A 114,990-nucleotide genomic window follows, 5' to 3' on the forward strand; every position below is an offset into this window, starting at 1 on the left:
TTCGGCGCTGACCAGGAGCTTAACGATTTCTTCAACAGGAATCTCTTTCGTTCCAAACAGCCTTTGGATAATCAGCCCGTCAAGGGCAGCCAGAATTAAGTAGGAAAGCATTACGTTCTTTTGGTTCTGGGAGGGTAAGATCTTATCCAAACCACATTGCAAGGTTTTTCTCCACTCTTGATACTGTTCTTTGAATTTTTCTTTGAGAAGAGTATTGCTTGTTCCTGCATCGCTGAGAAGATAAAGATGAAGCTTTCCCCTGGTTTCAGCCCCCAATATTTGTTCAAATACTGTTTTCAGGACCTCCTCAGGGGCAACTTCTGTATTGGCATCTTCAATCCAGGCCAGCAAACCGTCCGTAATTTGTTTTAAGTTATGGTTGGCAATGTCATAAATAATGTCTTCTTTAGCTGAATAGTAGTAATATAATGTCCCCTTGCTAATCCCCGCTTCCTGGGCAATGTCTTTTAAGCTGGTTTCCTTGACTCCTTTTTCAATCATTAATCCACCGGCCACAGTGAGAATATGCCGGCGCATGTCGATGGGTTGTTCTGCCGCTTCTTTCTTGTCCGTCAAGTTGAAAAAACCTCCTTCTCAGTCGGCCAGCCGACCGATTAACTATAATTTATCAGAAAACTCTCAAAATCTCAATAGAAATCTATTTCTTGAGTAATTCACGCTCTCTCACAGGGAGCAACGTAGCTTAAATGACCCTCTTAATTCATTCAGCCAACGGCAGCTCCAAGCATTGTATTACAAATATCACTGTGGTACTATAAAACTCAGGAGGGATAAGCAATGGACAAGTTGGATATTATCCTTGAAAGGCTGAATATTCTTGACCGGATTGAATCCGATATCAAAGCATTGAAGGCTGACAATCGAGAAACATATAAAAAACTTGATAAGTTGGATGAAATCTCCGCTAAGCAGGAGATGACTTGGCAAGCAGTTAAGGAACTGAGAGACGATAAGACTGAAATAAATGAGCTTCGTAGAAGAATAGAAATATTGGAATCAAAAATAGCTATGTAATACAAAGCCGACCTGGGGATCCCAGGCCGGCTTTGTATTAGAAATCAAGGGACCAGTTGAAATAGTCCCTCCTATTTATTTCAATCCACACTCCTCACACGAGGAGTGACTTGGCAGCTCTGCTTCCCTTTGCAAGACCACGCGCAATTTCAATCCACACTCCTCATACGAGGAGTGACAAACAGAGAAGTTATCGTGTCCAACCGCTTTCAGATTTCAATCCACACTCCTCATACGAGGAGTGACCAATACCTTTTTTTATGGCCTCCTTCCCGATACTCTGATTTTCAATCCACACTCCTCATACGAGGAGTGACGATGGATGGATGCCCGCGGAAGAGCGATTACCTATTTCAATCCACACTCCTCATACGAGGAGTGACGTGACAATGTATTTTGCTCTAAGACATGCTTTTGCATTTCAATCCACACTCCTCATACGAGGAGTGACGCCTCGGCCCTCAGCATATCCTGGCGGAGACGGATTTCAATCCACACTCCTCATACGAGGAGTGACCTTAGTTAGTCAAATAAAGGAGGCCAATATCAATATTTCAATCCACACTCCTCATACGAGGAGTGACTAGAGGTTAAGACACTCCGAGAACAGCTTGATGGCATTTCAATCCACACTCCTCATACGAGGAGTGACTTCTTGGTGACTACCTGATAAAACGATACACAACAATTTCAATCCACACTCCTCATACGAGGAGTGACTATTGGAGTATACTCCGACTTCATATCTATTGGATTTCAATCCACACTCCTCATACGAGGAGTGACACTTATCTAACATGGCTAAGATTCAAAGCAGAAATATTTCAATCCACACTCCTCATACGAGGAGTGACAGCCGGTGGGTTCAGATGGGAAAGGGTAAATAGGAATTTCAATCCACACTCCTCATACGAGGAGTGACTTAAACGATTGTTCACCCCGGAGAATGCATTGGAATTTCAATCCACACTCCTCATACGAGGAGTGACCGTCTCCTTAGTTTTTAGTCATAACAAAAGCCATTTCAATCCACACTCCTCATACGAGGAGTGACACAAAGATGAACTAAGACCGCTCCTCAAAGCCAAAAAATTTCAATCCACACTCCTCATACGAGGAGTGACTTAACATAGAGGGAGATTCGGTTATGGCTACTAAGAAATTTCAATCCACACTCCTCATACGAGGAGTGACTGATTGGGTGTAGCTCAGGATCCAGTGCACCTCAATTTCAATCCACACTCCTCATACGAGGAGTGACGTGGATGTCGCTGAAGTTTTTGACCTTGGTAGCTTTATTTCAATCCACACTCCTCATACGAGGAGTGACGTCTGGTGTAGCACTTGTAAAAAGGTTTATCTAGTATTTCAATCCACACTCCTCATACGAGGAGTGACATATCGTATATTTACCAAATAATCACGAATATCAGATTTCAATCCACACTCCTCATACGAGGAGTGACTTGTTCCCCTCACAGGGGATTGATTGTTCCCCTGGTATTTCAATCCACACTCCTCATACGAGGAGTGACCGTCGGCATGGGTTCGTGGATGGATTGACCGCGATTTCAATCCACACTCCTCATACGAGGAGTGACGTATCAGAACTATTGACATCATTAGGGGGTGAGATTTCAATCCACACTCCTCATACGAGGAGTGACTCCGTCAACTTTATCGAGTTATCCAAGACCGAGATTTCAATCCACACTCCTCATACGAGGAGTGACCTCGACGATCTCTTTTTCAGAGGCAGTACCAACGGATTTCAATCCACACTCCTCATACGAGGAGTGACAGACGGACATCCTCTGCGGTAAAAAGTCGGTGGCGAATTTCAATCCACACTCCTCATACGAGGAGTGACAGCAAAAAGTAAACAAAAATCACCCAACAGGTTCATTTTTGTTTACTTTTCAAAACTATTCTACCCAACAACCAAAGCCAGACCTACTACAATCTCCATATTACAACAATTTCCCTCATATTTCGCGGTGCGAACCCCCCATCATTTTCATGTTCACTACAGGTTCGCACCGGATGAGCGGCAAGAGGATTGTATTCAGCTCGCCTTACTGGTTCTCAGGATCTCCACTCCTTGAGCGGCGCTGCCTTCTATGATATGGGTGACTTCGTCCAATTTAGCAAAGATATTCTGGGAAAGTTCCTTCGTATGTAAAAATAGATTCCTGGCCAATTCCGGTTTATTTTCTTTGACGGCCTCGATGACCTTACTGCCGCTGGTATGAAATTCGTCATGGACCTGATCGATGGCCCGCCAGGCGTCTTCCAAAACCGTTCCGGAAACATCCATGGAGTGATAAAAATGACCAAAGGCGCATTTCTTCGAGTTGGTTTGCAAAGGATAGGTTGTCATTTCCTCCACGATTCTGCTCAGGTTTTTAATCCAGTTGGCATGAGCCGCCTTGGCCTTGCTGATATTCTCCAGGAGTTCCTGATTGGATACAGCGTTTTTGCCGCCGTTCAGGGCGGTGATCATTTCTCTGACAAGACCGCTGAGTTCGTCATCGATCCTGGCTATCTCTTTGGCGTTGTCGGCGCTTTGGGTCGCATCATCCTGAATTCTCTGGGTCATCAGGTTGAGCTTTTCGGCATCCTGGGTGGACGCCTCCATGGCCTGATTGATCTGACTGGCGGATTCTTTGATATGTCCCAGGGACTCTGTAATAAGATCAACATCACTGATCGTGTTCTTTAACATAGATACGTTTTCAATGATGGTTTTAGAAATCATATCCAATTTGGTGTGCATTTTAGCCGTGGAGTTCATGGTGTTTTCCATGCTGGACTGCCCGCTTACCGCCGCCTGTTGGATGTTATTGACAAAGGAGCGCATGTTCCCCAAGCTGGTTTTGGTGCTGTCCGCCAGCTTTCTCACTTCATCCGCTACCACAGCAAAGCCTTTTCCCGCTTCTCCGGCCCGGGCTGCCTCGATGGCCGCATTCAAGGCCAGCAGGTTGGTCTGATTGGCAATATTCTCCACACCGTCCACAATCTCATTTACCTTGACCGCCATCTCCACCAGCACCTTGATCTGTTCGCTCATCAACGCCGCATCTTTGGAAACATCATTTTTCAGCACATCGATTTCCTCAATCCGGGCAATGCTCTCATCGTTTTTCAAGACAAGCGCCCGGGAGGATTCCTGAAGGCTGTTCATTACTTCGGAAGTGTTGCTGATAGTATCATTCACTTCACTCATACTGGCACTGATCTCTTCCACAATCGCCAGATTGGATTCGCTGATGGTTGACATCTCTCTGGCGAATTCAATCAATTTATGGGAAGAATGGGTCATCTCCACGTCAAAATTGCTTAAGGCCGAGGTAAGGCCAATCATTTTTTTGGAGCTTTTGGACATATGCTCTTCGCTGGCCAAAAGTTTCTCGAAAATTTTCACAAGATTTTGGTGAATGGGATACTGCACATCCGGAAGCTCAACTTCCAGGCCATTCAAGCGGTCTTCTACGCTCTTAATAACACACAATGCTTCTTCACAAGGTGCTTTCTTAAAAAAATTCACTTGCGAACTTCCCCTCCTTCAAATAATCCTTTCAACTTCTGAGTTAACTACGTCGATATTCACTTGATTAACCTTACATTCAGGTTAAACAAATCAAAGCAAGGCTTGGACCCCTTACCATCGTTCTATATCTATTGTTATTATGGACTGATGAAGGAATAATTTCAAATGGTATCCACACCGAAAACAAAATTTTACACCCTGCTATACTTTCTTTAAAACAAAGTTAACTGGGCGTCTTTCCTGGAGCACATTTTCCGTTCCGTAATGATGGCGTTCTGGGGAGGATCACCAATCAAAACCGGTGACTTGGGATCATGGCAGGCTATATTGCTGCGAACCGTTTTAGGCGAAGATGTCCCGTAACAGTAAAGGCAGCCATGGGGGCAGCTGTCATAGGTGCCGATCTCCACACTTTCTATACATCCACAGGAGGGCCGCTGGTTAGGGTCCTTTTTGACCTGGATTTTACACTTAAGGATCTCTTCAATCATACCTTGATCGATGCATGAAGCATGCTTAATTCCATATTGGCTCAACTCCACAGGCTCGCAGCAGGTAAAGAGGTCCAGATCGTGCTTCCGGGCAATGGCGGAAAAGCCCTCGGCAATTCGGCCCATGGCTGTTTCATCCGCTTCCTTTGCTTCCTGGGCTAAGGCCAGGCTCATGGCCCTGCCCACCTTAGGATACACATCCAAAAAACTGAAAATGCAGCGTTGGGTATAACCTGCCAGGACCACCGCCATGCGTTCAAATTGCCTCAGGTGATACTCAAAATCCAGCTCCGGGGTCAGAATCACAGGATCATACCGCCATACCACCCGTTCCGGACCCAGCATAGCACTCAGCTTCCGAAAGATGTTCAGCAGAGTTTCCTTAGGCGGCAGGTTCTGCTCCAGCTCCCGGTCATAAGGGGTCAGGGTGAACTGAAAATAAAAGGGGTAGCCCAGAGCAGCGATCTCAGCCAACCGGGAAAGCATGGGAGATGGATTCTTGGTCCAGAAAACGAGGCAGTCCACGACCTGGGGGTTTAGCTCCACACGGCTGTAACGGGAGGGATTCCTGGGATTGGGCACCAGAACATACCCTTCCTGCAGGCGGTTGAGCAGCCATTGGGAATAAAAGGCGGGGATATCCGTACGGCGGCTGGCACTGATGATCATCGGCGCTTCATCAGGCGAATCTGCTTTTTGGTTTCCTGATCCACCCGGTAGGATTCCGTGATCTTTTGCAGGGCTTTGTTATAGGTGAAGTCATCCAGATGGTTATGCTGCAGATAAGGCAGGGTCTCTTCCGGCAGCTTGATATAGCAGATGGAAATGGCCCAGGCCACCGCCATTTTAACATAATATCCTTCGTGCCGGATGCCGTCCAATCCTTCCAGCACGGCTTTGATATACTCCTGATCACTATAGTAGGTGAGCAGCATGACCACCCCAAAGCGGATGGCAAATTCCTGTTCCGAGCGGAGATAGGGCTGGAGAAACTCCCAAACCAGCTCCTTGTTTTCTTTCGTAAAATTCAGCCCGTTGCAGAAGCTGTCACACACCGACCAATTATCGATCTTCGGCACAAACCCCTGGATATAAGCAAGCCTTTCTGGGGCCGAACATTGAGCACAACCGATGACCATGCCCTGGAGCATGATTTCCTCAAAGGAATCCTCCCGGGCCGTCTTTAAGTATTCCCGCCAGTCTGCCTTGGTGATCTGCTTGGCCATTTTGCGCAAAAGGGGCAGACGGACCCCTAAGATATTGCCGATATTCGGAAGCAGGCCCGAGGAAAACACCCGGTATTCTTCTTCCGCCAGTTCCTGCATTTGCTTCTTGATTTCTGTTTGCATCGGACCACTCCTTTACTGAGGTGAATTTTGTTTTTCACTTTTATTATGCCATACTTCCCCTCTCATCTCTAACTATAACCGGCCTTTTTAAGACTGTCTTCCGATCCGGCATCTTTTAATTTTCCCAGAAAGCCGGATCGGGAGCCTCCTACCTGAAAAAGGGCCGAATTCTATTCCTTGCCCAGGCTGTTGTACACGGCCAGGGCATCGCTAATATTGTACTGCTCGGAATCATGATTCCCTTTGGCCCCGGCTGTGATCAGAATGTATTGCTCCTTGCCTACTTGGGCGAGACTGGCGAGGCATAAACCCGCCTCATCGGTATATCCGGTCTTTCCCCCTAAAATTTCCCCTCCGGCGATCTTTGGGCTGCTCAAGGCTGAGAACATAGTGCTGTAAAAGGTTATGCCGCCGGGATGCTTATTGGTAGGCGGGGTGGAATAACGGGATGCAGTGAAAACTTCCCGGAACAGATCATTTTGCAGGGCATAACTGAGCAGAACCGCCAGATCCTTGACGGTTGTATAATGGTTTTCAGCATGAAGTCCGGTGGCATTTTCAAAATGAGTATGATTCATGCCCAGCTCTGCCGCCTTTTGATTCATCAGGAGAGCGAATTTCCCCTCTGAGCCGGCAATTCTCTCCGCAAGCCCGACACAGCTTTCCGCACCGCTGGGCAGCATAACACCGTATAACAGATCCATGGCGCTGACCTGCTCCTCCGGCTGAAAGCCTGTCATGCTGGCATTGGCTTGGTACAACCCCTGAAAGATTGTTGGGGGAAGCTGAATTTTCTCCCGCAGATCAGGCAGATTTTCTATAGCCAGAATGGCTGTCATGATTTTGGTCATAGAAGCCGGATAGATTTTTTCTTCACTGTTCTTTGCCATGAGAATCTTTTGATCCTTTAAACGGACCAGAATAGCCTGAGAACTGTTCAGCCGGCCGACAGATACCGAAACAGCGGATTGAGTCTCCGGCTTCAGCTGGGAAACTGCCCCTGTTCTGTCCCCGGAGATTTTCTCCGCTAACTGCTGAGGTTCAGGGAGGTACTTATATCCCAAGACGGCTATAACAACCAGGAGCAGAAGTAACAACAGAATGGGGGATTTTGATTTTCGCTTTTTTCTCCTTGGTCTTTGGGCCATAAAAACAACTCCTTATTTTGTGCTGATATTATTCAAGCACAGAACAAGGAGCCATATAGGAATTCCAGCTTATGGATTCCTTAAGATTTCCTTATGACGGAAGCTTTTTCTTTAAAGCGATGATGGCATGGCTGATCAGTCCCAAGCCGATGCCGACGGTTATGCCTACGGCAGCTCCAATCAGGGTATCAATCCAACCGCCGGCCATGAACATTTCCCGGCCGCCGCTGCCGATAAACCCGGTCAGAGCGCCGATGGCAATGCCAAAGAACAGGAAGCCTGCATAAAACAAACCCACGGCTTCATAATCGGCAGGATTCATATTGGCATAGTATTCGGCAAACCGCTCCTGCAAATCGCTGGACTTAGCTGTTTCACTGCGGAATCTGAGCTCCTCCTTGGCCTGTTTAAAAGCGTCCTGCTCGGAGTATCCCTCGGCAATCAAATCATTCATGTAATCGCTCATATAAAGAATCATATCGTTTTGCGCCTCCAGAGCAGTCGCCGAGCGGTTCTTCAGCTTGGCCAGCTTGGCTGTGACCTTGCTTTTCGTTTCACCGGTTTTGCGGCGCAGCTTCTCCAGATAAGTCATCTCCGCTTCTTCCAGGTAGTGCTGGGATTGCTCTTCGGCAAACCGGCGGATTTTTTCCCTGATCTCTTTACTGAAGCTCATTACTCTTGCCTCCATTATTTCTTAAAATATGAATACGCTCACTTAAGAAATCCCATCTTGCCCAATAGGCTGCCAGCTCTTCAACCCCCCGCTCGTTGAGCGTATAAAACTTTCGGGGGGGACCCATTTCCGAGGGCTTCCTGGTGATGTGAACCAGCTTGTTTTTCTCCAGCCGTAAAAGCAGCGCATACACGGTTGCCTCCGCAAGGTCTTTAAAACCCATGGCATGCAGTTGTCTGGCAATCTCATACCCGTATATTTCACCGCGGCTGATAATCTCCAGCACGATCCCATCCAAAACGCCTTTGAGCATCTCGCTTAGGTTATCCAGAATACTACCTCCCTGGTCTTCAACAACATGGGTAATCTATAATGTTGACTACCGCTATATAATAACATAGAGTAGTGAGCTTGGCAAGCGTTCTCTTTTCTGCCTCAGACAGAACAACCGGCTGAACATGACCCATCACGAATTAACTGTAAAGAGCATAGCTTATGGAAGAAAAAGGTTTTTAAAGAGGTGGCCAGCCTTGCTTGAAGTCAGTGAACTCACGAAATCCTATCATGAAGTAAGAGGGGTAAAGAACCTTTCCTTTCAGGTCGAGTCAGGGACAGCTTTGGGCTTATTAGGACCGAACGGAGCCGGCAAAACCACCACCATCCGCCTGCTGATGGGGTTTATGAAACCCGACCTGGGCAGTGCCAACATTTGGGGGCTGGACTGCTGGCGGGATCGGGCGGAGTTAAAGGAAATCACCGCTTATCTGCCCGGAGAACTGCATTTTATGGAACAGTTCACCGGCCAGGAATTCCTGAATCTTATCGAAGGTATGCATGGAGCACCGCCAACGATCAGAAAGAAGCAAAGAGACCTGCTCCGGGCTCTCGACCTCGATCCCAGTCAGAGGATTCGCAAAATGTCCAAGGGCATGAAGCAGAAGTTGGGCATCATTGCCGCATTGATGCTGGACGCTCCCGTTCTTATCTTGGATGAACCCAGCTCCGGGCTTGATCCTCTTATGCAGAAAACCTTTATCGAATTGATTCTTGAGGAAAAGAAACGCGAAAAAACCATTTTCATGTCTTCCCATCATTTTGCAGAGATCGAAAGAACCTGTGAGCGGGTGGGAATGATTCGGGATGGCGAGCTGCTGGCCATCCAGGATATAACCCTGCTCAAACAGAAAGAGCGCCAAACCTTTGACATTGAGGTAAGCGGAGAAGAGGATGCCGAATTGCTCCGGCAAAGCGGCCTTACCCTTTATCCCTTGGATCATCATAAATTTACGATCCAAGTCACCGGTGAACAGGAATTACTATGGAAAACCCTGGCCCAAATCCGGGTCAGGCGTTTTCAGCAAGGCTCCCTGGAGCTGGAAGAAGCGTTTATGCACTATTACCACTCAAGCTTAAGGGGGGATAACACTTGAACCGGGCCTTATTTCGAGCCATGATGAAGCAAAACCGTAAAAAAGTAGCCAAACTCGCCGCCGGCATCGTCCTCTATGAAACCCTTTTAACCTGGGTCTACCCTGTGATTGCAGAGAATTCGGCCGTGACGCAGCTCACCGACTCCATACCCTCAGCTGTAAAAACCGTATTCGGAGTCGCTGAAGAGGCACGGGTGGATACCTTTGAAGCCTTTATCTCCGCCCAATTCCTGGCGCGGATTTGGGCCATGCTGATGTCTTTATACAATGTGGAGACAGCCAATGAGCTGCTGGCCAAATTGGCCGATGACGGCTCTCTGGCCCTGCTCCTCTCCACCCCGGTTCCCCGGGGTGACTATCTGCTCACTCAGGCTCTGGTGCTTTTCAGCGGGAATGCCCTGCTGGTTTTGGCCACCCTGCTGGGACTGTGCGGTGGAGCCTACCGCTTTGGCATTACGATCGACAGCTGGCGCTATTGTCGTTTTGGGCTGCTCAGCCTGGCCTTTTATTCGTTGATTGGCGCTTACAGCCTGTTTTTTTCCGCCCTGACCGCCCAGGAAGATCTGGCTCTCACTCTGGCGGCGGGAACAACCTTAACCTTTTACGCCCTGGATGTGGCCGGAGGACTCAGTGAGCAGCATTCCTGGCTGCGCAGGCTGTCTCTCTTTCAGTGTTACCAGCCCCAGGAGGTACTTGAAGGAACTTCCGATCCGGCCAGGAAGATCATCGGGCTGACAGCCGGCTCTGTTATTCTACTGCAGTTAGGGATCTATGCTTTTAATGAAAAGGATTTAGCCATTTGACCCACTGTTCGTTGTTATCCTGCACTATGCTGCTCTACCCTGCCCAGCTGGCTCATGACCATTTCATAATATCGGCCTTGCTTTTCCATCAGACTCTGGTGATTGCCGGATTCCAGGATCTGCCCCTCCCCGATCACCATAATGCGGTCCGCATCCCGGATCGTGGAAAGACGGTGGGCAATCAGAAAGCTGGTCCGGTTCTGCATCAGGCTGACCAGAGCTTTCTGGATATCCTTTTCCGTCTTGGTATCCACGCTGCTGGTGGCTTCATCCAGGATCAGAATTGGGCTGTCGCAGAGCAGCGCCCGGGCGATGGAGATCAGCTGCTTTTGCCCCTGGCTCAGAGTATCATTGGCGGCGGAGACCCGGGTCCCATAACCCTGGGGAAGCTTAGTGATAAAGCCGTGGGCATGGGCGATTTGCGCCGCCCTGATCACCTCTTCCTCGGTGGCGTCCTCTTTCCCATAACGGATATTGTCCATGATCGTGCCGCTGAAAAGGCTGGTATCCTGCAGCACAACCGAGAAGCAGCGGCGCAGGCTGGCCCGTTTGATCCGGGTAACCGGCACCCCGTCAATCCTGATCCCCCCGCTGTCCGCATCATAAAAGCGGGTTAAAAGATTGACGATGGTTGTTTTCCCGGCACCAGTTTCTCCCACCAGGGCAACGACCTCCCCTGGATTGACCTGAAAACTCACCTCTTTAAGAATCGGCTGGGTCTTGTCATAAGAGAAGCTGACCTCGTCAAAGGTTACGGCACCGACAGGATGTTCCATTTCCAGGGCATTCTCCTCATCTGCCCTTTCTTCCTCATAATCCAGAATTTCAAAAACCCGCTCTGCGCCGGCCAGAGCCGACTGGATGGTATTAAACATACCGGCTACGGAGTTAAGAGGGTGGGCAAATTGCTTGGAATAGGTTAAAAAGCTGACCACCGTTCCTACCGCCAGCCCCTGGCTTAAGGTCAGGATTCCCCCGCAGATGGCCACAGCTGCAAAGACCAGATTATTGATTACATTCATCAGGGGCATCATGCAGCCGGACCAAACCTGGGCCTTATAGCTGCTTGCACGCAAGCCCTGGTTGATTTCCTGGAATTGGCAGAGGACCTCCTCCTGCCTGTTGAAGGCTTTGACCATTTTCAGACCCAGAATATTTTCTTCGATGACCCCGTTCAGGGCCCCGAGGCTTCGCTGCTGAGCCAAAAAATAAGCCCGGCTGCGGGTGGCGATGGTTTTGGTCAATAAGAAAACCAAAGGTACACAGAGCAGCACCACCAAGGTCAGAGGCACATTCAGACTGAGCATGACCGCCAGGGAACCGGCAAGGGTCAGGATGCTGGCGATGAGCTGGGTGGTGGTCTGGGCGATGGTGGAGCTGATATTATCCATATCATTGGTGATCCGGCTCATGGTATCCCCATGGGAGCGGGTATCATAAAACCCTAGTGGAAGCCTCTGCATTTTGGCAAAAAACTCCTGGCGCAGAGTATAGACCAGCTTCTGGGAGATCCGCAGCGTCATGGTCCCGTTGAGCAGATTGAGGAGCAGATTAACCAGATACAGGCTCAAAATAATCAGCAGCAGGGAAACCAGCCTGGCCGTATCCACACTCCGGTCGGCAATATGAAAAGTATTGAAGGTTTGCCCCACATAATAGGGAATCGCCACCGCTACCAGAGAGGAAGCGGCTGTGAGCAAAATAACGGCGAAAATGCTCTTGGCCCAGCGCAAATAGATTTTGACAATCCGCCCCAGGGTCCCTTTGGTATTCTTGGGTTTGGCAGCCGGAACAAAGCGGTTCCCGGCTCCCGGCCGGTTGACAAGAGCGGGGGCTTTGGGCTGCTGAGTGCGAAATCCTCCTGCCATACCTTAAGCCTCCCTGCTGCTTTCCAGCTGTGTATGATAAATATCCTGATAAATAGCACAGGTCCTCATCAATTCCTCATGAGACCCCAAGCCCGCTGGCCGGCCATTCTCCATGACCAGGATCTGATCCGCCGACATGGCTGTTCCGCAGCGCTGGGTGATCATCACCAGCGTTTGCCGGTAGTCATTATGCTTAAGGTTTTCCCTTACCTTAGCTTCGGTCACCGCATCCAGGGCACTGGTGGCATCGTCCAGGATCAGGACCGGGGCTTTTTTCAGGATCGCCCGGGCCAGGGAAAGACGCTGCTTCTGCCCTCCGGACAGATTGACCCCTTCGCTGCCCAGGAGGCTGTCGTACCCCTCCGCCATCTGCCCGATAAAGTCGGCCTGGGCCTTTTCCGCCGCCTGCCTGAGCTCCTCCGGGGAGGCCTGCTTATCCCCCCAGCGGAGGTTTTCCGCTACCGTTCCGGAAAACAGCATGGGCTTCTGGGGAACGATAGCGATATTATGGCGGATTTCGTCAGCGCCCAGTTCTTGGATCGGGTAATCGTCCAGCATGATCCTGCCCCTGTCCGCATCATAAAAGCGCAGCAGCAGCCAGGCAATGGTTGATTTGCCGCTGCCGGTGGGACCGATAATGGCCAGGCTCCCGCCGGGATTGACGGTGAAGGAAAGTTCCCGGATGGCCGGGACCCCGCTGCCGTTAGGATAAGCAAAGGTAACCTTGTCAAAGGTGATCTTCCCCTGCAGCTTTCTCCCTGCCCCGCTGGGGGGAAAATCTTCGGCACAGTCCAGCACTTCCCCGATCCGCTCCATTGAAGCCTTGGTTCGTACGAACGTGGTAAAAACAGTGGTGAGCATAATCAACGAGGTCAAAATCTGGGCCATATAAATGGTAAAGGCCATCATATCGCCAAGATCGGCCAAATCCATCATAAACAAGCGGCTGCCCAAAAAGATCACTGCGGCAGTTCCAGTCCCCACCACCAGCGTCAAAAAGGGAGAGATCACGGTAATCACCATCTGGGAGGAGATCCCCTTCTGCATGAGCTCCCGGTTGGCTTCGGCAAATTTTTCCGTCTCTTGCTCATAGGTCCCGAAGGCTTTCACCAGCCGGATCCCGATTAAATATTCCTGGACCTTCAAGTTGACCCGGTCCACAGCCTTTTGCAATTGATAAAAGCGGGGATAGCTGAACTTCATGCTGGCATAAATCAATAAGGAAACCACAGCCACTACCCCATAGATAATAAGGCTGAGCCGGAAATTCAGCCAGCTGGCCAGGATCACACTGCCGATACCAGTCAGGGGAGCCTTGAGGAAAATACGCATCATCCCATTGATGAACTGAATGATTTGGGAAGTATCGTTGGTCATTCTGGTGATCAGGGACCCGCCGTCGATTTTATCCCCGCTCTGCTCGGCAAAGGAGATGATTTTCCCAAATAAATCTGCCCGCAAATCCCCGCCCATCCCTTGGGAAACATAGCTGGACAGATTGCTTCTGGTTACAGCAAAACAGGCCCCCAGCAGGGTTACCGCCAGCATCAAGGCCCCCCAGTAATAGATCTCGGCCAGGGAGCCCTTTACAATTCCCTGGTTGATAATGCGGGCCATCAGGGTAGGTCCCAGCAAATCACAGACTGCTTCCAGAGTCACACAGAGGACCGCAATCAAAAAGGGGATTTTATATTTTCCTAAATAGTTATAGTAAAGCGTCATTCTTCAACATCCTTAGCCTTAGCCTTGCTTCTTGCCCCCAGCAAATTGGTCCCCACAACACCGGTGATAATCATCATGCCGCCAATGACATGATAGAAATGAAAAGCCTCCTGTAAAAATAAAATGCCGGCGAGAATGGTGATGAGGGTGGCAACATTGCTGAATACACTCATTTTGGCAGCTTCTATCTTGGATAAAACAAAGTTGGCCAGGAAGGAGGTTACCAGGGAGGATAATATTCCCAAATACAAAACAGCAACTACAAATTGCCAGTGGAGCAAAGGTTGAAAAAACTCACCCATTGTTCCTGCAAGCACACGGCTGCCAATGGCCAAACTATTAAAGGCGATAAAACCAAATAAGGTCATAATATAAGTCAGGGTCAATAAGGAATAGCGTTGGGTAAGCCTGCGTGCCAAAACATTATACAAAGCGTTCGTAAAAGCGGAAAGAATAATAAGGACACTTCCTACTATATTAGCTGTTTGAGATTCTGCTCCACTCATGGCAAGCAAATAAATAACGCCAAACACTGATAAAAATACCGAAATAAGCTGTCCCCGGCCGGCCTTTTCCTTCAAAATGAAGACTGCTAACAGCAAAGTGAAAATAGGCACGGTGGATTGGATGATTCCCGCTTCTGAAGAAGTGGTTCGGGCCAAACCAAAGATTTGGAAGCCAAAAAACGAAATAGGATACAAGGTGGCCAGAGGCGCAATTTGGGCAACATCATGCCAACCTATGTTCACCTTGTGTTTAGTAAAGAGGATAAAAAGTGTTGCTGCCAAAAAGGCAACGGTAAAACGATGTGCTAAAGTATCCAAGGGTGTCGCTACTGTTAAAGTTAATTTAACAAACATAAAGGATAGTCCGATAATAAAGGCATAGACTATCGCTGCCAGATAAGCCATTCTTTTCTCAGCCATGGTGATGACCCTTCCTTTCCACTGTGCTGTCCTACAACCCTGCGCCAAAACTCACGGTTTTCTTGCCCTTAAAAATAAGAACTGAGGTTTATGGGTCAATCTCCGGTAGGCATCCGGCTGTGCTGACTTAAACTCCTCGGTGGGCATGGGTTCCAACACTTTTTCGAGCAGGAATCCGGCTTCAAGTACCGCCGAAAGGATTTGGCTCAAGGGCCTGCGATAAAACTGTACCTTTACTTTACCCTTCTGGGTCTCCCATTCATCATCCAGCAATTCCGTCAGAAAATAATTGTCTCTTTGAAACACCGTAAAATCCATAAAAGGATGATGGACGGAGAAGATAAGCAGGCCGCCTTTGGCCAGTATCCGGTGGAATTCACTCATCACCAGGGTCCAGTCTTTCAAATAATGGAGAGCCAGGGAGGAAAGGACGATATCACAGGACTCCTTCGCCATAAAATCAAGGGGCTCATTCAGATCGGCTCTGATAATTTCCGCCCGCTCCCCCACCCGCTTGCGGGTCATTTCGATCATCCCGGCACTAAAATCCACGGCAGTTACTGCCGCCCCCTTATCCAGCAGCCACTGGGTATACCACCCGGCGGCACAGCCCGCATCCAAAACCCTTTTTCCGGCTACATCCGGCAGCAGGGACAGAGTGGCCGGCCTTTCATAATAGGCGTTAAAGGGCTTCCGGTCCACATAGCTGAAATAGTATTCCGCCATTTCCTCATAAGAATTCAGGGATACGGAGTCCCTATGCATCTTCACATCTGCTCAAACCCTTCATCGTTTATCATCTACTTAGTTAAGATTCTTTAGCCATGGATTCAATTCCTCCATGTCCGCCTAAAAAGGGACAGCCAAAAACGCCGGCTGGGCAGCCGGCGTTTTATAAAGAGGCCTATTCCTGATTATCACTCATGCAAATACGTATTGACCCTGTCCTGAATCAGCTTGGCGGTCATTTCCGCACTTTTCTGCCCGGTGAAGAAAGCCGTTGTTTCCTCCTGGACAATAGAGAGGATCTTTTGATTGGTGCCGTTATAGACATTGGCCTTGGTCAGCAGGCTTTCCACGAAATCTATATCTTCCTGAGCCAGGGGCTCCAGGGTTATATTCTGAGCCTGGCTCTCACCTGCCGATTTCATCATGATCTTTGCTCCGCGCTTCTGGGCGGTATCGTTAGCTTGGTTAATCATTTCGGGAACAACGCTTTTATTGACTGGCATTCCCAAAAACATTGACTGACTCATCATCTCATCGGATACCAAAAACTTGAGGAATTCCCAGGCCAGTTCCCGGTTAGCGGAGTTGCTGTTGATCCCGTACAAGCTATCAGTGGAAAAGGAAAGATCGCCTTCCTGGCCGGGAGGCTTCAACAGCTGAACTTCCCCGCCAAAAGTAGCTTTGAGTGTTTGCAGATTAACCAGCCCTTTAAGAGACGTTATACTAAAAACAAGATTACCCCTGGCCGCCAGCTCCATGGCTTTATTCTGACTCGGTTCCGTGTTCAGCAGGTTATGGTCAATCAGATAGCGGCATAAATTCAGGAGGTCCAGAAATTCCTGACTGTCAAAATAAGCCTCCTTCTTTTCCCCATCCACCAGTTTGCTGAAATTCTCCCGGACCAAAGAAGTGATCAGCATTGTTTCATTCATACCGGCCAAGGCGTAAATCTCCCCGTCCTCTCCCCCGTTTCTGTCTTCAATGACTTTTTCCGCTGCCTGCACAAAATCCTCCCAGGTCCAGGTGCTGTCATCAATCTCCACCTGGGAATTTTCCAGCAACGCTTTGTCGGCGGCCATCATATCCACACTGAAGCTGAGGGGCAGCCCATAGAGGCTGTCTTTATATTTCAAAGCCTCCAGTATGTTTCCGTAGTACTTGCTCAGGTCGAAGCCTGGGTCCGACTCCATCAATTGGCCTATATCGACCAGCAGATTTTTATCGGCATAAGTCTCATAGGGCAGATGGTTTAAGAGCAGAATATCGCTGCCCTGCCCGGTCATAAGTTGGGCATTCATAGCCGTCAGGTATTTTTCGATATCGGCGGGATCTTCCTTCCGGAGGATCATTTCCTGGTTTTTGCCTCCTGAGGACGCCGGCAGCGGGTTGGAGGTGTATTCCTCCACCTTAACCGTCACCCCCGGATGGAGTTCCTCAAATTTCTTCACGGCAGCATCCAGGTACATGTCCTTGGTCACCACAGAAATGGTCAGGGTATTGCTGCCCCCGGCAGCTCCGCTGACTTGTGAATTGCCGCAGCCAACCGCAAATACTCCCAGCAGCAGGACCAGCCCCAGGCTCAAAAGGAGATAAACTCTTTTTTTACTCAGTAGGCACGAAATAGTATTGTTCATCTTAGCCACCCCTTTATATAAAATCCGACGATAATTTGTTTACATAAGCCGGCTATCCATTTGTTCCCTGGATACGCGGTGTTCCTGCCCCTCCGCTTCCATATTCACCCCGCTTTCCGGAGCAAAGAAATGAGCTTGGGCCAGATTAAAAACGATCTCCACTTCCTGCCCTGCTTCCCCCCGGTATTCCGGCTGGGCTCTGACCACAAGCTCCCTTCCCTGAACCGTGACGTAGTGATAGTTCTCCGCTCCCCGCAGCTCGGTAAATGCCAGCCTTCCCCGCACCCAAGGCAGCTCCGGCGGGCAGGCCGGAAATCTCCCCTCCAGGGGGCGCAAGGCAAGATGTTCAGCTCTGATGCCCAGAATTGCCTTCCCGCCCTGCCGGCAGCCTTTTGCCCGAAGTGCCGCCCCCCGGACAGAGGGAACCGGCAGGAGAAAATCCCCCAGACCGGCACAGAGGCCGTTCTTTTGTTCTTTAAAAGAAACTTCAAGGAAATTCATTCTGGGATTGCCGATAAAACCGGCGGCGAACCGATTGGCCGGGTGGTTATAGATGTGCTGGGGTGTGTCCACTTGCTGAACAAGGCCTTCTTTCATCACCACAATCCGGGTGCCCATGGTCATAGCTTCCGTTTGATCATGGGTCACATAGATAAAGGTTGTGGCCAGCTTTTTATGAAGCCTGGCGATCTCTATGCGCATCTGGGTTCTTAACTGGGCATCCAGATTGGACAGGGGTTCATCCATTAAAAACACCTGAGGCTTTCTCACCATGGCCCGCCCCAGGGCAACCCTCTGCCGCTGCCCGCCGGAAAGCTCCTTGGGTTTGCGTCCCAGCAGATCTTCCAGGTCAAGGATGCGGGCGGCTTCCAACACGTTTTGCCTGATCTCCCCTTTGGGCATTTTCCTTAATTTAAGCCCGAAAGCCATATTGTCGTAGACCGACAGGTGGGGATAAAGAGCATAATTCTGAAAAACCATGGCAATATCCCGGTCTTTGGGAGGGACATCATTGACCAGTCTGTCCCCGATATAGAGTTCCCCGGCGGAAATATCCTCAAGGCCGGCGATCATTCTCAGAGTTGTTGTTTTGCCGCAGCCGGAAGGGCCTACCAAAACCAGGAATTCTTTGTCCTGAATCTCCAGGGAAAGATTCCTGACGGCGGTGACCTGGCCGGGATAGGTTTTCGATATGTTTTTGAGCAGCAGTCCTGCCATTCTTTGTTCAGCTCCTTAGTTTTTTATAGTCCTGCCTTTGAACCCTGCGGCTAGAAATACGGCGGCAAATACCAGAAAGATTCCTTTGCCGTCGCTGGCCAATGGCATTCCTACCGCCAGAAGAATCCCCATGCCCAGGAGCAAGGCCATGATCAGGCAGGCACAGAAAAACAGTTCCATCTTCCAGGCACCTTTCTCCGGGATATTTAACGGGATATTTAACCGGTGAAGCCCCCGGCCCAGGAGGGGCCATCCTAGAATCAGGCTTAAGAGCAGATTCCAGTTCTGAATCCCCTGGAGAATATACAGGAGGTCTTCCCCGGGAAAAGCCCCAAACCCGCCGCCCTGGAAGGAAGCTTTCAGCCGGTTCTCCAGCAGGTCGGCCCAGAAAGAAAGATCGATCAGCTCCTGGGGTATGTTTTCCGGCGCTATATAGAGAGGAAAGCGGATCAAAAACCCAAGGGCCAGCATGCCTCCCAAAGGAAGCACTGCTTTGACCAGGCCGGAAAAAAGCCTGCCCCCGTCCTGCCTGAAGATCTCCCCCCAGTATTTTTCCCTGAGTTCGGAACGGAGGAAATCGTAAACCTCCCGGGCCTTCTTCTTGAACAGGTTGAAAAGCAGGCCCAGCACCACCACTCCTGCCAGGAAATTGCGCAGGTGGTTTTTTTGCTTCAGAAGCAGGATCTCCATCGTGTAATCGGTAATCCGGTAGGCCCCGGGGTCCTGGCCGATTGCGGTCAGAGCTCCTTCCAGAAAGGCGGTATTAGAGCCGGTGGTGCCGCTGTCTTTGGTTTCCGCTTCCAGAAAGGTTATGCCGGAACCCTCCTGCAATTCCAGGAGCTTGGCTATGGGGATGTAGACCGTACCTGTTTCCTGGGCCGCTAAACTGCCGGTCAGGGAATTATCCTCGCCGGCCACCCCGATGATGGTAAATTTACGCCCAAACAGCTCGATCTCCAGCCCCGTCACATTGCCGCTTCCGAAAAGACTGCGGGCCAGCTGCTCATCGATGACGGCCACCTGTTGATTTCCATGGCCGGGAGTCAAGAAGCTGCCTGCCATAAGATTCATGGTGTGAAATTGCCGGTAACGGTCATTGACACCCAGTACCTGAACCGGGCTCTGGTTATTCCCGTAAACGGCCGTGGCGGACACCTTCGTGCCGTAAGCCAGATCATGGCCGTCCAGATAGTATTGAGCAAGCTGACCCATCTTGGCCAAAGTAAGGGGCCCGCTCCCCGCCGGGCCGGCATCTTCCTGCCGGACAGCGGTGATTTTATGGGTTTGGTGCAGGCCGTAAATTCCGGTCATCTGGGCGGAAAGGGACTCTCCCAGAACAGAACTTACGGTCAGCAGTAAAATTCCCAGAGCCAGCATCAGACAGGCAGCTTTAGCGGATTGGGGCTGGCTCGGCTGTGTATTGCCCGGTTTCAATTGGCTGCCTCCTTCAACACTTTATCGCCATCCGCCAGGGGTTTATTGCTCTGGATGATGACTTCGTCCCCAATCATATTGGTAAGGGCCGATTTTTCATTGTCGCTGTCTTCCACATTGACATCCAGTCTTTGCACATAGTTTTCCATACCCAGGGGACCCTTGCGGGATTTCAAGACATAGACAAAAGAGCCGTCGCTGTCCGTATAGATGGCGCTGTTAGGCACCAGGACCGGGTAGGGCTTGGTTTTTTTGCTGAGATATATTTCTCCCTTTTCGCCCCCGGCCAGACCTTCCCCGGCTAGGCCCTCCCCGGCCAGGTCAATCCATACATCCTTTTGTTCTCCCGGATGCTGGCTGTTGTCCGTGATTCTTTCGATTTTGCCCTCGATCCTTTGATCCAGGGAGTAAATATTGACACTGACCGTATCCCCAGGCTGGGCATATTCGGCCAGCTCCCCGGCTATGGGAACAACCAGACGGAATCCCTGGCCGGTATCGGCTAAACGGAAAAGGGGCTGTGTGCTGTTGGCCGATGAACCCGCGGCGAAATTCAGCTCGGTAATGATGCCGTCGGCGGGAGCCGTATATATCCCACCGTTGGCCACCTGTTCAGCCAGGCTCTGCACTTTTCGCTCCTGCATGGTCAGATTAAGCCGGGTAGTGTCACAGTTTCTTGCAGCCTCAGCCAGAGCTTTTTCAGCATTGCGCAGATTGATCTCTGCTTCCGCCCCATTTTCAACGAGAGCTTTCATGTTTTCATAATCCCTTTGTTTTTGTTCCAGAGTATCTTCGGCCCCTGCCAGAGAGAGCTCCAAAAGCTGGAGGCGGGTTTGTTCGTCCAGATAACTATCCTGAAGGCTGCGGATGTCGAGGCTGAGGATGGTCTGGCCTTTGCTCACTCTGTCTCCCCGTTCCACCAGGACCTCCTTAACAGGCAGATTGGCCTTTGCATATTCCTCCCACATCTGCTTGACCTCCACCGTCCCTTCTCCGAATATTTCCTTGATCAGGACCCCGTTGGTCGGCCGTTCCGCTTCCACTTTGGGCAGGGTAAAGTGAAGCAGCGTATTGGAGAAAAAGGTCAAAACCATCATCATCATGAAAAACATCAGACTCAGGCGGCCGATGGTCTGCTTTTTTCGACCCTCATGAGGCGGGATAAAATCCGCCGGTTCTTCCTTGGGCATTTTCCGTCTCCCTTCTGTCTTTCTTCCCTGGTAAGCCGCAGTAAGCTGCCTGGCCGGGTCAGCCCTTAATCCCGGAAAGCCGGATTCCTTCCAGCAGGTATCGCTCGGCATAAAGGAAATTCAAAAGCATGGGCAGCATATAAAGGGTTGAGGCCGCAAAGGCCAGCCCCTTTTCCCCGTCGACGATCTTGGCCAGATAGAGGGAAAGGGGCTGCCGGGTCGCATCCTGCAGGAAGATCAGAGGCTGTTCCACCATATTCCAGTTATCGATAAAGACCAGAATGGCCATGGCGGCTATCCCCGCCCTGGACATGGGCACAATGATTTTCAGAAAGATCTGGAAGGGGTTGGCCCCGTCCACTTTGGCCGCTTCCAGATAGGAATCCGGTATCTGCTCCATATACTGCTTCAGAAGAAATACGCCAAAAGTGCTGAAAATACCGGGAAAGATAATGGATAAAGGGTTATTCAGCAGGCCCAGCTGGCCGGCGATGATATAATTGGGCACCAGGGTTACCTGAAAGGGCATAAGCATCACGACGATATACAAAAAGAACAGCACATTCCTCCCCCTGAACTTCATTTTGGCAAAGGCATAAGCGGCCAGGGTGGCCACAAGGGTTTGCCCGATGACGATGGGAAAGGTAAGCAGCACCGAATTCCAGAACATAAAGAGGAACTGGGTCTTTTTCAGCAGCACGCTGTAGTACTGCTTGAGGGTCACTATATCGGGGATAAGCTCAAACCGGGCAAAAGGGTCTGCCCCACTGTCCTGATAACTGTTCAGACTCTTATCCGTGACCGGGCCATAATTCGTAGTGATTTCCTGCTCACTCATCAAGGAATTGGTAAGGGTCACCCCTAAAGGGAACAGAAAAAAGACGGCCAGAGTCAGCAGAATCATAAAGTAGACTGATTTATGGAGAGAATGCTTTCCTGAATTGAAGAGCTTTGCCGGTGATAACATCCTTTCCCTCCTTTCCTGAGTTTTTTAATTGATCAGCCTGCTGATTTTCCTCTCCACAATGAACAAGAGCAGCACCGCGGCCACAATAAAGGCAGCCATGATAAAGGCCGCGCTGGTCAGCTTCTGGTAGTCCAGGGCCGTAAACATATTGTTCATGTAGTGCTGCAGCATATAGATGCTGCTATGGGGATATTCCCCGGCCATAAGATAAGTCTCCCGGAAAACCTTGAAGGAATTGATGGTGGAGATGACAAATACAAAAAAAGCCGTGGGAGTCAGATAAATCAGGGTTATCCGGAAAAATTCCTGCAGGCGTCCCGCTCCGTCGATCCTGGCCGCTTCGTAATATTCGACAGGTATGCTCTGCAAACCGGCCAGGAACAAAACCATGCTGTAGCCGGTATTTTTCCAAAGATAGACCACCAGAATGGCAGCTCTGGCCCATTCACTCTTCAGCCAATCCACAGGCTGAAGGTTCAGGGCATGAATGAAGGAGTTCAGGACACCATTGATATCAAAAAAGGACTGCCAGACCAAAACCACCGAGGCTACGGGAATGACCAGCGGGGTGATGAAGAGTGTGCGAAAAAAATTGCTGCCCTGGATCTTCTTGTTCAAGAGCAAGGCCACTCCCAGAGAGAAAAGCATATTCAGCGGAACACAGACCAGGGTAAATTTGCCCGTATTGGCCAAGGCTGTCAGAAAGCTCGGGTTCCTTAACAAGTCCGAGTAATTGCGCAGCCCAACGAAGTTTCCGTGCAAGGGGCTGTCCACCAGGGAATAGAAAAAACCGTTCATAAAGGGCAGCAGATAAAAAAGCGCAAACCCGATCAGGCTGGGCCCCAGAAAGAGCCAGGGCAAAAGGTTTATTTTCCGCTTGCTGAAAAATTTTGGCCATTTCATTTTGTTTCACCTGCCTCTTCGCCGTCCACTTTATCTTAAGGGACGATTTGGGCGGTACCGTGGAGCCAATATGGCGGTTTGATGGCATTTTGATGGTAGTTTGATGACAAAGCCTTATTTTGTATTTCCGGCAGTCAGGCATATGGTAAACTATCTACGGGGGGGAATCGTGATTGTTTTAATGAAGAATATCGCGAATGTCCCATACTAAACTCTTAAGGTGGCTATTGATGAAAAAGACAATATTGATTGTGGAAGACGAGCCCCGGATGCAGACTATTATTGCCGATTACCTTGAGGATGAAGGCTATCAGACTCTGGCCGCCGCCAACGGGGTTGCGGCCCTGGAGCTTTTTAAAAGCAAGCGGGTTGACCTGATTCTTCTCGATATCATGATGCCCAAGCTGGATGGACTGTCCGTCTGCCGGACGATCCGCAAGCAGGATTCCCGGGTGCTCATTATTATGCTTACGGCCAAATCGGCGGAAAACGACAAGCTTTTGGGCTATGAGTACGGAGCCGACGACTACATTACCAAGCCGTTCAGCCTCAAAGTCCTGGTGGCAAAAATAAACGCCCTTTTAAAAAGGGCGGATGCCGGCGCTCAGGAAACACCGGAGATCTATGAAATTGGCCGCCTGGCCATAAACCAACTGTCCCATACCGTTACTCTGGCCGGAGAACCCATCGAACTGACTCCCAAAGAATTTGAGCTGCTGGTTTGTTTGGTCAGGAATAAGCAAAGGGTGCTTACCCGGGAAATGATGATGAACCTGGTTTGGGGATATGAGTATTACGGCGATTTGCGCAATGTGGACTCCCATATCAAAAGGCTCCGGCAAAAATTAAAAAGCGAAGGCCGGCTCATCACCACCGTCAGGGGCAGCGGCTATAAACTGGAGGCCGGTCAATGAAACAGCATAAGAAAAGCATTACCTTTAAGCTGTTTATCATTACCTCCCTGTTCTTTATATTCTTTACCAGCCTGACCATGCTGCTGCAGACCGTTTTTATCGAGAATTTTTACCTGAGCAAAAAAACCAAAGATTTTGAAGCCAATTTCCAGCAATTCAGCAGCGCCTACAGCCAGCTGGGCGAAAACAGCACCGATTCCTCGGCGCTGCTAAGCGAATTCCAGGATAAAAACAACGCCAGCACTGCCATCATCAATCTATCCGGTTCTACCCTGCGTATTTTTGAGGATAAACGGCAATTGCTTCTCAAAATTGCCAAAAGGCCTGCCTCCGGTTCCGGTCCCATGTCGGAAATCACCGATGATATCATTACCTACAATATGGACAGCAAAATGAAAATGTTGATCAACGGGATGCGGCAGTGGACCTCGGACCCCTTGGCGGTGGCTATGGTTCTGGATGAAGGCAAACATCTCATCTATCATTCCGGTGTCAAAATTGACGGTCAGAACAGCCTGGTGGGGATTGCCCCTATCGTCAGCGGCGGCAAAGTGACCGGTGTTTTGACCGCTGCCGTTTCACTGCAGCCCATCGGGGAGGCGGCGGCGGTTATCCGGCAATTTTATGTTTACTTCTATCTGATTGCTTTAGTCTTGATTTTCGCCCTCTCCTTCATCTACTCCAAGATTATCGCCAAACCCCTGGTCACCCTGAATAAAACAGCCATTAAACTGGCCGAAATGGATTTCTCCGCCAAGTGCCCCCTTAACTCCCAGGACGAATTAGGCAGTCTATCCACCACCTTAAATTTCCTCTCAGACAAGCTGGATTCTTCCATATCGGAATTAAAAGCAGCCAATGAGAAACTAAAAGAAGATATCGAACGGGAGAAAAAGCTGGACCTGATGAAAAATGAATTTATCGCCGGGGTATCTCACGAATTAAAAACCCCGATTTCTCTGATCAGCAGCTATGCCGAAGGGATTAAGGACAATATCACCCATGGTGCCAAAAGGGAATACTATGCCCATATCATCATGGATGAAAGCAAAAAAATGGCCTCCCTGGTGGAGGACATGCTGGATCTCTCTCAGTTGGAGTCGGGCAGCTTTAAACTTAAGGTTGAGGATTTTTCCCTGACCGGCTTATTAAACAGTATCAGCGAAAGGTATGCCGGGGATCTCCGGCGGAAAGGAAAAAACCTGGACCTGAGCATTCCTGCCCATGATCTGGAAGTCAGAGCCGATATGTTCCGAATCGAACAGGTTTTAACCAATCTTATCGACAATGGGATCAAGTACAGTCCGGAGGGCGGGATCATCAAGATTTCGGCCCACGATCAAGGCGATACCGTAGCTATCGAAGTGGAGAACCCCGGTGAGCCCATCCCGGAAGCCGAGCTGCCCCATATCTGGAGCAAGTTTTACCGGATTGAGAAATCCCGGAATAAAGAGCTGGGCGGTACAGGACTCGGACTTTCCATCGTCAGGGAGATCCTGGACCGCCATGGCAGTGCCTATGGAGCGGAAAACACCGTGTCCGGAGTAAAATTCTTCTTTACCTTGGCAAAAGTCATCATTCCAATAAGAGTTTAAGCATTTTCTGCGGATGATTTAAAAAAGCACGGGTCACCCGGTAATGATCGGTTTCCTGGTAACCGACCTGTTCAATGTCATCCGCTATTTGGTAGATCAGCGCGTCCGGATAGGCCATGATGATCGGGGAGTGGGTGGCAATAATAAACTGGGCCCCCTCCCCCACTAATTCATGCATCCGGCTGAGCATGGACATTTGCCGGGATGGGGACAGCGCCGCCTCAGGTTCATCCAGAATATAAACGCCGTCGCCGCTGAACCGGTTAAGAAATACAGCGAAAAATGATTCGCCATGGGATTGCTCATGTAAAGAACGGCCCCCGTAAGAATTGATTAAAGGCGGCCCGAAAGCCATTTCCGAATCCAGATCATCAAGATTCGAAGCGAAATTGTAGAAGCTTTCTGCCCGCAGGAAAAAACCGTTCCGAGGGGTTCTTGTGCCTTTAACAACCTTCACATACTTGCTCAAATCGGAATGGGTCCTTCGGGAGGAAAAATTGAAGTTTTTGGTTCCTCCCTCAGCATTGAAACCATAAGCCACCGCGATGGCTTCCAAAATGGTTGACTTTCCGGAACCATTCTCACCGACAATAAAGGTCACTTTAGGATGCAGCGCTAAGGTATCCAAATTCCTTACCGCCGGCAAATTAAAGGGATACTGAGCAAATGACGGAACCCTGCTTCGCTCTAACTCAATATATCTAATGTACGGGCTTAGGCTTTTGGATTTCATCACTAAATCACCTGCCAACCGACAGAAACACTTCAGCCAGCTCGACCTTCAAGCCGCTGAAACAAACCGATTCGGCATATTCGTGGGCCCCTTTCTGAAAGGCCCTGATGTCGGCTATTTCCTTCTGCTCCAGCACATAGACGTTGATCAGCTTATTTTTCGGATCAACCATCCAGTACTCCTTCACGCCGCATTGCCGGTAAAGCTCCAGCTTTTTAATAAGATCCTTGCTTCTGGTGGACATGGAAAGAACTTCAACCACCAGGGTGGGAACTCCTTTATACTTGCCCTTTTTGTCCATATTATCCTGATCGCAGATAATGATGATATCCGGCTGAACCACACAGATGTTGTCCTCTGCCTTAAAAAAGGTCACATCAAAGGGCGAAGTGAGAGAGATACATTTTTTGTGTTTAAACCAGTTATAGAATGCACCATGAATTTCGTTAACAGCATATTGGTGTTCATAAGAAGGAGACGCCAGATTGTAGATGACGCCGTCGATCAGCTCAAACCGCTGATCGGAAGACTCTACCAGTTCCAAAAACTCTTCATAAGTCACCCTTCCCCCACGGGTTTGATACTCTGCGGCCTCTTCCGCAACCAGGCTTTTATGGGGGTCGTCACAGGGCAGGATTCTGGCAATATCCCTGCCGTTCTTGGTCACAATGATTTCTTCATGGACCTCCACAAACTTTAAATACTTGCCAAAATTGTTCTGGACCTCCGTCGAAGGAACTCTCATCGCCATCCCTCCCGATTAGCTATCTACAAACTATTATTCATAATTTTAGCTAATTTGTCAACATAGTCTTCCAAATTAGCTAAATACAATCACCTTCTATCTCTGCTGCCTAATAGTTCTTTGTCTTCAGGTACTCATTGAAGCCTTAAGCGCCGACCTTCCAGGTTTTGGCCCTCTCCTGGGCATCCCAAAGCGCTTTATATAACCCGCCCTTTTCCAGCAATTCATCATGCCGGCCTCTTTCCACAATCTCCCCTTGGTTGAAAACCAGAATCTGATCCGCACTGCGGATGGTTTTTAAATGATGGGCAATCACCAACACCGTTCTGTCCGCTCTGTCCTTTTAAACCCCACCGTCACCAGTGGAGCTTAAAAGCATAGTCTATAGCTGCTATAATCTTTAGGTAAAAAAATTCATTTCATCTGCTGTAACTTGAGAGGCAAAGTCGTCAAAAAATCTTGAGCTCTTTTGAGTTTTCTTGACAATTACTTTGTAATCACATAGACAGCTTCTGATTGCAGTCCTTTTGAAGTATCATTGCAGGCCTGAATCTTGTAATAATAAGCTGTCTTGGAGAGCAGATTGTCATCGTAAAAGTGGGTATTGACAACTGTGGCTAAAATACTATAGGGTCCTATTTTCGATGCGGACTTGTATATAGTATAGTAAGAAGCCTTGTCGACCCTATTCCAACTCAGATAAACTTCACCGGTCTGTAAAGGAATGGCCTCGAAATTCGTGGGCGTACTCAGCGCGTTAGTGTCTGAGGCTGGACCCGTGGCAGAGCCATTGCCGGAGGGATTCTCCAGATCCGTGCCCTGGCCGGCCTGAACAACTGCCGAGTAAGGGCTTACAGATGAGGCACCCACAGCCTGAATCCTATAATAATAAGTAACCCCAGAAGTTAAATCAGCATCCAGGTAGTAGGGATGCTCAACCGTTGCAATGCGCGCAAATGCCCCATTGGCGGAGGCTGCCCTGTAGACCTCATAATAATCCGCATGGCCCACTGCATCCCAGCTGAGGTTGGCTTGATGGTCATTCTCTACTGAGACCGCCACATTTTGGGGCTGGGATAAATTTTCGCTGACCGGCGGAGTTGTTCCGCTAACGATCTTTGAATAGGGGCCGGACTCGGATTTGGTGTGTGCTTTTACTTTATAATAATAGGTTGCTCCCGGCTCAAGAGAGGTATCTATATAATAGGGAGAAAAAGCTGTGGCAAGCTCCATATACCTCCCGTCAGAGGCTGCAGCTCTGTAGACAGTGTATGAAGAGGCTTCGCTGTTATTATCCCAGGCAAGATAGACTTGTTTGGCGCTCACCGCTGTGGCTTTAATATTGGACACGGCTAACTCTCTGTTTTCGCTGCCTATTTCATTACCTATTGCATTACCTGCCACCCCTGCTTCCAAGGCAATTGCATCCAGCAGATTATCCGCCAGGGCACCTGTTCCGCCAAAGGCGACAATCTTCTGGATGTGGGTGCTGTTCTCCCGGAGGAAACTGCTGGTGACTTCTTTCAGGGGACTGCCGACCAAAAGCACAGGTGCATCATATAAAGATGCCAGGACGGAGCCTGCCAAAGTATCAGGATAAGACGATCCGGCGGCGACAAAGCATCGGCTCATATCCAGCTCAGGGGCAAAGGCTTCGACAATAGCTACATTCAGCTCATACCAATCGGAACCTGTGAAACGCCGGGGAGAAGGAAGCTGCCTGTAGACCTCGTCACTAATCGCCTCTTCGCCCCCCAGAACATAAGTATCCTCAGCTTTTTGGTCCAGCAACTCTTTCAGGTCTGAGGAAATGCTATCTTGGGGTGTGAAGAGAATCGGCATGCCTTTTTTAGCCGCTATGGAGGCAATGGATAAAACATCTTGAAAATGTTCGCCTGAAGCGATAACTGCTTCTTTAAAGTCACCCATAGCCTGAGCTACCTTCAGTGAGGTTTCATAGCGGTTTATTCCGGCTATCCTTGCTGCATCAATGCCCAGGTCCTCAATGCTCTTGATGATATTTTCACTGATTACCCCTGGACCGCCGATAACCATGACCTTTTTAACGTCCTTGGCCAAGAGTATTTCTTCCGTCGCTTTTGCCAAGGCGTTCTTCGAAGTGAGCAGGATGGGGGCGTTATGCTGCTTGGCAAGGGATGCCGCACATAAAGCATCCGGAAAGCTCTCGCCACTGGCTATGACGGCATAGTGCGCAGTATCCCAACCCGCTCTGGCTATTGCCGCTGCAGTCTCGTAGCGATCCGCTCCCGAGATTCGCTCTCCCGCTTCTGTGGGGCCATCATTCAGTCCGGGGCTATTGGTGGGGACTGACGGAGAACTCAGGGCATAGGTATTCAGAGGCGCTATGCTCATAAATAAAATTAAGTAAAGGATGACAGTAAGCTTCAGCTTTCTCATAGTTCTTTCCTCCTGCGTCATATCGTCGTAATTGTCAAATAGTCTGCACATGGATTCAATCATTTAGATCTCAGATAATATACTTCAACAGATAGATCCGATTTCCTCCAGCTTACCACGGACTTTATATGCCTTGAGAATATAAAAAGAGCCAATGAGAATTTACATGAGCTTATCCCTATGGGACTGATTCCTCACATTCTCTAAAATATTTTCACACTGCTCTATTGTAATCATTTACACTACAAATCCCTATGCTACCCTTGAAGTGTAAATGGTTACAAACAAAGTCCATCGAAACGTATCAACTGCCAAACCTCAGTCTGAGGGGGAATCAAATTTCACGCAACAGCCTTTCTTCATAACGTGATAGCACAGATAATGGCCATTATCTGTTTTTATGCGATGATATTCAACCGGTACATACCCTCTGTGACTGTACATCTCATAGGCCGGAAGTGAAGCATCCAGTACAGCTTCCGGATATGCAGCGAAAACAATCCCCTCCAATTCGTCCATCATGAAGGTTCCAAAACCTTTGCCCTGGTAGGCTGGCAACACAAAAAGCCGGTTTATTTCATTCCCCTTGATGCTTCCTGTGCCGACAAACTCCCCTTCTGCTTCCAACAGGAATACCTCATTGTCGGCAATAGCCTTTTGGATAGCTTCATGGGAATGGTGGCGCAGAAAAAACTCCACGGCACCCTGGGGATAATAGTTTGGATATACAGCTCCAATAGTCTCGTTGACGATCTTTTGAACAATCTCAAAATGCTCATATGCAGCTTTAATGATTCCCATATTTTCTCCTCTTTTTCACCTGCTGATTTTTTCTACCTCAATAGCTTTAATAAATTCTTTGCATACTACCTTGTTTCCTTTTGGCTTCCTGAATTTTGCACAACACTCTGTCAAAAAACTGTGCCAACGCGCACGACAGGCAGGACACCTACCATATCATTTCAAATTTCTGTTGTGAGATATAATGCATAGATATAGCTTTTTAAAGATAGTCTTCAGCTATTGCATAATTATTAATTAAAATGATTATAAACATTAAGTTGCCAATGTTAAAATTGAAAATCTCTTATTAATATTCTTGATATTCCTATTAACGGTATATTATAATTTTTATATTGCTTTGGTGAAAAAAGGTATTTTAATAATACTCCTGTTTAAAAGTCATAAACGCTAATTATAACCTAAGTAAGGAGGGGAAATTTGTTGTAAAAAGGAGTATTGGAACAAATATTTGGCATCAATGCAAAAAAAACATTGGAGGTTAAGCATCTTGAAGATTACTAAAGCAATTTCTTCAACTCTGTTAGTCACTCTATTTATGTTCACAGCCATCCCGTCAGCAGTTTTCGGTGTCTCCGCGGACAAGTATTCCTATTCTTTGACCGGTAAAATTGGCACCGAAACGGCAACCCTTCAGTTAGAACCCAGTCCAGCTGAGGAATACGAAGTTGTTCTTGTGGAAGCGGACGCTGAAGTAAAATTCACACCCAAAGAAACAATGTCAGCCACCATCAGAGCCTATGACCCTGACGGTTTCTATGCAGGCAGTCTCATGTGGACCATAGATGGCCAGGAAGAAGCCGTAACCGAAATTGAAGCCAACCAAACAGCAACTGCAATTCTTACCGAGTATTTCTGGGGTATGGAACCTTACTACGTACTTAGTTTTGGTAATGCTGATGATACTACTACCAAAATCGTTTACAAGATCTCTGATGGCACAGCAGCTCCGGCTCCGGAAACCACCCCTGCTCCGACCGAGGAACCTGCTCCTGCTCCGACTCCAGAGCCTGCTCCCGCTCCGACTCCAGAGCCTGCTCCCGCTCCGACTCCGGAGCCTGCGCCCGCTCCAACTCCAGAGCCAGCCCCTGTTCCGACTCCGGAACCCACCCCAGCTCCAGCTCCGGTACCTGCTCCTGCCCCCACTCCGGCACCTGTAGCAGAATCTCAAGGAAATGTTACATATGCAGTACAAGCAGGGGATACTTTGGGAACTATTGCTTTAAACCATTATGGAAGCTATGAGTATCATACCAAAATCTATAATGCCAATAAGGACCTTCTTAAGAAAAACAACAATAACCTCACTGTCGGCATGAGCCTCGTTTTACCTGGTGATGGACTGTTGCCTGCTCTTAAGAGCGAAAGCGGAACAATTTACACTGTCCAAGCCGGAGACACACTTGGCAAGATTGCTGCGAAGCACTATGGAGACGCCAGCAAATATATGAATATTTATGAGGCCAACAAAGATAGAATTAAAAACCCCAACCTGATCTTTGAAGGACAAAAGATTGTTTTAACAAAATAGGTCTTTCAGATACCTGAAAACCTTTACCTAACCTCCTATACAGAGATCGAATGTTAAAAAAGTGGCATAATGAAACAGGCCGGCAGAGAATATGCCGGCCTGTTTTCGTGGAAACAATTAGCGCTCTGCAATTTCTTTAGCCAATTTACTTCTTTTCAACTTATTATGTCTGAGTAAACTAATTAGTATTTTCGGATTTTTATATGAAAGTCGAACAAGAAAATAATTTATCCATTCCACAAAGGCAAACAATGAAAGAAAAAAGCCTAAAACAGTATACAGTAGATTATCATAACTACCTATTAATATAACCGGGATAGATAGGGCGATAAGGGCTAAGTTAATATATTTAAAACTATAAAATACCCTGCCCACGTTTTTTATAGTTTTACCTTTTAGCCTTTGTAAACAAAGAAACCAATACAAAGCTCCCTGCAAAAGAATAAAACATAAGATTGACAATGGGTAGAGTACCGGCAGAACAAAACCCTCGAATCGCCAATAGTATAAAGCCAAAAAAACTACTATACTTGCCAACTCTCCCGTATATAGCTTGGTCAATTCAGTCATTACTTTCTTCTTCATCATGCATTGCTCCCACAAATTTCCGCTTATTGTTATGCCTATTTTACCACACACGTCAACCTTGTCATTTCATTTTTCCCTTGTAGAAAAAACCGGCCTTTTGCGGGAATCACTCCCCAAAAGGCCGGTTTTAACATCATCTTCGTTCCCCTGTTTACTCGGCCATTCTCAGCCGTTCCACAATGCTTTGTTTAGCGGTTGCATAATAAACGATATAGGGAACAAGGGCTCCCAGAACAAAGAGCAGGGGCAGAATGATCAGCAAGGGCCAAAATACGAAGCGATAGCTTAAAAACCAGATTTGTTCGCTCAAAGGACGCAGAATAAGCAGTGAGAAGCCTACACTCAGCAGGATGGAGCTTATCCCGGTCAAGGCCGCATAACAGCCCCCTTCGCTGCAAAGCATACCCACCAGCTGCCGGCGGGTCATCCCGATGCTCTGGAGCATAGCCAATTCCCGGTGACGGGTCAGGATGCCGGTTAAGACGGCATTGACAAAATTGAGTACACCGATCAGGCCGATAATCGCCGCCAAGCTGCCGCCGATCAGAACGGCGGTGTTCCGCAGGCCCTCCAGGGAGGACAGGGCGGTAAATTTCGAGCTGTAGTTCATGGTAGGCTCAACTTCCGCAGTATACCTTTTCAGGAAGTTCTCCAGGTCCCGCTCCTGAGCTTCCGCCACGTTAAAGGCATAGCTCATGGGGAAGGAATTGCCGGTCAGCTCCCGGTAGATATCCGCCGGTAAAAAGAAAGCCGAGCCTCTCCAGGAACCATCGGTATTGGTCTGGGGATTGGCCACCACATGGCCCAGAACCGTCATTTCCCGTTCGGTACTGCCGTAATTCAAGGTAATCTTATCCCCTACCTGATGATTAAAGCGGCCGGTCTCCACCTTTCCCTGGTCATCCGCTTGTACACCTTCCAGGACATAATCCCCGCCGGCCAGCTTTTCCCGATCCAGTTCACCATCCACAAGCTTCAAGCGGGAAAAGGGGAATTCCTCCAGCCCATAAAGGGCAGTGGCCAGGGAACCGTCCGGCTGCTGGTTCATGGTTTGAGCTGAAGTCCCGCTCTGATAGCTGGCCCAGGAGCCATAGAGGCGCCCCCCGGTTTCAAATCCTTCCTGAGCGCCGGCAGCAGAGATAAAGCTTTCGCTGAGGGCACTGCTTTCACCATCGTATTGATGGTTGAACAGATTGGCGTGACCCAGCAGGAAGTCCGAATCGCTGAACTTCTCCAGCCCTTTGTTCAGATCAACGCTTTGGGAAATCGTAAATACCGTGTTGGTCAGCACAATGCTCAGACTGAGGCTGAGGACAACCAACACGGTGCGGCGTTTGTTGCGCCCCAGATTGGCCAGGGCCATCCGCCAGGGTTTAGCGCCATGGCGGGACTTTTTGAGCTTTTTGCCGCTGCCGCGCTCCTGATCCGTATAACGCATCGCTTCCACGGGGGATATTCTGGCTGCCATTTTTCCCGGTTTATGGGCACTGATCCAGACTGTGAATAAGGCAAACAAGGCGGCCCCGGCGAAGATAAGGGGATCAGGAGATACGGAAACCCTGCTGCCGGCATAGCTGGATCGCTCCATCAAATAGGGCACCAAGGCCTTCCCCACCAAAAATCCTGCCAGCAGTCCCAGGGGAATGCCTATCAAGGAAAGCCGCAAAACCTGACGGCGGATGATGGCCCGCAGCTGACGGCCGGTGGTACCAATGGTTTTGAGCAGGCCGTAAAAGCGGATATCCCGCAGGACCGAGATTTGAAAGATGTTGTAAATAATCAGATAACCGGTCAGGACAAACAAGAGCAGGGCACTGGCCAGGGCAGTCACGGTTCCGGCATCCATCCCCACCCCCGTGGACAGATACGCCCAATTAACGCCCGTGGCCAGGTAGTTGGAGTCGCCCTCCTCCATGGAGAAGCCGCTTTCCGTCACAACCTTCTCCAGATTTTCTGCAATGCCCAGGCTGTTGGCAAACTTGATATATCCTGTGATGGTACCTGTTAGAGATTTATCCTCGGGATAGGTATAGTGCAGCTCCTCTGAATAGGCATCCAGGTAGGCGCGGGAAGCAAAGATTTGACCGATATTGAACCCCGGATCGCTTTCCCACCAGCCGGCCAGGATGAAATCCCGCAGGACCCGCCGGCCATGAACCGTGATCTCCAAGGTGAGCGGAGCTCCCACTTCCAGGGGAACCCCCAACAGCTCCAGGGTTTTGGTATCGGCGATCACTTCATTCTCGGCCTGAGGTTTATGCCCGCCGGTGGGCTCCGCAAAACCGTACTTCAACCCCACATCGTCATAGTACCAGAATTCCGTATGCCGCCTGATCAGGGCCTGGTTATCCACGCTGTCGCTCATTATGCGGCAGTAAGCCATTTCCTTGACCAGAGGATGCTCTTTGATCCGCTCATATTCTTCATCTGTGACATATTTGACAGCGGCATGCCCATCTCCGCCGGACATGATCATGGAGGCACGCTGAATGCTTTCCACCAGGCCAAAGCCCATGGTAAAAACACTGGTGAAGAGAATGGCCGTCAGGGCGATGGCAATCACGGCAATCACGTTGCGGGTTCCCGCTGTGCGGAAGTTGCGTTCTGCCAAAGTGCGGATGGCTTTGTTGTTTTTCACCTTGATCATATTCCCTCACCGCCCGCTATTTTGCCGTCCTCAATGCGGATGATCCGATCAGCCAGCTGGGCCAGTTCTTCGTTATGAGTGATCATGACGATGGTCTGCCTGAATTTTTCCCCGGTCACTTTGAGCAGCCCCATCACATCCTGACTGGTTCTGCTGTCCAGATTCCCGGTGGGTTCATCGGCCAGAATAATGGCCGGTTTGGTTGCTATGGCTCTGGCAATGGCCACCCGCTGCTGCTGGCCCCCGGAAAGCTGGCCGGGAAGATTCTGCAGCTTGCTTGCCAAGCCCAAGGTTTGAACGATTCGGGTCACATACTCCTCGTCCGGCTCGTTGCCATCCAATTGGATGGGTAAAATAATGTTCTCATAGATATTGAGCACCGGCACCAGATTATAGCTCTGGAAGACAAAGCCGATCTTGCGCCGCCGGAAAATCGTCAGCTCTTCATCCTTCAGAGAGAAAATTTCCTTGCCATCCACGGCAACCATCCCGCCGCTGGGCCGGTCAAGCCCCCCCAGCAAATGGAGCAAAGTGGATTTGCCGCTGCCGGAAGTGCCCACCACGGCGACGAACTCCCCCTTGGCCACCGCCAGGTTCACCCCGTCCAGAGCGCGGACAGCCGTATCACCCTCGCCGTAATATTTGCGCAGGTCCGTTGTTTTTAAAATAACCATGCTCATTTCCTCCAAAAGAAAAGTCTGTATCAGCTTTTTCCTTGATACAGACAGGATAACACAAGAATCTTTCCTTATTCTTTCTCAAATCTAACAGTTTTGTAAGATTTCAGCGTTCTTCAGTAGGCAGAAACACCGAAAAAACCGCTCCCTGCCCCGGCTTTGCGGACACCTTGATATATCCGCCGCCGGCGGCAAGAATTTCCCTGGCCAGAAACAAACCCAGTCCCACGCCCTCTTGTCCGCTTACTGCCGGTGAACGGTAAAAGCGGGCAAAGATTTGGCTTTGTTCTGCCTCGGCTATGCCCATCCCTTGATCAGAGATATCAATCCGGTAAAAGAGCTCATAGGGGATAGCCCGGATGCGGAGCAGGCTTTGGGGGGGAGAATATTTCACCCCATTATCCAGAATGTTGTATAGCGCCTCGGCCGTCCATTTGGGATCGTAATAGGCCCTACCCACTGCCCTCTCCGCTTCAATTCCTATCCCCTTCTCCTCCGCTTTTAATCTGATTTGAGCTATGGCCGCCTCAATCAAGGCTTGCACCTCACCCTGCCGGGGTGTTACCGCAATGATTCCGGTTTCCAGGCGGGATGCTTTCACCAGGGCGCCGATCAGAAAATCCAACTTTTGGGCTTGAGCAGTCAACGCCTTGACACAGAGGGCACCTTCCTCCGGCAGCTCATGCTCCTCAAGCAGCTGGGAATACAACAGGAGATTGGTGATGGGTGTCTTGGTCTGATGGGAAATGTCCGCGATCAGGCCCTTTATTTTATCCTTTTCCGCAGCCAGGCTTTGGGAAGACACCTGGCACACCCCTAAGAAACGAGCCATTTTGGCTTCCGTGGCCGACAAGAGGGCTTCATCGAAAGCGGTCTCGGTAAAGCTGCCCTCGATGGCCCTATCCAGCATGGTATTCAGGGAATCCATAATCCGCCGCGTCTTTCTCCGCTGCCAGAGAACTACACCAGCCGCCAGGGCAGTTACAGTTACAGCAACAGCCACTGTCCCCGCTGCCCAAATCCATGTATCCATATCAGGGCACCGCCCAGGTGTAACCGATACCATAAACGGTCTTGATGAAACGGGGTGAGGACGGCCTGTCCTCCAGTTTATTGCGCAGACGGTTTACCGTTACCGAGAGGGCGTTCTCATCCACATATTCGGCACCCTCCGTCCAGATGGCATCCACCAGCTGGGCCCGGGTCAAGGTCTGCCCGCGGTTTTCCAACAGCAGGCGCAGCAGCTTTTGCTCTGTTTTGCTCAGCTCAAGGGGAACACCGTCCTTGGCAAACTCCATTCTGGCAAAGGAAAAGCAAAACCTTTCCATCTCCACCGTGTCGCCGGCTGAGGGATGAGCGTTTCTCAGTCTGGCGTTGACCCTGGCCCGCAGGATCATCAGGCTGAAGGGTTTGGTGATGTAGTCGTCCGCTCCCAGTTCCAGACCCCTGACCACATCGGTTTCCAGGTCATTGGCGGTGAGGATGATGACGGGAACAGCCGAAGTTCTGCGCAACTCCTTCAGAAACTCCAGCCCGTTGCCATCAGGCAGGTTGAGATCCAGGATCACCAGCTGAATGGAAGTGTTCCGGACCGCTTGCCTGGCTTCAGTTAAGTTCCGGGTCTGCACAAAAGCAAAATTATTGTCTTTAAAGGCCAGAACGATTCCTTCGCTCAAGGCTAGATCATCTTCCACGATCAGAATCTTATTGATTGTGCTCACCTCCTGGGTGAAATTATGGATCAGCGTTGGTATAAAACCAACATTCAGCGGAATTTTGCTCCACTAAAATGCTGGTCTTTACCTTATTCTATACAAAACCTGTTTAATTCTTTTTGTGTCATATTGTTTAAAAAAATGGTTTTGCAGAGGGGGTATTATACAAGATAATTTTTTCATTTCCGTCAATAACCATGATTCCTTGATCAGTCATAGAATCCAGGTATGATTTGCAAATAATTCATTCTTGTCTTTTAGGTATTCAGTTTAATCATGAATACAGAACAGCCTGTTTGTCTCATCTGATAGAATGCTCTCAAATTGTTGAACAGATATGGCCTTATCATTAATAACTTAATGTTGAGTATCGAAGTATTCAATAAATGTGCTGCAGCCGAATTAATGAATAATGGAATATTGTTGTTATCGGTTATAATTACGCCGCAAGGAACAAGATCTACAAGGGTTTGCCATTCGCCTTCTTTTGCCTTTACTCATAATGTATGCTCCTTCCAACTGTTCTCAGAGAAATCTTATTTTTCTTTTTTCCTCCCGATGATTTAATTATACCATCCAGACCGATTTAGCTGTTGGATCAATTTAATGGAAGATGTCATTAAAAAGAGCATAAAAAACGGGGTAAACAACCCCCTTTCAATACTTGAAAAAACGTTGGTACATGACAAAAATTAATAATAAGCTCCTTTGAAATTATAGTATTGCTTTTATAATAAACCACACAATCGGTACAAATAATGCAGGCAGCATATTCAATGCATTGCAATCCTTGATTTTCAAAATGGATAGCCCGGAGCTCAAAATCAGGAATCCGCCGATCAGAGAGACTTCATTGAGTAACTCAGCAGTCAGAAAAGAGGATAAATATCCTGAAAGGAGATAGATACTGCCTTGCCATAAAAACAATACTACCGCGGATAAAGCAATTCCAATGCCATAAGCAGAAGCTAAAACCAGTGATGTAACGAAATCCAAGGTCGCATTGGTATATAAATAAGTGTGGTTGTCATGAAGTGCACTTTCCATAGGCCCTAAGATGGATAACGTTCCGACGCAGAACAACAATATGGCGGTGGAGAGTCCTTGGCTCAAATTCCCTTTGGAGAAACGTTTTGTGAGCCTTTCAAACCGGTCATTCAAATTTATAAACGAGCCGGCAAGACTGCCAATTGCTAAACTGATGATAAACAAGACGGGAAAAGTGCTTTTAGGCATGCTTTGGACAATCGCGTTGATTCCTAAGCCACATGCAGCAAGCCCCATAGCATTATACAATGCGTTTTGATATTTTTCCCCGATGCCTTTTTTAATGCTGCCGCCCATCATACTCCCAACCAGAATAGCAAGGGTATTGACAATAGTACCTATCACAACAAAACCTCCTTCATGGTAAAATAATAAACCCTCCAATAGTTGGAGGGTCAAGATTTTTTATATGGAATCTGAAGCTCGGTGATGAATTTCGAGGGATCATTGGTCAGGCCATAATCGATTAAGGCAAATTCAAGGGAATCTCCTGCCAGCTCATACCCATTTTCTTTCATATATTGAAGCATTTTGATATAGGAAGCCTCCGCGTCCGGATGGGTGCCTTGGAAGCGCAGTGTCAGGTAATTGCCCCCCGGCAGGCACGATAAGTTTTCCTGGCAGTTATCCTCCGGTTCAATGACGACAAAAACGGCCGAAAATTTATCGAAATTGCCTCTTTGCAGATTGGCGCTTGAAATGGAAACGCCTACTTTGCCAAGAAACATCACAGCGTGGAGAGAATTGCGTTTTGCCAATTCACGGATCGGTTGTTCCAGATCGTCTGAAATGGCAAGCTCTTTTTTTAGTACAGCTATTTTCCTCTCCTTTAGGGTACGCTCTTCTATTTTATCGAATTCGCTCTGAAAGGCATCTTCAATCTGCAATAACCTGTTTTCAATTTTCTTTTCGATTCGATCCAGTTGTTTGCGTTCTTCTTCCACTTGCCGTTTTTGCTCCCTGAGAATTTTAAGTATTTTCTTATCATCACGATTTTCCAAAAACTCACGAATTTTTGGCAGAGGCATATTTAAAGAGCGAAGATAATGAATGGTATTCAAACACTCAAATTGACGTGTGGAATAATAACGGTATCCGTTTTCTTCGTTGACGAATTCGGGCTTTAATAAAGCAATCTTATCGTAATGACGAAGGAGACGAACATCTATATTAAAAAGCTTAGAAATTTCTCCTATGGAAAACAATTCATTCATAATATCCTCCGCTTTCTACCATTGTCTCCCTGGATCATTGGCCATAGAGTTGACGGTTCCTTGAGGATAGAGTACCGAATAATGATCTAAGGCCGGGTCTGGATTTGTACTGGTTGCCTTTGGGAAGACAAGCAAGATCTTAAACTCTTCTCCTGCAGTATAGCCAATGATGTCCTCTTCTCCTACTGTAGCAGTGTAGACAGGTGTTCCAAAACTATTCTTTACTTTAGAAAGAGTAATTTTTTGTAATTGTTTATCAAAAGACCGAACCTCGAAAATCTGGGACCCTTTATTAAAGCCGAAAACCATGGCATGGTCAGCGTAAGTCGCATAGTTTCCTTTGGCAGCCGCAACCCAATCGACGCTATCAGGCTTACCCCATTTTTTCTCTACATCTTCAATAACCGTTAGTTTCGCCGCGAAATCACTATTGATAACTTTCCCTTTTTCAGCTAGCTGCCTTATACTCACTAATAAAGCCTGACTGGGATCTGTTTGATTCGGGGAAGACGGCGGGTTTGTTATCTGAGAATCCGGTGCTGGCTGCTCAGGATTATTCTGTGACTGGGGTTCAGATGAGAGTGATTGTTCTTGTAACCCGCTATTCGGCTGCGGAGGGTTGCTCTGAGCAGAACACCCCACAGTAAAGATTACGGTGAATGTTATTACTGTAAAGACAAATGCTTTTTTCGTTAATTTAAACTATAAATGAGTATTTTTCGTTACAAATATTTACAGACACTTGGCTAGACTTCCCCCTATCCAGCTTTTAGATGTTTTAAAACGTCATCCAAAGGTATTCCCTTTTTACCACAACCATAAATCCATTGAATGTAGTGCCCTTTTACTTCTTTTCTGACTTTCCGTAGTCCTTTGCCAAAGGGTAGCGGCTTTCCCAACCCAATAGTACAGTATAGATGAGTAAAAGCAAGCAATGTCCAAAGCCTTTCAATGGAACGGATCGACCGCACTTGGTAGCCGTTGAAACCAAGATTGCCCTTGGCTTGTCGAAAGAAGATCTCAACGGGCCATCGTCTGCTGTAGTAATCCAAAATAGTTTGCGTTTCTAAGGAAACATCTGTGCACAGAAAGGCATGTAGGGCTTTAGATTCTTGAAAGGCTTCTTTCGGCCAACACAATAAAACCACGGCATTCTCGATATCATTGAGAGCTCCTTCATAGCGATAAACCCAGTAGGATGAACCGTTCACGGTCACAAGGCGAACTTCCTTTTGGGTCACATAGGAGGCAAAGGTATCGAGACGAACTCGAATCCCTTGAGGATAGAGAATGCGGTTGGTTTTAAGAGCTCCAATCAGTTGGTAGCCTCTTGCTGCATAAGTGTTCATGAGTTTAGAGCAGGTATACCAAGAATCGACCAAGGCATAGCCTGACTTAGGGGGAATCGGCATGGTTTTAGCCAATTCACAGGCGTCATCAATTTTGCTCTGCTTGGTTTTATCGTATCGATGAATCGTATGAATGAGCGAGTGATTACCACATTGAACAAGGGTTGCTTGGACTTGATGTCCCCAAATACTCTTACCCTCTAAATGAGAAAAATGAAACTCTGTTTGCTGGATGGGACGTTGTGCCTGTGACGAAGGTTTAGTCTTGTTACAAACAGTGTCATCATGAATCACGAATAGGGGTTGCTCCGTCTCTTTCGAATGGGATACGACAAAGTGAAGGGATTCTTGTTGAACAATTTTCTGGATATAGGATGCATCCCAAACCCCATCAGAGAGGAAATGTCCAATGGATGTTCGGTGAACCGAGCTCCACTCGGCAATGTCCACTACCTTACCACGATATCCTTTAGCTGTGGCAGCCACGATAAATTCTTGAATATGCCGTAAAACAGGCTTTGAGAAATATAATGGCAGCCGATAGCTTTTAAAGAAATTGAACATTGCTTCGTTATTTGGTAAGATAGAGTTCAGAGACATTGGCTTCCTCCTTGGGATGGATTTGTTGTGGTGACTTATTTTATACCACAGAAGGAAGCAGATTGTCTCTATTTATTTTCTGGTAAAACAATGGAAGCAATTTTGCTCGTTTATAGTTTAAACATAAAAGATTCTCCTTTGATTGGATTTCGGAACCTAGGTTAATTCTGACCTAGATAGTTAGACGGAATTACAGGCGCTTTTCTAACGGTAAAAATCAATGATTTTACAGATGGATTTCAACCGGAGGACGGTCTGGGAGCATGTCAAATTGGTCACCAGTGACCAATTTGACATGCTCTCTCCATTAAAAAAGTTTGGTCCGTACTCTTCATAAAGCTGTATCAGCCTTAGTAAGGGCTATGTTTTCAACCTTGGAAAACATAGCCCTTTATGTTCCACCCACAAAGAAACACTGCTTTTTAGCTCAATGCCAATCCAATGACTTCATTGGTTGCAGCATCTAAAGCAGCTCTCCATTGTTCATTGATCCCCATCTACTGAATACCACTTAAACTCCTCACTCCGAAAAACATTGGTATTCTTGGGATATCTATATTCATAAAGCGTATTCCCCTCTGCTGATAAAGCTATCGCATTTAATTCATTATTTGCTTGAATAGCCTTATGCCAGGAAAAGATTGCAGGGCTTCCTTCCGTAATTTCTTTTCTTACTCTATCGTCCTTTGGCCCGGCTTCGATAAAGGCAATTTGGGGATCCGTTGTCTCAACTGCCAAAACTGCTGCCTGTCCTCGATTGTCTGTATAACTCATCCAACCCACAGTTTCTATCGGATCAGCTGATTTTTCGATGTGGACAGCAACCGGAGCCCTCCACAAGAGCGAAGACTTAATCGAAATGACTGTCCTGGGTCCCTTATCTGTATCAAGGATGTAAACCTTGCTCCAGCCAAAATCCACATCGCCAAGAGGCTCCGCATTCTCTCCTACATCCGAATGAGCTTTGGCTGCTGCAAGCGGGGTAACCCTATAATCCCCTGCAAAATAATAACCAAAAACAAGGACCATAACTAGGATTACTGCCACTGTGAGCTTATTAAAATTTCTCATGGTCTCCCCTCCTGACTAATATGTATATTAATTCCTATTCGACAACCTTAACCGTTATTTTATCGGAGATACTTATGGGGTTTATATCTCCTTCATTTAATGAAAAATCTCCAACGGCTTTAACCTCATATTCTCCTTTAGGCAAAAATAAGCCTTTCGCCGGACTAAGTTCTCGCCAATAGTCTGCTATTGGCTCATCGCCGCCAACATAGAGTTGACAATCGTAAGTATATAGTTTATCTCTCTTTAAAGTTGTGGCGGTCTGTATGGGAAGCTTAATTCCTCCGATCTCAAGTTCATTGCCATCAGAGATATAAAATAGAATGCCTGGATCACCATGCCAAAGGGTGATCTCTCGATCACTTCCAACGTATTTCAGAGTTGCCCAAATACGAATCTTATCTGTGCTTTTATAAATGGGTTTACCTGAGTACACTTTCAGCTCGAAAAGCTCATTGCTGTCATCATGCAGATCATGGATGTCATTGAGTTGAACAAAGTCCACCCAATCAATAATCACATGCTGGCCACAGCCGCCGAGCAGCAACACCATTGCAATAATAGCTATAGATACACCTTTCATTCGTAACCCCCGCATGGAAATACGAACCTGTTCACTGAGCCTTACTACCTTCTTATATGTGACTTCTCCGCAATGGATAAATATCCTTCTCAGGGGCAAAAACAACCCCTTCAGCAATTCCTCAATAAACCGCTTTGACGCTAACTAAAGAAAAACCGTTTCCAAGTCTTGTTTGAAAACGGTTTTTCTTTAGTCAGCCATTAGTGAGTCATCAGAGCTAATGCGTTCTTAGCAGCGGTACGTCCAGAGTTTATATTATTACCATTGCAAGTACCACCGACTTTGAAGGTGTACATATTTGCCCAAAGCATAGTACCCTCTATCCCGACTACATACAAACCTTTTATAGGATTCCCCTTTGTGTCTATTGCATTGAAATTATTGTCCGTCTTGATTGATCCGATCGCTGCGGTAATACTATATCCTGCATGTAGCCCATAGAGCGGACCCGGTTTGAAAGAAATAAGTGCCGAAGGATCCTTACCAAAATCAGCGTCATCTTGCTGCTCGCAAGATGCGTTATAACGTTCAAAGGTTTCATTTAAATTAGCCGGATCAACGTTCATAGCTTTAGCCAGTTCATCAACAGAATTACCAGAAACGATTTCACCTGAATCCAAACCATCCTGCAGTTGTTTTATTGCCTCAGCGTCCCCACCAGTGAACTTATCCATCAGCGCCTGATCCATTACAATGAATGTTTTCTTGGTAGACCTTACCGGGATGGCCATGCTCATTGGGTTTTCTCCTGCGAAGTCTTCATTTACGAATCGCCGGCCTTTCTCATTGACCCAGATGGCGTAAGGGGCCGCAACGCCAATCCAGAAAGAGAATTTTCCGTTTTGGAAATAGCCTGGAAGTCCTTTAATACTCAGGATATTTAAATAGGCGGCATTCTGTCGATTGTTCGCTCCGCCGGCCTCCACAACCATGCGATTTCCGCTGCCATCACTTCCTGGGAACCCTTCATAATGATAATATTCTGTATTGATACCGTTCTCTGCAACATACTCCAAATTCTCAGCAAAACCACCAGTAGCCACAATTACTGAAGAAGCATTAATCTGAAGGGTCTTGCCATCACCGGTTGAAGCATAGACGCCTTTTGCAGCGCCAGCCTCATCCATAATCAACGATTCACCCTTTGTTTTATACATGAACCGCACTCCTGCCTTTTCGGCGGCAGCCAGCATTGGAACAACATAGTCTTGCGCGCCTGCACCACTCTCATAATAGTGGAACACTTGGTTTTGGTGCGGGTTTGATTTGTCACCGGAGCCAATCTCGCCAAATTTAACACCATGATCAAGCAGCCAGTCCAGATTTTTCCCAGAATTGTTAATAAGGTCAATATAACCTTCGCCAGAACTTCGGAACTGACCGGTCTCAAGCTCTTCGCGAATCAGCTTTCCTAAAGATGGTATCTTAATACCTTGCTCTTTCTGCATTCTTGACCCTACAGCAAAACATCCTTCAACGCCCCTTGCACCACCACCTGCGGTGCTTTGTCCTTCAATGCATACGACCTTAGCCCCTGCCTCACCCGCTTCAACAGCAGCTGCCAAACCAGATGCTCCAGCCCCGATAATAACAATATCGCAACTTATTACCTCATCTGCTTTAAAAGCCTTTTTAGTGGTTGCGGTGGATTCTGTTTGAACATTTGATGTACATCCACTCAATCCTAATGCCGTAACACCTGCAACACCTACTGCTCCTTTCAAAAATGTGCGTCGACTAACTCCCTTTATCTCCTCATTCATGTAAAGCCACTCCTTTTGAAGTTTTATCATAATCAGTCTCATTATATGCTTTGACAAATTATAACAAAAGCAATTAGAGTGATCCCTTGGCGCAATCTAATGTTGCTCAGAGGCGGCCCCATAGTAGGAGTTTATTTTATACTGCTTTCTTGCCGGTATGGATGCAATATTGAACCGGACTCATTCCTGCCAATTTTGGATTTACAGGGGGTGCAATACTTGCATTTTTTTCTTTAAAAATTCTTTAAATAAATTACAATACTTTGATTTTAATAGATTCACTTTTAAATTATCAGCATTTTTATAATAAAAATAAATCCCTAAATGAGGATCCGCATATTTTATGAACTTGTAGCCTTTTTTTGCTAATGAAATAGCAACCACGGGGACTCGGTATAGCCCTTTGTCTTGGTCCACCAAGTCATAAACTGTCATAATATCGGACACGAAATAATCTCCTTTTTTCCAATAAGGGAAAAGCTCTTTATAATAGTCTGTATCAAATCCATCCGTATAAAATATAATTGGAGAGTTGAGAATATCGGCTTCTACTAACATCTCTTTATTCGCCACTTTGCTATTTTCGTTAACCATAAAAAAGGCTGGACTTTCAATTAGGATATCGCTTTGATCTAAAGCGCTTTTATCCGGTGTCCAGGCAATAATCACATCTACTTTTTGATTTAATAAATATATATGTGCTTCCGCACCAGTACAATGTATAATTTTGAGATTAACAACAGGATACTTTTCCTTAAACTCATTAATTCCTTCAAAAAAGAATGTATATAAATTTATTGGAATACAAATAGCAATATCAACAATTTCTTCATTCGCACACATCATTTTATGCAATTCATCATACTGCTCTATTAATTTTCTTGCATGACCAACATATTTATCTCCAGTGCTAGTAAGTTTAATACCGTTATGGGTTCTCACAAAAAGATTTATATTAAGTTCACGCTCCAATGAGAGGATTGCCCGGCTTACTGCTTGCCTACTGACATATAAGCTGTCAGCAGCATCTTGAATTGAACCGCATGCAGCCACTGTAATGAAATAACGTAATTGTAGGATATCCATAACTATATCCTCCCTTTGAATTCTTTATTGTATTGAAAGTTGCATAGAGTTTAAAAGCCCGCGTAAGCGGGCTTTTAACTCAGATGAATCATGAATATATATTTTCCTGGGGGAGCTGTTATTTTTTCGCCTGCTCCAAAGCAAGATTGACGGCTTCCTTAATCGCTGCTGAACTCAGGCTGGCGCCGCTGATGGCTTCCACTTCCGTGGACTGCGCTTCGACGATTTTGCCGGGCAGTTCGGCCACTGCGCGGGAACCGATACCCTCGGTTTCCTGATTTTCCACAACCGTGACATCGGTAATTTTATCACCCTTGATGGTGACAGATACTTTCAGCCCGGGCTGAATTCCTTTGTCGCTGGTTCCTTCGTAAGTTCCGTCCTTATACACGCTTGTGCTGGCTGGAGAGGTGCTTCCGCCGCAGCCGGCCGCTAAAAGCACAACTGCCAGCAACATGCATATTACAGTAAATAATTTAGTCTTTTTCATCTTTATCTCCTTAGATTATTAGATTTGTTTGACGGCATTTTCACCGGCAATGTATCCATAAAACATACACAGTGAGTGCGAAATACCCTTGCAAGCAATTGGATAAGCCACATGGTAGCGGTTGCCCTGAATGTTGCCGGCAACGTAAAGCCCGGGGATAATTTTGCCCTCTTTGTCATAAACATGACAATCTTCATCTGAAACCAGACCACCGGCTACAATCAATGTCATTTGCATACCGCTCTCAAACGTATAAAACGGTCCTTTTTCAATGGTGTGCAGACGGGTTGCAACTTTGCCAAAGTCCACATCCTTACCATTTCTGGCTAATTCATTATAACGTTCAATTGAGGCCTTAGCTTTTTCTTTATCGCGAATATCCGTTAAGGCCAAAAGCTCATCAATCGTTTCCGCCTTAAACATGGTGGCATTTTTTTGTGCTACCGCGTCTTCCACGGCGTCGCGCATAATGTACGGACTAATACCGTCAATGGTCAGATTCTCAGGTGTTGGCTTATCAACCACATAAGACGGGCATCCGTGCATGGCTTGAAAATACGGCACAGATTCTGCCCAGGTAGAATCAAAGATTGTCCAGAATTTACGTTCCGGCTGGGCCTCAAGTTGATTTTGTACTGCCTGACCGCCTTGGTCTTCGTTCATAAAACGCTCGCCATTAAGATTAAGACGCAAAAACGGAGCTGTGCCGATGCCGCCCTTCGATGTCCCAAAATGGCCCATATAGTGAGTCATGGGAGCGTGCTTTTGCTGAATGGCAGCGTTCACGTACGAGCCCAAAATCAGACCATCGCCCTGGTTGGTACGATTCCCTTCGACGTCCACATCAGGCCACATCAAAGGTCCATTATTTACAACAAAATCAGGGTTGTAATAAGCAAGGATATCTTTGTTGCTTGAATAATCGCCGGTTGCCAAAATCACACCCTTGTTGGCTGTTATTTTTTTGTAAGTGCCGCTTGCGGCGTCACGCACAAATACACCTGTAATTCTGTCGCCCTCTTTAATCAATTTCTCGGCAAAATGGCCGGTTAAAACTTCAGTACCCTTCTCAATCGCTTTGTCAACATTGGCCTTAACAACAGCGTGTTGGTCGGGGTTAGAAAACTTGACCGTAACGGGATAAGTTGGAGCCGCTTCTTTTTTCCAATCATAGTGTTCCGGCAGCGGCACATAAAATGGCCAGAGCACTTGCTCTTTGTCAGTAGGAATTGGATCGGTAGAGTTTGGCGCAATGTATAAGCGATCTCCCATCGCATCGCAAAACCAGTCGAACACCGGACCAACATTGTGCGCCCATCTTGAATAGATTGCCCGTTTGGGAAAGTAGCACATTTCTTCCATCTCACGGTCAACGATGATATCCGGGTCAACATAATCATCAAAACCCTCGCCGCGCTTCCAGGTTGCGAACACCTTTGATTTGCCGGGCACGGCATATTCGCCCGAACGGCAAACACCGGCGGTCTTAGCCTTTTCAATTAAGATTACGCTGGCGCCTGCTTCGGCGGCTTTGCGCGCTGCACAAGTTCCGGCAACACCGGAGCCAATAACCACAACATCGGCTCTTTTTTCTTCGGCGATGTCCGTGGGATCCGCCGGCTCGGGCGGCAGCCACGCGAGTTCATTTTTGGATTGCGCTTTCCAATCGTAGCCTGTTGTGGCGGAACCGGAATCTGTTGCCGGAGCATCGGTATTGCCGCCGGAGCTCGGGGCACAAGCTGCTAAACCGGTCGCTACAACGGTTGCACCAATAGCTCCCATTCCCTGTAAAAATCGGCGTCTTGATACTTCTGTACTTTGCTTGGTTTTTTCTTTCATAACTTAACTCCTCCCTTTTGTTTGTTTTGTGATTTTTTTAACCAAGCAAATTATCCGGCATGCTTGGGCAAAACACTATCCGCTAATCGTAAGATTTGTCACAGAAAGTGTCCACCAATAGGGGTATTTCATAGTGTTTGCCTAAAATAAGTGTGTTGAGACTTGCCTTTTTGGTATAAAAGTCTTAAAATTAGACTATGGTACAAAGCAAACGAACATCTAACATTTATGCAATTTACACACGCAATTGGTCTACATTGGTAGGTCTTTTTTGCGTGGTGTATATATGGGCTTGCATTTTTTCTGCATTTTTTACTAACCAATACATAATGGTTGCCCCCGGCAAATGGGGTTATATAGGCGTTTGGGTTGGCATTGCTGCCGCGGCGATTATTTTTGGATATTTATTGTTAGCACATAAAAAAAAACTGTTGATTAAATGTGAACTAATCTTGCCATCATTTTGTGCAACACTACTGGTTGTATCAAGGTTTTTCTTTAGCTGGCAAGATGACACTTCATTATTTGCTGCAAATGTAATCCTTGGATTTTCCACCTTAACAATACTTGTTCTGGCGTTTTTAGGTATCAAAAACGAAACCTATGCCGGCATATCACAGATTGTCACAATTGCTATCATAATATTAATCTATATATGTTATTTTATTATTACTCAACTTTCGCACCCCAGTTGAGGGAATAGAGCCTTGATATAACTGGGTAATGCAGCAATCCACTTTTGTAATTGACTGAGTGATTCGTTATTCTCTGGTTTATTGGGTAGTAGATTAAGAACAAACGTCATTAACTGACGTAGTGCTGTTTTCAAGTCTAAATCCATAACCTCATCAGCAAAAAGATAAAAGAGTCCCCCAAGAGAGCGTTCATCATTGTTTTCTCTTCGTTCCCACTCCAGGATGAGGTAACGGGTAAAGACTATGGTTGTGTGACTAACCATCATATCGAAGGATCGGCCCTGAAATTCAGTTCCTAGCTTCAAATGCGATTTGGCCATTTTGAAAAACGTTTCGATACTCCAACGCATCCCGTAAATTCTTACGACTTCAGTAGTTTCTAAGGAAAGATCGGTGGTTAAGATCGCTAACCACTCTCTTCGGTTGTTTCGATTCTGGACGAAAACAACTTTTAAAGCTAAGCCTGAAGGGGTATGAACACGCACTGAACCCAGTATTTCTGCTTTCGGGTTCTTTGGGACTCTCGCGTAGAGCTCTCGTAAACTGAGTGATTTTCCTTCAAAGAGATAACGCTGCTTAAGTTCTTTAACCATTCCAATAACGTGAAGCTCCTTATCCCTTAGCTTTTGCAAAAGTGGAGCATGGGTAAACCAACTATCCATTAGGACGTAATCCGCTGAGAATCCGGCTTTGAGAGCTCGTTCAAGCATTTGAACCACGGTGTCCGGTTTAGGGCTCATCGCTTCCAGGCGACGCTTATAGCCTACGGAGCGTTTGTCTAAGTCCTCTCTCATTTCACAAAGACGATTTTTAGCTTTTGCAGAACTCATCAATGTAAAATCAAGGGGTGCGAAGCTGAACCCGTCAGACCAGCCCAAGGTTAGTAAGGTGTAACCGCGAACAAAGCGGCCCGAAACATGGTCAAACACTCGGGCTAAGAGTTCAACTTTCTTGCTTCGTTCGCGCTCCATTACAGAATCATCTACGATAAAAACACGGATACGCTGCGCAGAGGTGAGCTTTTCAAAGCGTCCGACCATCTTGAGGCTGAGTAACTGGTAAAAACGCCTCCAGTTATACCGAGAGTCATTGAGAAACCGATAAACAACATCTTTACCTGGAAGAGATTCTGCCCGGCTTCCTTCTAACAGCCGAAACAGATTTCGACCTTGAAAAACGAGTTGGAAAATGATTTGGAAGACAACGAAGCTTGAAACCCCATAGGACTTGCGGATCCCAGCGGCTCGAAGCAGCTGACTAAGCTTAAGGGAAGAAAAAATTAAAGAAAGCTGATTTTGATGCTGTTCAGGCAGAGAGTTGTGTTGTAACATGGAGATACGCACCTTTCTGTTTTGGAAATTATGGTTGTTTGGTCACTTCCATTTTACCAATTCGAAAGGTGTTTTTCTGTCAATGAACAAAATATTTTTAGCCTAATCCAGTAGTAGACTGAGTTTGAACAGATTTTCGCGCTGCGAAAGTTGAGATTATTATATTTATATCTTGGCCTTTTGTTGGTGACACTCTGGCAAACCAAATAGGTCAGGCATTATTGGTATTTTTTTTGTTTAGTGTTTCTTACAATATGTTTTTGCGTATGCAAAGAATTGAACCTTCCGAAGCAGACATAGAATCAGTTAAAGAAAAACCTATATCAATAGAAAACATTACTGTGAAATATAAACTATCGCCTCGCGAAGCCGAAGTTTTATTATTGCTCGCTCAAGGTTACAGCGCGCCGTTTATTGCTGATAAATTTTTTATATCGATTGGCACTGTAAAAACTCATATCAAACGCATTTATATGAAATGCGGAGTGTCCAAACGCGACGAGTTGATTAAGTTGTTGCATTTGTAGGTGTTTCAGTAAGCAGGGCGTTTTGATATAGAAGCTCGCTGACTCAACGAGCACAGCCAAAGAATGGTGCGGAGGAAATCCGCACCATTCTTTGGCTGTGCACTCTATCTGTTCTTACCCCCCACATGCTGATGCTGACTTCCAGTTCTTCGAGATTCCAGAACTTGCCTCGCCTTGTTTCCAGTCTTCCTCAGGTATATCCTCTTTTTTGTATTTGCTCAAAAAGTAGCACCGGGCTTTCTGGATATTGCGGAGCAGGTTTTGTCTGAATGCCGTGCGCCGTGAGGACCGAAAGGCTCCGCAATCAATGAATAATTTTAAGAGGCTTTTTAGCGGGCGGCCACTCCTTAAACGTCTCAGCTATGGTCTCAAGCAGCTTCTGGGCCTCTTTTCTTTTTTCTTCCTTCAGCTTCGCATCAAGATAGGTCAGGGCTGTCGTCAGCTCGAAGAAGCAGGATTTTTTTGGTCTGGTGGGTAATCATATTGATTTCAGCCGCGATCACCAGCGGCTCCCGTTCGGTCACTAAATCATTCACTCCATCTGCGCCTTTCGTCAATTCGTCTAATGCAGAATATGCCGACGGCCAGTGGATAGTTAGACTAGTAAGGGCTATGTTTTCAACCTTGGAAAATATAGCCCTTTATACCAACTCAGCAATTCCTCGATAACCCCATCAGATACTCAACTTTATTCAGCGTTGCTGCTGCTTTTTGGGCAGCTTTAGCTGCACCGGCAGTTAATATTTGATCGAGGCAGTCACTATGAATAAATTCATGATACCTTTCCTGAATGGGACGTGTGGTTTCAATAATGGCTTCGGCAAGATCATTTTTAAATTGACCGTAGCCCTTGCCCTCATATAATTGTTCGATTTCATCTGTGGACTTATCAGTGATTAAAGAATAGATAGCCATCAGATTCGATATGCCGGCCTTACCCTCTCGATCATAGTAAATTTTGTTTTCCGAATCGGTTTGAGCTCGTTTAATCTTTTTGAGGATTGTTTCCGGTTCGTCAAGCAAATAAGGCGTGGCCAGGGAATTGATATCAGATTTACTCATCTTCTTCTTTGGTTCCTGGAGGGACATAATTCTTGCGCCCACTTCCCCGGTATGAATAGCAGGAAGTTTAAATGTTTCCCCATAACGGCTGTTAAAGCGTTGGGCTAAATCTCTGGTTATTTCAATATGCTGCCTCTGATCATCCCCAACCGGCACATAATCCGTTTGGTAAAGCAGGATATCCGCAGCCATTAAGGGCGGATAGGTAAGCAAACCGGCGGGGATGGAGTCGCCATTGCCGTGCCGTTGTGCTTTATCTTTATATTGAGTCATCCGTTCAAGCTCGCCAATCGTGGCTAAGGTGGTCATGATCCATCCCAATTTGGCATGTTCAGCTACTTCGGATTGAATAAATAAAGTTACTTTATCAGGGTCCAAGCCGATTGCCAGATACAATGCGGCTAAATTTCTGATGTTTTTCCGGAGCTGTTCGGGTTCTTGGGGCACAGTGATTGCATGTTGATTGACAATACAGAAGTAGCACTCATGCTCATTTTGATAACTTGTAAAGTTTTTCATTGCACCAAGAAAATTCCCTAAGGTGATTGTTCCACTAGGCTGTACGCCTGAGAAAATTACTGCCATTGCTGTCACTCCTCATCAATAATTAACTAAAAATAAAAAGCCCAATCATCCTCAGGGACGATTGGACCGTGGTACCACCCATATTTGTTTAATATATTGCCACATATTAAACACTCTTTCCGTACTGAATCATACGGCACCTTTGTAACGTGTGGATTATCACGTCAACTCCTACTGATAGTTCGGGTTGCTGCTCAAGAGGCCATTCCATAGTTATTCCGCACTGATTCTCACCAACCATCAGCTCTCTGAGACTTCCTAACTATTTACTCTTCTCTGTCATTGCTTTTCATCACTATTTATATGTTAAGAAATAGTTTATCAGCTTTATACCCTTAAATCAAGTTTTGCATCGTGCCCAGGCTCTTTAGCTGAAATTCGTCACCAGTGTCGAATTTCAACTCTGCCCATGCACTTATCCATCTTCACTACTAAAACCTGAATATACCTACTTCCGCCGAAACAAATCCTCCGTCTTCAGCCCATTGGCCTTAACCAGTTTCCGCCAGCCCGCTTCGGCTGCGAATTTATAGGCAAACCTGGGAAAGTTGGCCGTAATAAAGATAGTATCCCCACCGGTACGGTGGGCAATGTTCGCGGCCAGGGTCTGCAAAGCCTTGCCCAGACTCTTCTTCGGCCCGCTCCCTGCCGGGACATTCTTTAGCGCCGGAAGCATTCCTCCCGCTCCGATTCCCAGCCCCTGCCCCCATTGCAAGCCTGATTTCATGCACCAGTTCTCCACCATTTCCAGAGCCAGCCTGCACTGCTCTCCCTCATAAAAACCGCAGTTTACCAGACAATAGACCGTGACCTTTGGGGCCGGCCTGGCTTTAAAGTGATTCTCCAGCTGAGCCAAACAGCTCAGCAGATGAGAAGGGACTCCGTCCACATATAGAGGAAAGGCCAAAACCCAAACATCCTGCTCTTCCAGCTGCTCCATATCTTCAAGGCTCAGCTGGGGCTTGCGGAAATCATATTCTGTGATCTCACTGTCGTTTATAAACGTCCGCAGTGCCTGCAATGCAGCTTCCGAAGCACTGTTTTTAACCTTGGGACTCCCGTTGATCAAGGCTATTTTCATTACAGCTGCCCCTCCAGTTCGGCCAATTCCCGGAGAAAAGAAACCTTGACCCTTTGACAATTCAGATTGATCGCATTGGCCCGGACTAATTTCTCCGCAGTCCATTGTTCTTTTTCCGTGATCTCGCCATAAAACCAAACACTCAAATCCAGGGGCTGTTCATAACGGGGCCTGTGGTGCATCTCCCCGTTTCTAATCAGAAAATAGGGATGAATATAGGAGATGCTCCGATCCAAGACATTTTTGACAAAAGGGCTGTATCCGCCGTAGAAGCATTGGCTGACAATGATCAGTTCACTGCTGTGCCCCAGATCAGCTCCCATGTCACCATACTCGTCCCGGATTACGCAGGCCCCCGGTGTTTTGACCCAGCAGCCAAAGCAGCCGATACAGTGCCGGATTTTCCCGTTATTGGTGATGATTTTGGTATCCTCGCCCAGCCCAGGCCTGATTTTATCCAGCTCTTCCTGAGCAAGATCATGGATCAACAACCTCATAGCGTACCTCCGACCCATACTATTTTTGATTTTAGTGTCAATCAATTTGAATCTATCTTCATTATACTAACTTAAGTGGAAAACACCACCGTTGCCAAATTCAAATTTTCCTCCTGCTCCGATCTCGAAGTGTTTCTTGGCAATCCCTAAATCAACCAGATCCATGGCATAGTCATCGGCAATTCCAGCGCTTAAGCTGTTGTTCTCATACTTAAACATTACCTTTCGGCTGTTTTTAGCACTTGGGGCAAGCAGTACGGCTTTCATTCCGTTTTCTATCCATTGAGGCAATGGTTGATCGCTTATGATTCGTTCTGCCATGGCCTTTACTTTTCTATGGGTAGCTGACCGCATCATTTTTTCTTTTAGTGAGGGAGCTTCCACTCTCCCTACTAAAACAACACAGACCAATTCCTCGCTGTCATCAGCCATGAGCTCGTCCTTATCGAAGGTGCCGCCGACCCAGCAGGTTCCCAAACCTAAATCAGTGATGGCAAGAACTAACTCTTCTCCATAATAACCCAGTTTTTCCTTCAAATCTGTGAGTTCTTTTTTCCCCTTCATCACTATAAGTGAACGCACATTCGTAAATAAACCATAGCTCTTGCTTAATTTCCGAAAGGCATGGCTTCCGTCCGCCAAGAATGTCATTGCTAAGCCGGATGCTTCATTGAATTCATTAATAAGCGCCATGATTTTTGCTTTTTCCTGATCTGTAATGGGCTCTTTGGCAAATTTTCTCCGGGAAATTCTATTTTCCAGGGTACTCCTCATAAAATTACCTCCCAATTATTCATCATTATTCATCATTTCCTGAATAGAATTCTTGCATTAAATCTTCAATATGCAAGACAAGATTCTTAAGCAATGCAAATTTACTGGACATATTGATATAGTAAAAATTCTTCGCCCCTTCTTCCCGCATGAGTATGATACCCGCATCCCGTAAAATTTTCAGGTGGTGTGAGACAGCAGGGCGGGAAAGATGAACCTGCTCTGTAATTTCACCGACACGAAGGCCCGTCTTGCAGGTAGTTTCCATTAAAACCATTAAGATTGCCTGACGGTTTTCATCGCCAATAGCCAATATGATTTTTTGACACTCCAGGAAATCCTCTTTGATCAGCTTGAGCTGCTCCTGTTTATCCATAGTGACACCTTCTTAAATCTTGTTTAATCGTTCGAACCAATAAACCTTATGTAAATCATAAAACAGCCTTCAGCTCTATGCAACATTGGGAAAGAAAATCAAGACCAATCCACCGTTTAAGCATGCACAATAAGAAACCAGACGCAGGCTGCCACAGCAGGCCGCGTCCGGTTTCCAAAAGCTTGTATCGGCTTACTTAATTCGTTCCAGTAAGCGTGTTGAGCCCATAATCTATTCTTTCACCACACTGTCCAGCATTGTCTCGATCGCCATCTTGACGCCCAGCGGCGTGCTATAGTTCAAGCCTGCGGAATTGGCAAAATACACATTTTCTGCTTTGACGGCTTTCAAGGATTGCCAAATCGCCGATTTCGTTGTTTCTTCCTGTAAGTAGATTTGTTGATACCCGCTTTCTTTGGGGCCAAGCTGGCCGATAATAAAAATATAATCCGGATCGAAATCCGCCAAGGTTTCAAGGGATATTTGTCCATATTCTTCAGGATATCCCTCCGGCGGGGTCAGACCAAATCCAATCTCTTTATCAAAGTAAGCCTGCTGACCCGTCGCTGTTTTGCCAAAGGCACCAAATGTATTTTTGCCTAAGTCCCAAAGGATAACAAAGGTTTTATCTTCATATGTCTTCAGCTTTTCTCTCGCTTCGGTCATTAAGGCATCGATCTCGGCAATGTATTGCTCCGCCTCTTTCTCCGCGCCTAAGCATTTTCCGTAGCTGCGGAGGCAGTCTTTGTAGTCGTTAATTTCAAATAAAAGAGTAGGTGCAATCTTGTTAAGTTCATCATAGGCGTTAGCGGAGGTGTTCCTGCCGATAATTAAATCAGGCGACACTTCCAATATTCTCTCCATGCTGGGTGTCCTCCGACTTCCTAAGTCAATAATTTCGATTTGTGAGGCGTATTGTTTCAGTGTTGCAAGCCCGTTCATCGCCATATCTGCATCCGGCACTGCGACAGGTGCGGTTCCTAGAACGATAGCTGCTTCAATGTCACCGAAGTACATCAGCACCACTCGTTCCGGCTTTTTCTCCAAGGTAACTTTGTGCCCCAAATCGTCCTCCACCGTCCTCGGCCACGGGGCTTCCTCCGCGCCGCCCTTTGGTTCCGGCGTGCCTGCACCGTTATTTCCCGCAGGCGCTGTGGCGCAGCCCATCAGCAATCCCGTTATTAATGCCAGAGAAACAATCAGTCTCATCAGTTTTTTCATTTTCCATTCCTCCATCTAGTTTGCATCGGCTAACTCTGAACCAAAAATATAACCGAAGTTTATCCCCGGCGCACGATGTCAGTATAGCAAAACATTATGGACAGATGAATGGTCATTTTTCCGTTTGAGGATGGAAGTTTTTCGGCATGGCCTGAAATTCCGTAGGCCACATGCCGGTAATTTTTTTAAATGACTTGCTGAAATAATAAGGGTCTGTATAGCCCACATCTTCTGCTGCCTGGATAACCGTGCAGCCATCGATCTGGAGCAGCTCTTTGGAACGCTCAATGCGGAGCCCATTTAAATAGCGCAAGGGCGTTCTGCCAACATGCCTGTGGAACAGCTCGGAAAATTGTTTGCCGTCCATGTCGTATTGCGCCGCCAGTTGTGCGATGGTAAACTGTCGCGCATAGTTTTCGTGCATAAAGGCAACAGCATCCTCAACCAGTCCGCCTTTATCACATCTGTATTGTTTTTGGGCCGACAGGGCAATTTCTTCAATAAGATTGTGAAATAAGGACTTTCTCCGTAAAACCGCTGTGCTGCCCGATGCCAAATTGCTCGTCAGGAGCTGTTGCGCCATATCCGTAATCCTCAGACTGATTCCTGTCGGGACATTAAAATGCCTATGAAAAAATGGCAGGCTGAGTACTTCCTTTTCAGGGAGACTAAAATATAAACGGGCACAACGCCAAGTTTCCTTGCCAACAACCTCTCGGTCAAATCTTGTTCCCGGAGTTGCATGAAAAATCTCACCCGGCTTCAGCAGATAAGGCGTATTATTAAGAGTAACACGAGCGCTTCCGGCTAATGGAACAACAAGGCCGCAAAATTTGGGATTTGTAGCCGAGTCTCTCAGAATTGCTCCCGGTTTTATCGCGTCCTCCCCAGCACCTATATATACGAAGTTGGCCTGCGCATAATAATCCGTGAGCTGGTCAATGTTCATTGGCATTTTGCAGAGAACCTCCCTCGCACACCTATGGGTTGGCTTTCATATGTTCCAAAAATACCCGCAAAGGACAAATTCGAGTTTTCGTAGAAGCCGCAGGTTCATTAATATTCCCATAATAGGATCATTCTCCGACAGCGCACAATACCACCGCATGATGGCCTATGTTAATGTTTTATCGTTGCACCCAACTACCCTGTTCAAATCATAGTACCATATAAGTTAGCTAATTCTAACTTATATGGTACTATGATTTACTATGATTTTCAAGGATAAAGCGCGTTCTTCCACAAACACTTAAGTTAAGGTATCTCTCTCTAAAAACTTGCTGAAAAATCAGTTGTATCATCGCTCAAGAGGAGTCTATCACTCCGCTTTTAGGCTGTTTGACTACAGCCCCTTATATCAAATTATGCGAGGCTCAGTATTTCTCGATCATATTCAGGAACCTATCCAGCTCCTGCTCTTCCATGTGGAAGCCGTGCTTATCCTCGGGATAGGCGCCGGTACGGACATCGTTGGCCCAAGCGCCGTAGGCGCCGGCGGCCCACTTAAAGAAGTCAGCATAGACCTTGGCATGAGAGGCCAGATGAGGCATCATGTTAAAGATGTCGAAGTCGACCATCTCGCAGCCGTCGGCAGCGCCGCCTGCGGCAATGGAGATCACTGGTACGCGCAGTTTCCTGGCGATGGCGTTGGTGACTTCAATGGGAGTCAGCTCGACGGTCATGGCCATCATGCCGTTTTCCTGATACTCATAAGCCATGCGGAAGACCTTCATGGCATCCTCGGCTGTCTTGCCCAGACGTTTGTAGCCGCCATGCCTGCTTGTCTGCCAGCCGGACAGGGCGCCCACGTGACCGAAGACCACCAGATGGTTATCCGTCATATACTTCAGGGTTTCGTTATTGACGCCCATGGGAAGCAGGGAGTCGGCGCCTTCGTACATGTACTGGGAGCCGTACTCCAACGCTTTTTCCTTGGAGGCGAAGGTCGGAGTCTGCATCACGAAGTTGATGTGGATGAGCTTCGCGGCGTTACGAACGGTGCGAATCCACCAGGGTGCGTTGGCGATGGACATGGTCATGTTTTCGGCGGGAACGGTCAGGCGGCAGATGTCGCAGCCGGCCATCTCCGCGGCCATGGTAAAGTACTGATCCCTGTTGGCGGGGCACATCTGAACGATGGGTGTGCCCTCGTCCTTGAGTTTCTGCAGATAGGCGATGGACTTGCGCCCTTTCTGCATCTTGGACGCTTTAACATTTTTATCCTCCGCTTTGATCTCAATATCTTTTTCTTCGGCCATGATTGCCTCTCCTCTCCATTAATAGAATGTCTACCCATATCGCAGCAACGATAGGTCAACCATTTTTACGGGGATCACCTTTGGAACACAGGCGGCAGCAGTGTCTCTTCTTTGATTACGGCGCTGGCACAGACCAAGTCCATAGCCTTCCTCACCAACACATCATCTCTCAGCAGCTCCAGGTCCTCGCCGAGAAACTCCTTCACCATCCCCACCGGCAGCTGCTGCCGGACAGCTATGACTTTCGCCTCTTCCTCCAGCTCTGCTTTGCTTACTTCAAAGTTCTCTGCTGCGATGATTCCTTCGAGCACTATTCTGGTCTTCACCAGCTTGAAGGCTTCTTCCCTGAACCTTTCCCTGGGATCGGCCAGCTCACCCTCCATGAAGTCAGAATACCCGCCGAACATCATGCTCCCGTATTTCTTCTTATGTTTCAGCTCCATAACCATCCTGGTGATTTCATGATCGACCAGGTTCTGGGGAACCTGGATGTCATTAGCTGCCAGGACCTGGTCAAGGATAGCCTCTCTCATCGCCATGTCTTCGTTTTCAGCGGAGGCTTCGTTTTTAACCCACTCCACTGCAACGCCCTTGTAGTTCTTCACTGCTATTGGCGGCATCTCTGCTCTTTCTCCTCCTTTTCGGAAAGTCCATTGATAACTGTCAACGGCTTTTTTGGGTAGTTTAAATTAACCAAGGCAGATACCGCCATCGATTCTCAATGTGCCTGCATTCATAAACGCCGACTCATCACTGGCCAGATATACTGCGCCCCCTGCGATATGCTTAGGGTCAGCGGCCACATATCTTTCTGTGACCCATTCGCCGGTCAGAATCCAATCCCGGGAGCTTTTGTTGTAGCCACTACCACGATGGATTGCGGCGCCTTTATTGGCCATAGCCTTGGCACTCCAGGCAGGATCGGCACTGATGGCGGTCATAAAGGGACCGGGCTGAATGGTGTTAACCCGGATGCCGTTACGGCCATATTCAAAGGCCATGCACTGGGCCAGGGACTCGGAACCGCCCTTGGAGGCTATGTAGGCAACACCGGCTGTGCAGCCTTCTACGGCGCCGTTGGAGGTGACCAGGATCATACTTGCCCTGATTTCATTAGGGAGGAAATACCTCAGGCAAGCACGGGAAATCTTCATGGAACCGGTCAAATTGATAGCCATAACAGAGTCCCAGTCTTCGTCTGTCACCTCTTCAGCTGTGGCGAAATAGTCCATACAGCCGGCGAAGTGTGCCAGGACGTTAAGGGAGCCGAATGCTTTAACAGCTGCCTCAACAGCTTGCGCGCAGTCTTCATTGCTGGTGATATTGCCGGTAAAGGCAACCAGGTTTGCCGCCAAGCCCATGTCCTCAGCTTCCTTCTGCAAAGCAGCCAGACGGTCCCCTTTATTATCCATGGCCAGGACTTTGCAGTTTTCACGAAGATATTCCAGCGCCGTTGCCTTGCCCATGCCGGCTCCGGCCCCGGTAATGATCGCGATTTTCCCATGCAATCTGTTCGCCATCGTCAACACTTCCTTTTTTAATTCTTCGCCAATCTCTCCTGATTCCATAGTCGTTATGCCCATAGCAGTAATGCTGTTCCTTTTGTAAACGCCAAGGTTCAGCTGAATCTGGTTATATTATCAGCCGTATCAACTTGATTTTCTATACACAGAACTGTGTAACTTTTCCTAATCTTTTTGGCTTGACCCTACGATAATTGAATCTCCTGAATCCTATGATATAATTGGAACATATAGCCAAAATCATCCACATCACTTAGCGACAGTTACCCTACCTTTGACGATTGAAGATCCGCACATGGATGACATCATTAATACGAGGGGGATTAATGATCATGATTCAATTGGATCAATTGCAGTGGCTGAAAATTCATGATTTTTTACTGGATATAGAGAAGGCCTGGGAACCGAAAGGCTTTTGCACCCAGGTGATGGCTAAACTTCATATGCTGCTCCCCTATGATAAAGCCCGCATCTATATCATCAATAAAAATGGGCAAATAAGTTATGAGTTTCTCTATGGCGTGGAAAAAAGATGGAGCGAAAATTATCTCTCCTATTATTCTAAGATAGAAAACAATCGCTACTCGATTTTTCGCAACAGCAACTATGCCAATCCGGAAATCCACGGCTCTGTGACTGATTGGGATAATCATACGATTGATGAATTTGTCACCCGTTATATCAAACCCCAGGGAATAAAACACAGTCTGGGTTTTACGCTTTACGGCGACGCTTTCGGGAAAGGTATTTTTTGCTTTGACCGCACCAGCGGCACCGGATACCAGACTAAAGAGCTGGGCATCATCAGTATCGTCCACCCTCATATTCAGAACCTACTTAGAAATTCATTTGTTGCTGTAACAAGAGGCACTTCTCATCCAAAAAATCCCGACAGCAAAAGTCTCCTTACCAAGAGAGAACATGAAATAGCTGAATTACTATACAAAGGAGTCAGTCCCATTAATATCAGCAATCAATTATTCATCAGCCTCTCCACTACCTATAGGCATATTGCTAATATTCATGCCAAGCTTAATGTATCCAGCCGTCAGGAGTTGATCATCGCCTTATTCGGCTATTTTCAAGACGGTACCAATCTTACCTTGACATAGTATAAAATCGCTTCCTGCTCACGGCAGGCGGCGATTTTTTTATAGCATCCCTTGTTCAGCGGGATTAGAACATTTCCCGGCTCATTCTGTCAATTTCCTGATTGACCTGGACATAGACGCCGGAATAAAATAGTTCCTGCCCCATCTCCGACAAGCTCTCTCCACTGCCTCGGCGCACCCGTCCAGGCAATACGGTGGGAACAAGAACGTGAGGGTCTTAGGCCCCCCAATCAACATGCCTCAAAACTCCCATCTTATTGTTATTGACATAATTATTTTACATATGATAAAATAAAAAGTTTGTATTTAATTGATATATATGTTATGCTCATAAAGGTTTAACGATCACATAGGAGGTGGGGTCATTGTTTCAAATTGGCGATAAAATTTTTTATCCTTTGTATGGGGCAGGCATAATAGAAGCCATCAAAGAGAAGGAAGTCTTAGGGAAAAAACAGCTTTACTATTTCTTGAATATCCCTCACATTAGACTGAAGATAATGATTCCCATTGAAAGAACCAATGATGTAGGAATACGAGAAGTCGTAACGCCTGATGTCTTACAACATGTACTCAACGACTTATATAATGGAACGACCGATCCCTTAAGTGATAACAATCAGAGATATCGCCGGGATATGAATAAATCCAAGATAAAAACAGGGGATATTTACAAAGGCACCGAAATAATCCGTGATTTGATGCGGAAAAGCAAAGTTAAGAAGTTAAGCGCGGAAGATAAAGCAATGTTGGATAATGCCCTCCAAATCCTGACCAGTGAATTCATCCAAGTCAGAGGTGTTTGCAAAGAGCAAGCCGTTCATTTACTGAATGAAATAATTAATGTATAAGTTAGAGACCATCTCAATATTATTGTTGAGTGGTCTCTTTTAAGTCTCCTTCGCCTCCTGCTCACGGCAGGCGGCGATTTTTCATAGCATCCCTTGTTCAGCGGGATTAGAACATTTCCCGGCTCATTCTGTCAATTTCCTGATTAACCTGGGCATAGACGCCGGGATAAATACTATCCGGCCCGCCCATGGTCAGACAGGGAATAAAATAGTTCTTGCCGCATCTCCGGCAAGCTCTCTCCACTGCCTCTGCGCATCGCTCAGGCTTCCAGTCCGGAAGATCAAGATAACCACTGTCGATATCTCCCATGAAAGTAATCTTCTCCCCATATTTCTCGATCAGTTCAGGGGTGTTGTTGGTGGTCATGACGCCTTGCCAAATATCGACTCCCATTTCAATCATAAAGGGAACCAGATTAGCGGCATAGGAATCGCTGTGGTGGACAATCAATTCCACACCATTGGCTTTATAGAAGCCATAGATTTTTTTATAGGCGGGGAGGAAAAACTTTTTGAACATTTCCGGAGAAAGGAAAGAATTGATCTGGCTGCCCCAGTCGTCATGATGGAAAAGAGCATCCGGATGGATTTTTTCGATAACGATTTTGGCATAAGCTAATTCGAATTCGGTAAGGTAGTCGATCAGTTCGTGCATGGCTTCCGGTTCTTCATATAAGGCCATTAACGCGTCTTCCATACTCATCAGGTGATGAGTCATTTCAAACACTCCCGGCGCAGCCATCATCGTCACAAATTCCTCATTGCGGTCGACAGCCTGGGCATGGGCGATAGCCGGGGCCCAGGTTTCATCATCGGTGGGGATCACGGGCGCTTGGACGTACTTTCTCCACTCCGTGATATCTTTTAAAACCTTGTGCTCCTCATCATGTACTGGAAAGGGTCCGATTTGCCCTTCCGGCCACATCCAGGTTATTCCCCAGGCTGCTTTGGAGGTCTGCCCCGGGGCCGGAAATTCAGCCATCGTTACGCTGGCTTCCATGATGAGATTCATGAACTCATACTGCTTGACAAACCGGTCCGGACTTCCGCCTTTTAAGGTTTCCCATAAATTCTGACGCTTTGTCAACATATAAATCTGCCCTCCCTGTATTTAGGCTTTCCTTACTATAGCTATTAAACAAGCCGGTGGATAATTCCTCTTCAAACGCCTAATCTTTTTCAGCACCGGTGGGGACACCCTTTAGTCTGGTGTGCCAGGGATAGTTTTTTTGTACAGAAGAACTTCTTACCAGGCTATTGACTTTTTAATTCAATATAAGTACACTGCATATTAGTATGATACATACTAATATGCAGTGTTGGAGGGATCATTATGTCGCCGGTTGAATGTATGGTGCTTGGGTTGTTGTATCAAGGGTGCAAATATGGCCACGAAATAGACAAGGTGGTTACGGAACGCCACATGCGTATATGGTCAAAATTGACCCGTGCTTCAATGTATCAGGCGTTAACCCGAATCGAAGAAAAGGGTTGGGCGAAAACCACTGTCGAAAAAGACGGCAATTTCCCGGAGAGAAAAATGTATATGCTTACTGATACCGGGGAAAAAGCGTTGAAAGCAATGCTTCATGAGGGATTGGCATCAAGTGAGTATGTTGAGTTTAAAATAAGCATTTATATCAGCTTTATTTACGTTTTACCACCCCAGGAAGCGATTGAACAATTGACAAAAAGGTTAAAAGCAAGGATGGAGTTAATGAACACTCTTCCCGCGCTTAGCGACGAGGATGACAAAAGAATAGGGAAAAAAGCCAACCATAGACTGATCAAAGGGTATTATCAATTAGAAATTGAATGGTTGAAATCTTTGCTTGCCGAATTAAAGGATAATTTACAAGAGGGCTATAACCATGAAGATTAAAAATAACACGGCTATGAAATATCTCAAGATCTTCCATATCATCACCGCAGCAATTTGGTTGGGCGGGGTTGTCTGTTTAAGCGGGCTTGCCTGGTTTGGTTTTTTTCATTTGGATGAGCGGGCATTTTTGACCGTCGCCCCGCTAATACCGGAGCTCTATTTAAAAGTCATTATGCCGGCTTCTTTATTGACCATTGTTCAAGGTCTTGTATACGGCATTTTTACGAATTGGGGATTTTTCAAACATAAATGGGTGGCTTTGAAATGGGTAGCCGTTCCGTTATTGGTGGCTTGTACCGGAATCGGTTCAATCGGTCAGATATTTTTAATTCTGGAAAAGGTAAAATCCAACGGTTTTACGGGCGGATTTACCGATGGCAGCGTCGTTTTGCTGTTTATGACGGCACAAATTTTAATCATGAGCTTTATGATATGCATATCAGTGCTGAAGCCATTCAAAAAGAAATCTGCTGCTGCTTCATCCTGATTGCCGATTTAGAGCAGCGGGTAGAAGTTCAAAATCTTTCCAAAAAGCAAGGCATCATAGTATTCACCATCAATAAAATAGTGGTCTCTTAGTCGTCCCTCCAGCTCATATCCGTTCTTTTCCAGGATCCGGGCAGAACCAATATTGGCATCCACTACACCGGCCTGGAGTTTGTGAAGCTTAAGTGTTGTCAAGGCAAAATCAGTCATGAGGGCAACGCTCTCTGTGCCATAACCTTTGCCCCAATATTCTTTATGCAGGACATAACCTATTTCAGCATGGTTCGCTTTGGCGTTAAAGTTAAACATCATCGCCGTCCCAATCACTACCTGGGTTGATTTTAGGACAATAGAGGCATAGAGATGAGTGCCTGCCTCCTCCCGTTTGATCATGGTTGCAATGTGCTCACGGGTTTCAGCCAAGGTATGCATTAAATTCCAGCCGATAAAACGCGCAACCTCCTCATCTCCCGCATAATTATGGATCTCCTGAGTGTCATTTATGCTCAGTGCTTTAAAGCAGATATCTTTACCTGCCAATGAATGAAATAAATTGGTGTTCATCTTTTCTCTCCCTATCTACTGCAGTGACCTGCGTTATTTGCCCTTCAGCCTTTCACTTTGACAGCAATTTATCCAAATAAATGGATTTAAACTGTTTACTGGCCAGCATCTGCTTTAAAGGCGGTAATTTAAGAATAACGCCAAGTACTGCCGCCATGGCCCGATGATTGGCAAATGCCTGGTTATCAAAGATGAGATTTTGAAGGGTTCCTTTTTCGATGGCCTGCAGGACAAAGCGGTGGGTACTGTTGACCGGCGTGATGACCTGAACCTCTCTGCGCACTAATTCAATAACCTTTTTGGGGCAGCTGCGCACACATATCCCACAACCAAGGCAGACCTCATGATCCACCTGAGCTACCTTCTTACCCTCGGCGTTGGTTGACATGGAGATTGCCAGGACCGGGCATACCTTTTCACATTTGCCGCAGCCTATGCATTCCCGAGCAATCTTCGGCAGATAATTTGTGGTGGCCACCGGCTGCATGGGGCTGAATTTTCTTGCCGCCTGCAAAGCTTCACAGCAACACCCGCAGCAATTGCAGATAAAGGCCGGGGCTTCGCGGACATTTTCCCCCATTTGCACCAGATTGGCTGCATAAGAGCGCTCTAAGACATCCATGGCCTCTTGCTTATCAATCAATCTGGCATGCTGCCCATGTTCGGCAAGAGAGCGGGCAACATTGCCAAGGGTCAGACAAACATCCCAGGGGGCATCGATGGCACAGGATTGGCCTGTATGGGACATCTTATGCCGGCAATAACACGTTCCCAGGCCGATATGAGTTGCTTCCTCAATAATATGGCTGGCTCTTTCATAATCCAGAATATGAATGGTGTTATTATTGGTCAAAACCGGCTCTTGCACGTATACCCGCCCCAGACGGGTCTCCGTTGCGAAAAACAAGTCCTTGACAAAATCTTCTTCCACATTCATATACTGATAATACAATTCACTTAAGTATTTCTGATCAATGTCGCCTCTTGTCCGCATCAAGGCAAATTCAATAAACCCTGCCATAGGCGGTGGCATGACAAATTGACGGACCCCGTTATAAAATGAATCCACAAGCAGCGCCTTCTGGCAAAGATTCTCTAAAAGGGCTTCTGCTTTTCCTTCGCTGATCTGCCAGATTTTCGCTGCTTTTTTGGCCGTAAAGGGGCGAACCGGCAACAGGGCCACCCATTTGGCTTCACTTTCCGTATAGAGAACCTGCAAAATTTTATACAGGCTTTCCGAGGGCGGAGCCCCTTGTGTAAACCAGTTGATTCTCTCTTCTAAATTCTTATAGGCATCTTTACTTGTAATATGTCCCATCAATTCACCTTCCTAATGTCAAAAAGCGCATGCAAGGTTTTTATCCTACACATGCGCCTGCTTCATTCTGTCTCAAGCTTCTGTTCCTCAAGTCGCACATAATCAACACAGGTGCTGCCAAGCCTTTAATTTCCACCTATACCCATTATAGCGTATCCGGATGGAATTACAAGCACGCCCGCTAACGGCGGGGATTTTTGTATTTTCAAAGGCCTCAGACTTCTGATTTCTTTTTCACCATCAACACTAAAGATTGGTTCCTTACCAAAGAGTGGCTCCTTATCAAAGAGGGCTTCCTTACTAAAGAAGGTTTCTTCAGACTTAGCCGCAATTCCTCCCAATTAGCATTATAAACCAGATCGAAAAGCAGACTGCCCAATACTATCGCTGCCAAGACATCTAACATGACATGCTGTTTGACAAAGAGAGTCGATAAAATGATCAGAACCGCATTTACATAGACCAGAGACGTATTCAGATAGTTTTTACTTTGGCACTTATTGATCCCTTTAACCATTAAAAAGGTTGATAGGACATGAATACTTGGAAAGGCGTTATAAGGCTGGTCCTTACTATAAATCAGCGCGACCAGCTTCGTCAGAACATCATGGCCAACGAGTTCCGGCCTGGGAACATGGGTTTGGAAAACAAAATAGATCCCGTAACAGGCCAGCAAGCCAAGATTAAAAGCCAACAAGGTCCGGTAGTAAACCTTTTTATCCTTGAGGCAAAAATAAACCAGGGTTCCGAAAATGAAAAAATACCAAATGATATAAGGCACAATAAACCCTTTTAAAAAAGGAATCGTTTGATCTAAATCAGTCACCAGGCTATAAGCTCCGCGATCAGCATTATTGAGCAAAGCATAAAAAATATTCAAAATAGGAATGGACAACATGTAACTAAGAGGCTTGAGGTTTTTAATGATAGTTTGCATCTCTTTTAACTTCCTTTTCACTTAGTCATAGACTTTCTTTCTATGCAGAGGTACGCAAACTGTAAAAAACGCTTTTCCAAAAAATATGCTTGATCAAGCTTCACTGTAACCCTGCTAACTGCATTATAGGTCCTAGTTCTTAAAAATACGCTAAAGAATTCTTAGGAATTCATTAAATTTTTCTTGAATAAAGCTAAACTACCTCGTTTTAAAATATGAAGTTTTAACTTGATTTGCCTTTCAAAAAATCGATATATTCTGTTCCCCACTCCTGAATGGCATTTAAAACCGGCTGAAACCGCTCCCCCAGCTCGCTGAGAGAATACTCGACCTTAGGCGGTATTTGATCATAAACAGTGCGGATTATCAGACCGTTGTCACTCATCATCCGCAGCTGTTTGGTCAGGGTAGCCTGGGTTAGACTGGGGAGGGCCCTTTGCAGTTCATTAAAACGCATCTTCTTAAGGCTCAATTGGTACATGATCAGCAGGGTCCATTTCCCTGTAAGCAATTTTTGCGCCGTCACATAAGGGCATATTCCATATAAATCTTTTTCCATAAGTCCTCCTTAGTATCCTATTAGATACTTACTATACTAAATAATCGTACTTGAACTAACTATCCCATCATGATTCAATAATAATGATCAGGGGATTATCCGTCAATCCCTAAGAAACGGAGGATGCAGCCATGCAGGAAGTCTATGAATTTTTGAAACAGTGCGGAACCTATTACCTGGCCACTCAAGATGGGGATCAGCCCCGGGTCCGCCCTTTCGGCACCGTCGCTATTTTCGAAGACAAGCTCTATATTCAAACCGGCAAGGTCAAGGATGTGTACAAACAATTAAAAGCCAGCCCTAAGATCGAAATCTGCGGCGTGCAGGAGGGCGGCAAATGGATTCGTGTGGCAGCGGTCGCTGTTGAGGATGACCGCCTGGAAGCCAAGCAGCATATGCTGGATGCTTACCCATCCCTGCAGGGAAGGTATAAAGCCGATGATGACAATACCATCGTCTTTTATCTGCAAGATGCCACGGCTACCTTCTCCTCTTTTACAGAGGCTCCCAAAGTGATTACGTTTTAGCCTCGTTTTAGCCTTCTATAATCAAGCAGACCATAATTAAGCAGACCATTAACAAACGGCGGCCGGTTCAACAGTCCGGTCCGCCGTTTGTTTTACTATTAAGAGAAAATTCCAGCTGCAAAGAGGGGGCCGTGAAATGTGATATTGACCAGAATCCGGGCCATCTCCTCCGGTGATTCCTGCCTTCCTCTGTCCAGCCATTCCTGAATCACGCCAAAATGGGCGGATGCTATATAGGAGGCCAGGTACTCACCGGGTACCAGCATTTTTTCTCTTTTGACTAAGGAGATGCAATTCTTTTCGAAGATATTGCTCCACATTAATTTTTTCATTTTAGATTGCAAAGCATAATTTCCTTTGGTCGCCATAATGGCTTGCATTAAGGCGGCATTGTCGTCGACATACTGGAACAGCCTGACAATTATAGCAGTGGGTATGCGGGTATCGGCAAAATCCGCTGTGGAAAGTGCGGTAATTTTCAGGATGATCCCTTCGATATCCTTGATCACTTCTTCCAGAGTCTGATCCAGCAGATCAAATTTATCCTTATAATGGAGGTAAAACGTCCCCCGATTAATATTCGCTTTTGTGGTAATATCCTTAACCGATAGTGCGGCAAAACCCTTTGCCTCGATTAGAGTCACTAAGGCGGCACGAATTGCTTCTTTAGTACGGATAATGCGCCGGTCTTCCGTCGAATTCATAGCCTGATCTCCCCTTTCCTGAAATATCTCTTACTTAAACTATCCCCTACACAAAATATTCTTACTTAAAAATGTCCTTACTTAAATTAATAAATGAACATATTAAAGCCCAGTGTTCACTAACCGTCATTATGCTTGATTTTGTTTATTGAAGACTCATTTTGATTTGATTATAATCGAATCAGGAAAATAATCAACTCACTGTCCAATAACTAAGATGAATTCAGGAGGACAGCAATGGAGCAACCGCATTGCATTGTTTTGCGTAAGGTCAATAAATTCTTTGGCAAAAAGCATGTCCTCAAAGAGATTGACCTGGAAATTCCCTATGGCCATATCTACGGCTTGCTGGGCCCTTCCGGCTGCGGCAAAACCACCATCGTGAAAATAATTGCAGGGATACTGGAAGCTACTTCCGGCGAAGCCTATGTCCTCGGTGAAAGGATGCCCCGGCTGAGCTTAATGAACAAGGTAGGGTATATGGCTCAGTCCGATGCTCTCTATGGTACCTTAACCGCAGCGGAAAATCTGCAGTTTTTTGGGGCCATTTATGGCATGGGCAAGGGAGAGATCAAAAAACGGACGGCGGAAGTCATGGAGCTGGTCAATCTTACCGAACACCTCCACAAACCGGTTCAGGCTTTTTCCGGCGGAATGAAACGGCGGCTTTCCCTGGCTATGGCTGTTATGCACAACCCGCCGGTGCTGGTTTTGGATGAACCTACGGTAGGGATCGACCCACTTTTAAGGAGAACGATCTGGGCGGAATTAAACACATTGGCCAGGCAAGGGATTACGATCCTGGTCACAACCCATGTCATGGATGAAGCGGATAAATGCCACAGCCTGGCTATGATGCGGGATGGACGCCTGATCGCTAAGGGCACTTCCCGGGAGCTGCAGGATAGGATCGGTGTCAACGACATCGAAGAAGCTTTCATCTATTATGGAGGACAACAGGATGAGAGTTAGAGCTTTAACCTTCCGGATCTTAAATCAACTGCGCCATGATCGGCGCACTCTGGCTTTGATGCTGGCGGCCCCTGTTTTTCTCCTCACTCTGGTTTATTTTATTCTGGGGGACACCGTTCCTCTGGTGAAGGTAGCCGTTATCAATGCCCCGGCGGGGTTTGAGGATAAACTTGAGGAACTGAATGTCAGAAGCTTGCGCTACAGCGAGAGTGAAGCCCGCCGGGCCCTGGAGCAAGGAGAGATCATTGCCAGCATCAACATCAGCGGCGGAAAATCCGCCATCGACGTGGACGGCAGCAATCCCACCAAGGCTAAAGCCGCTCTGGCTGCTTTGGAGCAGGCCAAGAATTCCGCTCTGTCTTCCAGACCGGATCTTAAGTCGGAGGTTAATTATGTGTACGGCCAGGAGGATTTGCCAACCTTCGATAATTTTGGGGCCACTTTAATCGGTTTTATTATTTTCTTCTTTGTTTTTTTGGTATCGGGAATTTCCTTCTTGCAGGAGCGAACTTCGGGGACTTTGGAAAAACTCCTTTCCACTCCGGTCCGGCGCTGGGAGATCGTAGTGGGTTATGTTCTGGGCTTTGGCCTCTTTACGATTCTCCAATCCTTCCTGATCTCCTGGTACTGTGTCTATGTGCTCAAGGTCATGATGGTCGGTTCCTTTGCTTTGATCCTGCTCATTACCCTGCTCACCGCCATGATCGCCCTGACTTTGGGGATCCTGGCTTCTACCTTGGCCAATAATGAGTTTCAGATGATGCAATTTATCCCCGTGCTGATCGTCCCTCAGATCTTCTTCTCCGGTTTGTTTGATCTGCCTGCCGGAATGGAGGTCGTTGGTCACTTTATGCCTCTCTATTATATAGCCCATGCTCTGACCGAAGTGATGATCAAAGGCGGCGGCTTTGTTGCCATCGCCTGGGATTTAGGGATTATCCTGGCTTGCTCTGTACTGTTTATGATGGTGAATGCCCTGCTTCTGAAGAAATACCGAAGGATCTAAGATGCGAAGCCGGAGCAGACCGGATCGTGTAGCTTTACGCACAACACTCACTCCGTAGCTCCAGGGCTGGTCAACTCGCTTTCTTAACAGCTGCGCCAAACCTTGCTGCATTCTGCATGTCAACCATGGCTCCGCTACGTTAAGAAAGCCTCGTTGACCCGACCGCCCCTTCGCTAAATCCGTTCCCTTTTGTGCGTAAAGCTACGCTTACAGGGCCCGAAAAACAGCCCAAGGATTTTGCTTTACAAAAGGGAGCGAATTTAAGCGAGCGGAAACAAAACTTCGCGAAAAGCACGCAGCGGAGTCGGGTTGGAAACAGGACGTTTCCAACCCGCTATTGAGAACAAGTGCGAAAGCAAAATCCTGGAGACTACTCCATCGGCCCTTCCTATAAGACAGCTAATGTCTGCAAACTTAATCTAACTGAGGAGGAAATTGGGTTATGCAAAAAAGACCCATAAGCTTCGGCTTCTTATTCCTAGGCCTGATCGGGTTCATCTTAACCGCATCCGGCTGTTCTTCCCCATCGGGCCTGGTCTTGACCGGCATCGCGGAAACGGGCATCTACGCCCATTACAGCGAAGTGTCCGGGAAAATCAGTCAACTGAATGTGGAGCTTGGCCAGTCAGTCAAAGCCAGTGACATTCTGGCAGTGCTGGATGACAGCAATGAGCGGTATGCTCTGGAGCAGTTGGAGCAGGCCCTGGCCAGAAAACAGGCGGTTTTGGCTGAATTGACGGCAGGAGCGGACCCTGAGGAAGTGAAGCAGCGACAGAATAATGTCGCTTTAGCGGAAATAGCCTCGGCAAATGCTCAGCTGACCCAAGAGCGGACCAAAAAGGATTATGAAGATGCTCAGGTTCTGCAGGAAGCCGGCGCTCTGGCCCAGTCCGAACTGGATAAAATCAAATACCAGGCAGATTTAGCCGAAGCTGCGGTATCCACGGCCGCCATCCAATTGGATAATGCCCGCCGGCAATTAGCCTTAATCCAGAAAGGCACCCCCCAGGAAAAAATAGACGCGGCTCAGGCTGATCTGGCTTTGACGGAAGTGCAAATCCGCCAGACCAAAGATAATTTAAGCAAATATACTCTGCGGGCTCTTCAGGACGGAACGGTGATCAGCAGGAATTATCTGCCCGGAAATATGATCTCTCCCGGATTTAATCTTGTCGATATCGCTTCCGAAACAGAAAAACACCTGGTGGCTTATGTGCCCAAGGAATCTCTGCCGAAACTAAGCCACGGACAAACGGTCGTCATCCACTGGGGAGAGAAGGAATATGAAGGAACCGTCAGCTTTATCGATGTGAAGGCCCAGTATACCCCCAAAGACATGCAGACCTCTGCCAATAAGAATAAAGAAAGCATGAAGATCAAAGTTAACCTGACTCCCGAAATCCCCTTAAAAATTGGTGAAAAAGCGGAAATCGTCATTCCCCAGTGATTGACTTCGTTGAAAGTGCCCTAAAGAAAAACCGGCTTCGCAGTGCCTTAAACCCATGCTCACAAATGAGGCGAAGTCCGCTGGTTGCACTTATACTTTCTGACAATGTAAAAAGAGGAAGACCCGCCCTTAAACAGAGCAGGTCTTCCTCTTTTGCGATCAGACTTTCTACAGTATCCTGCACCGCACTGCTCAGACCCGCAAGACAAGTCCAGGAAGGTCTTAGTTCACGGTGCTGAGGTCTACGCTAATCGTCTTCATGATCCATTCCCCGGCATCGACCCCTTCCGGTAGCCCTTCATAGCTGAAATGAGTTTCCTTTCCGTTTGCATCGAATGCCACACCGCCGCCCTGGCTATGAACCAGCTTCAAGGTCGGGGTGATCAACAGGGTTTTTGCCTTGGGATCAAGACGTTTAAAGGTAATGATATTTTCCATCTCCGTGGTTTCATCACCGACTTTGCCCTGCCCGCCATTCGTTTCATGCTCATAGATATTGCCTAAATCGTCCTTGATCTCCCAATCCATCTGCACTGCATGAGAAAGATTATTAGGGATTATTTCAGAGTAGTAGAGAAGGGTATTAATCGGGGTCAGAGAGAGGCGGTTTAAGCTAATGGCCACATTCTGAGCCTGAGCCTGATTGTCATCAATCTTGACCACGGTATAATCCAGAGCATTTAAGGATACGCTGAAGTTCAGCTTGCAGTCTGTGGTTTTATAGTCTCCCGTTTCTGTGCTTTCCTCCATATTCGTCATCCCGGAAATCCTCCAACGGAAGGAAATAGCCTCCCGGACTTCCTCCTCGCTGAAAAAAGTATAGTTGCTTTGCCCCACATAGACGCCGGGGCTAACTCGTTTTAATTGGGAGCTGCCAGTGGAACCCTGGGCAAAATCAACATCAATCCAGTCATCCAAGCGAGGCCTTTCTCCAAAATCCTTTTCCGTCTTGATGGTATAGGTGAAGGATAAGGTTCTGCCGTCGTAAATACCTTGATTCAGGGTCACTTCAATGCCATTATCCGCCTTGACCATATTGATGTCCAAGGCTTTTTCCGTATATAAATCATAAACTCCCGTACGTCCGTCATCTAAAAATCGGAAAATATCACCGATGACAGGAACTTCCCTGGCATAAGCGGGAAAGACCAGGCCAAACCCGGAGAGTCCTACGGTCATGAGCATAGCGGCGGCAACAGCCACCATCGCCTTGCTTTTGCCCCGTTTCTTCACCCCGCCCGGCTGACCGGTTGCGGCGATACCTTCTCTCACCCTTTGTTTAACTCTCGACTTTTCCAACTCATCCACCTCCGCCTCTGCAAACTCATTTAAGTCAATGTCTATCTCATTAAAAAAATCGTAGAGATCTTTCATCCTTAACATCCCCCTTCTCCCAAGCTCAGGACACCCTTTACCAGTTGCTTTTTGCTCCTGTAAATACGATTATCCACAGCTGATTTGGTCAATCCCAGTTTCCTGGAGATCTCTTCCGAGGGCATCCCCCAAAAGAATTTCATGATGAATATATGGCGATCCGTAGCGGAGAAAGAGTTCAGTAGTTTGTTCATTTCCTTGGCATTCTCCATAAAAAGCACCTGCTCTTCCGCCGATTCTTGGGGCGGAAACAGGTCGATTGCTTCACGATCGGAAGCAGGAACTTCCAGGTTTTTTCTTTCCCGGCGGTAAAAATCTATGGCCTTGTATTTAGCGATGGCGCAAAGCCACTTGCGAAACTCCTCTTCTCCTTCCCCCTTGAACTTTTGGGCATGATGCCAAACGGCAAGAAACACATCACTGATGCATTCCTCCGTCAGTTCCCTGCTGCCGATAGGAAGCAGGACTTGACGGACAATCCCCTTCACTAATGGGAAGTATTCATCCATAATGAATTCCAGAGCATCTTCATCTTTATTTTTCAAGCGGCCTATGTAATTGTCCTTGGTCTTCATGGTTTCCCTCTTTTCCTTGTAAGAGCTCTTACACTCTATACAACGAAATTAAAAGCAACTTTTCGCATAATTTCCTAAAATAATTTTCTAAAATAATTTCCTGAAATAATTTGCTGTTATCCGGCTCTATCATACCAGTAATCAAACAAAGCAAAAAGACCAGCCGTCAAAAGGTGCAAAAAACAGCGTCTTTAAAGAATCAATTGAATTCAATTGAAACCTAAAGACGCCTTTTAATGCTACTTAACACTATTTAACACTTTAAACACTCTTTAAAATCCTTGGAACCCTCTCCCCGATTTTCTATATCCTGAACTTCCTGACCGCACGCTGCAGCTCCTCCGCCATTTTAGCCAGTTCCTCGCTGGATGCCGCTACTTCTTCGATGGATGCGGACTGTTCCTCGGTAGCAGCTGAAACGGTCTGAGTCTGACCGGATGCTTCCTTGCTGACCCGGTCAATATCCCGTACCGAATCCACAATTTGCTGACTTCCGGAAGCCATCTGCTGAATTGCTGCCGAGATTTCCCTGACCTGAGTGGAAACGTCGCCGATCAGTCCGACAATCTCATCAAAAGCCTCTCCGGCCGAGTTGACTACTTCCGAGCCGATCTTCACTTCATGGGTACCCTCGTTCATAGCCTTGACAGCACTAAGGGTCTCCTTCTGGATCTCCGCAATCAGGCCGGCAATCTGCTTAGCCGCTTCCTGGGATTGCTCAGCAAGCTTGCGTACTTCCTCGGCAACGACAGCGAACCCTCTGCCCTGCTCACCGGCACGAGCCGCCTCGATCGCCGCATTGAGGGCCAGCAGATTGGTTTGGGCGGCAATTCCGGAGATAGCATCCACAATCTGACCGATTTCTTTCGAGCGCTCCCCTAGCTGGGTAACGACCTGGGCCGTGCCTGCTACCGTTTTTTCGATGTTTTTCATCTGACTCACAGCCGCGTTTACCGCCTTGTCCCCTTGACCGGCCGCATTGGCTGTCAGCTCGGCAGACCTGGAGACACTGTTGGCCGTAGCTGCAACCTGTTGAATGCCGGCCGACATCTCTTCCACAATCGACGCTGCATTATCAACGGCAGCCTCCTGTCTGGCCGCTCCCGCCGCCACTTCGGTAATGGTTGCGGCAATCGAATTGGTGGCCGAGGCGGACTGCTCGGCACTGGCTGTCAATTCCTCTGACGAAGCGGCTACTTGCTCCGCTGTGTGGGTTATGTTTTCAATTAAAAGCCGCAAATTCTCCGTCATAGCATTGATCCCCGCCGCCAGCCGGCCCACCTCATCTTCAGAATCTATCGCTATTTTTTCCACGGTCAGGTTCCCCTGGGCGATCTCCCGAACGGTCCCTTCCACCTGAATCAGGGGCTTAGCAATCAGCCTGGCGATGAACCGGCCGATACCCAAAGCCAAAACGATGGCCACCAACGTGATGCCCACCATAACTTTACTGGTCATGGCTGCCGCTGCCTGGCTTTTTATCTCTTCCTCATCGGCAAGCTGGGCATTATAATCGGCAAGCTCCTTTAAAAGATCATTCACAGCGTCAACCTGGCTGGCTGCATGAGCAGAAAAATACCTGAACGCCTCATCCTGGTTTCCCGCTGTTGCCATATCGATGGCTTTATCTCTTTCCGTACGGTAGAGCTGCAGGGTATCCATCAGCTTCGCGAACTGCTCCTGCTCATGGGCATCCATATCTGCTTTGCTATAATCAGCAAGAAGAGTATCCACTTCCGCGACCCGTTCCTCCATCTCCTGCAGAATCTCCTGCTGCTTGCTTTGATCCTGAGTCATAAATACTTCAAGGGTCAGAGCCTCCACCGCTCTGGTTTGTCCCCGGGCCCCATTCACCCATTTGACAGGGAGCAGGTTATTCTGGTACATATTTTCCACCGCAGCGGCCAGGTTATAGGTGGAATAGATCCCCACCAGGCCGACAAGCCCGAGAAATACAGCCATGAACATTGTTAAGCTATTCAGTTTTGTGGCCGTTTTCAAATTGCGAAATTTTTGCATTGTTGCAGCTCCCTTTTGTTTCTGTCCGGCACCCCATAAGCACCTACAGTATCTTAATGAATTCCCCCACCAGCTCCGGATCAAATTGTGTCCCTGAATGCCATAGCAATTCCTGAATAGCCGCTTTTTTGGATAAGGCCTTGCGGTAGCTCCGGTTGTTTGTCATGGCATCATAAGCATCAGCCAGGCCAATCACCCGGGAGTACAGCGGAATCTCCCTCCCCTGAAGCTGCCGGGGATAGCCCTTTCCGTCCCAGCGCTCGTGATGATAAAGCACATATTCCGCCACGTTTTCCATTCCTTTGACCGAACTGAGGATTTGGGACCCTATTTCCGAGTGCCGTTTTATCTCCCTATACTCCTCCTCGGTCAGCTTGCCGGCTTTTTCAAGAATAGCTCTGCTGATAGCTATCTTGCCAAGATCATGAAAGAGTCCCGCCATACTGAGTTCTGTAAGAGCCATTTCCCTTAAGCCTAATTGTCTGCCCATGCGTTCACAAAGCCGGGAAACCCGGTAGCCGTGCTGGGCAATGACACTTGCCGAGAGCTTCAGGTTAAGCTTCTCCAGAGCGCAGCCTTTTGAGTCCGGCGAAGTTTTGTCCTTATTGGAACTTGTGTTTACAGTTGTGATCACAGTTTCCTCTTCCACGGTTCCCTCTTCCCTCTCCATCACCTTAATCATTAAAGTCAACGAGAAGAATAGTTTTGCTTCATGTCGCTTCCCGACAAAATATGTCGTTAATCTCCATATAAGAATCATATTATAATGTTATTTGGAAGAAAGAAACAATCTTTCCACAGATGTCATAACCGTGGCTATGACATCTGAACATCTTTTTAAGACAAATATCCATAAATCTTTATAATGAAAAAGAAGGAAATAAAGAAGGTATATGCATGAACACATCCATTGATTTTGCCCATTGCCTGAAATACCTGCTTTCTGCACTGGGAGTAAGTATCAACAGGCTTTCCAAAGCCCTTAATGTGGATGGCTCCCTTGTTAACCGATGGGTAAATGGGAAAAGAATTCCATCGTATGATTCCAATTACATAGAAGCAATCACTCAGTTTTTATCAGCAAACATAAAAAACTCTTTGCAAATTCAGCTTATCAACGAGCTATTTGAAAGGGTTTTTGGTGTTGATGCTGAAACGGACTGCATCGAAGTAAAGATTAAGAAAGTGCTTTTTGAAGCCCAGGGCATTTCCCTGAGCAATCATAAACTGCACACTAAGGAAGCCAAGAAATTGCTTAAATACAAAAAATCAATGGCGAATCCGCCTTTTTTTAATGAAGTGGGCAGTATGTCCCATGACGACAAGATTATTTCCGGAACCCCTAATGTGGCCGCAGCCTTCAGGCATCTTTTAGGCCTGGCGCTTCAAACCCATAAGAGAAGAAAAGCAATATACATCACTTATTTCAATGATGTATTTTTTTATATGTCCGGGGAAGATGAGCGGCGGCAATTCCAAACCATGCTGGTGGATTTAATGGCTCAGGGCTGCGAGATCCACTACCTGCTGCGAATCACCCATGACCTGCAGCGGATGATGGATTTGCTCAATTTCTTCAAACCACTCCTTGGCACAAATCAACTTTATCTCTACTATCTGAAAAGCTACGATTCCTTGACCCTTGGCAAGGATTATTTTATCGTGCCGGAAACCGGGGTCCTCTCTTGTTTTGTTGCTCAGGCCGATAAATCCTGCGCCCTGTATCTCCGCAACCCTCTGGCTATTTCCTTTTATGAAGAGTATTGGCTGGGGCTTACCCAGTCTTCCGCTACCCCTTTGCTTATTCACTATCCGGCGGACAAAGAAGAGAGTTTCCGCAACTCCCTGCTGGAAAGCGAAGCGGCTATCGGCAACCGCTTTCTTTTTAAGAATAGCTTCAGCATCTTTACGCTTCCCCTCCAGCTCTATAAAAAGCTGTTGCTGAAAAGGAACCTATCCAGCCAAGAAATGGCTTCAGCCCTGGCTTTCCACCAAAAATGCCTAGAAGCTTTCCAGACCAATATCAAAATCTACGAATACAAGGATATCTACACTATGGACAGCCTCCATTATCTCGTAAAAAACCGCCAATTCTACCTCTGGGATCCCGCCGGGCTCTATGCGGTGGATCTGGAAAGGGAAGAATTGGTCGATTTCCTCCAGCACCTCATTACCCTGCTGAAGACCTATGATCATTACTCAATGGCTTTTGTCCGGAAGAACACGCACCTTCCCGGGCTGGGTAAAAATGTATCTTGCGTGCTTAAAGCAAGACATGCCCTTATCGTCGAGATCTTAGGACCGGCCGGTACTGAGCCGGTGCGTTTTTCTATTAACGAGCCCATGGTTCTTAACAGCGCGGAAGCGTCTTTCCAAAAACTCTGGCAGCAAATCGCTCCCGTCATGAAAAAAAAAGCGGAGGTTATCGCCTGGCTCCAACAGGAAAGCGATTTGCTCAAATCCGCCTTCTGCCCGAATCCCGATTCCCAGTAATCCAGCTTTCCCGCATTTAGTCTTCTCTTTAGCATTCCCTCAACCATTTTTTACCTTCTTTTTAACCGTCTTTTAACACAGGCATAAAACCATGTTAACAATCTCCTGTTATAGTAAAAGCGGTAAATCATTATTGAAAAGGAGGACACTATGGTTTTATTGGATTATCACATGCATTCCTTAAATTCAACGGATGCCCATGACGAGATTTCCGCCCTCTGCGCCAAAGCCATCGCCCGGGGCCTGCAGGAAATCGCCGTCACCGATCACTTCGAACCCTCTGCCGGCCATGAAGAGTACTCTGAGTATGATGGCCGGAAGTATTTCACCGAGATTGCCGAAGCCCGCCGGCGCTTCGCTGGGAAACTCAGCATCAAGAGCGGCGTGGAGTTAGGCCAGCCCCATCTTTTTCCCAAGTATTCATTGCAGCTCCTGGAAGAGTACCCCTACGATTACGTACTCGGTTCCGCCCATCGTATGCCCAACAATGTGGATTTTGGCGAAGTCCGCTACACTCCGGAAAACCTGGCTGCCTATTGTGCAAGCTACCTGACAGAACTCAAAGCCTTAGCCCAATGGGGCCACTATGATTGTCTCGGACACCTGGATCTGGTCAAACGCTATGCTGCCAAGTACCGACTGCGGGCCAATCTGATGGATTATCAGGAGCAGCTGGCGGAAATCCTCCGGATCGTCATTGACAAAGGTAAAGGTATCGAAGTGAACACCTCCGGACTCCGGCAATCCTCTCAGGAATGCCTGCCTGACTTGGATATTATCCGCCTCTACAAGGAGCTGGGCGGGGAAATTATTACCGTAGGTTCGGATGCCCACTGGGCTGAAGATGTGGGCAAAGGAATCCAGGAAGGCCTGGAACGCCTGAAAAAGGCCGGATTTAAGTACGTGTCCGTCTATACCAACCGCCAACCAGCCATGATCAAAATAGGGGATAAATCAGCACTCTTTACCAGAGGAGGTTTATCGGCATGAACTTATGGTCAACCTGAAAAAAACCCGCTCAACTTTCGTCGAGCCGGGTTTTTTCTATTAATCTCTCCGCAGCCTTACTTCGACCACACACCGGGCTGTACAAACCAGCGCAACTGAGCTGTTAAGGGAGATTCCTCATTAAGTTTATACCCCGCGATGGCTCCTTTTTTAAAAGGCAGGGGGGTAGCAGCCAGTTTCACGCTCCAGTCCGACAGATAGGGCTGATGACCCACGATGATTAAGCAATCGGCTTGCTTTTGCGGCAGCCACTCTTCGAGCAAAGCCATAAGATCGCCTCCTGTGGCCAGCATCTCGACCTTTTCCACCTCCGCTACATCCAGCTTCTTAGCGATGATCTGAGCCGTTTGCCAGGCTCTTTCCAGCGGACTGGTCCAAATACAGATTTTTTGCTTTCCGTCCAGCAAATGATCGATCCCGAAGGCTACCCGTTTGATCTTCTTCTGCCCCTCTTTTGTTAAGGTGCGTTCCGCATCATTCTCCATATTCTCTTCAGCTTGTCCATGGCGCATTAATATCAATTCCATTGCAATTCCTCCCGGTATTTGTACTTTTCAGGATGACTATTTCATTCCGGTAAACCCCTGCATTTCCGCCCCGGCAGTCACGGGATGAAAACTCCCCTCCAGTCTTTCCTGCAACCTGGCTTTTTCCCTGGTGCTTTGAGCTACCGCTCGTTCACAGAGGGCGTCCTGGCTTTTAACTGATTTTTTCCGCCGTTTATCCACCTTTTTATAGATACCTTTGGCATTTAATATGCGGGCCTTTACCGTATCCTGCCAGGCTATGTCCAGTATGGCCTTTACTTCTTCCTTGGCATCGGGATTTTCGACAGGAAACAGTAGTTCAACCCGGCGATCCAGGTTTCTTGGCATCCAGTCGGCGCTGGACAAATACACCAGCTCTTCTCCGCCATGATAGAAATAAAAGATACGGCTATGCTCCAGAAATCTTCCCACAATACTGCGGACAGCAATGGTTTCGCTGACTCCCGGCAAACCGGGCCGGAGGCAGCAGACCCCCCGCACAATCAGCTTGATTTCCACTCCCTGACTGGAAGCACGATATAAAGCAAGAATAATCTCTTTATCAATCAGAGAATTAACCTTGACGACGATGACCGCCTTCATTCCCCTTTGGGCGTTATGTGCTTCATCCTCAATAAGCTGGAGGAATTTCTCTCTCATCCCAGCGGGTGCCAAGGTGAATTTATTAAGATTGACCGGTTGGGAAAGTCCGGAAAGCATATTGAATAATGCTGAGGCATCAGCCCCAAACTGGGGATTCACTGTCATCAGCCCGATATCTGTATAGATTTTGGCAGTCACATCATTATAGTTGCCCGTGCTCATATGAACATAGCGCTTGATGCCATCCTCTTCCCGGCGCACAATCAAGAGGACCTTACAGTGGGTTTTCAGCCCCACTAAACCATAGATGACATGGCAGCCGGCCTCCTCCAGATGCTTGGCCCAATGAATGTTCTTCTCCTCGTCAAAGCGGGCCTTAAGCTCCACAAGTACCGTAACCTGTTTGCCAAGCTCCGCTGCCTGGGCCAGGGCGGCAATAATCGGCGAATTGCCGCTGACGCGGTAAAGGGTTTGCTTAATCGCCAGAACCTGAGGATCTCTGGCCGCCGTTTTCACCAACTCAACCACCGGTTGGAAGGATTGGTAGGGGTGATGAAGCAGAATATCCTGCTCCTGAATAGCCTTGAAGATGTCCTTTTCCCTGATCAGTTCCGGGACATCCTGAGGTTGAAAAGGGAGATAGCGTAAATGCTCACATCCCTTAAGCTTAATGAAGTCCGAGAGAAACGTCAGATCAATGGGTCCCCGTACTTCATAAATCTTGTCCTCAGTGATTTCCAATTCTTCCTTAAGGATGGCCAGAAGATCTTTATGAAACCCTTTGCCCACCTCCAGACGGATCACCGAACCCCATTTGCGCTGACGTATGGATAATTCAATGGCTTCTAATAAATCTTCCGCCCCCTCTTCGTCGAAATCCAGGTCGGCATTGCGGGTAATGCGGAAAAAGCCTGCGGCTGCCAGCTTATGCCCTTGAAAAAGATCCGGCAATTTTAAGGTGATCAGATCCTCCAACATGATAAATTCCCTGTCTTTGGTCGCCGAGGGAACTTCCACAAAGCGGGGCAGGACTTTCGGAACTTGAACCGTAGCGAAAAGATGGGTCTCCACTCCTTTAATCAATAAGGCAATATACAGCTCTCTGCTGCGCAGCAAAGGAAAAGGCCGGCCCTGATCCACCACCAAGGGGGTGAGCACCGGAAAAACTTTATGCAGGTAATAATCTTTCACAAATTTCTTTTGGTCCTTGGTTAAGGATTTAGGGTTGACAATATTGATGTTTTCCTTCCTGAGTTTTTTAAGCAGAGAGTTCCTGTAACACCGGTACTGACCCTCTACTATCCCATGGGCACGCTCCACAATTTGCGCCATACATTCCTGGGGAAGCAAGCCGGAGGGATCACGTTTCTCCAGACCAGCCAGGATTTGGTCCCCCAAGGATGCGACTCTCACCGCAAAAAACTCATCCAGATTGGAGCTGACAATGGCCAGGAAATTAAGCCGTTCAAACAGAGGGTTAGCGGCATCCAGAGCCCCCTCCAAAACCCGCTGATTAAACTCCAGCCAGCTTAATTCGCGATTGATAAAATTCCCCGTGGTGTCGTAGATAGTTTTCATCATAAGCTTAATCCTTTTCGTTTCACTATGACTTGCATCCCCGTGACTTCCTCAAAAAGGGAACTGCAGTTCTGAAAGGTCCATTCTTCCAAAAAGGGGTCCTGCCAGGAATACATGGTGAAAATCAATTGTTCTCCCTTGCGATGAACCTCCACCTTCTCCACTTTGTTTTTATGGGAAACATCCAGGGCTTCAGCCAGCTTCAGGAGGGCCGCCAGCTTCGATACGACAATTTTATCCCTATCCATTAACCCTTCATAATTTTCGTCCTGATGACTGGGGGATTCCTGAGTGTTATAGCGCACGATATTGGCAATCAAGATCAGATCCCGGGCGGAAAGCCCCATAATATTGTGGTGCCTGATGATCCGATAGGCATGCTCCTGGTGATCTGTAAAGCTGATAAAATAGCCCACAGCATGGAGTATGGCCGCAACCTGCAGATACAGCCTTTCCTGATGGCCCAGCCCGTGGATCTTCCCGGTCTGATCAAACAGGGAAAGGGCCAGCTTTTCCACTTGCTCCGCATGCCGTCTGTCTGCTCCAAAACGATTGGCAATATACCAGACAGAGCTGATCATATCATTCAAGGAATCCTTGCTTTGCGGACTCTCAATCAGTCCATCCGCCAAATCATGGATGAGACCGTTCTTCAGGGAGATATCCGGGACATAAATCTGCCGGGCATGAGTCAGCTTCAAAAAACAATGCAAGGTGATGACCGTGGGCAGAAAGGTATCCGCCTGGTTCTTGACCAGACCATAGGTCCGGGTTATTTGATCGTCGGTCATGATTAAGAGCTTTTCATAGAGCTTCGTAAAGTCTTCAACCTCAATGCGCTGGTCTTCTCCGCATAGATTGGCTACGGTACGGACTTCATTGCCGATCATGATAAAATTGGTAAATTTGATGTCCTGAAGGAATCTTTTTAACAAGGAGGTCTTGCTGTCGATGAATTCTTCCATCACAGCGGGAAAATTGATGCTTTTCGCTTCTAAATCAGCCAGGGTTTCCCTTAAGCGCAGGGAGCCTATTTTTAAATACTCGGTAAAAATAAGCGCCCCCTTCTCATAAATAGAGGTTTCCACACCACCTGAAGCCAAATTTACGATCAGGGTGGTTTGCTCTGCCAGCAAAGGCCCGGGCAGACGGCTGCGCAGAGCCCGATACATAAAGAACCGTTCTTGAGCACTGTTGATGATTTCAACCTCTATTTTGGTTTTCAGCCGAATCAGCTCCAGCACATACTCCCGGTTTTCCGCTTCACGAATCCCGCTGGTGCCGACAGCATGGTAATCTTTTACCCGGTAATCCTTCAGCAATTGGCTGAAACCCTTCAGAATTTCACAGGTTTCCTGAATCGTTTTGCGATCAATTCTGCCCATGGTGAAGGTATCCCGTCCGATGGAGGTAGGCTGGATAACATCTTCAAGGCTCTTGACCTGCCCCTCAGGGTTGAGCTCAGCGATGATCATTTGTATGTAGTTCGATCCCACATCAATAGCAGCAATAAGCGGAAGCTTCAGCTCCATTTTTTTCTCCCCATATAAGCAAAACTTCGACACGTAAATAATAAGAATTGCAAAATTCTGTGATAATATGGTAATTATAGCATAATCTTTTATGAATATTTTTTCTTTACAAATATTTTACATTTCTCCGGGACCGCACAGGGGATTCCAACTTGAAAGGCCCCCCAAATTATGTCATACTGATACATGTCCTAGTGAGCGGCAGAGGCCGGCTACTTAAACATTGAGGAGTTTACTATGAGGATATTGGGAATTATCGACATCGGTTCAAACTCAATGCGTCTCGTCATTGTTCAGCTTACTGACGATAATTCTTACCGGATTATTGACGATGTAAAGCATTCCGTCCGTCTGGGGAAAGACATCCTGCCCAACGGCAATCTTCACCCGATAAGGATGCAGCGGGCCATCGAAACCCTGCAATTTTATAAAACTCTTTGCGATGCCATACAGACCGACCAAATCATCGTCGTGGCGACGGAAGCCATTCGCAAAGCTGCCAATCAAAAGGAATTCCTGGAACTGGTTTACAGCTTAACCGGCCTTGCCGTGCGCGTGCTGGAGGGTGAAGAAGAGGCTTACTATGATTATTTTAGTGTGGCCAATGTCTTTGCTATGTCGGAAAATCTTATCATGGATATTGGGGGTGCCAGCACCGAGCTGATCTGGATGAAAGACCGCAAGGTCCGCAATATGGCCAGCCTGCCTTTTGGCACCATCAGCATAAGCGAGCAATTGAATCAGGCAGCCGGCAATATCTATGAAAAAGAAAAAACTGTAACCAACTCCTTGATCCATACTTTCCATCAACTGGGCTGGCTCCCCCACGGCAAAACACTCATTGGTATCGGTGGCAGCTTCCGCAATATTGCCAAGATAGATAAAAAGCGATGCGCTTATCCTTTAGAGCTTTCTCACAATTATTATCTTCCCGGTGAGCGCCTTCAGGATATCCACCAACTGATCATGACCACTCCCGCCGGTCGCCGCAAGGATATCCGCGGCCTGTCCTCAGAGCGTGCCGATATAATCTGGGGCGCCACCACAGCCATTAACGCCTTGCTTATGTATTGCGGAATCAGCGATATCTATATCAGTGGTTATGGATTGCGCGAAGGCATTATCTATGAAGAGATTCTCCATGATCTCAATCCGGTGGAAGACGTTCTCGATTACTCCATTAATAATCTGATGTCCAATATTGACTTGAACAAAAAGCATGCCTTTCATGTCTGGCAGCTCTCCCGCTCACTCTTTGAGCAACTTGGCTCAGTTCATGAGCTGAATGCTTCCACTGTAAACGTTCTGAAAACGGCAGCCTTGTTGCATGATAGCGGCATTAGTATCAGTTACTATGATCACCACCTGCATTCCTTTTATATTATTCTTAACTCCCAAATCAATGGCCTCAGCCAGCAGGAATTACTAATGGCCGCCTATACAGCAGCCTCTCACCGCAAAAACAAGGTTAAGATCGATCCTGCCCACAAAGGATTGCTGCGGGAGCAGGAGATTAATACTATCCGTAAACTAGGGGTTATTTTAAGAATTGCCGAGTCTTTAGATCGCCGGATGAATGATAATATCAGCGCCGTGGATTGTTTAATCGAGCAGGAAGTGGTAACCCTCAAGCTGACCTCCAAATCTACCCATGAACTGGAAGCTAAAGAGACTATGGAAATTTCAGCAGCTTTCTTAAAAGAGTTTGGCAGACGGCTCCATATTATTTAACTCAAAAGCGCCCTTATCCCACTTTTATGGTGGGATAAAGGCGCTTTTTGTCAGCCTTGGCTTCTCCTGATATAAACCAGGAGATCCGCCAAGGGAATGGCCGGACTGTAAAGATAGCCCTGGTAGAGGTCGCAGCCCAGCTCATGAAGGATCTGCCGCTGCTCTTCCGTCTCCACGAATTCAGCCAAAACAGCATAATTCATGGAGCGGCTTAAATAGATGATGGAAGAAATAATGTCACGGCAGTTCATGTTGGTGGAGATTTCACGCACAAGGGAGCCGTCCAGCTTGACCGTATCGAAATTATATTCCTTCAGATACATCAGCGAACTGTGGCCCATTCCGAAATCATCCATCTCCAGCTCAATTCCCATCTCCTTGAGGGCATTGAGGGTATCCTTGATCCACTTGTTGTTTTCCAGGGCCACCTGTTCCGTAATCTCAATTTTTAAGGCCTTAGGGCTGATCTGATGTTTTTCGATAAGCTGCCTGAGCTTGCCGGGGAAGTCTTGGTTTTCAAGCTGGGAAGCGGTAATATTCACTGAAACGGCCATCTCGGTGAACCCAAGGGCAGCCATGATCTTAATCGTACTGCAGGCTTGGTCAATGATCTCCAGTCCCAGTTCATCGATGAGCTGATATTCCTCAGCCAGCGCAATGACCAGGGGCGGATAAATGGTACCGTAATGAACATGATTCCATCTCAGCAGGGCTTCGGCGCAGAACACCTTCCCCTCATAATCCACCTGGGGCTGATAAAACAAGGTCAGCTTCTTGGTTTCGATATCGTATTTCAGATCCTCGGCCAAGGCTTTGGCCAAGCTGCCGAGCATATCCTGCCGCTCCAAAAGACTATGCCTTTTGTTGCTTCTTTCCGATTTTTTGAACTCCGCGCAAAGGGTCTCAAAGTTCTTTTTCAGCCTGGATACCGAAACAGTCTGGGACAGCTTAACAAAGGGTATATAGCACAGGGTTCCCAGAATCAGGTTAAAGAGCTGCAATAGGCAGCCGCTCCAAAACCCTGTCGCATAGTAGCCGCTGATAAAAACCGGCGTCGTCCATTCTACCGTCTGAATCGTGAAAGGGACCAGCCCCAGGCTTACGGCGGCATACGAGGTCACGGTCAAAAGCAGGGGCACCAGCAGGAAGGGGATCAGATAGATGGGGTTCAGGACCAGAGGAAAGCCAAAGACAATCAGCTCATTGATGTTAAAAAGGAGGGGGAACAGAGAAAACTTAGCGATCCGGCGCTGATTTTTGTTCTTTTTCAGCATAAATACGGCAACGAGCAGGCAGAGGGTGCTCCCGCAGCCCCCCATCAGAACAAAAGTATCAAAGAAAGTCTTGGTGAAAATCTGGGTAGGTTCCCCGCCGGCCTGGATCAGCTCCTGATTAATGGCCAGGGCCGGTACATAGATGCTCTGGGCCACATGTTCCAGCATATTGCTGCCATGAATGCCGAAAAACCAAAGGAAATGGATCAGAAAAATAAACAGCAGCGCCCGCAGAAAGGAATTGTTGATATTGGCGAACAAATGATAGAGGACGTCGGCAAGGAAATCGTTGATATCGGTTATGTTCAGAAGGGCGGCTAAAATCTGGTTGACAGCGGCAAAAAGAGTGATCGTGATGGCCGCCGGAATAATCGAGGCTACGGCATGGCTGAAGGTGATGGAATCACCGTCGGAAAAGGGCCGGATCCTCAGCAGCTTAATGGAACTGAGCTTATAAAACAAAAGGCTGGCGGCTACCGCCACCAGTATGGAAACAAAGACCCCGGTCACTCCATAATTGGTGATTTTAAACCCATCTTTATTAATGCCAAAGAGAGCCACAAAAGAACACAAGGCCACAGTGGAGACGATCACGGGATTGATTCTGAGCTTATCCCGGTTCTCCAGCTCGGTGGCTAAGGAATAGGTGATGCAGGTGACCATGGCCAGAGATAAAATACCAATCGTACCATCGTGGACATAGATGAAAAAGTCCTGCCAATTCTGCCCGAACAGCCTTGCCATCAGCTCCTGATACTGGGGTACGGGAAAACTGGAAAACAGCAGCGCCAGAGAACCGATCAGCACCACTGGAATCATTAAAATAAGCCCCCGCCGGATCGATGCCAGCAAGAGGTTCTCACCCGCTTTTTCCATCAATTTAGTGTAGTCGCCGCTCATCTCAGCAACATTACTGAAGAGGCGCTTGTGCATCTTTTATCATCTCCGCTGCCATGAATCCCTAAAAAACAACTTATCTTTAAGTTAATTCTTTTTTCGAAAAAATGTCAAGAGATGACAGCTTAAATTGCATAGCCATGCCTGATTTACCTGATTTGACCCTAAAACAGCTTTCGGCAGTTAAGGTCCGCCTGTTCGAGCCGCAGCAAAGCTTGCTTCTTTTCCAGGCCTCCTGCATAACCGGTCAGACTTCCGCCGGCTCCCACCACTCTGTGGCAGGGTATGAGAATCGAGATGGGATTATGCCCCACCGCCCCTCCCACAGCCTGAGCGGACATGGAGGACAGCCCTCTGGAGGCGGCCAGCTTTCTGGCTATTTCACCATAGGTGGTAACACGGCCACGGGGAATTTCCAGAAGAATTTCCCACACCGCTTTTTGAAAATCCGTCCCCTTGGGCGCCAGCTCAGGAAATGGAGCGGAGCCTTCCCTTTCGGAAAAGTAATGGTCCAGCCAGGTCTGCAGAGACTTAAAAACCCTCTGCTCCGGCTCAGTGACCCATGCTTCTGTCTGAGCCGGATAGTATTTTTGCCCGATAAACCAAAGTCCGGTAAGGGCCTCTCCTTCAGCAGCCGCTGTGATGTCTCCCAGGGGAGTACTGAGAGTGCAGGTATAAATCATGATTGAATCAACTCCTTAGATTTGTTTGGGTCCTGCAGCTTTCCGCACATCGTTCAGGCTGCTGCAGTTATGGGTCCCTTTCGGCAGCCCGCACCGCCCCTCACCGGCTTCCTCCTTGCCCAGGGCTGAACAGCGGTATTCCTTGGGGGATACGCCGGTCAGCCGGCGGAAGTGAGTGTAAAAGGTAGAAAGGCTTTCAAAACCGCTTTGCAGGGCAATTTGCAGAGTGCTCTCCTGGGTATGGGTCAGGAGCTTTTGCGCAGACTCGATGCGCAATGTATTCAGATACTCCGCCGGAATCTTGCCGTAGTGCGCATAAAACACCTGGCCGGTACGGTTCCGGCCGACACCAAGCTTTTTCAGCTCTTCCCGCAAACGGCTGTGGTCAGCGAAATAAAGATCATAGATCCCTTTTATTTTTTCAGCCAGCTCTTTTTGGGGTTGAAATTCCGCCAAATCAGGCCGGCACCGTTTACATGGCCGCAGTCCCCAGGCACGTGCCTGAGCGGCGTTGTCAAAAAAAATCACATTCTCCCGCTTAGGGTTTTTCGATTTACAGGAGGGGCGGCAAAAAATCCCCGTGGTTTGTACTCCGTAAAAAAACTGTCCATCATAAGCCGGATCGCAGGCAAGGACAGCTTGCCACTTTTCTTCTGTACTAAGCGTCATCCGGACACCTCCTTAACTTACTTCCGGGAAAGGCAATAACTCATCTATCTCTACTATAATCGTTCTGGGAAAGGCTGTCTTCCGATATTGCATCATTTAATTTTTGAGGCTGATTTTAACCTTCTTTTCTAATTTTATCATTAGTTTCATCCTTCCGGTGCATACTAAACGCACTGATAAAATGAACGACTGTTTCAGCTAGAGGAGGATAAAAACATGTTTAATCTACAAGGCCGTGTGGCTGTTATTACCGGAGCGTCCAGCGGATTAGGCACCCAAATGGCTCATGGGCTGGCTGAACAAGGTGCCGATGTGGTGCTGTTGGCCCGCCGGGAGGAGCGACTGCGTAAAGTGGCCGAAGATATTGAAAGCCAATACGGTGTCCAAGCCTATCCCTTCCCTTGTGACGTAACTCAACTGGCCTCTGTTCAGGCCGCCGTTCAAGCTGCCCGGGAGCGATTCGGCAAAGTGGATATCCTTATTAATAACGCCGGCATCGGCTCCGTTGCACCTGCCGAAACAATGGACGATGAAGTATGGGAACATAATCTGTCCGTGGATCTGACCGGTGTCTTTCGTATCGCCCGCGAATTTGGCAAAGTCATGCTGGAAGCCGGTTATGGGCGTATTATCAATATTTCTTCCATGTACGGCATGGTGGGAAATTCAGCTACACCCGCTTCCGCCTACCATGCAGCCAAAGGCGGTGTGGTCAATCTCACCCGGGCTTTGGCTGCGGAATGGGCCGACCGTGGTGTCACCGTCAATTGTCTCTGCCCAGGCTATTTTGAAACGGAATTGACTGTCGATCTTCTGAAGACGGAGGAATTCAAGGCTTATATGGAGCGCACCGTGCCCCTGAAACGTTACGGCAATTCCGGTGAATTGAATTCCGCTGCCTGCTTCCTGGCGGCTGATGAATCATCCTATATAACCGGAGCCATTCTACCCATTGACGGCGGTTACACCTGCGTTTAAATTCAGATCAGGGGCAGGCTTTGCCGGTGCCATGATATCAATAGTCAGGCATACTAATTCAATATTAATTAAACGAAAAGCATCTTTCCCGTATCCAGAAAGCGGTATGCCCATGCGGAAAGGATGCTTTTCATATTTCTATATAAATAGAACAAAAAGCATTGACACTCACGTAACGTGATAGGCTATTCTACAGACAGAGGCAACTTGATGGCATCTTATCTCAAAACCCGGAAAGGAGGACAATAATGAGGACTGTAAAACAGGTTTCCGCATTAACAGGTGTTAGTGTCAGAACACTCCAATTCTACGACGAAATTGATTTGTTCAAACCGACCCAAGTTAACGATGCAGGCTACAGATTATATGATGATGCTTCCTTGGAACTATTGCAGCAAATATTGTTTTTCAAAGAGCTTGATTTTACCCTGAGAGAGATAAAAGCCATCATGGCTAACCCCCACTTCGATAAAGTTGAAGCCTTCAAAAAGCAAAAGACTTTAATTCAACTCAAACGGGATAGGCTGAATAGGTTGCTCAGTCTATTGGCGAAACTGGAAAAAGGAGAAAAGATTATGAGCTTTAATGAATTTGATATGAGCGGTTACTTCCAGGCTTTAGAAGAGTTTAAAAAAACTCATGCCGATGAAATTCTTAAGAAATTTGGCGATATTGATGCATTTGATGAAATGGTCGGTGAGCTAAAAGCAAAGGCCTCGGATATTGCTGAACTTGCCGTCAAACAGTATGGCAGCATCGAAAACTATACTAGAGCTTCCGAAAAAAACTTGGAAAACTATCTGAAAAACGGTACGGAGACCATCGATGTCGAGGAATCCATGGCCAAGACAGATTCACTTACCCGGCAGCTTACAGCGGATTTAAGCAAAGATGTTTCCTCTCAAGAAATCCAAACAATGATTCTGCAACTTATTGATTTATGCAATCAAGGCCACAATGGTCTGGATATGGGAGAAAACTACTGGGCTTTTATGGCCGAAAATTACCTTACCAATCCCCTCTTTATCAGCACCACAGATCAAAAATACGGTGAGGGTGCCGCAGAGTTTATCGGCAAAGCCTTAAAGATTCATTTAGGGTAAAGGAGTCAGGCCTTGTCTACTCCGCGGGATAAGGCGGGAGCCCCTGCCCGCCTCCTCCTGTACCGATGCCTATGATCGCATAAATATCCTCGTAAGCATATTGCACTCTCAGTTCCCGATAATTATCCGGCCAGGTCCCCTTGCCTTGGGCACCCTCGGCAGGATTGAAATAGTCATCGTGATCGGTGGTAAAATCATAGTGCACAGCAACGGCAAACTCCTGGCTGTCGCCGGCCAGGATGGAGAGGTTATTAAGCTGATAGGAGGCAATGCGTTCTTCCACGGGAGTCTTTTCACTCATCCGCAAGGCCATATAGGTCTCAAAAGCGGCTTGCCCCAGTACGAGCAAATCCGTTTCGACAGATGAAGAAAAGATCAACGGTTCGGCAGATAAAAATGTCAGCGGCTCATCTGATGGAACGTCACTTGCATGAGCCTCTTCCCATGGATAAGGATAAGGCAAACTGCTCTCAGCCATCACCCAAACAAGGTGATGGTTTATTCCGTCGGAGTCACCGTCTGTGTAAACGAACCGGACCGTTGCCGACAATCTCCCCTCTTTCTGGCGGTATTCCAGATAGCGAAGCCCTTGCTCTCTGTCCTGCCACCCCCTCTTGCCTTGACCAAACACTTCCATAACCTGCTCAATACTCTTTAGCTTATGGGGAATATACGCCGCCCCTTCCCCCTTATGGAGGGTCACCACGGGAATATCCGCTCCGTCATAGACGTTGACGAACAATTTAATCAACCGTCCGGTATTCTCATCCGCACTATAACGCCCTTCCTCAAAATTAAAATCGTAACCGTCTTTAACCTGCAATGGTTCGATGGGCGTAAAAGCCGAGGTATCCATTTCCTGTGTATCCGCACCGAGCATAAAACCATTGACGCTGAAATTATAAAAATCATAATCGCCGGTGCCGCTGTTGGCCTGATTCGCCGCCAGTCCTATACTCAAAGCCGCGACGAGCACTGTCGTCACCGTGACGACCCAGGTAGAGGGCTTTTTATAGTTCAGCACGTTCTTGATTCTCGTTTTCACATTCCCTTCTCCGAAAGCCAGGGGGCTTCCGTTTATGAAACGCCGGCCCGCAGCCAGGGACAACAAGGACTGGGCATAGGGTTTCTTCATTTCCTGGTCCATTGTCTTCAGCACCTTTTCATCACAGGAAAGCTCCATATCCCCACTCATCAGCAGGAACGCCACCCAGACCAGGGGGTTAAACCAATGGAGGGCTAGAATGAGGAAAGCGAAGGGTTTCACTAGATGATCAAACCGTTGGATATGAGTCTGCTCATGAAGAAGGATATATCTCCGCTCTTCTTCCCGCAATCCGATCGGTATGTAGATTTTCGGCCGGAAAACTCCCAGCACAAAAGGTGTCCTCAGATTGTCGGCTTCATAGATATTGCCCTCGGAAAACACCGCCCCCTGCAGCCGCCTCTTTAGCAGGACAATGGATACAAAGCTATAAAGCAACAAGGCGGCCATCCCTATCAGCCAGAGGTAGCTGCCGAACATCAGCCACACTTCCGAGTGATAAGCCTGGGTGGTGACAGGGTAGCCGTTGGCTGCATCGCCGACGACACGAAGAGCTGCACCGACAGCGGAGTCCAAAGAGACATTCTCCCCTAGCGGAGCTGTCTGAGGTATGGGCTGGGCTTTGAAGGGAATCAGGCTGAAGACACTCTCAAAGGAAAAGGGAAAGATCAGCCTGAAACCCGCTGTCCCCCAAAGAGCATAGGAAATAGCTTTCGGCGCTTTCTTCAGGAAAAGCCGCGCCAGCATAATAGCGGCAATGACATAGCTCCCGGTCAGGCTCATGTTCAACACGGTAAGGAACAGCTCTTCCATCATCACTCCTCCTTATGCTCGTCGATCAGCCTCTTCAATTCGTCAACCTGATCATCGCTCAATTTCCTGCCCCCGATAAAGGCGGTCAGGAACCTGGGCAGAGAGCCGCCAAAAGCGTCCTCCACAAACCGTCTGCTTTGCTTAGCATAAAAGGCATCTTTTTTGATCAGCGCAGTCACCACGGCCTGCTGATTTTGAAAGATGCCCTTTTCACACAAATTCTTCAGCACCGTATAGGTGGTGGACTTTTTCCAGTTCAGTTCTTTTTCGCACAGCTTTACCAACTCACCGGAGGGAATTGGCTCATGCTGCCAAACCAACTCAGCAAATCTCCCTTCGCTCTGGGATAATTTATCCTCTTTCATGACAGAGCCTCCTCGGTCTATATTCTATAGACTTATATTTTGAGTCTATAGAATATAGACCTCTTTGTCAAGAAAATAATGCCTAATGAATTGAGAGGCATATGACCCTTTGTCCAAACCCAATCGATTATTCACGAAACGTATGGGTTTGAGTTTCAATGACTTCCCGTAGTTGATGAACGATCTGAAGGTATCGGAGCTCCTCTTTTAAGGGGGCATATTCTTTATCTATTAAAATAGTTTGGGCCAGCACTTTTTTCACGTAGGAGGGGTCTTGGAACTTCTCTGTGACCCGGTTAAAAACAGGACTCTTAGCATAATCATAGCTTAACTCCAGGATATGCTGTGTATATTCTTCCAGATAAGTGAGGGCGGCTTCCTTATCCCCTCTTGCCACCATAATTTTTATCATATCAGCATAGGCAATTTCCCTGGAGATGCCCAGGAGCTTGGTTATTTCCAGGTTTATTTGGGCAAGAGTGCAGGCCTTGTCCATATCTTCCTGCTCCCGGGCAAAAGCGCCTAAAAGACTTAACCCCTGGCTGACACGGGAAACATACCGCCTGATATTCTCCTGAGTCAGCTTCATGGCTTCCTCATTTTTTCCGCGCAAAGCATAGATTGAGGGATAGAGAAAATCAGGGTCTGTTTTTAACTTTGGCAAACTATCCAGCAATTCTTCTGCCCGGTCAAGCTCATTAAGCATGGTATAAAACCCCACCAGAATAAGAGTTGCGTGGTAAGTGAATTTCGGATAGCCCGACAACAGCACCTCCTCATACAGGATGGCGGCTTGACGGTAATAGCTTTGAATGTCTTCTTTACCCAGATCAATCTTCATGATCATAAAGCTTTGAAATAAATTGCCCAGATAGAACTTTAGCGGAATGCTGTTGGGGAATTCCTGCAGAAGCTTTTGACAATACTTCCAGCCGGCATCAAATCCCTCCGCCTCGTATAGCGAGGTGGCTTTTTGGGTGAACCCGCTCACATCGTCATCAGATAACTCATTTTGGTAAGAAAACAATTCGTCCACTGTCGTGTTCAGAGCGCGGGCGATGGGAGGAAGCAAGGTTATATCGGGATAGGTTGCTCCCGTTTCCCATTTACTCACCGCCGGTGTCGAAACCCCCACGGCCTGAGCCAGTTGTTCCTGTGTCCATGATTTCTCTTTGCGTTTGGCTGTAATCACCTTACCCATATCCAGGTTCATACCATTCTCTCCTTTTTATAAACATAAGCTTCTTTGATCTGTCTTTATTGTAGCAATGACAGCATTCTAAAAACAACGGACGCGTGTTTAACCTAAAGGCAGAAAAAGTTAACCATCAGGAACTATGGAGTTTTCATTTGTCAATTACTTGGACAAAAGATCATCACCGCTAAAAATCTGCTTCGCTCCCTAGAATGAAGAGGAGAATAAGCATGAAATGGAGAAGAAGTATAACTATTATTCAGTTTTAAGCTGATCTTTAATCTTGCAATCTTTATAGTTTCAGTTATAATAAATATAAAGTTATAATGATTATAATTTGCATTAATCTTCCACCTTAAAGATTAATGCACTTTTTCTCAAAAATCTATTATTGAAGGAGGTCATTTAATGGAAGAAAAGAAATGCCCCGTAACCGGCCATACCCAGCACACCCCTACTGGCGGTGGGACCAAGAACAAAGACTGGTGGCCAAATCAATTAAATCTCAACATTCTTCATCAAAACTCTGCTTTGGGCAATCCCATGGATCCGGACTTCAATTATGCTGAAGAATTTAAGAAACTTGACCTGGCAGCCGTAAAGAAAGATCTTTATGCCTTAATGACCGATTCCCAGGATTGGTGGCCTGCCGATTACGGCCACTACGGGCCTCTCTTCATCCGGATGGCCTGGCACAGTGCGGGAACATACCGTTTGAACGACGGACGGGGCGGCGCCGGAGACGGAACCCAGCGCTTTGCTCCCCTCAACAGCTGGCCGGACAATGTGAATCTGGATAAGGCCCGCCGTTTGCTCTGGCCTATTAAACAGAAATATGGAAAAAAAATCTCCTGGGCCGATCTGATGGTCCTGGCCGGCAATTGTGCTTTGGAATCCATGGGCTTCAAGACCTTTGGCTTCGCCGGCGGCCGCGAGGATGTTTGGGAACCTCAGGAAGATATTTATTGGGGCTCTGAAGGAGAATGGCTGGGCGACCAGCGCTATTCCGGGGATCGGGATCTTGAGAACCCTCTCGCCGCAGTACAGATGGGCCTGATTTATGTTAACCCGGAAGGTCCCAATGGACAGCCCAGTGTCCTGGCTTCCGGCCGCGACGTGCGGGATACCTTTAAACGTATGGCTATGAATGATGAAGAGACTGTGGCCCTGGTGGCCGGCGGACACACTTTCGGCAAATGCCATGGCGCCGGTCCTGCCTCCCATGTTGGTCCGGAGCCGGAAGCCGCTCCTCTGGAAGAACAGGGGCTGGGCTGGAAAAGCACCTTCCGCAGCGGCAAAGGTGGGGATACCATCGGCAGCGGCATCGAAGGGGCCTGGAAACCCCAACCCCACCACCTGGGATATGGGTTATTTAGAGACCTTGTTCAAATACGACTGGGACCTGGTGAAAAGCCCCGCCGGAGCGTGGCAGTGGGTTCCCACTGACCCGGCTGCAGCAGATACGGTGCAGGATGCCCATGACCCTGCCAAGCGGCATGCGCCCATGATGACCACAGCAGACCTTTCCCTGCGGATGGACCCGATTTTTGGACCGATTGCCAAGCGATTCCGGGATAATCCTGAAGAGTTCGCCGACGCTTTCGCCCGGGCCTGGTTCAAGCTGACTCATCGCGACATGGGACCCCGCTCCCACTATTTGGGCCCGGAAGTTCCTGAGGAAGAACTGATTTGGCAGGACCCGGTGCCCCCAGTGGATCATGAACTGATCGACGAACAGGATATTACCGAGCTCAAAGCCAAGATCCTGGCCTCCGGCCTTTCCGTCTCCCAGCTGGTCTCCACCGCCTGGGCTTCCGCTTCCACCTTCCGGGGTTCGGATAAACGGGGCGGCGCCAACGGAGCGCGGATCCGCCTGGCACCTCAGAAAGGTTGGGAAATCAATCAACCGGCTCAGCTGGCCGAGGTATTGGCGGCACTGGAAGGGATCCAGACTGAGTTCAACAGCTCCCAATCCGGAACAAAGAAGGTTTCTCTGGCCGACTTAATCGTCCTGGGCGGTGCCGCCGCTATTGAGCAGGCTTCCAGGAACGCCGGCCACACTCTGGTCGTTCCCTTTACACCGGGCCGCACCGACGCTACTCAGGAGCAGACCGAGATCTATTCCTTCGCTGTTATGGAACCGAAAGCCGATGGTTTCCGCAACTACCTGAAAGGCAAATCTTCTGCACCAGCAGAGGAAATGCTGGTTGACCGGGCCCAACTGCTGACCCTGACCGCCCCGGAAATGACGGTTCTCCTCGGCGGCCTACGGGTTTTGAATGCCAATTACGGCCAATCCAAGCACGGTGTCTTCACCCAACGTCCGGAAACTCTCACCAACGACTTCTTCGTTAATCTCCTCGACATGGGTACCGAATGGAAAGCCGTATCGGAAGAAAAGGCTCTCTATGAGGGCCGGGACCGGGCCACAGGCGAACTGAAATGGACCGGCACCCGGGTTGATCTGGTCTTCGGTTCCAACTCCCAACTGCGGGCCCTGGCGGAAGTCTACGCCTGCAGCGACTCTCAGGATAAATTCCTCCAGGATTTCGTATCCGCCTGGAATAAAGTAATGAATGCCGATCGCTTCGATTTGGCCTAAAACAACAGCAGATTAGATCTGAAATAACCGCCCCAGATGGCGGTTATTTCTTTTGGGCGATCTGTTGCTCCTCTTTCTTTCCTGCAGTAGAATTGGCTTATAAAAAACCTTTTACGGAAAGGAGCGCTGGTTTTCATGATCGACTTCAAGCTGCCGAAAAAGCTCATTGTTTTTTCTATGACTTTAATCCTTGTTTCAGGCTGTGCAGATATATCAATGAACACTCTTCCCATTCCATCAACAGGCACGCCATTGGCCCGGCAGGACGGGGCCCAAGACAAGCCCCTTCTTACCTGGGAAGCCGTTAAGGAACTGACGGCCGGAAGCCTCAGCTACTCAGAAATCCGGAATTCCTTCTATTTCAAGGACATAGGCTCCGGTTTATATGTAATCAGCTTCCCTATTAAAGAGGGGCCTGAGTTTTCCCTCAGTGCGAGCTCCACCGGCCCGGACGCTGCGCCCTTGTCGATAATGCTGCATTGCGAGCCTGCAGGCCTTTCCCTTAAACTGAACCCGGAAAACCTTGGCCTCATGTTGGACTTGTCCAACAACAGCGATACGCTGCAGAGGATCCATCAACTGTTTAACAACGGAATTCCGGTTCCCCAGGATGCCCAAACCTACGGCAACCTTATTTATCTGACCGGCAGGGCTCTACAGGAAATCCTTCGGGATTACCATGCTATGCTGCTTCGCTACGGCTGGGAGCCGGCAGACACTCTCGGCCTGAAACAGTTTTATAAAAAGACCATCGATGGGAATGAGCTGCTTATCTCCGTAGCGTACATACCGGAAAACGGTTCTCAGGATACGGAGAACCTCACAGTGATCCGGTTTAATATAGAGCCTTTACCAACCGCGCCAAACCGTCTTATACACGATGAACAGGATGTGCAGGCACTGGTGGAAGCCTTCGGGAAAAGGATTCAGGCCGTCTCCATCACAGCCCCTCCCAACACTGCGGCTGCCGGCATTACCGAACATTACAGCGACTATGTAACACCCGAGCTGCTGCAACAATGGCAGACTGATCCGCAAACGGCTCCGGGCCGCCTGGTTTCCAGCCCCTGGCCCGATCGTATTGATATTCTGGCAACAGAAATGTATAAGCCGGACCAATGCACAGTTCGCGGGGAGATCATCGAGGTCACCAGCGTAGAAATGGCACAGGGTGGAGCTGCCGCCAAGCGCCCGGTGGAAATTGCTTTGCGGCAGATAAAAGGCCGCTGGTTTATCAGCGGCGTGCGCATGGGCGAGTACATCCAGACCGGCCCTGTTGTTTATGAAAATACCCGCTACGGCTTTGCTTTCCATCTGCCGGAGACCTGGAAAGGATATAGCATCATCGCGGAGCAATGGCAGGGAACCCAAAACGGCGAAACTGCTGAAACCGGCCCCCTGCTTCTGATACGGCATCCAGAGTGGACCCGGGAACTTCCGCGCCAGGACATCCCGCTTATGGTCTTCACTCCCGAACAGTGGCAGGCCCTCCGGGAAGAAGGATTATCTGTCGGTGCAGCCCCCATCGGTCCCCGTAAGCTGGGAGGTAATTCCCGCTACATCTTCGCCATACCGGCCCGCTATAACTATGCCTTCCCTGCGGGTTATGAAGAAGTAGAGGACATTCTTCAAAGCAGTCCTCTGTGGCCTTTACGACAACCTGCATTCCCTCAGTGAAAAGCTATGTTCTACATCCTCATCTGCCTGGAAAGCCGTTCAGAAGCTCTGAGCCTGTTCCTCCTTCGGGGCGTCCGGCGGAACAGGCCTCTGTGTGTAACTCAGATTGGCAAGCGCTTGCCAATCTGGCAAGGGGGACTGTGGGGAGCTATACTCCCCTCTCTCCTTTAATCGGGAATTCCCAGCTCATCCATTATCCCTACCCTGAGGATTTCGAGGAAATTCACGTCATTTTCTTCCCCCAGCTCCTTTAACCATCTAGGGATCATGATACATTTGGGAACGGATTTCTTATCAACGTCCTGCCGTACCATCAGCGTATCAGCTTCCAGCATAATGATCTCAGCGCCTTCCCGCTTTGGCCAATTCGCGGAATCGGAGGCTTCCGGGATTTGTTTCTTGGCTTTTTCCATATGATAGAGATGCATCCCCAGAGAAAGTTCCGCCTGGTGAAAAGCGTCTTCCGGGGTTTCCCCCTGACAGATCAGATCCGGCAGATCCGGGAAAACGACGATATATCTGCCCGACAGGGTATTGCGCTCAACAATGGCCGGAAAAAGATAGTGCGTGATCATGTTACCGCGTCCTTTTAATTTTAATCGATTTACTTATAGACTATGTGGCCAAGGGCTTAAGTGTGACAAACTCAACAACGGATTGCTGTCCTGCGGAAAATTATTGCGGAAGTATGGCAGGAAATGTAGTATAATTTTCCTGATAACAATGACAGCTGATGTCAGGAAAATCTATAGTTAGCCATATGTGTGCTGGAGGGAAAATGGTAAGTTTAAAAAGCTTCTTTCAAAAATATCTGTTTGCAATAACTGTCTTTATCGGTTGGATTATTACTGTTTATTCGCTCTATTTTATAAAATACAAAATGTTTGGCGGAGCGATCGAAGTTCTTCTCTTGTATGTGATAATTTTTCCACCAATAATTGCTATAACTGATTTTTTAGCAAAGCCCAAAGAAAATGAAAATAAAACAAAAAAGAAAATGGGCCTTGTTTTAGATGTGATTGCTGTATGTATCCTTACCTGGGCCTTCTTTATATCTCCGTATGCAGTAGGACTTTATGCTATTTCAACAATTGCCTTAATTTTAATCCTATTATCTCGTTTCCCGAGATTGCAGGCAAAGCTCAAAAACAAAGCTAATCAAAAGGAACGCTCTGTTTTTGTATTATCTATTTTTGCTATTTTGATTATTGTTCCCCTTGTTTTTACTTCTGCAGCAGGAATAAAAACGATCCGGAATACGCAAATCTTGCTGGAAAACACTCATTATACGGATACAGCGTATGTTGACATCATTAATAACAAAGCAGCTTTAGCTATTGTTTTTGAGGGAAAAACCACCGTAACTGATGGCACACAAGATGATTTGGGCTTCTATTTATTTAAAGCAAGCAAAGACAATAAGGAGTATGCTATCGCCGTGAATATTTTAGGGGGAGACATCGTCGGAGAAGTTTTGCTGGAGGGCAATCCCTACATACATTATTACCTTCGCTAGCCTTTACCTTATGAGCAAGTAATTCCCTTAATACAGCATGAGCAGATTGATCTAACTAGCAAAGGATATACTTTATGCACATTATCATTGAAAAAGGGCTTAAAACGGATATAGAAGAGCTGGCGTTGCTTTATGATGAATTGAATGATTATCTTGCCAGTGGTGAAAATTATCCAGGCTGGCGAAAAGGCATCTACCCTACTCGTGAAAATGCCATCGAAGGGATTGCCAACGGGCACCTCTACGTTGCCAGAGCATCCGGGAAAATAGCTGGGTCGATTATTCTCAACCATGAGCCGGTACCTGCATACCACGGGGCGAACTGGGAAATCGACGCTGATTATTCGGAAATTTTTGTAGTCCATACCTTTGCCGTCCACCCTGCCTATTTGGAAAAAGGTATTGGCTCAAACTTAATCGAATTTGCGGTACAGCACAGCATAAATGAACATATCAAATCCATTAGGCTTGATGTCTATGAGCATAACCTTCCAGCGATCAGACTCTATGAAAAAAGCGGCTTTACCTATGTGGGTACCGTAGATTTAGGGCTGGGCCATTACGGACTGGATTACTTTAGATTATATGAAAAAGTGCTGTAGCGGCTCACTCAAACAAGGAAAGCTGCTCCAGCCGGCAAGGCCCTTTGTAACCCGCTATGATATCTGGCATGTTATAAAGAATCCCGTATTGGTCGCATTTATCCTGAAATAAACGCCACAATTCTCTGGCCTTAAGGGAACGGCACTCATAAGCGTTCCCATAGGTTTCTATGTACTTTTCTTTAAGGGATGGAAACAATTCATCCAATTTTTCATAATACCATGCCCTTTGATTCTGTCTTAAGGTTACCCCGAAGGCGGGATAGATAAATTTTGCACCCTTTTGATGAGCAAGTTCAATAATCCGGCTGATATTTTCCTCCGTATCCTCAATAAACGGCAGCACAGGCATTAATAAAATACCGGCAAAAATCCCTTCCTGAGTCAGCTTCTCGATTGCTTCAAGCCGCCGGGAGGAAAGAGCCGCATGGGGTTCAATTTTACGGCACAGCAAATCGTCGGCAGTGGTCACCGTCATCTTGACCAGCACCGGTGAATGCTTGCCTATCTCCTTAAGGAGTTCTCTGTCCCGGACAATCAGATCACTTTTTGTGGCAATTGCTGCTCCAAATCCGTACCGATGGATCAGCTCCAAGGCACCTTTTGTCAGCTCATGCTTTTTTTCAAATGGGTTGTAGGGATCACTCATGGCTCCTGTGCCGACAACACCCTTTTTGCGCTTTGACATGAGCTCGCGCTCAATCAAGGCAAGGGCATTTTCTTTAGCCCTTACCTCATCGAAATCATCCACTCTGTAACATTCGCTCCGGCTGTCACAGTAAATGCAGCCATGACAGCAGCCCTTGTAGATATTCATCGTATAATTGCAGCCGAACCAGGGGTTGTTTTCAGCATACCCGGATAGGATTGTTTTGGCGGGAATAAATTCCATCTTTATTGCAGCTCCTTAGGCAGTATCCTTGCCCTGCCCCACATCTATATCCTTTTAGATATATTACATAACATCATTATAGCTTTTTTACCTATGATGGAACAATAAGCAAACGGTCAAACGATACCTACAAAAAAACGAGCAATTTACCATGGGGAAATGATGAGTTATAATTGCCTTAAATAGGCTGATAAGGGGCTGATAAAGCATGATGAAAGATATAAAACAGACCATCGGCAATTTGATTGATAAGCAAAATGTTTCTTTTATAGGTTCGGTTGATGAGGAAGGATTTCCGAACTTAAAGGCCATGCTGCCGCCGAGAAAAAGAGATGAGCTTAAAACTTTCTATTTCACAACCAACACTTCGTCAAAGCGTGTGGCTCAATACCGTGAGAACCCCAAAGCATGTATCTATTTTTGCGATAAAAGATTCTTTCGCGGCGTCATGCTTAAGGGTGTGATGGAAGTATTGGAAGATGCGGCCAGCAAGGAAATGATCTGGCAAGAGGGTGACACTATGTACTATCCTCAAGGTGTTGCCGATCCAGACTACTGCGTATTGAAATTTACGGCAAATACAGGACGGTATTATGCTAATTTTAGTTCGGAAGATTTTATTATTGAAAGCATAGGGGGATGAGACTATGGAAAGTTTCGAGTACAAAACATTGTTTACGGATGCAAAAGGAATATTAGGAGGTAAAGTTGACCAAAATGCCTTCCAAAATGAATTAAACCAATTGGGTTTACAGGGATGGGAACTGGTAAGCACCGTGGCTGCCGCTCAAAGTTACGGCAGTACAAGGTGGATTATCTCGACATTTAAACGCAGGATAAGGTAAGTAAGTTGTTTGCCAATTTGGAGCAGAAAATCCCTCAAACGCAGTGTTTTGAGGGATTTTGCTTTTTGATAACCAGAATATAAATCTTTACTTTAACCTTCTAAGCAGTGATATGATATCTTCCCCGCGGTACAATAAAGGGTGAACCGGATACCGGGTCCCGGGCCACCACACAGTCCAGTCCAAAGACCTGTTTCATCAAATCTGCGGTGATAATCTTCCCAGGAGCTCCCTGGGCAATCAGATTCCCTTGATGAACCGCAAAGATATAATCCGCATAGCGGGCCGACAGGTTGATATCGTGAAGGACCATGACGATAGTGGTCCCCCGCTTCCGATTCAGATCCGTCAGCAGATCCAGAATTTCCACCTGATAGGTGATGTCCAGAAAGGTAGTCGGTTCATCCAGGAGCAGAATATCTGTCTGCTGGGCGAGAGCCATGGCGATCCAGACCCTCTGACGCTGGCCTCCCGACAATTCATCCACACTGCGGTTGGCAAGTTCTGTGATTCCCATAATCTCCAGAGCCTCTTCCACAGCCTCATAATCCTTTTTCCCTAAGCCCTTAAGAAAGCCCTGGTAGGGAAACCTTCCCCGGGAAACCAGGTCCGCCACGGCGATTCCTTCCGGGACCACCGGAGACTGGGGAAGCAAGCCCAGAACCCGGGCCAGCTGTTTGGGGGGAATGGTGCTGATGGGCTTGCCGTCAAGAGCAACCTCACCGGAAACAGGTTTGATCAGCCTGGCCAGAGTTTTTAACAAGGTGGATTTACCACAGGCATTGGCTCCGATGATCACACTGATTTTATTGCTGGGAATCACCAGATCGATGGTATTGAGAATAATTTTATGATCATAACCGGCCACCACATGGCTGGCCGAAAGTACAGGTGTTTTTTTCATGCAGCTCCTCCGGTTCGATTCATACGGATCAATAAATACAACAGATAAGGCGCACCCAGGATTCCAGTAATAATCCCTACTGGAAAACGGATGTCAAAGACAAACTGCCCAATACTATCTGCCAAAAGCACCAGGGCTGCTCCTGTCAGACCTGCTGGCAGGATATTTGAGGAACCCGGGCCTGCCAAACGGCCGGCGATAGGACCGGCCAGGAAAGCCACAAAGGCGATGGGACCCGTGACGGCTGTGGCATAGGCAATCAAGAAAACAGCGCTGAGCACCAGGGCCAAACGGATCCGGTCCGTCCTCAACCCCAGGGTGATAGCGGACTGGTCTCCCAGTTCCAGGATCTTCAGCTGCCTGCTCAGCAGAACCAACACACTGCCAAAGCTCAGCACCACCAGGAAAAGCCCCGGCATAGACTTCATTTGCATGCCGTTTAAACTGCCGCTAAGCCAGCGCAGGGCAGCTGGCACATCGTATTGATTGGCTCTCAGCAGCAAGAAAGAGATCAAGGAGTTCAGCATAGCCTGAACGCCAATGCCGATCAAAATCAATCGTCCCCCGGAAAAACTCCCTCTCCGGGAAAGCATGTAGATCAGGAAGGCCACAGCCAGCCCTGTGGTGACTGCCGCTAAAGAAACCAAGGGGCCGCTTATTTTCAAGATAATAATACAGAACACGGCGGCCAGACTGGAGCCGGAAGCCACCCCGATAATATCCGGGCTGGCCAGAGGGTTTCTGAGCATGGTCTGAAACGTCCTTCCCGCCATGCCAAAAGCCATGCCCGCCAGCAGTCCGGCCAGCATCCTGGGCAGCCGCAACGTGCCGATGGCAAAGGTAGCCCCTTTGATCTGTTCACCTAAAAGAACCCTGATGATCTCCCCCAAAGAATAACGGGTATTGCCCAGATAGAGCATCGTCCCACACAGGAACAAGGTCAGGATTAATAAGAGCAGGGTCACCACGGCAATGCGGACCCGTCGGCGGTAAAAGCCCTCTTGGACAGGATTTGGTTGCTTTATACTCAACTCATGTTTAATCATAAGGAACGCACCTTCGTTCTCATGGCGATCATAATCAGAATCGGCGCTCCCAAAAAGGCCGTGACAATCCCGGCTTCCAGTTCACTGGGCTGACCCATGAGCCTGCCGATAATATCGGAAATCGTTAAAAGCATAGCCCCTCCCAGTGCCGACATGGGAATAATGACCTTCATATCCGGCCCGCAGATCAGCCTCATGGTATGGGGGATCATCAAACCGACAAAGGCGATGGGCCCCGCCAGAGCTGTTGTGGCACCACAAAGCAGCACTCCCGCCACTGCCCCGGCAATCCGGATCATTCCCGTATTTACCCCTAACCCTGTGGCCACATCATCCCCCAAAGCCAAGGCATCCAGGGCCGGGGCTGTCAGCATGCCAATGCTTAACCCCAGAGCCAGAAAGGGGGCCACTGCCAGAATTCCTTCCCAGGTAGCGCCACTGACACTGCCTACCTGCCAAAACCGGAAGGCATTCATAACCTCGGTCCGGGGAAGGATCACGGCGCTGACCAAAGAGGATAAAGCCGCGCTGGTAGCTGCTCCCGCCAGAGCCAGCTTGATAGGAGTCGCTCCTCCATAGCCCAGGGAGCCGATTCGATAAACAAAGACCGCCGTCACTAAAGCCCCCATTAAAGCAAAGCCAATATATTGACCGGCAGTGCTGATCTGAAAGAAAGCGATTCCGCTCACCACAAACAGAGAGGCACCGGTATTCACCCCTAAAATACTGGGATCGGCAATGGGGTTGCGGGTAATGGCCTGCATGAGAGCACCGGCCACCCCCAGAGAGGCCCCGGCAAGCAAGCTGAACACCGTGCGGGGAATCCGCTCCCGAACCACCAGAGCGTCAAAGGAATCACTGCCGGAGTAAAACAAAGCCTTGATCACTTCATCCAGACCCACATTGCGTGAACCCAAGGCCAGAGAAGCCCCTATGCACAACACTACACCCAGCACACCGGCGATCGCCAGGATCATTGTTTTTCTTAATTTCATCGCACCCGGTCAGCGGCTTTGCCAATGATGCTTAAGTAATCATCGATGGTAGCCGGAATGGACAGAGCACTGGGAGTACCGGAAGCAGCCAGGGGAGTTCCATCCTCAATCATAGCCACTGAACCTCTCTGAATGGCAGGCAATGTACCCATCAGCGGATCGGCCTGCAGGCTTTTCAGCAAGGCTTCATCACCATAGGCAATGATTATATCCACGTCTTTCAGGATATCCACATTCTCCGCACTCAGTTCAATGGCAAAGCTGGCAGAGTCTTTAGCAAGTTCAGCTACACTTTCCGGAACCTTTAACCCCAGATCCGTCAGATAAGCAGCTCGGGGATCCGTGGGCAGATAAACATAGAACTTGCCTAAATCGGTGGGGATAAAATAGAAGAAGGCCGCATTCTTGCCGGTCATCTGAGGATAGGCAGCAATTTTTTTAGTGATCAGCTTTTCCAGCTCAGAGACCAGCTCCTCGCCTTCTGCCTCCATGCCCATTCCAGTGGCATCCATAACGATCTGATCACGCCAGTAAGTCTGCCAGGCCACGGTGGGATAGGCAACAACGGGAGCGATTTGATTCAATAAATCGTATTCTTCCTGGGTGATTCCTGAGTAAGCCGCCAGAATTACATCCGGTTGGACATCACTGATCGCTTCAAAATCCAAGCCGTCGGTATCGTTAAACAGAACAGGGTTCTCTACACCCAGCTTTTTAAACCCTTCCAGCGTCCAGGGCAGCAAACCGCTGTCGTCGGTCACCCCATAATTGGCCTTGGACACCCCCACTGGAATCACACCTAAAGCTAAAGGTATATCCTGGTTCCCCCAGGAAATGGTGGCAACCCGTTCCGGTTTGCTTTCAATCACGGTCACACCAAAGGCATGCTTAATCCTTAGGGGATACGTCACTTCCCCCTGCTCAGAACCTGTGCCGGCTGATACCCCTTCGCCCCCCGGCAGATTATCCCGCCCGGATGGACCACTTGTCGAACACGCAGTTATTGATAATGATAAGGCAATGACTAAAATCGAACCCATTAGTTTTTTTAATTTCATCATGTCTTAACTCCCCTCTTCGTTTCAGTCATATCTACTTTCCACACTAGTTAGCTTTCGCTAACTGATACAGATTATCATTCCCGATTATTTTTGTCAAGCCTCCTTAGCTACCGGCAAGGCCGCCGGAAAGGTTGCTAACGCCTGAGCATGAGCCGATAAGGTTGGGGAAGCCTGTGCAAACACTATAAAAAAACCGCTTGGAATGAGCTGTTCCAAGCAGTTAACCTGTTCTCTTCTAGCGGGGCGGGCAGGAGGTTTTATGAGAAGCTTTGCTCAAAGACCCTGCCAGCAAAGCAAATGTCTCCGAGATCGCCAGACGCTTTTCCGGCGCAATGCTGGCGAAGGCCTCTAACTCCATGGCTTTGAGTTCATCCAGCAGACCGCGGGCATAGCGGGCTCCTTGCTCCGTAAATTTGACAATCTTGTTCCTGCGATCGCTGGGATTGGGTTCCCGCACAATATATCCCTTTTTCTCCAGTCCGGAAAGGACAATGGAAACCGTTTGCTTCGGCAAAAAAAGCTTGCTGCCGATTTCATTCTGGGTACAAAAAGGTGCACCGGTATCAATGACCTGAAGTATGAATACCGTCGTCTCATTGGTATTATGTTTCTGCGCCCATATACGGTAGATATCGTTAATCTGGAACCAAAAATCATAATAGGCATCAATTTGTTCCAGCATTTTATCATCCACAGCAATCGTCTCCTTATCAATCGTCTCCTTCATAAATGATGCTCAACTGATTAATGAGCCGTACCGCCCAGGTTCAAACCCACTACCCCTGCTACAATCAGGACGATGGATACGACTTTCAGGGTAGTGACGGTTTCTTTGAACACTGCTATTCCTATGGCCGATATAACCACAATCCCCACTCCGGACCATACGGCATAGGCGACGCTGACCGGTATTTTCTTTAAGGCCAGGGCGAAGGAACTAAAACATAAAACATAGGCCAGAAACATCCCTAAAGTTGGCAGCATTTTCGTCAGTCCCTCGGACATTTTCATCAGTGTTGTCCCCAAAATTTCCAGTAAAATAGCCAGGGCTAAATAAATCCATTGCATAGGAATCCTCCTCATACTATATAATAGTCCAGATATGGACCATTATATAGTATGAGTTTAAGACAGATTTGTCAATGTGCACTGCACTTTTTTCCACTTTGAGACTTTACACTTTAAACTTTAAATTTATGTATACTTGCCAGCAACTCCGCTGCCATGCTGGAAAGATTTTGGCTTGAAGCGGCTATTTGTTCCACCGAAGCAGTTTGTTCCTGGGTTGCCGCTGAGACGGTATGAACATGTTCCGCAGTATCCACACTGATCTCTGAAATCTCGTGAACTGAAGCCGCGATTTGCTGGCTCCCATCAGCCACATGCTGGATTGCCAAAGCGATTTCTCTCATTTTCCCGGATACCTGATTGATTAGAGTTACAATATCTGCAAAAGCGACTCCCGCATTATTCACCACTTCCGTACCGATTTTCACTTCATGGCTACCGGCCTTCATAGCGGCCATAGCTTTTTTCGTACCTTCCTGAACTTCTCTGATCATTTCAGCTATCTGCTTGGATGCCTTCTGTGACTGTTCAGCCAATTTCCGGACCTCATCCGCCACCACTGCAAATCCTCTTCCGCTTTCACCCGCCCGGGCGGCCTCAATGGCTGCGTTCAAGGCCAACAGATTGGTCTGAGCAGCGATTTGGGATATTGCCGTAACAATCTGATCGATTTCATCGGATTTTTCTCCCAACTTGGCAACCATTTCTGCAGAGGTTTCCACTGTTTTTTCGATATTTCTCATTTGACTGACCGCGGAACTGATTGCTGTTCCTCCGTATGAGGCGGATTCATCTGTTTTATCCGATAATGTAACCACTTGGTTGGTGTTCACCGCTATTTGTTGTATATGGGCTGATATTTGCTCAAAAACTCTTGAAGTCTCATTGATTTGAGCTACCTGTTTTTCCGCTCCCCAAGCCACGTCTTTAATGGCATCGGCAATCTGGTTATTGGCATAGGCCGATTGTTCTGAGCTGGCCGATAGCTCTTCCGCAGAAGAGGACACTATATTGGCCGAATCGGCTGCATGTGTGACAAGCTCTCTCATCTTAACCAGCATAGTATTGATAGCTGTCCCCAGTTGACCCGCTTCATCGGCGGCGTCGACTTTCACTTGCTCTATATCCAGATTTCCCTCCGCTACCTGCCCTATTTGCTTTACTGCGGCAGCCAGGGGTTGGCTGATCGTCTTTGCTGCCATCAATCCTACCGTCAAGGACACGACGATAGCAATAAGCGTAATTGTCAAAATCATTTTCTTGGCCATATCCCGGCCGGCAAGGGCGTTATTCATTTCCTGATCAGCCTTTTGGCTTTTGTAATCAGCTAATTCATTGAGAGCAGAATTTATGTCCATCATCAAGGGCGCCGCATTTTCGGTGAACTGGGCATAAGCAGTGGTTTTTTCCCCACTGGCCGCCAAATTCAGGACCTTTTCATGGACAGTCCCATAAGCATCAAGATTCTTGGTGATCGATGCAAGTTTTTCCGACTCAAAAGAATCAAGAGTGGTTCCTTTATATTGGCTAATCAAAGTTTGAATTTCCGCAATGGTTTCGTTTATTGTCTTCAATTCTTCGTCCTCTGTTGCCTGATCCTGATCGGTCAACATAATTTTCATGGACAATTCTTCAACCAACCTGTTGTCAGCCCGAACTTGATTAAGCCATTTCACGGGCAACAGATTATTACTGTACATATCTGTAATCTCTGAACTCACAACATGGGTATAACTATAGCCTACTCCCCCAACGCTAAGGATAAACAGACTCATGAGAAGGATTATGCTGATGATTTTTTTAGCAGTAGTTAAATTGCGAAGCATTTGCATAGGAAACCTCCAACTCTTTCATTTTTCCTGTGGATTTAACTTAAGTAAATTTCATATGATCCTGTGCGATGCAATCCTTCCTTTTTCCTTTATTTTCTTATTGTTAATTATACGATCAGAGGATAAATACTCCCTGAGCAGGGACTGAAGATTTGCTGAAGATATGCCCCTTCATTAAATGTCTCTCTATTCTTTCTATAAAATAAAGAAAACTCACCGTTCTTTCTCCCTCCGGTGAGTTGCAAATTTAATTTCATCTCAGTTAATATTAAAGCATATACACTTCCTCCGCCCCGGCCAGCCGTTTTTCCCAATGCATTTCAGATAGTACAGCATTCACCGAGTAAACCTTAAGAAAACTTCAGAAGGAATTTAGAAGCAAAAAACAGAACTTACATGTAACTATTAGAACGCGAGGGTGATCACCAATGAATGAAGCACTTTTTGACCCCGTTGCCGCCCATTATGATTCCTGGTATGATACCGAGCTGGGCTCCGTATCCGATCAAGTGGAACGCCGCCTGGCCCAGTCCATGTTCAAAGCCCCGGGGCCCCAGGTTCTGGAGATCGGCTGCGGCACCGGGCAATATACAAGCTGGCTCCTTCAGGAAGGCTACGAGGTCACTGCCGTGGATATTTCCGGGAAAATGATGGCGCTGGCCCAAAAGAAAATCGCGGCTCTCCAGGAAACCACATCCCAAGTCAAGCCTGTACACTGGTGGCATGCCGATATTACCAAAATTCTGGACCAACTGGAGACCTATGATGGGATTTTTTCCATGACCGCCTTTGAATTCGTCCCGGAACCGGAAAAGGTCCTGCAAAAACTTTTCAGCCGCTTAAATCCTGGGGGCTGCCTGCTGATCGGGCTGATCGCCGGAGAAAGCGCCTGGAGCGACTACTATGAGGAAGCAGCATGCCGGAAACCTGCTTCCGTCTTCGCCCGCGCCGCCCTTTATACCAAAGAGGAGATAGCGTCCTGGCAACTCAGTGTCCCTGCTGAAATCGGAGAATGTCTTTTCTTCCCGCCCCATATTCAGACGGCGGCCGAGGCTCTGGCTCTGGAAGAGGAAAGAGCCGGAAATCCCGGGTTTGTGGTCGCCAGGTGGGTCAAGGGTCTCAAACAAAAAAGGGGGCCAGCAGCGGGATGCAGGTAATAATGATCAGCAAACGCACCAATTGCAGTATGCTGACCGTCACAGGATCGGCCTTCATCTCTTCCGCAGCCGCAAGCATTTGGCTCAGGCCGCCTGGAGCCGAAGCTAACAGGCATGTGATCATATCCCAATGAGTCAGGTGACGGATATACCAGCCGACGGCAAGATTGCTGAGGACAATTAAGAAAGAAAAGCCGATAATTGGCAGCAGCATCTCCTGAATCGTCCGGACTATCTCCGGTGAAAATTCCAGCCCAATGCTCATCCCAATTCCGATTAAAGCCATTTGCATGACACTATTCGGAAATATATACTGCTTTTTAAGCAGCACATTGGTTATAGCTAACGCGGCCATCGCTCCAACGACTCCACCCCCAGGAAAGTTCAAGGTCAGAAGGAGCAATCCCCCCAGGATGCCGATCAGGTAAAGGGGCAGGATTTGCCTGGTTTTTAATGAGCATTGCGGCTGCTCCGGAGGATCAGGCTTTTCATCAGCAGCCATGCCTTTCTTTTGTTGACGCCTATGCAGCCAGCGGGCGCTTAAAGGTACCACAGTGATAATAACCACTAAACGCACAAACTGATAGGTGGACACAATGGGCACCTCGGACCCATAAACTAAGGCCAGCACAGTCATTTCCGAGATTCCGCCGGGAGCAGCGGCAAAAAGAGCCGTTGTCCCATCAGGTATGAATTGATAAATAACCAAAGCCATTCCGAATGTTGACAGCAAAGTCCAGGCTGCAATAATCAGAGACGGTCGTAACACCTTACGCAGATCCGCCAGCTTCTGATCATTGATTCTCGCACCTAAAGAAAGACCAATAGTGATTTGTAATATATTCACCACTGTCAGGGAGAATTCAGGGAGACCTCCCCCTAAAACCTGATATATTCCCAGGCTCATCATCGGTCCCATAATGGATGGTGCCGGAAAATTGATCTTCTTAAACAAACCATAGCCTGCAACAGCCAGGCCAACCATCAAGCCCACTTTTGATAAAAAAAACATTCTTCTTCCTCATTTTACATCAAGCCTCACACCGGTTCTTCTTTCCGGTGTGAGGCTTGCAAAATTCTACGATAACTTGACCCTATTGATTGGCTTATTATCCAAATAAGCTTTAAGGTTCTCTATGGTCAGGGCCATAATTCTGGCCCTGGCTTCCTTGGTAGCCCATGATATGTGCGGCGTAATGATACAATTCTTAGCCTTTAGCAGTGGATTGTCCTGTGAAGGCGGTTCCACGGCAAGCACATCCAGGCAGGCGCCTGCAATTCTACCAGTGCTTAGAGCTTCGTAAAGATCGTTTTCCACAACAAGTTTTCCCCTGGAGGTATTGATTAGTATCACATTCCTTTTCATTTGAGCAATAGTGTCTTTATTGATAATTCCTGTGTTCTCAGGTGTGAGTGGGCAATGAAGTGAAATCACGTCTGCTTGTGCAAATAACTGGTCAAGCTCTACATACTTAAAGTCAATAGGGAGATTCTCCAGTTTAAACCTATCATAAGCCAAAACCTCCATACCCAGAGCATTAGCAACCTTAGCGGTTTGTTGGCCTATCCGCCCAAACCCGATAATACCCATCTTTTTGTTGGCTAACTCCATTAATGGGTATTTCCAAAAACACCAATCCAAACTTTCTGACCATGCCCCTCCCTTGACAAGATCATTGTGTTTTTGGACATTGTTGCACATTTCCAGCAGAAGGGCAAATACCGCTTGAGCAACGGAAGCGGTTCCATAGGTAGGTATATTGGTTACCAATATGTTATTGTCACATGCATATTTTATATCAACAATATCGTATCCTGTGGCCGTTACAGATATATATTTTAATTTCTCCAGCTTCGTTAAGACATTTTCTCTTAAAGGGGTCTTATTGGTCAATAATACTTCAGCATCTTTGGCACGTTCATAGATTAATTCTTCCGGTGTTCTGTCGTATACTGTTAGGTCGCCAAGGCGCTCTAATTCCTGCCAGGATAAATCACCGGGATTCAAAGTATAGCCGTCAAGCACCACTATATTCACTGGCGCACTCCTCCCATTCTTTATATTCATAATCGCCCTCAAAACCAGTGTGGAAAGGCGCCCAGCGGAGGACGCCTTTTGGGTTGTAAAATTTTTGGTTGTAACATTATTGCCCGAGGGTTACTTGATAAGGCCGAGGGCCTTAAGAACCTTGGCGTGGAATTCATTTTGTTCTTCCAACTCCTGGCTGAATTCAGCATGGTCCATAAAGCCAGGACTGATAACATTGGCTTTTAAGTAACCTTCCTGCCACTCAGGGGAATCATACACCTGCTTGCAGACATCTTCCCAGTAAGCTATCGCTTCTTCGGGAATACCTCCCGGAGCTGCGAAACCTCTGAACATGGGGTAATCTACTTCAGGATAGCCTTTTTCAATAAAGGTTGGGGTATCCGGAGTCAGGGACAGCCTCTCGCTGCTGATGGTGGCCAGTAATTTAAGATCCCCGTTATCCACATAATCCTTAGTCTCAGCCAGGTTACCCCAGATAGCATCAACATGACCGCCTAAAGCTGCTGTTACTGTCTCACCGCCGCCACCGAAAGCGACATAATTGAGCTTGATACCTGTGCCCTCTTCCAGGACTTGAGTCATGATGCTGTCAGCAGAACCGATGTTTCCTCCACCAAGGTTTAGTTTCAGCGGATTGGCTTTAGCATAATCGATAAACTCTTCAATGGTATTAAATGGTGATTTGGCCGGTACCAGTAAACCGTTGGAGTTGTCAACACCCATGCGGGCAATCGCTTCGAATTTTGTGTAGTCTACTTCAGCCATACCTTGCAAGGGTGTGGTAAGGAAAGGGGTGACCACAATCGTAAGATAATGAGGATCGCCATGCTGTTGTTTGCCTACATAATTATAGGCAACAGCACCGCCTCCCCCCGGTCTGTTTTCCACAACGATAGGTTTGGGACTTAGTCCTTTAGCAGTGGCAATTTCGGCAAATTTTCGGGCAAAGATATCGCTGCCCCCACCGGCACCGGCTTGAACCACGATGGTGACATTCTTAGTCGGAACCCAGCCCTCTGTCTCTTTGGCAGGATCTGAGGCTGCCGGAGCGGAAGAATTGCCGCAGCCTGCCAAGGCAACCATCACCAGAACCAAGCAAAGAAACACACTGATAGCCTTCTTACTCTTTTTCAATATAGAACCTCCTTTTTTTATCTATTCAAATGGGCATTAAGAATTCTGCAGTCCTTCTTCAGCCAATTCCTTCAGAACTTTAGCGGCCAGAGGCACATTATAAAGTGCACAATGACAGGGTTGTGCCAGGAATTTTGCCGCCTTAACAGGATCCTTGCCCTTTTTGACATCCTCAACAGCTTTTTTCACCAAATTGAAAGACACCATACCATGACCGCACATCATGCTGAGCATAAGATGCCTGCCATCAGGCAATTTATCCGTTTTACCCCAAACGCCCAGTGAATGGTTAACCGTATGAGGCTTTAAGCCCACCTCTTCGCAAATATCTCTGGTCTCTCCATCGACACCACACACTACGATTGATATGCCAAGG

108 protein-coding genes, 2 pseudogenes, 1 CRISPR repeat array and 1 other annotated feature (2 of these 112 running past the window's edge) are annotated in these 114,990 nt (G+C 47.5%); of the genes and pseudogenes, 28 read left to right on the forward strand and 82 right to left on the reverse strand.

Going from position 1 to position 114,990, the window contains the following annotated elements; genetic code table 11:
• Positions 1-537: the 5' portion of a TetR/AcrR family transcriptional regulator gene (locus DESLBE_RS05950; RefSeq protein ID WP_144678620.1), read on the reverse strand. It extends 3 nt beyond the left edge of the window; only the first 537 of its 540 coding nucleotides appear in the window; it begins with the start codon at positions 535-537; the stop codon falls past the left edge of the window.
• A gap of 261 nt (positions 538-798) precedes the next feature.
• Here DESLBE_RS05950 and DESLBE_RS05955 point away from each other — a divergent pair, with 261 nt between their 5' ends.
• On the forward strand, positions 799-1,035 hold the full coding sequence (locus tag DESLBE_RS05955) for a hypothetical protein (RefSeq protein WP_015943902.1): 237 nt from the start codon (positions 799-801) through the stop codon (positions 1,033-1,035).
• 77 nt (positions 1,036-1,112) lie between these two features.
• A CRISPR array of direct repeats spans positions 1,113-2,905; the repeat unit is 33 nt; unit sequence ATTTCAATCCACACTCCTCATACGAGGAGTGAC.
• 195 nt (positions 2,906-3,100) lie between these two features.
• Here the strand turns inward: DESLBE_RS05955 and DESLBE_RS05960 are convergent.
• From DESLBE_RS05960 to DESLBE_RS05985, 6 genes are all read right to left on the reverse strand, one after another.
• Positions 3,101-4,582: a methyl-accepting chemotaxis protein gene (locus DESLBE_RS05960; RefSeq protein WP_144675685.1), complete on the reverse strand. Its 1,482-nt coding sequence runs from the start codon at positions 4,580-4,582 to the stop codon at positions 3,101-3,103.
• Between the two features lie 215 nt (positions 4,583-4,797).
• Entirely contained in the window at positions 4,798-5,745 is a 948-nt protein-coding gene (locus DESLBE_RS05965) for a DUF1848 domain-containing protein (protein WP_144675687.1), read from the reverse strand.
• Complete coding sequence (locus DESLBE_RS05970) at positions 5,742-6,425, reverse strand: DNA alkylation repair protein (protein ID WP_144675689.1); 684 nt, start codon at positions 6,423-6,425, stop codon at positions 5,742-5,744. Before DESLBE_RS05970 ends, DESLBE_RS05965 begins: the two co-directional genes overlap by 4 nt.
• A gap of 170 nt (positions 6,426-6,595) precedes the next feature.
• A complete protein-coding gene (locus DESLBE_RS05975) occupies positions 6,596-7,573 on the reverse strand; it encodes a D-alanyl-D-alanine carboxypeptidase (protein ID WP_144675691.1) in 978 nt (325 codons plus the stop codon).
• Positions 7,574-7,664: 91 nt separating this feature from the next.
• On the reverse strand, positions 7,665-8,246 hold the full coding sequence (locus DESLBE_RS05980; protein ID WP_026184043.1) for a DUF456 domain-containing protein: 582 nt from the start codon (positions 8,244-8,246) through the stop codon (positions 7,665-7,667).
• Positions 8,233-8,559 (reverse strand): PadR family transcriptional regulator, encoded by a 327-nt coding sequence (locus DESLBE_RS05985; protein ID WP_015943901.1) that lies wholly within the window; start codon positions 8,557-8,559, stop codon positions 8,233-8,235. The genes DESLBE_RS05980 and DESLBE_RS05985 overlap by 14 nt, the downstream gene beginning before the upstream one ends.
• 217 nt (positions 8,560-8,776) lie before the next feature.
• Between DESLBE_RS05985 and DESLBE_RS05990 the strand changes: the two genes are divergently transcribed.
• Positions 8,777-9,676, forward strand: coding sequence for an ABC transporter ATP-binding protein (locus DESLBE_RS05990; protein WP_144675693.1), 900 nt, complete (start codon positions 8,777-8,779; stop codon positions 9,674-9,676).
• Positions 9,673-10,479 (forward strand): ABC transporter permease subunit, encoded by an 807-nt coding sequence (locus DESLBE_RS05995; protein ID WP_018213218.1) that lies wholly within the window; start codon positions 9,673-9,675, stop codon positions 10,477-10,479. The genes DESLBE_RS05990 and DESLBE_RS05995 overlap by 4 nt, the downstream gene beginning before the upstream one ends.
• A 14-nt stretch (positions 10,480-10,493) precedes the next feature.
• Here DESLBE_RS05995 and DESLBE_RS06000 read toward each other — a convergent pair whose 3' ends face one another.
• The 10 genes from DESLBE_RS06000 to DESLBE_RS06045 all read right to left on the reverse strand — a co-directional run bounded on the left by DESLBE_RS06000 (position 10,494) and on the right by DESLBE_RS06045 (position 23,070).
• On the reverse strand, positions 10,494-12,347 hold the full coding sequence (locus DESLBE_RS06000) for an ABC transporter ATP-binding protein (RefSeq protein ID WP_144675695.1): 1,854 nt from the start codon (positions 12,345-12,347) through the stop codon (positions 10,494-10,496).
• Positions 12,348-12,350: 3 nt separating this feature from the next.
• A complete protein-coding gene (locus DESLBE_RS06005; protein WP_144675697.1) occupies positions 12,351-14,069 on the reverse strand; it encodes an ABC transporter ATP-binding protein in 1,719 nt (572 codons plus the stop codon).
• Positions 14,066-14,995 carry a DMT family transporter gene (locus DESLBE_RS06010; protein WP_172625386.1) on the reverse strand — a complete coding sequence of 310 codons (930 nt, stop codon included), beginning with the start codon at positions 14,993-14,995 and terminating at the stop codon, positions 14,066-14,068. Before DESLBE_RS06010 ends, DESLBE_RS06005 begins: the two co-directional genes overlap by 4 nt.
• Positions 14,996-15,046: 51 nt before the next feature.
• The gene (locus DESLBE_RS06015; RefSeq protein WP_144678621.1) at positions 15,047-15,760 is read right to left on the reverse strand and encodes a class I SAM-dependent methyltransferase; all 714 of its coding nucleotides are present in this window, start codon (positions 15,758-15,760) and stop codon (positions 15,047-15,049) included.
• A 152-nt stretch (positions 15,761-15,912) separates the two neighbouring features.
• Positions 15,913-17,358 (reverse strand): extracellular solute-binding protein, encoded by a 1,446-nt coding sequence (locus DESLBE_RS06020; protein WP_144675701.1) that lies wholly within the window; start codon positions 17,356-17,358, stop codon positions 15,913-15,915.
• A gap of 39 nt (positions 17,359-17,397) precedes the next feature.
• Entirely contained in the window at positions 17,398-18,576 is a 1,179-nt protein-coding gene (gene ugpC / locus DESLBE_RS06025; RefSeq protein ID WP_144675703.1) for a sn-glycerol-3-phosphate ABC transporter ATP-binding protein UgpC, read from the reverse strand.
• A gap of 15 nt (positions 18,577-18,591) precedes the next feature.
• Positions 18,592-20,010: an ABC transporter permease gene (locus DESLBE_RS06030; protein WP_144675705.1), complete on the reverse strand. Its 1,419-nt coding sequence runs from the start codon at positions 20,008-20,010 to the stop codon at positions 18,592-18,594.
• Entirely contained in the window at positions 20,007-21,200 is a 1,194-nt protein-coding gene (locus DESLBE_RS06035; RefSeq protein ID WP_144675707.1) for an efflux RND transporter periplasmic adaptor subunit, read from the reverse strand. The genes DESLBE_RS06030 and DESLBE_RS06035 overlap by 4 nt, the downstream gene beginning before the upstream one ends.
• 58 nt (positions 21,201-21,258) lie before the next feature.
• The gene (locus DESLBE_RS06040; protein ID WP_172625387.1) at positions 21,259-22,167 is read right to left on the reverse strand and encodes a carbohydrate ABC transporter permease; all 909 of its coding nucleotides are present in this window, start codon (positions 22,165-22,167) and stop codon (positions 21,259-21,261) included.
• Positions 22,168-22,191: 24 nt separating this feature from the next.
• Positions 22,192-23,070 (reverse strand): sugar ABC transporter permease, encoded by an 879-nt coding sequence (locus DESLBE_RS06045; protein WP_144675709.1) that lies wholly within the window; start codon positions 23,068-23,070, stop codon positions 22,192-22,194.
• A gap of 230 nt (positions 23,071-23,300) precedes the next feature.
• On the opposite strand from DESLBE_RS06045, the gene DESLBE_RS06050 reads away from it, so the two are divergent.
• The gene (locus DESLBE_RS06050) at positions 23,301-23,984 is read left to right on the forward strand and encodes a response regulator transcription factor (protein ID WP_018213228.1); all 684 of its coding nucleotides are present in this window, start codon (positions 23,301-23,303) and stop codon (positions 23,982-23,984) included.
• Positions 23,981-25,579, forward strand: a complete 1,599-nt coding sequence (locus tag DESLBE_RS06055) for a HAMP domain-containing sensor histidine kinase (RefSeq protein ID WP_144675711.1) — start codon at positions 23,981-23,983, stop codon at positions 25,577-25,579. Before DESLBE_RS06050 ends, DESLBE_RS06055 begins: the two co-directional genes overlap by 4 nt.
• Here the strand turns inward: DESLBE_RS06055 and DESLBE_RS06060 are convergent.
• The 5 genes from DESLBE_RS06060 to DESLBE_RS06080 form a co-directional block, all read right to left on the reverse strand.
• Complete coding sequence (locus DESLBE_RS06060) at positions 25,560-26,312, reverse strand: AAA family ATPase (protein WP_144675713.1); 753 nt, start codon at positions 26,310-26,312, stop codon at positions 25,560-25,562. The two genes, DESLBE_RS06055 and DESLBE_RS06060, sit on opposite strands and share 20 nt — an antisense overlap.
• 7 nt (positions 26,313-26,319) lie before the next feature.
• Complete coding sequence (locus tag DESLBE_RS06065; protein ID WP_058491596.1) at positions 26,320-27,057, reverse strand: type II toxin-antitoxin system Phd/YefM family antitoxin; 738 nt, start codon at positions 27,055-27,057, stop codon at positions 26,320-26,322.
• Positions 27,058-27,202: 145 nt separating this feature from the next.
• Positions 27,203-27,379 (reverse strand): hypothetical protein, encoded by a 177-nt coding sequence (locus DESLBE_RS06070; protein ID WP_243131242.1) that lies wholly within the window; start codon positions 27,377-27,379, stop codon positions 27,203-27,205.
• 164 nt (positions 27,380-27,543) lie between these two features.
• The gene (locus DESLBE_RS06075; protein ID WP_144675715.1) at positions 27,544-29,475 is read right to left on the reverse strand and encodes a cell wall-binding repeat-containing protein; all 1,932 of its coding nucleotides are present in this window, start codon (positions 29,473-29,475) and stop codon (positions 27,544-27,546) included.
• A gap of 318 nt (positions 29,476-29,793) precedes the next feature.
• Positions 29,794-30,276 (reverse strand): GNAT family N-acetyltransferase, encoded by a 483-nt coding sequence (locus DESLBE_RS06080; RefSeq protein WP_144675717.1) that lies wholly within the window; start codon positions 30,274-30,276, stop codon positions 29,794-29,796.
• A gap of 460 nt (positions 30,277-30,736) precedes the next feature.
• Here DESLBE_RS06080 and DESLBE_RS06085 point away from each other — a divergent pair, with 460 nt between their 5' ends.
• Positions 30,737-31,807, forward strand: a complete 1,071-nt coding sequence (locus tag DESLBE_RS06085) for a LysM peptidoglycan-binding domain-containing protein (RefSeq protein ID WP_144678623.1) — start codon at positions 30,737-30,739, stop codon at positions 31,805-31,807.
• A gap of 117 nt (positions 31,808-31,924) precedes the next feature.
• Here the strand turns inward: DESLBE_RS06085 and DESLBE_RS06090 are convergent, their stop codons facing one another.
• The 15 genes from DESLBE_RS06090 to DESLBE_RS06160 all read right to left on the reverse strand — a co-directional run bounded on the left by DESLBE_RS06090 (position 31,925) and on the right by DESLBE_RS06160 (position 48,476).
• Positions 31,925-32,392, reverse strand: coding sequence for a hypothetical protein (locus DESLBE_RS06090; protein ID WP_144678624.1), 468 nt, complete (start codon positions 32,390-32,392; stop codon positions 31,925-31,927).
• A 154-nt stretch (positions 32,393-32,546) separates the two neighbouring features.
• Positions 32,547-35,042: an ABC transporter permease gene (locus DESLBE_RS06095; protein WP_144675719.1), complete on the reverse strand. Its 2,496-nt coding sequence runs from the start codon at positions 35,040-35,042 to the stop codon at positions 32,547-32,549.
• On the reverse strand, positions 35,039-35,716 hold the full coding sequence (locus DESLBE_RS06100; RefSeq protein WP_144675721.1) for an ABC transporter ATP-binding protein: 678 nt from the start codon (positions 35,714-35,716) through the stop codon (positions 35,039-35,041). The genes DESLBE_RS06095 and DESLBE_RS06100 overlap by 4 nt, the downstream gene beginning before the upstream one ends.
• 109 nt (positions 35,717-35,825) lie before the next feature.
• On the reverse strand, positions 35,826-36,752 hold the full coding sequence (locus tag DESLBE_RS06105) for a HAMP domain-containing sensor histidine kinase (RefSeq protein WP_144675723.1): 927 nt from the start codon (positions 36,750-36,752) through the stop codon (positions 35,826-35,828).
• A 1-nt stretch (position 36,753) separates the two neighbouring features.
• A complete protein-coding gene (locus DESLBE_RS06110; RefSeq protein WP_144675724.1) occupies positions 36,754-37,440 on the reverse strand; it encodes a response regulator transcription factor in 687 nt (228 codons plus the stop codon).
• 708 nt (positions 37,441-38,148) lie between these two features.
• A complete protein-coding gene (locus tag DESLBE_RS06115) occupies positions 38,149-38,826 on the reverse strand; it encodes a DUF554 domain-containing protein (RefSeq protein ID WP_015943875.1) in 678 nt (225 codons plus the stop codon).
• A gap of 50 nt (positions 38,827-38,876) precedes the next feature.
• Complete coding sequence (locus DESLBE_RS06120) at positions 38,877-39,695, reverse strand: GyrI-like domain-containing protein (protein WP_144675726.1); 819 nt, start codon at positions 39,693-39,695, stop codon at positions 38,877-38,879.
• A gap of 15 nt (positions 39,696-39,710) precedes the next feature.
• Positions 39,711-40,361, reverse strand: coding sequence for a YjgB family protein (locus tag DESLBE_RS06125; protein ID WP_144675728.1), 651 nt, complete (start codon positions 40,359-40,361; stop codon positions 39,711-39,713).
• Between the two features lie 92 nt (positions 40,362-40,453).
• The gene (locus DESLBE_RS06130) at positions 40,454-41,644 is read right to left on the reverse strand and encodes an IS701 family transposase (RefSeq protein WP_144675730.1); all 1,191 of its coding nucleotides are present in this window, start codon (positions 41,642-41,644) and stop codon (positions 40,454-40,456) included.
• Positions 41,645-42,127: 483 nt separating this feature from the next.
• Complete coding sequence (locus DESLBE_RS06135) at positions 42,128-42,715, reverse strand: hypothetical protein (protein ID WP_144675732.1); 588 nt, start codon at positions 42,713-42,715, stop codon at positions 42,128-42,130.
• Between the two features lie 34 nt (positions 42,716-42,749).
• Positions 42,750-43,298, reverse strand: a complete 549-nt coding sequence (locus DESLBE_RS26925; RefSeq protein ID WP_243131243.1) for a hypothetical protein — start codon at positions 43,296-43,298, stop codon at positions 42,750-42,752.
• 200 nt (positions 43,299-43,498) lie between these two features.
• The gene (locus DESLBE_RS06145) at positions 43,499-45,061 is read right to left on the reverse strand and encodes an FAD-dependent oxidoreductase (protein ID WP_172625516.1); all 1,563 of its coding nucleotides are present in this window, start codon (positions 45,059-45,061) and stop codon (positions 43,499-43,501) included.
• A 201-nt stretch (positions 45,062-45,262) separates the two neighbouring features.
• Positions 45,263-46,147 (reverse strand): LysR family transcriptional regulator, encoded by an 885-nt coding sequence (locus DESLBE_RS06150; RefSeq protein WP_144675734.1) that lies wholly within the window; start codon positions 46,145-46,147, stop codon positions 45,263-45,265.
• Between the two features lie 118 nt (positions 46,148-46,265).
• Positions 46,266-46,637 carry an FMN-binding protein gene (locus tag DESLBE_RS06155; RefSeq protein WP_144675736.1) on the reverse strand — a complete coding sequence of 124 codons (372 nt, stop codon included), beginning with the start codon at positions 46,635-46,637 and terminating at the stop codon, positions 46,266-46,268.
• 18 nt (positions 46,638-46,655) lie between these two features.
• On the reverse strand, positions 46,656-48,476 hold the full coding sequence (locus DESLBE_RS06160) for an FAD-dependent oxidoreductase (protein WP_144675738.1): 1,821 nt from the start codon (positions 48,474-48,476) through the stop codon (positions 46,656-46,658).
• A gap of 275 nt (positions 48,477-48,751) precedes the next feature.
• On the opposite strand from DESLBE_RS06160, the gene DESLBE_RS06165 reads away from it, so the two are divergent.
• A complete protein-coding gene (locus tag DESLBE_RS06165; RefSeq protein WP_243131244.1) occupies positions 48,752-49,171 on the forward strand; it encodes a hypothetical protein in 420 nt (139 codons plus the stop codon).
• Here the strand turns inward: DESLBE_RS06165 and DESLBE_RS06170 are convergent.
• Positions 49,150-50,502, reverse strand: a complete 1,353-nt coding sequence (locus DESLBE_RS06170) for an IS4-like element ISDha5 family transposase (RefSeq protein ID WP_005808317.1) — start codon at positions 50,500-50,502, stop codon at positions 49,150-49,152. The two genes, DESLBE_RS06165 and DESLBE_RS06170, sit on opposite strands and share 22 nt — an antisense overlap.
• A gap of 266 nt (positions 50,503-50,768) precedes the next feature.
• Between DESLBE_RS06170 and DESLBE_RS26800 the strand changes: the two genes are divergently transcribed.
• Complete coding sequence (locus DESLBE_RS26800; protein ID WP_243131245.1) at positions 50,769-51,029, forward strand: helix-turn-helix transcriptional regulator; 261 nt, start codon at positions 50,769-50,771, stop codon at positions 51,027-51,029.
• 304 nt (positions 51,030-51,333) lie between these two features.
• Here the strand turns inward: DESLBE_RS26800 and DESLBE_RS26930 are convergent.
• From DESLBE_RS26930 to DESLBE_RS06235, 12 genes and pseudogenes are all read right to left on the reverse strand, one after another.
• Positions 51,334-51,480, reverse strand: a pseudogene (locus DESLBE_RS26930) (preprotein translocase SecA); the annotation flags it as partial.
• Entirely contained in the window at positions 51,446-51,565 is a 120-nt protein-coding gene (locus tag DESLBE_RS06185) for a DUF3102 domain-containing protein (RefSeq protein WP_243131246.1), read from the reverse strand. The pseudogene DESLBE_RS26930 and the gene DESLBE_RS06185, both read right to left, overlap by 35 nt.
• A 115-nt stretch (positions 51,566-51,680) precedes the next feature.
• The gene (gene trpS / locus DESLBE_RS06190; protein WP_144675740.1) at positions 51,681-52,676 is read right to left on the reverse strand and encodes a tryptophan--tRNA ligase; all 996 of its coding nucleotides are present in this window, start codon (positions 52,674-52,676) and stop codon (positions 51,681-51,683) included.
• 50 nt (positions 52,677-52,726) lie between these two features.
• Positions 52,727-52,968 (reverse strand) — a binding site (T-box leader).
• A gap of 156 nt (positions 52,969-53,124) precedes the next feature.
• Entirely contained in the window at positions 53,125-53,757 is a 633-nt protein-coding gene (locus DESLBE_RS06195) for an NAD(P)H-dependent oxidoreductase (RefSeq protein WP_144675742.1), read from the reverse strand.
• Complete coding sequence (locus tag DESLBE_RS06200) at positions 53,757-54,254, reverse strand: NAD(P)H-dependent oxidoreductase (protein ID WP_144675744.1); 498 nt, start codon at positions 54,252-54,254, stop codon at positions 53,757-53,759. The genes DESLBE_RS06195 and DESLBE_RS06200 overlap by 1 nt, the downstream gene beginning before the upstream one ends.
• Positions 54,255-54,320: 66 nt before the next feature.
• Complete coding sequence (locus DESLBE_RS06205) at positions 54,321-55,028, reverse strand: nitroreductase family protein (protein ID WP_144675746.1); 708 nt, start codon at positions 55,026-55,028, stop codon at positions 54,321-54,323.
• Positions 55,029-55,053: 25 nt separating this feature from the next.
• Entirely contained in the window at positions 55,054-55,404 is a 351-nt protein-coding gene (locus DESLBE_RS06210) for a metalloregulator ArsR/SmtB family transcription factor (RefSeq protein WP_144675748.1), read from the reverse strand.
• A gap of 231 nt (positions 55,405-55,635) precedes the next feature.
• Positions 55,636-56,625 carry an ABC transporter substrate-binding protein gene (locus tag DESLBE_RS06215; protein ID WP_172625388.1) on the reverse strand — a complete coding sequence of 330 codons (990 nt, stop codon included), beginning with the start codon at positions 56,623-56,625 and terminating at the stop codon, positions 55,636-55,638.
• Between the two features lie 112 nt (positions 56,626-56,737).
• Positions 56,738-57,574 carry an AraC family transcriptional regulator gene (locus DESLBE_RS06220; protein WP_172625389.1) on the reverse strand — a complete coding sequence of 279 codons (837 nt, stop codon included), beginning with the start codon at positions 57,572-57,574 and terminating at the stop codon, positions 56,738-56,740.
• A 424-nt stretch (positions 57,575-57,998) separates the two neighbouring features.
• Entirely contained in the window at positions 57,999-58,883 is an 885-nt protein-coding gene (locus tag DESLBE_RS06225) for a 3-methyl-2-oxobutanoate hydroxymethyltransferase (RefSeq protein WP_144675754.1), read from the reverse strand.
• A gap of 74 nt (positions 58,884-58,957) precedes the next feature.
• Positions 58,958-59,503 (reverse strand): hypothetical protein, encoded by a 546-nt coding sequence (locus DESLBE_RS06230; RefSeq protein ID WP_144675756.1) that lies wholly within the window; start codon positions 59,501-59,503, stop codon positions 58,958-58,960.
• Between the two features lie 69 nt (positions 59,504-59,572).
• A complete protein-coding gene (locus DESLBE_RS06235; protein WP_172625390.1) occupies positions 59,573-60,403 on the reverse strand; it encodes an SDR family NAD(P)-dependent oxidoreductase in 831 nt (276 codons plus the stop codon).
• A 335-nt stretch (positions 60,404-60,738) separates the two neighbouring features.
• Here DESLBE_RS06235 and DESLBE_RS06240 point away from each other — a divergent pair, with 335 nt between their 5' ends.
• Positions 60,739-61,518 carry a helix-turn-helix transcriptional regulator gene (locus DESLBE_RS06240; protein WP_172625391.1) on the forward strand — a complete coding sequence of 260 codons (780 nt, stop codon included), beginning with the start codon at positions 60,739-60,741 and terminating at the stop codon, positions 61,516-61,518.
• A 365-nt stretch (positions 61,519-61,883) separates the two neighbouring features.
• Positions 61,884-62,369, forward strand: a complete 486-nt coding sequence (locus tag DESLBE_RS06250) for a CarD family transcriptional regulator (RefSeq protein ID WP_144675762.1) — start codon at positions 61,884-61,886, stop codon at positions 62,367-62,369.
• Positions 62,370-62,475: 106 nt separating this feature from the next.
• Here the strand turns inward: DESLBE_RS06250 and DESLBE_RS06255 are convergent, their stop codons facing one another.
• Positions 62,476-63,459, reverse strand: coding sequence for a uroporphyrinogen decarboxylase family protein (locus DESLBE_RS06255; protein ID WP_144675764.1), 984 nt, complete (start codon positions 63,457-63,459; stop codon positions 62,476-62,478).
• Between the two features lie 243 nt (positions 63,460-63,702).
• Between DESLBE_RS06255 and DESLBE_RS06260 the strand changes: the two genes are divergently transcribed.
• Complete coding sequence (locus tag DESLBE_RS06260) at positions 63,703-64,251, forward strand: PadR family transcriptional regulator (RefSeq protein ID WP_144675766.1); 549 nt, start codon at positions 63,703-63,705, stop codon at positions 64,249-64,251.
• Positions 64,241-64,738, forward strand: coding sequence for a hypothetical protein (locus DESLBE_RS06265; RefSeq protein WP_144675768.1), 498 nt, complete (start codon positions 64,241-64,243; stop codon positions 64,736-64,738). The genes DESLBE_RS06260 and DESLBE_RS06265 overlap by 11 nt, the downstream gene beginning before the upstream one ends.
• Before the next feature lie 8 nt (positions 64,739-64,746).
• On the opposite strand, the gene DESLBE_RS06270 is transcribed toward DESLBE_RS06265, so the two are convergent.
• From DESLBE_RS06270 to DESLBE_RS06285, 4 genes are all read right to left on the reverse strand, one after another.
• Positions 64,747-65,301, reverse strand: a complete 555-nt coding sequence (locus DESLBE_RS06270) for a GNAT family protein (RefSeq protein WP_144675770.1) — start codon at positions 65,299-65,301, stop codon at positions 64,747-64,749.
• A 52-nt stretch (positions 65,302-65,353) separates the two neighbouring features.
• Complete coding sequence (locus DESLBE_RS06275; RefSeq protein WP_144675772.1) at positions 65,354-66,619, reverse strand: 4Fe-4S dicluster domain-containing protein; 1,266 nt, start codon at positions 66,617-66,619, stop codon at positions 65,354-65,356.
• A 214-nt stretch (positions 66,620-66,833) separates the two neighbouring features.
• Positions 66,834-67,556, reverse strand: a complete 723-nt coding sequence (locus DESLBE_RS06280; protein WP_172625392.1) for a phosphatase PAP2 family protein — start codon at positions 67,554-67,556, stop codon at positions 66,834-66,836.
• A 223-nt stretch (positions 67,557-67,779) separates the two neighbouring features.
• The gene (locus DESLBE_RS06285) at positions 67,780-68,115 is read right to left on the reverse strand and encodes a helix-turn-helix domain-containing protein (RefSeq protein WP_005814177.1); all 336 of its coding nucleotides are present in this window, start codon (positions 68,113-68,115) and stop codon (positions 67,780-67,782) included.
• A gap of 131 nt (positions 68,116-68,246) precedes the next feature.
• Here DESLBE_RS06285 and DESLBE_RS06290 point away from each other — a divergent pair, with 131 nt between their 5' ends.
• On the forward strand, positions 68,247-68,642 hold the full coding sequence (locus DESLBE_RS06290; protein WP_015943863.1) for a pyridoxamine 5'-phosphate oxidase family protein: 396 nt from the start codon (positions 68,247-68,249) through the stop codon (positions 68,640-68,642).
• A gap of 98 nt (positions 68,643-68,740) precedes the next feature.
• Here the strand turns inward: DESLBE_RS06290 and DESLBE_RS06295 are convergent, their stop codons facing one another.
• Positions 68,741-69,346 carry a TetR/AcrR family transcriptional regulator gene (locus DESLBE_RS06295; RefSeq protein WP_015943862.1) on the reverse strand — a complete coding sequence of 202 codons (606 nt, stop codon included), beginning with the start codon at positions 69,344-69,346 and terminating at the stop codon, positions 68,741-68,743.
• Between the two features lie 237 nt (positions 69,347-69,583).
• Here DESLBE_RS06295 and DESLBE_RS06300 point away from each other — a divergent pair, with 237 nt between their 5' ends.
• From DESLBE_RS06300 to DESLBE_RS06315, 3 genes are all read left to right on the forward strand, one after another.
• The gene (locus DESLBE_RS06300) at positions 69,584-70,318 is read left to right on the forward strand and encodes an ABC transporter ATP-binding protein (protein ID WP_015943861.1); all 735 of its coding nucleotides are present in this window, start codon (positions 69,584-69,586) and stop codon (positions 70,316-70,318) included.
• On the forward strand, positions 70,308-71,324 hold the full coding sequence (locus DESLBE_RS06305) for an ABC transporter permease (protein WP_144675777.1): 1,017 nt from the start codon (positions 70,308-70,310) through the stop codon (positions 71,322-71,324). The genes DESLBE_RS06300 and DESLBE_RS06305 overlap by 11 nt, the downstream gene beginning before the upstream one ends.
• 442 nt (positions 71,325-71,766) lie before the next feature.
• Entirely contained in the window at positions 71,767-72,771 is a 1,005-nt protein-coding gene (locus DESLBE_RS06315; protein WP_144675779.1) for an HlyD family efflux transporter periplasmic adaptor subunit, read from the forward strand.
• Positions 72,772-72,993: 222 nt separating this feature from the next.
• Here DESLBE_RS06315 and DESLBE_RS06320 read toward each other — a convergent pair whose 3' ends face one another.
• From DESLBE_RS06320 to DESLBE_RS06335, 4 genes are all read right to left on the reverse strand, one after another.
• Entirely contained in the window at positions 72,994-74,145 is a 1,152-nt protein-coding gene (locus tag DESLBE_RS06320; protein WP_144675781.1) for a DUF4179 domain-containing protein, read from the reverse strand.
• Positions 74,146-74,147: 2 nt separating this feature from the next.
• Positions 74,148-74,720 carry a sigma-70 family RNA polymerase sigma factor gene (locus DESLBE_RS06325; protein WP_015943857.1) on the reverse strand — a complete coding sequence of 191 codons (573 nt, stop codon included), beginning with the start codon at positions 74,718-74,720 and terminating at the stop codon, positions 74,148-74,150.
• Positions 74,721-75,023: 303 nt separating this feature from the next.
• Positions 75,024-76,739, reverse strand: coding sequence for a methyl-accepting chemotaxis protein (locus tag DESLBE_RS06330; protein ID WP_144675783.1), 1,716 nt, complete (start codon positions 76,737-76,739; stop codon positions 75,024-75,026).
• Positions 76,740-76,782: 43 nt separating this feature from the next.
• Positions 76,783-77,388 (reverse strand): HD-GYP domain-containing protein, encoded by a 606-nt coding sequence (locus tag DESLBE_RS06335; protein WP_015943855.1) that lies wholly within the window; start codon positions 77,386-77,388, stop codon positions 76,783-76,785.
• A 248-nt stretch (positions 77,389-77,636) separates the two neighbouring features.
• On the opposite strand from DESLBE_RS06335, the gene DESLBE_RS06340 reads away from it, so the two are divergent.
• Both DESLBE_RS06340 and DESLBE_RS06345 read left to right on the forward strand, forming a co-directional pair.
• Positions 77,637-79,232, forward strand: coding sequence for a helix-turn-helix transcriptional regulator (locus tag DESLBE_RS06340; protein WP_144675787.1), 1,596 nt, complete (start codon positions 77,637-77,639; stop codon positions 79,230-79,232).
• Between the two features lie 150 nt (positions 79,233-79,382).
• On the forward strand, positions 79,383-80,222 hold the full coding sequence (locus DESLBE_RS06345; protein ID WP_015943853.1) for a histidinol-phosphatase HisJ family protein: 840 nt from the start codon (positions 79,383-79,385) through the stop codon (positions 80,220-80,222).
• Positions 80,223-80,296: 74 nt separating this feature from the next.
• Here DESLBE_RS06345 and sixA read toward each other — a convergent pair whose 3' ends face one another.
• From sixA to DESLBE_RS06360, 3 genes are read right to left on the reverse strand one after another with little or no spacing between them, the layout of a single operon-like run.
• A complete protein-coding gene (gene sixA / locus DESLBE_RS06350; RefSeq protein WP_005814151.1) occupies positions 80,297-80,767 on the reverse strand; it encodes a phosphohistidine phosphatase SixA in 471 nt (156 codons plus the stop codon).
• Between the two features lie 36 nt (positions 80,768-80,803).
• Positions 80,804-82,951: an RNA degradosome polyphosphate kinase gene (locus DESLBE_RS06355; protein ID WP_144675789.1), complete on the reverse strand. Its 2,148-nt coding sequence runs from the start codon at positions 82,949-82,951 to the stop codon at positions 80,804-80,806.
• A complete protein-coding gene (locus DESLBE_RS06360; RefSeq protein ID WP_144675791.1) occupies positions 82,948-84,480 on the reverse strand; it encodes an HD domain-containing protein in 1,533 nt (510 codons plus the stop codon). The genes DESLBE_RS06355 and DESLBE_RS06360 overlap by 4 nt, the downstream gene beginning before the upstream one ends.
• Before the next feature lie 237 nt (positions 84,481-84,717).
• Here DESLBE_RS06360 and DESLBE_RS06365 point away from each other — a divergent pair, with 237 nt between their 5' ends.
• Positions 84,718-86,211: a Ppx/GppA phosphatase family protein gene (locus tag DESLBE_RS06365; RefSeq protein ID WP_144675793.1), complete on the forward strand. Its 1,494-nt coding sequence runs from the start codon at positions 84,718-84,720 to the stop codon at positions 86,209-86,211.
• A 50-nt stretch (positions 86,212-86,261) separates the two neighbouring features.
• On the opposite strand, the gene DESLBE_RS06370 is transcribed toward DESLBE_RS06365, so the two are convergent.
• The 3 genes from DESLBE_RS06370 to DESLBE_RS06380 form a co-directional block, all read right to left on the reverse strand.
• Positions 86,262-88,418 carry an EAL domain-containing protein gene (locus DESLBE_RS06370; protein WP_015943848.1) on the reverse strand — a complete coding sequence of 719 codons (2,157 nt, stop codon included), beginning with the start codon at positions 88,416-88,418 and terminating at the stop codon, positions 86,262-86,264.
• A gap of 128 nt (positions 88,419-88,546) precedes the next feature.
• Entirely contained in the window at positions 88,547-89,065 is a 519-nt protein-coding gene (locus DESLBE_RS06375) for a methylated-DNA--[protein]-cysteine S-methyltransferase (protein ID WP_005814144.1), read from the reverse strand.
• Between the two features lie 15 nt (positions 89,066-89,080).
• The gene (locus DESLBE_RS06380) at positions 89,081-89,734 is read right to left on the reverse strand and encodes an Ada metal-binding domain-containing protein (RefSeq protein WP_144675795.1); all 654 of its coding nucleotides are present in this window, start codon (positions 89,732-89,734) and stop codon (positions 89,081-89,083) included.
• 216 nt (positions 89,735-89,950) lie between these two features.
• On the opposite strand from DESLBE_RS06380, the gene DESLBE_RS06385 reads away from it, so the two are divergent.
• Positions 89,951-90,712, forward strand: coding sequence for a glucose 1-dehydrogenase (locus DESLBE_RS06385; protein ID WP_018213247.1), 762 nt, complete (start codon positions 89,951-89,953; stop codon positions 90,710-90,712).
• Positions 90,713-90,960: 248 nt separating this feature from the next.
• Positions 90,961-91,815, forward strand: coding sequence for a MerR family transcriptional regulator (locus DESLBE_RS06390; RefSeq protein ID WP_144675797.1), 855 nt, complete (start codon positions 90,961-90,963; stop codon positions 91,813-91,815).
• Positions 91,816-91,831: 16 nt separating this feature from the next.
• Here DESLBE_RS06390 and DESLBE_RS06395 read toward each other — a convergent pair whose 3' ends face one another.
• The 3 genes from DESLBE_RS06395 to DESLBE_RS06405 form a co-directional block, all read right to left on the reverse strand.
• Positions 91,832-93,673 carry a M56 family metallopeptidase gene (locus DESLBE_RS06395; protein WP_144678626.1) on the reverse strand — a complete coding sequence of 614 codons (1,842 nt, stop codon included), beginning with the start codon at positions 93,671-93,673 and terminating at the stop codon, positions 91,832-91,834.
• A gap of 2 nt (positions 93,674-93,675) precedes the next feature.
• A complete protein-coding gene (locus tag DESLBE_RS06400) occupies positions 93,676-94,038 on the reverse strand; it encodes a BlaI/MecI/CopY family transcriptional regulator (protein ID WP_144675799.1) in 363 nt (120 codons plus the stop codon).
• 127 nt (positions 94,039-94,165) lie between these two features.
• Positions 94,166-95,251 carry a helix-turn-helix transcriptional regulator gene (locus DESLBE_RS06405; protein WP_144675801.1) on the reverse strand — a complete coding sequence of 362 codons (1,086 nt, stop codon included), beginning with the start codon at positions 95,249-95,251 and terminating at the stop codon, positions 94,166-94,168.
• A 390-nt stretch (positions 95,252-95,641) separates the two neighbouring features.
• Here DESLBE_RS06405 and katG point away from each other — a divergent pair.
• Both katG and DESLBE_RS06415 read left to right on the forward strand, forming a co-directional pair.
• Positions 95,642-97,835 (forward strand): annotated as a pseudogene (gene katG / locus DESLBE_RS06410) (catalase/peroxidase HPI).
• 135 nt (positions 97,836-97,970) lie between these two features.
• Positions 97,971-99,512, forward strand: a complete 1,542-nt coding sequence (locus DESLBE_RS06415) for a hypothetical protein (RefSeq protein ID WP_144675803.1) — start codon at positions 97,971-97,973, stop codon at positions 99,510-99,512.
• Between the two features lie 167 nt (positions 99,513-99,679).
• Here the strand turns inward: DESLBE_RS06415 and DESLBE_RS06420 are convergent, their stop codons facing one another.
• The gene (locus DESLBE_RS06420) at positions 99,680-100,087 is read right to left on the reverse strand and encodes a type II toxin-antitoxin system HicB family antitoxin (protein WP_005814123.1); all 408 of its coding nucleotides are present in this window, start codon (positions 100,085-100,087) and stop codon (positions 99,680-99,682) included.
• 203 nt (positions 100,088-100,290) lie between these two features.
• On the opposite strand from DESLBE_RS06420, the gene DESLBE_RS06425 reads away from it, so the two are divergent.
• Complete coding sequence (locus DESLBE_RS06425; protein WP_144675805.1) at positions 100,291-101,028, forward strand: hypothetical protein; 738 nt, start codon at positions 100,291-100,293, stop codon at positions 101,026-101,028.
• 74 nt (positions 101,029-101,102) lie between these two features.
• Positions 101,103-101,630, forward strand: coding sequence for a GNAT family N-acetyltransferase (locus DESLBE_RS06430; RefSeq protein ID WP_144675807.1), 528 nt, complete (start codon positions 101,103-101,105; stop codon positions 101,628-101,630).
• A 4-nt stretch (positions 101,631-101,634) separates the two neighbouring features.
• Here the strand turns inward: DESLBE_RS06430 and DESLBE_RS06435 are convergent, their stop codons facing one another.
• Positions 101,635-102,522 carry a radical SAM protein gene (locus DESLBE_RS06435; protein ID WP_144675809.1) on the reverse strand — a complete coding sequence of 296 codons (888 nt, stop codon included), beginning with the start codon at positions 102,520-102,522 and terminating at the stop codon, positions 101,635-101,637.
• A 208-nt stretch (positions 102,523-102,730) separates the two neighbouring features.
• Between DESLBE_RS06435 and DESLBE_RS06440 the strand changes: the two genes are divergently transcribed.
• A complete protein-coding gene (locus DESLBE_RS06440; RefSeq protein WP_144675811.1) occupies positions 102,731-103,165 on the forward strand; it encodes a pyridoxamine 5'-phosphate oxidase family protein in 435 nt (144 codons plus the stop codon).
• A gap of 4 nt (positions 103,166-103,169) precedes the next feature.
• The gene (locus DESLBE_RS06445; protein WP_015943836.1) at positions 103,170-103,367 is read left to right on the forward strand and encodes a DUF4177 domain-containing protein; all 198 of its coding nucleotides are present in this window, start codon (positions 103,170-103,172) and stop codon (positions 103,365-103,367) included.
• A 100-nt stretch (positions 103,368-103,467) separates the two neighbouring features.
• Here DESLBE_RS06445 and DESLBE_RS06450 read toward each other — a convergent pair whose 3' ends face one another.
• The 7 genes from DESLBE_RS06450 to DESLBE_RS06480 form a co-directional block, all read right to left on the reverse strand.
• Complete coding sequence (locus tag DESLBE_RS06450; RefSeq protein ID WP_144675813.1) at positions 103,468-104,271, reverse strand: ABC transporter ATP-binding protein; 804 nt, start codon at positions 104,269-104,271, stop codon at positions 103,468-103,470.
• Complete coding sequence (locus DESLBE_RS06455; RefSeq protein ID WP_144675815.1) at positions 104,268-105,317, reverse strand: iron chelate uptake ABC transporter family permease subunit; 1,050 nt, start codon at positions 105,315-105,317, stop codon at positions 104,268-104,270. Before DESLBE_RS06455 ends, DESLBE_RS06450 begins: the two co-directional genes overlap by 4 nt.
• Complete coding sequence (locus tag DESLBE_RS06460) at positions 105,314-106,312, reverse strand: iron ABC transporter permease (RefSeq protein WP_011459473.1); 999 nt, start codon at positions 106,310-106,312, stop codon at positions 105,314-105,316. The genes DESLBE_RS06455 and DESLBE_RS06460 overlap by 4 nt, the downstream gene beginning before the upstream one ends.
• Positions 106,309-107,370, reverse strand: coding sequence for an iron-siderophore ABC transporter substrate-binding protein (locus DESLBE_RS06465; RefSeq protein ID WP_172625517.1), 1,062 nt, complete (start codon positions 107,368-107,370; stop codon positions 106,309-106,311). The genes DESLBE_RS06460 and DESLBE_RS06465 overlap by 4 nt, the downstream gene beginning before the upstream one ends.
• Positions 107,371-107,608: 238 nt before the next feature.
• Complete coding sequence (locus tag DESLBE_RS06470) at positions 107,609-108,100, reverse strand: MarR family transcriptional regulator (RefSeq protein ID WP_015943832.1); 492 nt, start codon at positions 108,098-108,100, stop codon at positions 107,609-107,611.
• A gap of 17 nt (positions 108,101-108,117) precedes the next feature.
• Positions 108,118-108,441, reverse strand: coding sequence for a multidrug efflux SMR transporter (locus DESLBE_RS06475; protein WP_015943831.1), 324 nt, complete (start codon positions 108,439-108,441; stop codon positions 108,118-108,120).
• A gap of 113 nt (positions 108,442-108,554) precedes the next feature.
• Complete coding sequence (locus tag DESLBE_RS06480; protein WP_144675819.1) at positions 108,555-110,273, reverse strand: methyl-accepting chemotaxis protein; 1,719 nt, start codon at positions 110,271-110,273, stop codon at positions 108,555-108,557.
• 428 nt (positions 110,274-110,701) lie between these two features.
• Here DESLBE_RS06480 and DESLBE_RS06485 point away from each other — a divergent pair, with 428 nt between their 5' ends.
• A complete protein-coding gene (locus DESLBE_RS06485; RefSeq protein WP_144675821.1) occupies positions 110,702-111,430 on the forward strand; it encodes a class I SAM-dependent methyltransferase in 729 nt (242 codons plus the stop codon).
• Here DESLBE_RS06485 and DESLBE_RS06490 read toward each other — a convergent pair.
• The 4 genes from DESLBE_RS06490 to DESLBE_RS06505 all read right to left on the reverse strand — a co-directional run.
• Positions 111,393-112,442, reverse strand: coding sequence for an AbrB family transcriptional regulator (locus DESLBE_RS06490; protein WP_144675823.1), 1,050 nt, complete (start codon positions 112,440-112,442; stop codon positions 111,393-111,395). The two genes, DESLBE_RS06485 and DESLBE_RS06490, sit on opposite strands and share 38 nt — an antisense overlap.
• A 66-nt stretch (positions 112,443-112,508) precedes the next feature.
• Positions 112,509-113,498, reverse strand: coding sequence for a D-2-hydroxyacid dehydrogenase (locus DESLBE_RS06495; protein ID WP_144675826.1), 990 nt, complete (start codon positions 113,496-113,498; stop codon positions 112,509-112,511).
• A gap of 90 nt (positions 113,499-113,588) precedes the next feature.
• A complete protein-coding gene (locus tag DESLBE_RS06500; RefSeq protein ID WP_144675828.1) occupies positions 113,589-114,614 on the reverse strand; it encodes a tripartite tricarboxylate transporter substrate binding protein in 1,026 nt (341 codons plus the stop codon).
• A 36-nt stretch (positions 114,615-114,650) separates the two neighbouring features.
• Positions 114,651-114,990, reverse strand: the 3' portion of a protein-coding gene (locus tag DESLBE_RS06505; protein WP_058491567.1) for a hypothetical protein. It continues 299 nt past the right edge of the window; 340 of the gene's 639 nt are visible here — the last part of the coding sequence; the start codon falls outside the window, past its right edge — the gene reads right to left on this strand; the stop codon is at positions 114,651-114,653.

The sequence above is a fragment of the Desulfitobacterium sp. LBE genome, assembly GCF_007830365.1.
Taxonomy (GTDB): Bacteria; Bacillota; Desulfitobacteriia; order Desulfitobacteriales; family Desulfitobacteriaceae; genus Desulfitobacterium; species Desulfitobacterium hafniense.

What these genes read in the sequence shown, in the direction of transcription:
- DESLBE_RS06475 (WP_015943831.1), bottom strand. Translation starts at nt 108,441, where the DNA reads ATGCAATGGATTTATTTAGCCCTGGCTATTTTACTGGAAATTTTGGGG.
- DESLBE_RS06000 (WP_144675695.1), bottom strand. Translation starts at nt 12,347, where the DNA reads ATGGCAGGAGGATTTCGCACTCAGCAGCCCAAAGCCCCCGCTCTTGTC.
- DESLBE_RS06160 (WP_144675738.1), bottom strand. Translation starts at nt 48,476, where the DNA reads ATGAAAGAAAAAACCAAGCAAAGTACAGAAGTATCAAGACGCCGATTT.
- DESLBE_RS06080 (WP_144675717.1), bottom strand. Translation starts at nt 30,276, where the DNA reads ATGGGAATCATTAAAGCTGCATATGAGCATTTTGAGATTGTTCAAAAG.
- DESLBE_RS06395 (WP_144678626.1), bottom strand. Translation starts at nt 93,673, where the DNA reads ATGGAAGAGCTGTTCCTTACCGTGTTGAACATGAGCCTGACCGGGAGC.
- DESLBE_RS06420 (WP_005814123.1), bottom strand. Translation starts at nt 100,087, where the DNA reads ATGATCACGCACTATCTTTTTCCGGCCATTGTTGAGCGCAATACCCTG.
- DESLBE_RS06450 (WP_144675813.1), bottom strand. Translation starts at nt 104,271, where the DNA reads ATGAAAAAAACACCTGTACTTTCGGCCAGCCATGTGGTGGCCGGTTAT.
- DESLBE_RS06130 (WP_144675730.1), bottom strand. Translation starts at nt 41,644, where the DNA reads ATGTCTCTGAACTCTATCTTACCAAATAACGAAGCAATGTTCAATTTC.
- DESLBE_RS06390 (WP_144675797.1), top strand. Translation starts at nt 90,961, where the DNA reads ATGAGGACTGTAAAACAGGTTTCCGCATTAACAGGTGTTAGTGTCAGA.
- DESLBE_RS05955 (WP_015943902.1), top strand. Translation starts at nt 799, where the DNA reads ATGGACAAGTTGGATATTATCCTTGAAAGGCTGAATATTCTTGACCGG.
- DESLBE_RS06285 (WP_005814177.1), bottom strand. Translation starts at nt 68,115, where the DNA reads ATGGAAAAAGATTTATATGGAATATGCCCTTATGTGACGGCGCAAAAA.
- DESLBE_RS06260 (WP_144675766.1), top strand. Translation starts at nt 63,703, where the DNA reads ATGTCGCCGGTTGAATGTATGGTGCTTGGGTTGTTGTATCAAGGGTGC.
- DESLBE_RS06315 (WP_144675779.1), top strand. Translation starts at nt 71,767, where the DNA reads ATGCAAAAAAGACCCATAAGCTTCGGCTTCTTATTCCTAGGCCTGATC.
- DESLBE_RS06015 (WP_144678621.1), bottom strand. Translation starts at nt 15,760, where the DNA reads ATGCATAGGGACTCCGTATCCCTGAATTCTTATGAGGAAATGGCGGAA.
- DESLBE_RS06195 (WP_144675742.1), bottom strand. Translation starts at nt 53,757, where the DNA reads ATGAAAATAGCCTTGATCAACGGGAGTCCCAAGGTTAAAAACAGTGCT.
- DESLBE_RS06225 (WP_144675754.1), bottom strand. Translation starts at nt 58,883, where the DNA reads ATGGCCGAAGAAAAAGATATTGAGATCAAAGCGGAGGATAAAAATGTT.
- DESLBE_RS05975 (WP_144675691.1), bottom strand. Translation starts at nt 7,573, where the DNA reads ATGGCCCAAAGACCAAGGAGAAAAAAGCGAAAATCAAAATCCCCCATT.
- DESLBE_RS06340 (WP_144675787.1), top strand. Translation starts at nt 77,637, where the DNA reads ATGAACACATCCATTGATTTTGCCCATTGCCTGAAATACCTGCTTTCT.
- DESLBE_RS06320 (WP_144675781.1), bottom strand. Translation starts at nt 74,145, where the DNA reads ATGAAAGATCTCTACGATTTTTTTAATGAGATAGACATTGACTTAAAT.
- DESLBE_RS06200 (WP_144675744.1), bottom strand. Translation starts at nt 54,254, where the DNA reads ATGAGGTTGTTGATCCATGATCTTGCTCAGGAAGAGCTGGATAAAATC.
- DESLBE_RS05985 (WP_015943901.1), bottom strand. Translation starts at nt 8,559, where the DNA reads ATGCTCAAAGGCGTTTTGGATGGGATCGTGCTGGAGATTATCAGCCGC.
- DESLBE_RS06040 (WP_172625387.1), bottom strand. Translation starts at nt 22,167, where the DNA reads ATGTTATCACCGGCAAAGCTCTTCAATTCAGGAAAGCATTCTCTCCAT.
- DESLBE_RS06060 (WP_144675713.1), bottom strand. Translation starts at nt 26,312, where the DNA reads ATGAAATCCAAAAGCCTAAGCCCGTACATTAGATATATTGAGTTAGAG.
- DESLBE_RS06095 (WP_144675719.1), bottom strand. Translation starts at nt 35,042, where the DNA reads ATGATCAAGGTGAAAAACAACAAAGCCATCCGCACTTTGGCAGAACGC.
- DESLBE_RS06270 (WP_144675770.1), bottom strand. Translation starts at nt 65,301, where the DNA reads ATGAACACCAATTTATTTCATTCATTGGCAGGTAAAGATATCTGCTTT.
- DESLBE_RS06075 (WP_144675715.1), bottom strand. Translation starts at nt 29,475, where the DNA reads ATGAGAAAGCTGAAGCTTACTGTCATCCTTTACTTAATTTTATTTATG.
- DESLBE_RS06330 (WP_144675783.1), bottom strand. Translation starts at nt 76,739, where the DNA reads ATGCAAAAATTTCGCAATTTGAAAACGGCCACAAAACTGAATAGCTTA.
- DESLBE_RS06295 (WP_015943862.1), bottom strand. Translation starts at nt 69,346, where the DNA reads ATGAATTCGACGGAAGACCGGCGCATTATCCGTACTAAAGAAGCAATT.
- DESLBE_RS26925 (WP_243131243.1), bottom strand. Translation starts at nt 43,298, where the DNA reads ATGAAAGGTGTATCTATAGCTATTATTGCAATGGTGTTGCTGCTCGGC.
- DESLBE_RS06090 (WP_144678624.1), bottom strand. Translation starts at nt 32,392, where the DNA reads ATGAAGAAGAAAGTAATGACTGAATTGACCAAGCTATATACGGGAGAG.
- DESLBE_RS06005 (WP_144675697.1), bottom strand. Translation starts at nt 14,069, where the DNA reads ATGACGCTTTACTATAACTATTTAGGAAAATATAAAATCCCCTTTTTG.
- DESLBE_RS06155 (WP_144675736.1), bottom strand. Translation starts at nt 46,637, where the DNA reads ATGAAAAAGACTAAATTATTTACTGTAATATGCATGTTGCTGGCAGTT.
- DESLBE_RS06465 (WP_172625517.1), bottom strand. Translation starts at nt 107,370, where the DNA reads ATGAAATTAAAAAAACTAATGGGTTCGATTTTAGTCATTGCCTTATCA.
- DESLBE_RS06055 (WP_144675711.1), top strand. Translation starts at nt 23,981, where the DNA reads ATGAAACAGCATAAGAAAAGCATTACCTTTAAGCTGTTTATCATTACC.
- DESLBE_RS06455 (WP_144675815.1), bottom strand. Translation starts at nt 105,317, where the DNA reads ATGATTAAACATGAGTTGAGTATAAAGCAACCAAATCCTGTCCAAGAG.
- DESLBE_RS06425 (WP_144675805.1), top strand. Translation starts at nt 100,291, where the DNA reads ATGGTAAGTTTAAAAAGCTTCTTTCAAAAATATCTGTTTGCAATAACT.
- DESLBE_RS06235 (WP_172625390.1), bottom strand. Translation starts at nt 60,403, where the DNA reads ATGGCGAACAGATTGCATGGGAAAATCGCGATCATTACCGGGGCCGGA.
- DESLBE_RS06385 (WP_018213247.1), top strand. Translation starts at nt 89,951, where the DNA reads ATGTTTAATCTACAAGGCCGTGTGGCTGTTATTACCGGAGCGTCCAGC.
- DESLBE_RS06020 (WP_144675701.1), bottom strand. Translation starts at nt 17,358, where the DNA reads ATGAACAATACTATTTCGTGCCTACTGAGTAAAAAAAGAGTTTATCTC.
- DESLBE_RS06415 (WP_144675803.1), top strand. Translation starts at nt 97,971, where the DNA reads ATGATCGACTTCAAGCTGCCGAAAAAGCTCATTGTTTTTTCTATGACT.
- DESLBE_RS06170 (WP_005808317.1), bottom strand. Translation starts at nt 50,502, where the DNA reads ATGTTACAACACAACTCTCTGCCTGAACAGCATCAAAATCAGCTTTCT.
- DESLBE_RS06240 (WP_172625391.1), top strand. Translation starts at nt 60,739, where the DNA reads ATGATTCAATTGGATCAATTGCAGTGGCTGAAAATTCATGATTTTTTA.
- DESLBE_RS06380 (WP_144675795.1), bottom strand. Translation starts at nt 89,734, where the DNA reads ATGACGCTTAGTACAGAAGAAAAGTGGCAAGCTGTCCTTGCCTGCGAT.
- DESLBE_RS06375 (WP_005814144.1), bottom strand. Translation starts at nt 89,065, where the DNA reads ATGATTTATACCTGCACTCTCAGTACTCCCCTGGGAGACATCACAGCG.
- DESLBE_RS06490 (WP_144675823.1), bottom strand. Translation starts at nt 112,442, where the DNA reads ATGTTTTTTTTATCAAAAGTGGGCTTGATGGTTGGCCTGGCTGTTGCA.
- DESLBE_RS06215 (WP_172625388.1), bottom strand. Translation starts at nt 56,625, where the DNA reads ATGAAAAAACTGATGAGACTGATTGTTTCTCTGGCATTAATAACGGGA.
- DESLBE_RS05970 (WP_144675689.1), bottom strand. Translation starts at nt 6,425, where the DNA reads ATGCAAACAGAAATCAAGAAGCAAATGCAGGAACTGGCGGAAGAAGAA.
- DESLBE_RS06325 (WP_015943857.1), bottom strand. Translation starts at nt 74,720, where the DNA reads ATGAAGACCAAGGACAATTACATAGGCCGCTTGAAAAATAAAGATGAA.
- DESLBE_RS06220 (WP_172625389.1), bottom strand. Translation starts at nt 57,574, where the DNA reads ATGAACATTGACCAGCTCACGGATTATTATGCGCAGGCCAACTTCGTA.
- DESLBE_RS06355 (WP_144675789.1), bottom strand. Translation starts at nt 82,951, where the DNA reads ATGATGAAAACTATCTACGACACCACGGGGAATTTTATCAATCGCGAA.
- sixA (WP_005814151.1), bottom strand. Translation starts at nt 80,767, where the DNA reads ATGGAATTGATATTAATGCGCCATGGACAAGCTGAAGAGAATATGGAG.
- DESLBE_RS06400 (WP_144675799.1), bottom strand. Translation starts at nt 94,038, where the DNA reads ATGAAAGAGGATAAATTATCCCAGAGCGAAGGGAGATTTGCTGAGTTG.
- DESLBE_RS06085 (WP_144678623.1), top strand. Translation starts at nt 30,737, where the DNA reads ATGCAAAAAAAACATTGGAGGTTAAGCATCTTGAAGATTACTAAAGCA.
- DESLBE_RS06440 (WP_144675811.1), top strand. Translation starts at nt 102,731, where the DNA reads ATGATGAAAGATATAAAACAGACCATCGGCAATTTGATTGATAAGCAA.
- DESLBE_RS06290 (WP_015943863.1), top strand. Translation starts at nt 68,247, where the DNA reads ATGCAGGAAGTCTATGAATTTTTGAAACAGTGCGGAACCTATTACCTG.
- DESLBE_RS06460 (WP_011459473.1), bottom strand. Translation starts at nt 106,312, where the DNA reads ATGAAATTAAGAAAAACAATGATCCTGGCGATCGCCGGTGTGCTGGGT.
- DESLBE_RS06345 (WP_015943853.1), top strand. Translation starts at nt 79,383, where the DNA reads ATGGTTTTATTGGATTATCACATGCATTCCTTAAATTCAACGGATGCC.
- DESLBE_RS06485 (WP_144675821.1), top strand. Translation starts at nt 110,702, where the DNA reads ATGAATGAAGCACTTTTTGACCCCGTTGCCGCCCATTATGATTCCTGG.
- trpS (WP_144675740.1), bottom strand. Translation starts at nt 52,676, where the DNA reads ATGGCAGTAATTTTCTCAGGCGTACAGCCTAGTGGAACAATCACCTTA.
- DESLBE_RS06065 (WP_058491596.1), bottom strand. Translation starts at nt 27,057, where the DNA reads ATGAGAGTTCCTTCGACGGAGGTCCAGAACAATTTTGGCAAGTATTTA.
- DESLBE_RS26800 (WP_243131245.1), top strand. Translation starts at nt 50,769, where the DNA reads ATGCAAAGAATTGAACCTTCCGAAGCAGACATAGAATCAGTTAAAGAA.
- DESLBE_RS06265 (WP_144675768.1), top strand. Translation starts at nt 64,241, where the DNA reads ATGAAGATTAAAAATAACACGGCTATGAAATATCTCAAGATCTTCCAT.
- DESLBE_RS06305 (WP_144675777.1), top strand. Translation starts at nt 70,308, where the DNA reads ATGAGAGTTAGAGCTTTAACCTTCCGGATCTTAAATCAACTGCGCCAT.
- DESLBE_RS06230 (WP_144675756.1), bottom strand. Translation starts at nt 59,503, where the DNA reads ATGCCGCCAATAGCAGTGAAGAACTACAAGGGCGTTGCAGTGGAGTGG.
- DESLBE_RS06280 (WP_172625392.1), bottom strand. Translation starts at nt 67,556, where the DNA reads ATGCAAACTATCATTAAAAACCTCAAGCCTCTTAGTTACATGTTGTCC.
- DESLBE_RS05965 (WP_144675687.1), bottom strand. Translation starts at nt 5,745, where the DNA reads ATGATCATCAGTGCCAGCCGCCGTACGGATATCCCCGCCTTTTATTCC.
- DESLBE_RS05980 (WP_026184043.1), bottom strand. Translation starts at nt 8,246, where the DNA reads ATGAGCTTCAGTAAAGAGATCAGGGAAAAAATCCGCCGGTTTGCCGAA.
- DESLBE_RS06120 (WP_144675726.1), bottom strand. Translation starts at nt 39,695, where the DNA reads ATGAATGAATTGTTTTCCATAGGAGAAATTTCTAAGCTTTTTAATATA.
- DESLBE_RS06430 (WP_144675807.1), top strand. Translation starts at nt 101,103, where the DNA reads ATGCACATTATCATTGAAAAAGGGCTTAAAACGGATATAGAAGAGCTG.
- DESLBE_RS06275 (WP_144675772.1), bottom strand. Translation starts at nt 66,619, where the DNA reads ATGGGACATATTACAAGTAAAGATGCCTATAAGAATTTAGAAGAGAGA.
- DESLBE_RS06300 (WP_015943861.1), top strand. Translation starts at nt 69,584, where the DNA reads ATGGAGCAACCGCATTGCATTGTTTTGCGTAAGGTCAATAAATTCTTT.
- DESLBE_RS06480 (WP_144675819.1), bottom strand. Translation starts at nt 110,273, where the DNA reads ATGCAAATGCTTCGCAATTTAACTACTGCTAAAAAAATCATCAGCATA.
- DESLBE_RS06445 (WP_015943836.1), top strand. Translation starts at nt 103,170, where the DNA reads ATGGAAAGTTTCGAGTACAAAACATTGTTTACGGATGCAAAAGGAATA.
- ugpC (WP_144675703.1), bottom strand. Translation starts at nt 18,576, where the DNA reads ATGGCAGGACTGCTGCTCAAAAACATATCGAAAACCTATCCCGGCCAG.
- DESLBE_RS06105 (WP_144675723.1), bottom strand. Translation starts at nt 36,752, where the DNA reads ATGGATACATGGATTTGGGCAGCGGGGACAGTGGCTGTTGCTGTAACT.
- DESLBE_RS06495 (WP_144675826.1), bottom strand. Translation starts at nt 113,498, where the DNA reads ATGAATATAAAGAATGGGAGGAGTGCGCCAGTGAATATAGTGGTGCTT.
- DESLBE_RS06035 (WP_144675707.1), bottom strand. Translation starts at nt 21,200, where the DNA reads ATGCCCAAGGAAGAACCGGCGGATTTTATCCCGCCTCATGAGGGTCGA.
- DESLBE_RS06405 (WP_144675801.1), bottom strand. Translation starts at nt 95,251, where the DNA reads ATGAACCTGGATATGGGTAAGGTGATTACAGCCAAACGCAAAGAGAAA.
- DESLBE_RS06360 (WP_144675791.1), bottom strand. Translation starts at nt 84,480, where the DNA reads ATGGAGCTGAAGCTTCCGCTTATTGCTGCTATTGATGTGGGATCGAAC.
- DESLBE_RS06370 (WP_015943848.1), bottom strand. Translation starts at nt 88,418, where the DNA reads ATGCACAAGCGCCTCTTCAGTAATGTTGCTGAGATGAGCGGCGACTAC.
- DESLBE_RS06145 (WP_172625516.1), bottom strand. Translation starts at nt 45,061, where the DNA reads ATGAATGAGGAGATAAAGGGAGTTAGTCGACGCACATTTTTGAAAGGA.
- DESLBE_RS06205 (WP_144675746.1), bottom strand. Translation starts at nt 55,028, where the DNA reads ATGAGGAGTACCCTGGAAAATAGAATTTCCCGGAGAAAATTTGCCAAA.
- DESLBE_RS06135 (WP_144675732.1), bottom strand. Translation starts at nt 42,715, where the DNA reads ATGAGAAATTTTAATAAGCTCACAGTGGCAGTAATCCTAGTTATGGTC.
- DESLBE_RS06255 (WP_144675764.1), bottom strand. Translation starts at nt 63,459, where the DNA reads ATGTTGACAAAGCGTCAGAATTTATGGGAAACCTTAAAAGGCGGAAGT.
- DESLBE_RS06045 (WP_144675709.1), bottom strand. Translation starts at nt 23,070, where the DNA reads ATGAAATGGCCAAAATTTTTCAGCAAGCGGAAAATAAACCTTTTGCCC.
- DESLBE_RS06050 (WP_018213228.1), top strand. Translation starts at nt 23,301, where the DNA reads ATGAAAAAGACAATATTGATTGTGGAAGACGAGCCCCGGATGCAGACT.
- DESLBE_RS06365 (WP_144675793.1), top strand. Translation starts at nt 84,718, where the DNA reads ATGAGGATATTGGGAATTATCGACATCGGTTCAAACTCAATGCGTCTC.
- DESLBE_RS06150 (WP_144675734.1), bottom strand. Translation starts at nt 46,147, where the DNA reads ATGGATATCCTACAATTACGTTATTTCATTACAGTGGCTGCATGCGGT.
- DESLBE_RS06470 (WP_015943832.1), bottom strand. Translation starts at nt 108,100, where the DNA reads ATGAAGGAGACGATTGATAAGGAGACGATTGCTGTGGATGATAAAATG.
- DESLBE_RS06435 (WP_144675809.1), bottom strand. Translation starts at nt 102,522, where the DNA reads ATGGAATTTATTCCCGCCAAAACAATCCTATCCGGGTATGCTGAAAAC.
- DESLBE_RS06100 (WP_144675721.1), bottom strand. Translation starts at nt 35,716, where the DNA reads ATGGTTATTTTAAAAACAACGGACCTGCGCAAATATTACGGCGAGGGT.
- DESLBE_RS06210 (WP_144675748.1), bottom strand. Translation starts at nt 55,404, where the DNA reads ATGGATAAACAGGAGCAGCTCAAGCTGATCAAAGAGGATTTCCTGGAG.
- DESLBE_RS06010 (WP_172625386.1), bottom strand. Translation starts at nt 14,995, where the DNA reads ATGGCTGAGAAAAGAATGGCTTATCTGGCAGCGATAGTCTATGCCTTT.